The sequence below is a fragment of the Roseiconus lacunae genome (genome assembly GCF_008312935.1).
GTDB classification, from domain to species: domain Bacteria; phylum Planctomycetota; class Planctomycetia; order Pirellulales; family Pirellulaceae; genus Stieleria; species Stieleria lacunae.
The window spans coordinates 115,344-230,686 of sequence record NZ_VSZO01000007.1 but is presented as its reverse complement, the minus strand read 5'-3'; the positions used below and the strand labels follow the sequence as shown (position 1 = coordinate 230,686).

The 115,343-nt window shown below is 53.6% G+C and carries 74 protein-coding genes and 2 tRNA genes (2 of these 76 cut by a window edge); 27 read left to right on the top strand and 49 right to left on the bottom strand.

All coding sequences use genetic code 11. The features are described 5' to 3' along the window. From FYC48_RS10980 to FYC48_RS10960, 5 genes are all read right to left on the bottom strand, one after another. Positions 1-1,531 carry the 5' portion of a sensor histidine kinase gene (locus FYC48_RS10980; RefSeq protein WP_149496752.1) on the bottom strand. Its footprint begins 446 nt before the window's first position, so the window shows 1,531 of its 1,977 coding nt (coding positions 1-1,531); its start codon is at positions 1,529-1,531; its stop codon lies off the left edge, out of view. A 102-nt stretch (positions 1,532-1,633) separates the two neighbouring features. Then, positions 1,634-2,950: an ABC transporter substrate-binding protein gene (locus FYC48_RS10975; RefSeq protein ID WP_149496751.1), complete on the bottom strand. Its 1,317-nt coding sequence runs from the start codon at positions 2,948-2,950 to the stop codon at positions 1,634-1,636. Positions 2,951-2,971: 21 nt separating this feature from the next. After that, the gene (locus FYC48_RS10970) at positions 2,972-3,340 is read right to left on the bottom strand and encodes a response regulator transcription factor (RefSeq protein ID WP_149496750.1); all 369 of its coding nucleotides are present in this window, start codon (positions 3,338-3,340) and stop codon (positions 2,972-2,974) included. Continuing rightward, complete coding sequence (locus FYC48_RS10965) at positions 3,333-4,874, bottom strand: hybrid sensor histidine kinase/response regulator (protein WP_149496749.1); 1,542 nt, start codon at positions 4,872-4,874, stop codon at positions 3,333-3,335. Before FYC48_RS10965 ends, FYC48_RS10970 begins: the two co-directional genes overlap by 8 nt. 1 nt (position 4,875) lies before the next feature. Further along, a complete protein-coding gene (locus FYC48_RS10960; protein ID WP_149496748.1) occupies positions 4,876-5,475 on the bottom strand; it encodes a response regulator in 600 nt (199 codons plus the stop codon). A gap of 594 nt (positions 5,476-6,069) precedes the next feature. Here FYC48_RS10960 and FYC48_RS10955 point away from each other — a divergent pair. Beyond that, the gene (locus FYC48_RS10955) at positions 6,070-7,722 is read left to right on the top strand and encodes an FAD-dependent oxidoreductase (RefSeq protein WP_149496747.1); all 1,653 of its coding nucleotides are present in this window, start codon (positions 6,070-6,072) and stop codon (positions 7,720-7,722) included. Positions 7,723-7,870: 148 nt separating this feature from the next. On the opposite strand, the gene FYC48_RS10950 is transcribed toward FYC48_RS10955, so the two are convergent. Further along, complete coding sequence (locus FYC48_RS10950) at positions 7,871-10,006, bottom strand: SHD1 domain-containing protein (protein WP_149496746.1); 2,136 nt, start codon at positions 10,004-10,006, stop codon at positions 7,871-7,873. A 101-nt stretch (positions 10,007-10,107) separates the two neighbouring features. On the opposite strand from FYC48_RS10950, the gene FYC48_RS10945 reads away from it, so the two are divergent. Then, the gene (locus tag FYC48_RS10945) at positions 10,108-12,690 is read left to right on the top strand and encodes a DEAD/DEAH box helicase (protein WP_149496745.1); all 2,583 of its coding nucleotides are present in this window, start codon (positions 10,108-10,110) and stop codon (positions 12,688-12,690) included. A gap of 22 nt (positions 12,691-12,712) precedes the next feature. Here the strand turns inward: FYC48_RS10945 and FYC48_RS10940 are convergent, their stop codons facing one another. Continuing rightward, positions 12,713-14,071, bottom strand: coding sequence for a Gfo/Idh/MocA family protein (locus tag FYC48_RS10940; RefSeq protein WP_149496744.1), 1,359 nt, complete (start codon positions 14,069-14,071; stop codon positions 12,713-12,715). A 311-nt stretch (positions 14,072-14,382) separates the two neighbouring features. Here FYC48_RS10940 and FYC48_RS10935 point away from each other — a divergent pair, with 311 nt between their 5' ends. Both FYC48_RS10935 and FYC48_RS10930 read left to right on the top strand, forming a co-directional pair. Further along, the gene (locus tag FYC48_RS10935) at positions 14,383-16,899 is read left to right on the top strand and encodes a PSD1 and planctomycete cytochrome C domain-containing protein (protein ID WP_235034199.1); all 2,517 of its coding nucleotides are present in this window, start codon (positions 14,383-14,385) and stop codon (positions 16,897-16,899) included. A 33-nt stretch (positions 16,900-16,932) separates the two neighbouring features. Further along, positions 16,933-18,354: a DUF1501 domain-containing protein gene (locus FYC48_RS10930; protein ID WP_149496743.1), complete on the top strand. Its 1,422-nt coding sequence runs from the start codon at positions 16,933-16,935 to the stop codon at positions 18,352-18,354. Between the two features lie 206 nt (positions 18,355-18,560). Here the strand turns inward: FYC48_RS10930 and FYC48_RS10925 are convergent, their stop codons facing one another. Together FYC48_RS10925 and FYC48_RS10920 are read right to left on the bottom strand one after the other, a co-directional pair. After that, a complete protein-coding gene (locus FYC48_RS10925) occupies positions 18,561-19,166 on the bottom strand; it encodes a metallophosphoesterase family protein (RefSeq protein WP_149496742.1) in 606 nt (201 codons plus the stop codon). 309 nt (positions 19,167-19,475) lie between these two features. After that, entirely contained in the window at positions 19,476-20,636 is a 1,161-nt protein-coding gene (locus FYC48_RS10920) for an outer membrane protein assembly factor BamB family protein (RefSeq protein ID WP_149496869.1), read from the bottom strand. Positions 20,637-21,006: 370 nt separating this feature from the next. Here FYC48_RS10920 and FYC48_RS10915 point away from each other — a divergent pair, with 370 nt between their 5' ends. Next, positions 21,007-22,008 carry a Gfo/Idh/MocA family protein gene (locus FYC48_RS10915; RefSeq protein WP_149496741.1) on the top strand — a complete coding sequence of 334 codons (1,002 nt, stop codon included), beginning with the start codon at positions 21,007-21,009 and terminating at the stop codon, positions 22,006-22,008. A gap of 167 nt (positions 22,009-22,175) precedes the next feature. Here the strand turns inward: FYC48_RS10915 and FYC48_RS10910 are convergent, their stop codons facing one another. From FYC48_RS10910 to FYC48_RS10900, 4 genes are all read right to left on the bottom strand, one after another. Continuing rightward, positions 22,176-22,979, bottom strand: a complete 804-nt coding sequence (locus tag FYC48_RS10910; protein WP_149496740.1) for a class I SAM-dependent methyltransferase — start codon at positions 22,977-22,979, stop codon at positions 22,176-22,178. 123 nt (positions 22,980-23,102) lie between these two features. Then, entirely contained in the window at positions 23,103-23,432 is a 330-nt protein-coding gene (locus tag FYC48_RS10905; protein WP_149496739.1) for a cupin domain-containing protein, read from the bottom strand. A gap of 112 nt (positions 23,433-23,544) precedes the next feature. Continuing rightward, entirely contained in the window at positions 23,545-23,712 is a 168-nt protein-coding gene (locus FYC48_RS27745) for a hypothetical protein (RefSeq protein ID WP_160149456.1), read from the bottom strand. Positions 23,713-23,817: 105 nt separating this feature from the next. Further along, positions 23,818-24,486 carry a helix-turn-helix domain-containing protein gene (locus FYC48_RS10900; RefSeq protein WP_149496738.1) on the bottom strand — a complete coding sequence of 223 codons (669 nt, stop codon included), beginning with the start codon at positions 24,484-24,486 and terminating at the stop codon, positions 23,818-23,820. Between the two features lie 438 nt (positions 24,487-24,924). Between FYC48_RS10900 and FYC48_RS10895 the strand changes: the two genes are divergently transcribed. Both FYC48_RS10895 and FYC48_RS10890 read left to right on the top strand, forming a co-directional pair. Further along, positions 24,925-25,137, top strand: coding sequence for a hypothetical protein (locus FYC48_RS10895; RefSeq protein ID WP_149496737.1), 213 nt, complete (start codon positions 24,925-24,927; stop codon positions 25,135-25,137). A gap of 262 nt (positions 25,138-25,399) precedes the next feature. Then, positions 25,400-26,575 carry a carboxypeptidase-like regulatory domain-containing protein gene (locus FYC48_RS10890; protein ID WP_160149455.1) on the top strand — a complete coding sequence of 392 codons (1,176 nt, stop codon included), beginning with the start codon at positions 25,400-25,402 and terminating at the stop codon, positions 26,573-26,575. Positions 26,576-26,593: 18 nt separating this feature from the next. Here FYC48_RS10890 and ribH read toward each other — a convergent pair whose 3' ends face one another. From ribH to FYC48_RS10865, 5 genes are all read right to left on the bottom strand, one after another. Next, positions 26,594-27,067, bottom strand: coding sequence for a 6,7-dimethyl-8-ribityllumazine synthase (gene ribH, locus FYC48_RS10885; RefSeq protein WP_149496735.1), 474 nt, complete (start codon positions 27,065-27,067; stop codon positions 26,594-26,596). After that, positions 27,057-28,523, bottom strand: coding sequence for a transcription termination factor Rho (gene rho, locus FYC48_RS10880; protein ID WP_261345065.1), 1,467 nt, complete (start codon positions 28,521-28,523; stop codon positions 27,057-27,059). The genes ribH and rho overlap by 11 nt, the downstream gene beginning before the upstream one ends. A 555-nt stretch (positions 28,524-29,078) precedes the next feature. Then, entirely contained in the window at positions 29,079-29,768 is a 690-nt protein-coding gene (coaE, locus tag FYC48_RS10875; protein WP_149496733.1) for a dephospho-CoA kinase, read from the bottom strand. Between the two features lie 37 nt (positions 29,769-29,805). Continuing rightward, positions 29,806-30,522 carry a zinc ribbon domain-containing protein gene (locus FYC48_RS10870; RefSeq protein WP_149496732.1) on the bottom strand — a complete coding sequence of 239 codons (717 nt, stop codon included), beginning with the start codon at positions 30,520-30,522 and terminating at the stop codon, positions 29,806-29,808. Between the two features lie 88 nt (positions 30,523-30,610). After that, positions 30,611-32,119, bottom strand: a complete 1,509-nt coding sequence (locus tag FYC48_RS10865; RefSeq protein WP_149496731.1) for a class I adenylate-forming enzyme family protein — start codon at positions 32,117-32,119, stop codon at positions 30,611-30,613. Positions 32,120-32,428: 309 nt separating this feature from the next. On the opposite strand from FYC48_RS10865, the gene FYC48_RS10860 reads away from it, so the two are divergent. Continuing rightward, positions 32,429-34,807, top strand: coding sequence for a DUF1592 domain-containing protein (locus FYC48_RS10860; protein ID WP_235034198.1), 2,379 nt, complete (start codon positions 32,429-32,431; stop codon positions 34,805-34,807). A gap of 107 nt (positions 34,808-34,914) precedes the next feature. Next, entirely contained in the window at positions 34,915-36,264 is a 1,350-nt protein-coding gene (locus FYC48_RS10855; protein ID WP_149496729.1) for a DUF1552 domain-containing protein, read from the top strand. Between the two features lie 217 nt (positions 36,265-36,481). On the opposite strand, the gene FYC48_RS10850 is transcribed toward FYC48_RS10855, so the two are convergent. Continuing rightward, the gene (locus FYC48_RS10850; RefSeq protein WP_149496728.1) at positions 36,482-38,263 is read right to left on the bottom strand and encodes a tetratricopeptide repeat protein; all 1,782 of its coding nucleotides are present in this window, start codon (positions 38,261-38,263) and stop codon (positions 36,482-36,484) included. Positions 38,264-38,513: 250 nt separating this feature from the next. Further along, on the bottom strand, positions 38,514-39,002 hold the full coding sequence (locus FYC48_RS10845; RefSeq protein WP_149496727.1) for a hypothetical protein: 489 nt from the start codon (positions 39,000-39,002) through the stop codon (positions 38,514-38,516). Positions 39,003-39,847: 845 nt separating this feature from the next. Between FYC48_RS10845 and FYC48_RS10840 the strand changes: the two genes are divergently transcribed. Then, positions 39,848-40,726, top strand: a complete 879-nt coding sequence (locus FYC48_RS10840; RefSeq protein WP_160149454.1) for a hypothetical protein — start codon at positions 39,848-39,850, stop codon at positions 40,724-40,726. A 165-nt stretch (positions 40,727-40,891) separates the two neighbouring features. Here FYC48_RS10840 and FYC48_RS10835 read toward each other — a convergent pair whose 3' ends face one another. Both FYC48_RS10835 and queF read right to left on the bottom strand, forming a co-directional pair. After that, on the bottom strand, positions 40,892-41,893 hold the full coding sequence (locus FYC48_RS10835) for a sugar phosphate isomerase/epimerase family protein (RefSeq protein ID WP_149496725.1): 1,002 nt from the start codon (positions 41,891-41,893) through the stop codon (positions 40,892-40,894). A gap of 11 nt (positions 41,894-41,904) precedes the next feature. Beyond that, positions 41,905-42,276 carry a preQ(1) synthase gene (queF, locus tag FYC48_RS10830; protein WP_149496724.1) on the bottom strand — a complete coding sequence of 124 codons (372 nt, stop codon included), beginning with the start codon at positions 42,274-42,276 and terminating at the stop codon, positions 41,905-41,907. 165 nt (positions 42,277-42,441) lie between these two features. On the opposite strand from queF, the gene FYC48_RS10825 reads away from it, so the two are divergent. The 3 genes from FYC48_RS10825 (at position 42,442) to FYC48_RS10820 (ending at position 44,150) form a co-directional block, all read left to right on the top strand. Then, on the top strand, positions 42,442-43,107 hold the full coding sequence (locus tag FYC48_RS10825; protein WP_235034197.1) for a 7-carboxy-7-deazaguanine synthase QueE: 666 nt from the start codon (positions 42,442-42,444) through the stop codon (positions 43,105-43,107). 306 nt (positions 43,108-43,413) lie between these two features. Further along, entirely contained in the window at positions 43,414-43,560 is a 147-nt protein-coding gene (locus FYC48_RS27740) for a hypothetical protein (protein WP_160149453.1), read from the top strand. A gap of 233 nt (positions 43,561-43,793) precedes the next feature. Then, entirely contained in the window at positions 43,794-44,150 is a 357-nt protein-coding gene (locus tag FYC48_RS10820; RefSeq protein ID WP_149496722.1) for a hypothetical protein, read from the top strand. 44 nt (positions 44,151-44,194) lie between these two features. Here the strand turns inward: FYC48_RS10820 and FYC48_RS10815 are convergent, their stop codons facing one another. Next, positions 44,195-45,415, bottom strand: coding sequence for a two-component system sensor histidine kinase NtrB (locus FYC48_RS10815; RefSeq protein ID WP_149496721.1), 1,221 nt, complete (start codon positions 45,413-45,415; stop codon positions 44,195-44,197). A 322-nt stretch (positions 45,416-45,737) separates the two neighbouring features. Here FYC48_RS10815 and FYC48_RS10810 point away from each other — a divergent pair, with 322 nt between their 5' ends. The 3 genes from FYC48_RS10810 (at position 45,738) to FYC48_RS10800 (ending at position 46,877) form a co-directional block, all read left to right on the top strand. Continuing rightward, positions 45,738-45,983, top strand: a complete 246-nt coding sequence (locus FYC48_RS10810; protein WP_149496720.1) for a hypothetical protein — start codon at positions 45,738-45,740, stop codon at positions 45,981-45,983. Continuing rightward, positions 45,959-46,372, top strand: coding sequence for a nucleoside diphosphate kinase regulator (gene rnk, locus FYC48_RS10805; protein WP_149496719.1), 414 nt, complete (start codon positions 45,959-45,961; stop codon positions 46,370-46,372). The genes FYC48_RS10810 and rnk overlap by 25 nt, the downstream gene beginning before the upstream one ends. 310 nt (positions 46,373-46,682) lie before the next feature. Further along, entirely contained in the window at positions 46,683-46,877 is a 195-nt protein-coding gene (locus FYC48_RS10800) for a hypothetical protein (protein WP_149496718.1), read from the top strand. On the opposite strand, the gene FYC48_RS10795 is transcribed toward FYC48_RS10800, so the two are convergent. From FYC48_RS10795 to FYC48_RS10755, 9 genes are all read right to left on the bottom strand, one after another. Next, complete coding sequence (locus FYC48_RS10795; protein ID WP_149496717.1) at positions 46,866-49,235, bottom strand: PQQ-dependent sugar dehydrogenase; 2,370 nt, start codon at positions 49,233-49,235, stop codon at positions 46,866-46,868. The genes FYC48_RS10800 and FYC48_RS10795 overlap by 12 nt on opposite strands. Positions 49,236-49,244: 9 nt before the next feature. Continuing rightward, complete coding sequence (locus FYC48_RS10790; protein ID WP_149496716.1) at positions 49,245-50,081, bottom strand: hypothetical protein; 837 nt, start codon at positions 50,079-50,081, stop codon at positions 49,245-49,247. Then, entirely contained in the window at positions 50,068-52,539 is a 2,472-nt protein-coding gene (locus tag FYC48_RS28390; protein ID WP_235034196.1) for a DUF1559 family PulG-like putative transporter, read from the bottom strand. The genes FYC48_RS10790 and FYC48_RS28390 overlap by 14 nt, the downstream gene beginning before the upstream one ends. Before the next feature lie 17 nt (positions 52,540-52,556). Next, positions 52,557-53,345, bottom strand: a complete 789-nt coding sequence (locus FYC48_RS28805; protein ID WP_149496715.1) for a glycosyltransferase family 2 protein — start codon at positions 53,343-53,345, stop codon at positions 52,557-52,559. 40 nt (positions 53,346-53,385) lie between these two features. Next, the gene (locus tag FYC48_RS10775; protein ID WP_149496714.1) at positions 53,386-55,272 is read right to left on the bottom strand and encodes an ArnT family glycosyltransferase; all 1,887 of its coding nucleotides are present in this window, start codon (positions 55,270-55,272) and stop codon (positions 53,386-53,388) included. A 3-nt stretch (positions 55,273-55,275) separates the two neighbouring features. After that, complete coding sequence (locus FYC48_RS10770; protein WP_149496713.1) at positions 55,276-56,214, bottom strand: hypothetical protein; 939 nt, start codon at positions 56,212-56,214, stop codon at positions 55,276-55,278. 1,493 nt (positions 56,215-57,707) lie between these two features. Then, positions 57,708-60,206: a DUF1592 domain-containing protein gene (locus tag FYC48_RS10765; RefSeq protein ID WP_149496712.1), complete on the bottom strand. Its 2,499-nt coding sequence runs from the start codon at positions 60,204-60,206 to the stop codon at positions 57,708-57,710. A gap of 186 nt (positions 60,207-60,392) precedes the next feature. Continuing rightward, positions 60,393-61,682, bottom strand: a complete 1,290-nt coding sequence (locus FYC48_RS10760; RefSeq protein ID WP_149496711.1) for a DUF1552 domain-containing protein — start codon at positions 61,680-61,682, stop codon at positions 60,393-60,395. A 245-nt stretch (positions 61,683-61,927) separates the two neighbouring features. Next, the gene (locus FYC48_RS10755) at positions 61,928-63,856 is read right to left on the bottom strand and encodes a TolC family protein (RefSeq protein ID WP_160149452.1); all 1,929 of its coding nucleotides are present in this window, start codon (positions 63,854-63,856) and stop codon (positions 61,928-61,930) included. 544 nt (positions 63,857-64,400) lie between these two features. Here FYC48_RS10755 and FYC48_RS10750 point away from each other — a divergent pair. From FYC48_RS10750 to FYC48_RS10740, 3 genes are all read left to right on the top strand, one after another. Next, complete coding sequence (locus FYC48_RS10750; RefSeq protein ID WP_149496709.1) at positions 64,401-66,434, top strand: HlyD family efflux transporter periplasmic adaptor subunit; 2,034 nt, start codon at positions 64,401-64,403, stop codon at positions 66,432-66,434. After that, entirely contained in the window at positions 66,419-67,312 is an 894-nt protein-coding gene (locus FYC48_RS10745; protein WP_149496708.1) for an efflux RND transporter periplasmic adaptor subunit, read from the top strand. The genes FYC48_RS10750 and FYC48_RS10745 overlap by 16 nt, the downstream gene beginning before the upstream one ends. 104 nt (positions 67,313-67,416) lie before the next feature. Further along, positions 67,417-69,654 (top strand): hypothetical protein, encoded by a 2,238-nt coding sequence (locus FYC48_RS10740; protein WP_149496707.1) that lies wholly within the window; start codon positions 67,417-67,419, stop codon positions 69,652-69,654. Here FYC48_RS10740 and FYC48_RS10735 read toward each other — a convergent pair. Continuing rightward, positions 69,638-70,345: a hypothetical protein gene (locus FYC48_RS10735; RefSeq protein ID WP_160149451.1), complete on the bottom strand. Its 708-nt coding sequence runs from the start codon at positions 70,343-70,345 to the stop codon at positions 69,638-69,640. The two genes, FYC48_RS10740 and FYC48_RS10735, sit on opposite strands and share 17 nt — an antisense overlap. Positions 70,346-70,717: 372 nt before the next feature. Here FYC48_RS10735 and FYC48_RS10730 point away from each other — a divergent pair, with 372 nt between their 5' ends. Further along, entirely contained in the window at positions 70,718-84,088 is a 13,371-nt protein-coding gene (locus FYC48_RS10730) for an autotransporter outer membrane beta-barrel domain-containing protein (protein ID WP_149496705.1), read from the top strand. Then, complete coding sequence (locus FYC48_RS10725) at positions 84,085-90,081, top strand: protein kinase domain-containing protein (RefSeq protein WP_149496704.1); 5,997 nt, start codon at positions 84,085-84,087, stop codon at positions 90,079-90,081. Before FYC48_RS10730 ends, FYC48_RS10725 begins: the two co-directional genes overlap by 4 nt. Here the strand turns inward: FYC48_RS10725 and FYC48_RS10720 are convergent. From FYC48_RS10720 to FYC48_RS10685, 8 genes are all read right to left on the bottom strand, one after another. Beyond that, positions 89,967-90,881 carry an FHA domain-containing protein gene (locus FYC48_RS10720; RefSeq protein ID WP_149496703.1) on the bottom strand — a complete coding sequence of 305 codons (915 nt, stop codon included), beginning with the start codon at positions 90,879-90,881 and terminating at the stop codon, positions 89,967-89,969. The genes FYC48_RS10725 and FYC48_RS10720 overlap by 115 nt on opposite strands. A gap of 310 nt (positions 90,882-91,191) precedes the next feature. Continuing rightward, the gene (locus FYC48_RS10715; protein WP_160149450.1) at positions 91,192-93,186 is read right to left on the bottom strand and encodes a type VI secretion system Vgr family protein; all 1,995 of its coding nucleotides are present in this window, start codon (positions 93,184-93,186) and stop codon (positions 91,192-91,194) included. Between the two features lie 337 nt (positions 93,187-93,523). Further along, positions 93,524-94,579, bottom strand: coding sequence for a tRNA epoxyqueuosine(34) reductase QueG (gene queG / locus FYC48_RS10710; RefSeq protein WP_149496701.1), 1,056 nt, complete (start codon positions 94,577-94,579; stop codon positions 93,524-93,526). A 67-nt stretch (positions 94,580-94,646) separates the two neighbouring features. Continuing rightward, entirely contained in the window at positions 94,647-97,157 is a 2,511-nt protein-coding gene (locus FYC48_RS10705) for a PVC-type heme-binding CxxCH protein (protein ID WP_149496700.1), read from the bottom strand. 5 nt (positions 97,158-97,162) lie between these two features. Continuing rightward, on the bottom strand, positions 97,163-98,284 hold the full coding sequence (locus FYC48_RS10700) for a Gfo/Idh/MocA family protein (protein ID WP_149496699.1): 1,122 nt from the start codon (positions 98,282-98,284) through the stop codon (positions 97,163-97,165). Positions 98,285-98,550: 266 nt separating this feature from the next. Continuing rightward, positions 98,551-98,889 carry an Hpt domain-containing protein gene (locus FYC48_RS10695; protein ID WP_149496698.1) on the bottom strand — a complete coding sequence of 113 codons (339 nt, stop codon included), beginning with the start codon at positions 98,887-98,889 and terminating at the stop codon, positions 98,551-98,553. A gap of 249 nt (positions 98,890-99,138) precedes the next feature. Further along, positions 99,139-99,212 (bottom strand) — tRNA-Asp (locus FYC48_RS10690). Positions 99,213-99,304: 92 nt separating this feature from the next. After that, positions 99,305-99,378 (bottom strand) — tRNA-Asp (locus tag FYC48_RS10685). 292 nt (positions 99,379-99,670) lie between these two features. On the opposite strand from FYC48_RS10685, the gene FYC48_RS27735 reads away from it, so the two are divergent. Continuing rightward, complete coding sequence (locus FYC48_RS27735) at positions 99,671-99,841, top strand: hypothetical protein (RefSeq protein ID WP_160149449.1); 171 nt, start codon at positions 99,671-99,673, stop codon at positions 99,839-99,841. 141 nt (positions 99,842-99,982) lie between these two features. Next, positions 99,983-100,309 (top strand): DUF6793 family protein, encoded by a 327-nt coding sequence (locus FYC48_RS10680; RefSeq protein WP_149496697.1) that lies wholly within the window; start codon positions 99,983-99,985, stop codon positions 100,307-100,309. On the opposite strand, the gene FYC48_RS10675 is transcribed toward FYC48_RS10680, so the two are convergent. The 3 genes from FYC48_RS10675 to FYC48_RS10665 form a co-directional block, all read right to left on the bottom strand. Continuing rightward, positions 100,296-101,261 (bottom strand): carbohydrate kinase family protein, encoded by a 966-nt coding sequence (locus FYC48_RS10675; RefSeq protein WP_149496696.1) that lies wholly within the window; start codon positions 101,259-101,261, stop codon positions 100,296-100,298. The two genes, FYC48_RS10680 and FYC48_RS10675, sit on opposite strands and share 14 nt — an antisense overlap. Positions 101,262-101,402: 141 nt before the next feature. Next, entirely contained in the window at positions 101,403-102,440 is a 1,038-nt protein-coding gene (locus tag FYC48_RS10670; protein WP_149496695.1) for a Gfo/Idh/MocA family protein, read from the bottom strand. Positions 102,441-102,556: 116 nt separating this feature from the next. Continuing rightward, positions 102,557-103,879, bottom strand: coding sequence for a Gfo/Idh/MocA family protein (locus FYC48_RS10665; RefSeq protein WP_149496694.1), 1,323 nt, complete (start codon positions 103,877-103,879; stop codon positions 102,557-102,559). Between the two features lie 296 nt (positions 103,880-104,175). Here FYC48_RS10665 and FYC48_RS10660 point away from each other — a divergent pair, with 296 nt between their 5' ends. The 4 genes from FYC48_RS10660 to FYC48_RS10645 are packed head-to-tail and all read left to right on the top strand — an operon-like array spanning position 104,176 to position 108,436. Beyond that, positions 104,176-105,192 (top strand): TauD/TfdA family dioxygenase, encoded by a 1,017-nt coding sequence (locus FYC48_RS10660; protein ID WP_149496693.1) that lies wholly within the window; start codon positions 104,176-104,178, stop codon positions 105,190-105,192. 5 nt (positions 105,193-105,197) lie between these two features. After that, positions 105,198-106,544, top strand: a complete 1,347-nt coding sequence (locus tag FYC48_RS10655) for an MFS transporter (protein WP_149496692.1) — start codon at positions 105,198-105,200, stop codon at positions 106,542-106,544. Continuing rightward, the gene (locus FYC48_RS10650; RefSeq protein ID WP_149496691.1) at positions 106,541-107,284 is read left to right on the top strand and encodes a sulfite exporter TauE/SafE family protein; all 744 of its coding nucleotides are present in this window, start codon (positions 106,541-106,543) and stop codon (positions 107,282-107,284) included. Before FYC48_RS10655 ends, FYC48_RS10650 begins: the two co-directional genes overlap by 4 nt. Before the next feature lie 24 nt (positions 107,285-107,308). Further along, entirely contained in the window at positions 107,309-108,436 is a 1,128-nt protein-coding gene (locus FYC48_RS10645) for a hypothetical protein (RefSeq protein WP_149496690.1), read from the top strand. 159 nt (positions 108,437-108,595) lie between these two features. On the opposite strand, the gene FYC48_RS10640 is transcribed toward FYC48_RS10645, so the two are convergent. From FYC48_RS10640 to FYC48_RS10620, 5 genes are all read right to left on the bottom strand, one after another. After that, positions 108,596-110,131, bottom strand: a complete 1,536-nt coding sequence (locus FYC48_RS10640) for a GumC domain-containing protein (protein ID WP_149496689.1) — start codon at positions 110,129-110,131, stop codon at positions 108,596-108,598. A 153-nt stretch (positions 110,132-110,284) separates the two neighbouring features. After that, entirely contained in the window at positions 110,285-112,237 is a 1,953-nt protein-coding gene (locus FYC48_RS28385; RefSeq protein WP_235034195.1) for a divalent metal cation transporter, read from the bottom strand. A gap of 245 nt (positions 112,238-112,482) precedes the next feature. Further along, the gene (locus FYC48_RS10630; protein WP_149496688.1) at positions 112,483-112,845 is read right to left on the bottom strand and encodes a hypothetical protein; all 363 of its coding nucleotides are present in this window, start codon (positions 112,843-112,845) and stop codon (positions 112,483-112,485) included. A 447-nt stretch (positions 112,846-113,292) separates the two neighbouring features. Further along, a complete protein-coding gene (locus tag FYC48_RS10625) occupies positions 113,293-114,150 on the bottom strand; it encodes a DUF2314 domain-containing protein (RefSeq protein WP_230780568.1) in 858 nt (285 codons plus the stop codon). 467 nt (positions 114,151-114,617) lie between these two features. Beyond that, positions 114,618-115,343, bottom strand: partial view of a PVC-type heme-binding CxxCH protein gene (locus FYC48_RS10620; RefSeq protein ID WP_160149448.1) — the 3' end only. 3,999 nt of this gene lie beyond the right edge of the window; 726 of the gene's 4,725 nt are visible here — the last part of the coding sequence; its start codon lies beyond the right edge, outside the window; it ends in the stop codon at positions 114,618-114,620.

The window sequence follows — 115,343 nt, the reverse complement described above, 5'->3', positions numbered from 1 at the left end:
CACTGATCGTCACTTCCGCTGTGTCTTCGAGCATCTCGAGCACTGACGATACAAACCCACGAAGGTGAATCGTTTCAACCTGCTGTTCATTCTTGCCAATTCGCGAATACTCTAACAGATCAGTCAGGAGCGATTCCATCTTAACGACACGTGATGCCATTAATTCTAAGTGCTCTTTCGTCTCCTCGGGGATTTCTTCACCGAGGTCTTCCCTTACCCAGGTGGCGAGGTTTTTGATTCCTCGCAATGGAGCTTTTAAGTCATGCGAAGCGACATAAGCGAAGTTATCTAGTTCGCTGTTAATCTCTTCGAGTGACGTCGCTTTCTCGTCCAAGTCGTGGGAGAGTCGCTGAGCGGTCGCGAGCAGCTCCTTTGTTTCACGATTCTTTTCGCTGAAGACCTGGGCGGCTTCCGACATCCGGCCAATTTCGTCGTGGCGGGAAAGCCCTGGAATTTCGATCAACGTTTGACCTTTGGCGAGCTTACGAAACGCCGTGGTCAAATCCGAAATTGGATTGACGATCGAGCAATACAGCCGGCGAGATACCGTCACCGCCAAAATCAACGCAAGTAGACAGCCGAGAAGCGTGAACCAATAGGTCTGTCTGAATGCTTCGTCACGTCGATCCCGGTTCGACTGCAAGTCATCAGCAACCCGCTGATGAATCAGTTTTGAATAGTAGCTAAATTCGGAGATCTGACCTGCCATGACGACGTTTTCGTAGAACATGAATCCGAGCGTTGCCTGCATCGATCGCAATCCAAGCCGCCGAAATTCGGTTGCCAAACCATTCAATTCGCCTCTTGCCATCCCCGTCGCCTCCGTTTCATCGGGGCCGGCAGAGTTAAACATGGAGACAAGCGTGTTGACCGATCCGACAAACTCTCGTTTCAGGCGACTCCGTGGTCGAATCAAATACCGGTGTAAGTATGATTCAGATTGATACAGACTGGCGAAGGCTGCGGCGGAATCAAACCCGTCATCACGATCAGCATCAGAGCGTTTTGCGTAGCGATCGATCGTATCACGCAGTGTATCGATCTTTTCTGGCAGTACTTCATGAACGAGCTGTTCACGTATCTTTCGTTCGACGCTGGCACGTTCGAGCTGTTTCGCAAACTCCGCAACGTGCTCGCTCATCTGATCAAGCAACTCGCGGACGTCTTCTCGTATCGTCCCTTGGCGAAGTCGTTCGGTACTTTGGGAAATCGTGACCGCAAGTTTTTCGGCGGCTTTCTTTTTCGACGTCGCGCCGGTGTGCAAGTAGTTCTCGGCTGCCAACTTTAGCTGATGAACGTTCTTATCAATCTCTTGGACCGCTTCGGCGACTTTGCCAATTTCTTCGTGAGCGGCAAAAAGTTTGGTCAAGCGATACTGACCATAAAATCCGACCGTACAACAAACCAGACAGAGCAACAGTTGAACGCCCGCGCTCAAGAAAATACGTGACCTGAGCGTCAGCCATTTCGCGAAGCAGAGTCGGCAGGGGAGTTTGCCGCAATCCGGGCAGTTTGATACGGAACGATTCATAGCACGAGATTTGTTCCAACTAAAATTCGGACGGGACTACTTGAGACGGACGTTGTTCTCGGATTTTGCGACTCAACCGTGGACAACGACGTGCGGCCATTGCTAAGACGAAAGGAACTCGTTCCAACGAAGTAAACTGTATTCGTAAGAGTCCATCACAGTGTTCCAAACCGCGACGTTGGAGAATCGGGCTTCGTAATCGCCACCGTTTCGTACGTGGCCGGCGCGGACGACAACTTCGCCGCTCGTGCCTAACAAGTCACGGGCGGCCGGTAGACCACCGTACCAATAATCCCATTCCTCTGGGCTCATGAATTGCCGTGCTCTTGACGGGTTCGAAATATAGTAGCCCTGTCTGGCGATAAATGCGCCAGGCCACCCGGACAACCACCAATTCATGAATCGATAGGCCGCTTCGCGACTTTCATCAGAGATCGCCGAGGACATACACATCACGCCGTGCCAGGCGCGGTAGCCTTCCTTAGGAGCCGCGTAAACACAATTCGTTCCTGATTGGCGCAGCGAGTACACGGCCGGCGAGAACATGCTTTCGATGACCGCTTCCTTGCGTTGCATCAGTCGCACCGAATCGGGCACGCTGTTCCAGATTCCTCGAAAATGGCCGCCAGTTTTTAGATCGATCATTCGGTCAAATAAGCGGTCGAGATCCTTCTCCGACAACTCTCCAATGTCATCGAACGTTAAGTCACCATTCGCTTGAGCGGCCAACGCGAGGTCGAACAATCCGATCGCCGGCGCGTTGACAATCGCGACGCGACCTCGCCAGCGTGGATCGAGTAGCCAAGCCCAGCTCTGCTGACGGTCTTGGTAGCGAACAATGTCGGCGTCATATCCAAATGAATCGACATTATGAACGTAGGGAAGAAAGCTGATTTGCGACGACTCTTGTTCTGACACCGATCCGTCCGGCTGAACGTACAGTAAACGATGGGGTGCATCGCCGCGACCGATTTTTGCATCTGGAATGAGCCGACCGCTTTTGGTCAACTGATTGACTTCGCCCCAGTGCTTAATCCGATCAATATCGATCGGGGTGATTGAGCCGGCCTGCCAAAGGACACGAAGGCTATTGGACCATTGTTCATAGAGATCAAAGCTTTCCGGCTGAGTCGATGCCTTATGCAGCACTTCTGCACTACCACCGGGCGTGAATTCGATCTCTAGCCCAAGATCCTGCTCGGCTTTGAGACGGATCTTTTCTTGTAAGGTGACGTGGGTGCCAAGGACACGTAGCTTAAGCTTGCGATTCCGGTGCACCGAGGGCGCACCAACTTCAACCGCCGATGAAACCGTCCCGCGGTTGCCTGCATGGAGCAGCGCTGCCGTTCCCGACACTTTTAGGAATCGGCGCCGGCCGAGTTTGGGTGGTCGAGAGTTGATGTTGATTGATGAGGTCATCGATAATTCTGGGGGTTGCGTTTAAACCGCCGCGCCGGTGACCATCTGAGCCGCCAGAGCCAGATCCGATCCTTCATAAGGTTTCTTCAGAAAATAAGACGCGCCGGCATCCAAGGCTCGATCTTGGTCTTGCAAGCTTGCCGAAACCATGATGACTGGAAAGTCGTGCCGCGGATCATTGGCAAGTCGTTCGAGAACCTCCAGTCCATCAAGGATTGGCATTCGGACGTCGAGTACCATCAGATCTGGCTGGTAACTCGTCACTGCTTCAAGACCTTTCGAGCCATCGTGGGCGACGCGTGTGTCGAAGCCGATCGCCTCCAGACGCATTGCGACACCCCGAGCGATCGAATCATCATCGTCGACGATTAACGCTTTCAACTTAGACATAGGAATACTCCCGGTCGGTGATCTGCTCGGCGACTTTGTCGATCAAGACCTCGTTCTTTTGATCTAGGTGATACATTCCCAGATTTTCGAGTGGCAATTCTGGCAATGGGCTGGACAATCGATTTCGATTCAATCGGGCACGCTGTTCTTCGATACGGAACCCCATCTCGCTTAGCTGAATTTGATCAACCGCGGCTAGGATCAGATAGGACCGGCGGTCGATCTGAAGCAGCAAATCGTTCTGCCGCAGCGTACAGAGGAAGAACTTTCGGACATCGTCACCGATGGCATCTTGATCAATTGGTATCGTCGATTTCAGCAACGCGACGGTCTGCGGGCAATTCGCGTTACGAGACGAATGATCGATGAAGCGTTTAGCAACTTCGAGGTGATCGCAGGTTGGCAACGTAAACGTGAACTCGCTTCCGCTACCGTCTTGGCTGTCCACACTCAATCGTCCAAGATTGATCGCAACCAATTCCGAAACAATGTTCAGCCCGAGGCCAAATCCCTTGCCGGCATTGTCGACATTGGATTGCAGTTGGCTGAACCTCTGGAATATCAATTCCTTCTGTTCGTCTGGAATTCCTGGTCCATCATCGATGACGGTGAACGCTACATCGTGTGGTGTTTGGAATTGAACTTTGACTTCGACATGATGTGAGGCGAACTTCAAAGCGTTAACACCGAGATTGATCAAGGTGCGGGTTGCCTTTCCGGCATCACAAAATACATCTGGCAGATCGTCGGCGACGGAGATCTCCAATTCGATCTCGCGAATAGCCGCTTTCTGCTGTAATGCCGAACTGACGTTTTCGATGATCGATTCGACCGAGCACTTTTCGCGACAGGCCGTCAACAGACCAGACTCCAATTTGCTAATGTCCAACATGTCGTCGACCATGTTGTTCAAGTCGCTCGCCCGATCATCGATGGTTCGCAACAAGCGCAATTGCTTATCCGGTACCGGACCGACCATACCCTCTGCCATGATCGATGCGTATTCCTTAATCACCGTTAACGGAGTCCGGAATTCGTGCGACACGTTATCAACGAATTGTTGTGCCGTTTCGCATGCTTTGCGTAATCGACGATTTTGAATACGAAGCGCCTCTTCGCTTTTCACGAGTGAGGCCATCAATTCGGCATTTCGCTGACTGAGGTGATTGCGTTGAACCGAGTACTGAATCGATCGTCGAATCAGCTCTGGCGTGATCTGGTTCTTGTTTAAGTAATCCTGCGCACCTTCCATTAACGCATCCATGGACGTTTTGTCAGACTCCAATCCGGTCAGTACGATGATCGGCACTCCCGACGCGGCATGTAGCACTCGCACGAGCGAACTGATACCGATGGAATCGGGTAGTGAGAGGTCACACAAGATGACGTCAAATTCGAACTCCGACAGTTCTCGTTCGGCATCGAGAAGGCAGGTGCTCGAGCGAATACTCCATTCGGGCAAAGCCAGTGAAAGCATTCGAATGACATTTCGACGATCGACTTCATCATCCTCGATCAGTAAGACCCGTGACATGTTAAAGCCCCTCCGTTTGGTCGTCGCAATGGTTCGAATACAGTTTAGCAAACTTGCGTTTTGTTTTCGTCTGAAGCGTTACAAACCGAGACAATTGTTCGACCAGTTGTTCGCTTGTGACTGGTTTTTGTAAAAAGGCGTTCGCACCGCGGGCAAGAGCTTGAGAGCGAACTTTCGGATCACGCATCCCAGACACGACGATGACCGGCGTGTCTGAAAGCGTCGCGTTGGACCGAATTAGATCCAGCAGAAAACCGCCGTCGCCGTTTGGCATTGCCAGATCGGTAACGATCACATCGGGGCGAAATGTCATTGCGTTCCAAAATCCTTGTTGGCCAAAGTAGCCGACTTGTGTTTCCACGTCGTATTGGTTCAATCGATGTTCAACCGCAAAGCATAAATCCGCATCGTCGTCGACAATCAAAATGCGAGGCATCTCGCCTAGATTAACAACTGGTCGACGTGTTTGACGTGGCTCTGTTTCCATACCTGGAACCCGCGCCTTCGGGCGACGTGTAGTTTCTGACGATGCTGTTGTCTGTGTCAATGCGCGGAGGGCGCCGTCGGCTACTTCACCGGCCAACTCGGTCACATCACTCATTCGGACTCTCCAGTCTGCATGACCTGTGGGGAAGGAGCAGCAAACCGTTTCCTGTTTACCAATGACTCGGGGGGGCTGGTAAACAACGGTGTGGCGTCATGCGTTCCACAATTCCACTGCCATAGTTGATCTACGCCCCAGATCCATGAACACATCCGCACACCACTGGAATTAGGGAAATACCCAGCTGAGAAGTACGACATTGTATGAAAAACGTTCAACGACCAGACGAAATACTCGACAGTACAAAACTGACCGCTGCGACCCGAACGCGATTCTGGCGAGGCGGCGACAGACAGGTGTGCTCTATAGGCCCACGCTTGGGATCACCTCACGAGGAGATTCAAAGGCTGAGGCTGATCAGCAGATGAGTCAAAGGCGCATTTAGCGGGCCCGATTTTCACAATCGAGTTCGGTACTATCCCGTTGGGCTCATGCGTTTTGGATGGGTTCTACAGTAGAAAGCCTCTCGTTTGCGTCCTGGCCTTGAGGTACGATCGTCGCCTCACGGCGCGAAGCTTGGTCGATCACCAGGTCGATCGAGGTGGAAGCTAAATCGCGTTTGAACGATCAACGAAAAGGACTTTAGCAACGATGAAGATTGTCATCATTGGCGGTGTAGCAGGCGGGGCGTCAGCGGCGGCGCGGGCACGGCGATTAGACGAACACGCAGAGATCGTCGTGCTCGAACGTGGCGAACATCCCTCGTTCGCAAATTGTGGAATGCCCTACTACGTCGGCGGAGAAATCTTGTCGCGCGACAAGTTACTGGTCGCACCGATCGAGATGTTGCGTTCGCGACATCGACTTGATGTTCGCGTCAACGCCGAGGTTTCGAAAATCGATCGCGAGACCAAAGCGGTCCATGTGCATGATCGAAACAGCGGATCGGGCTACGTCGAACACTATGACAAACTGATTATCGCAACGGGCGCCGCTCCATTTCGTCCCCCAATTCCTGGCATCGACCACAAGCTTATTCTGGGGCTGCGTGATTTGAATGATGCCGATCGCATGCACCAATTGGCGACGTCGGGGGCACGACACGCCGTGATTGTCGGAGCTGGCTTTATCGGAATCGAAGTCGCCGAAAATCTCCGCAAGCGCGGAATTGATGTGACCATTGTCGAACTGGCTTCGCAAATCCTGCCGCCCTGGGATGCGGAAATGATCACGCCGATCGATCAAGAACTTCGCGGTCAGGGAATTCAGATTCGCCTGAATGAATCGGCAACCGAATTTCGTGACCGAGATGATGGCCTGGCGATCCAACTGAAGTCTGGAGAGACGCTTGACGCAGATTTCGTTGTGCTCAGCGTTGGCGTACGACCAGAAAACGGACTCGCCATTGACGCGGGACTGGAATGTGGTCCGCGCGGCGGCATCAATGTCGATGAGCACATGCAAACCAACGACCCAGACATATATGCGGTCGGAGACGTGGTCCAGGTCGAAGACTTTGTATCCGGCGCGATGGTGCAAGTTCCCCTAGCGGGGCCCGCAAATCGCCAGGGGCGGATCGCCGCTGATCATATCTTTGGTCGACAAACAGCCTACCGCGGCACCCAAGGCACCGCGATTGTTGGTGCGTTCGGCAAAGCCGCAGCCATGACCGGGCAAAGCGAGAAGCAACTCAAAGCGGCCAGTGTCGATTTCGAGAAAGTCTACATTCATCCGTCCGACCACGCGGGCTACTACCCGGGTGCCAGCCCAATGACGTTGAAGCTTCTGTTTCATCCCGAATCCGGTGCGATCTTAGGCGCACAAGGTGTCGGCAGCAACGGCGTCGATAAACGCATCGACGTGATTGCCACCGCGATCCAAGGCAACATGTCGGTCGAAGAACTCGAAGAGTCAGAACTGTGCTACGCGCCGCAATTCGGACATGCGAAAGACCCGGTTAACATGTTGGGTTTCGTGGCATCGGGAGTGCTGCGTGGTGACCACCCGATCACCCAAGTCGATCGTATCCCGGCCGAAGTTCAAACCAGCTCCGATATGTTTTTACTCGACGTACGCAGCGAAGCTGAGTTCGAAAACGGGGCAATCCCAGGTGCCATCAACATTCCGATCGAGACCTTGCGTGATCGATTGGGGGAAGTTCCCCAAGACAAGACCATCGTTACCTACTGTCAAGTTGGAATGCGAGGTTACTTGGCAACCCGTGTGCTGATGCAGAACGGATTCGACGTCCGAAACATCAGCGGTGGCTATAAAGCTTGGCTACTGTTTCATCCGCAACCGTAGCGAAGCACTGTCTGTCGGTGCGAGTCAGCCATTGATCATTCAAGCATGGCGAACCAGTCGACGGCGTTCGCGTTGTTTTTAAAAGCCAAGCTGTAGCAAACGCGAACGCGTTCAACGCGATTTCGAACCGAAACAAAAGCATCGGTGATCATGGCAACATCGGCAAATCGCTCAGCGGTTGGGCGATCAGACCACGTTTGCCGTAGGTCGAAGTTCCGAAACCGCCCTGGTAGCGTGGGTGCAGAATTTTGCCGGGGAATTCCACGCGCTGGAAAAATTCAGGATCCGGCTTCTCGGTTTCACGTACACGGCTTTGAATCGATTCGTCCTTTTTAACCCACATGAATGACGGGGCACCACCACTGGATGTGCCCGTCGACCACAATCTGGTGTCCCCATCCATCACGACGACATTTGAATAATACGGAGCGACGGTGACCGACTGGCTTTGTCCGCCGCCGATTTGTTCATACGTCACGGTCTGCTGTTTGGAGCGTCCCATCTCGGCCTTGATGACGATCGTCGCCGAAGGCTGCACGATCCAACCACAGGCTCGGGCGGCGGCCTCCAAACCTGACCGGGCCGCCGCGTTGTACGAACCGCAATTCGTTTCGATCATCACATTGGAACCCGCTTCTAGAGTCCAAAGCTTGTCTCGGTCAACGCGAGCGATCGTGTCTCGCACCCCATCACCGGGCAGTTCAACCGCGCCAATCACGAAGGCTTGGAAATCTCGCTCGCGAAGTTGGACTCCGTAACAGAATCGCCCCGACGCGACTTTCGTGACCTCACGAAACCCACTGCCACGAACGACTTCGGCGAAGGCCGGTGTGTAGTTCCAGATCGGTAGTTCACGATCAAGATCGAACAATGTCTTTCCGTCAACAAGCAAACTGGTTTCATCGACCCAAGCCAGCTTTTGCCCGAACGGTGACCCAACCGAACTAGCGTTGTAACGCGAGGGCTCCGATGACGAACCGAGTTGCCAAATGGCGAGCTGATTATTGGTCAACACGGCCAGGTTCTCACCCCGCGCGTCAAATGCGACGGCCGATGTCCGGCCGCCTTCGATCGGCAGCGTCGCCAAGGTCATACCATCGGCGGCATTGATCAAACGCACCGCTTTGTCCTCCGGTAGCGCCAAGTAGCGTTTCCCCGGACTGATGACCGGAGGTGCATCGAAAAAGGATTCTTGCTTTACTTCATAGACAGCCGTTTTGGCTTCGATGTCCCAAACGACGTATTGCGAGTCACCCCAGCGGTGGATCACCAAGTTCGGGCCGACAAATTCGGCGAACGGGTTTCCGCTCCACGAATCTTTGTGGCTGACCCAACGAACGATCGGCTTCGCTTTATCGGTTTTTGGGCTGGCCGACCAAACACAAAGCGTCGACTTCGAATCGTCGCTCGACCCGACCGTCAAGACCTTTTGGGAGGCGGGGTCGACCGCGACCAAAATCTCACCGTGAGGAATCGATTGGACTTTGCGAACTTTGCCATCGGCAATGGTCGCCCAAACCAAGCGGCCAGGGAAATCATCTTTGCCGTGCCCGCTTCCCGAGCCGGTTGCGGCCGCCATCCAGCCGGCCGATGATCCGATCGGATAGACCGAAAGTAAATTGTCCCAAAAATCGAGTTTCGGAAACACCGCTCCGCCGGAAGGGACGGCGACCTCGACGGTCGGTGGGTCCGCCGAGACGCCCCCTAGGTTCGTTTCTGTCTGCCATCCCGCTGACATACTCAGTGTCCCGGTGCGGAAAACTTCGACCGGCGGCGGCGGGGTGATTTTCAGTGGAGCGTTGCCAAGAATCTTTTCCAGGCGACGCTGGTCAACTTCGGAAAGCTTGTCGATCGGAACGGTGATTTCGGCGTTGGTGTCCAAACGGTAAAGCGTGACGGTGTTTGCGTCACGATCGTTGTCCAGCACGGCCGCCTTGACCGAAAACTGGCCCGACTTGTCTTTCCAGTTATAAACCGGCGAAATCACCTTGGCTTGCCAGGGGTAACGCGTCTCATGAAGCGGAAACGTGCGACGCTGTGTTGACGCACCAAATTCAAAATCCGCCATCACTTCATTGCGTGAGACGTCGACGACTTGCCCCGGGCGCCAATCCCCCAAAAACAAGACCTCGATTTGCTCACCCGCGGCCGGCTTGAGCTTGATTCCAGGCGGCATGCCCCCAGACGATTGTCCGCGTGCGGAAGATGCAAGCAGCACGGATGCCATGAGCATGAGCGTACTAAAAATTCGTCGAGGAAACTGAATCGACAACTCTCCAAACATGATCGACTCTCGATGAGATGTGATTGAGAAGAATAAGAACAGGTCAACAATTGTACCCGCTACACCATCCCAATTCCGAGTCCACGTGATAAAACAAGGGGATGAATAAACCAACCGAAACGGACCACGGAAAAGCGACGGTGGATCCAGAGATTGATCGCGACACCCTGGCCTCCGAATATTTCTCTCTTCTTCCCTATGATCCCTATCCAGTTCAGGAAGAAGCAATGCTGGCGTATTTCGCCGGTGATCCAGGGTTAGGAGACCAAGGAGTGCTTATCTGCGCTCCGACGGGAACCGGCAAAACGATGATCGCCGAATCGGCAGTCTACGAAGCGCTGCGCACCGGAAAGCGGATGTATTACACGACACCGCTGATCGCGCTAACGGACCAAAAACTGGATGAGCTTCGCGCAAGCGCGGTCCGTTGGGGCTTTCCTGCCGATAGTGTCGGCTTGGTTACGGGGAACCGCCGGGTCAACGCTGACGCGCCGGTGCTCGTGGTCGTCGCAGAAATTTTGCTCAATCGATTGCTGAATACGGACGCATTCGATTTCGCCGACGTGACCTCGGTGGTCATGGATGAATTTCACTCGTTTAATGATCCGGAACGTGGAATCGTTTGGGAATTAACGCTGGCGTTGCTTCCGCCACATGTTCGAACGATGCTACTCAGTGCGACTGTCGGAAACGCATACGAATTCACCTCGTGGCTTTCTCGGGCGCACGATCGGCGATTGCAGTTGGTGACCGGTGACGAACGCAAGGTACCGCTGCAATACGAATGGATCGACGATGAGATCCTAAACGACTTTGCCGAACGAATCTCCGGCGGCGACGAAGACGAACGACGAACACCCTCGTTGGTTTTCTGCTTCAGCCGCGCTCAATGTTGGACGGTTGCCGAGATGCTCAAAGGTAAACGCCTAATCGACAAGGCTCGCCAGAGCGAACTCGCCGACTACCTAAACGCCGCCGATCTCTCGACCGGGGCGGGGCCTAAACTAAAACAGATCTTGATGCGTGGGGTCGGAGTCCACCATGCCGGAGTGATGCCTCGCTATCGACGGATGGTCGAAGAGCTTTTTGAACGCAAGCTGCTGGCGATGTGTGTCTGCACGGAGACCTTGGCGGCCGGAATTAATCTGCCCGCTCGCAGTGTCGTGTTGCCCAATTTGATGAAAGGGCCCAAAGATAAAAAACGGCTCGTTGACACCGCTTCGGCCCAGCAAATCTTCGGTCGAGCGGGACGGCCGCAATACGATGATCGCGGTTACGTTTACGCGTTCGCTCATGAAGATGACGTCAAACTTAATAAATGGCGAGAAAAGTTTGATTCGATCCCAGAAGACACCAAAGATCCAGGGCTGCTGAAGGCTAAGAAACAGCTTAAGAAGAAAATGCCCAAACGCCGCGCCGGCGAAACCTATTGGACCGAGCAACAGTTCATTAGCTTACGAGAAGCGAAGTCGGCGAACCTTTCCAGTCGTGGCCATTTACCTTGGCGGCTTCTGGCATACATGCTCGGAAAGTCACCCTCAGTCCAGCCGCTCCGTGACCTCGTCGGACGTCGATTGATGGTCCCCAAAAAGGTCGACGAGGCGCAGCGTGAACTCAATCAAATGCTCGTCACCCTTTGGCAGGCAGGCTACATCGATCCGAATCCGTTGCCCGAACCAATGGAGAAATCGTCCGCAACCAAGGAAAGCGGCGATTCGAAGTTACCCGCGTCTGCGAAGACGGGTAAATCGAAAGCGATCGATCCGCCTGGCTCCGAGCCGCCGGCGACAGGCGGACTCTTTGGTGAAATCTTGGACCAGATGAAAAGTGACGATGAGACACGGGAATCATCCGAGCCTGAAGTTGTTTCCAAAGACGACGTCACACCGGAGCTTGATTCAACGGCGACGAGGCCAAAACGCTATGACTTAGAGAACTACCATCCCGTCGAAGCCGTGCCAACCGAGAAGCTTGACCGGTTGGTCCACCTGCGTAGTATCAACCCGATCTACGGCGTCTATATGGCTGACCTAATCGCAAAGGCGGACGACCAAGAGAGGATCGCAACTCTGGAAAGCGTGCTTGAAGTCCCGGGGACCGTCGCACGCTTCACACGAGTCCCGAAACTTGAGGACATGCCCCCCGGAAAACTCGCGACCGAGTATTTGGATGCTGAACTGTTGACACGCGGCATCGTCACCCCCGAAGAACTCGGTGCATCGCAAGGGGACGAGGAAGAAGAAATTCAAGATCGGGGATTTGGGCGGGTGATGTTCGAAGAGCCAAAGGTCTGGCCTCTCACGATTGGTGAAAAAGTCCACCGGCTCTTTCAAAACGACTTTCCGCGTATTGACAGTGTTCGTATCCGGCCGGTCTGGATCGTCGGAGAACTGCTGCAGTATGACCTCGATTTTGACAAGTACATCACGACCAAGAAGTTGCAGAAGGAAGAAGGAATCCTGCTGCGTCATTGCTTGCGGATGATCTTGTTTCTCGATGAAATGGCGAACGTTCCACCCGACGGAACCACCGTCGAAAGCTGGGAAGACTGGATGGACGACCTTGCCGAGAAACTAACCGACGCGTGTCGCAAAGCAGATCCCCAAACGACAGACGAGGTCTTGTCCGAAGAAGCCGGCGAAGACGATTTGGTCGCCAGCGGCCGACGTGACGCGCGTGATTGACCGCTCCATCAGTAAGCCCGGGCTATGCATCAACTGATGGGTGCGAATACGGTTTGCGGTACGGACGCTTCAGCTTCTCATTGGCTTCGCTGTCATTGCGAACCGTGTGGGTTGCTGGATCGAACTCCAGCGTTCGGCCGTCAAGATCCATCGAGACATTTGCTAAAACACATGCGGCGCTGGAAATGTGACCTTGTTCGATATCGGCAACGGGGCGCGAGCGCTGGTCGATCGCGGTCAGAAAGTCCTTCATGTGATCACGGATCGCCGAGGCAACGTGCAGTTCCAAACGCCAATCTTTTTCGTCGCCTTTGTCAGTGGGATATTGATCGAGTTCGATCACGGCGCTTCCGGTCAACGTTTGCCCGCCATTTCGAGGCGTGAACTCGTATTTGTTGACGCTTAATTTAAGCGTTCCCTTGTCACCATAGATGATTCCCGCCCACGGCCACTCTGGATCGGGGGCGTGTCCCCAGGTGCGGTGAATCCAGTTGACGTCCAGTTCGTCAAATTCAAAGCGGGCCGTTTGCGTATCACTGATGTTGGCTTTGGAATCATGGTCAACATAGATGCCACCGTTGCTGCTAATGCGTTTCGGCCAACCGAGTCCCAATTGCCAACGCACCATGTCAAGCATGTGAACGCACATATCGCCGACGATCCCGTTGCCGTATTCCATGAATGCCCGCCAACCGCGCGGGTGGACAAGTTCGTTGTATGGCCGCATGGGGGCCGGTCCGGTCCAAGCGTCATAGTCCAACTGCTTTGGAGGTGCCGTGTCGGGCGGATTCTTTCGCGTTCGCATGTGGTAATAACAACAGATCTCTGCGTAGGCAACGTCGCCCAACAGTCCGGCATCGACGACCTTGTTTTTTGCTTCAACCAAGTGCGGCGTACTGCGTCGCTGTGTTCCAACCTGGACGACGCGCCCGGTTTTTCTGGCCGCATCCAGCATCGCTTTACTTTCTAACACATCGCACGCCGTTGGCTTTTGCACGTACACGTCGGCGCCCGAGTTAACCGCGGCAATCATCGGCAACGCGTGCCAATGGTCCGGCGTCGCCACCAAGACAATATCCAGTTGATTCGCCTTTAACATTTCAGTGTACGACGCATAGACCTTCGGTCGTTTTTTTGACACCTGTCGCGACTGAATCAGATCGGCACACTCGCCGAGCAATTGCGAATCGACATCACACAGCGAGACAACTTCGATCGGTTCGACATTCATCAACTGCAACAGATCGCACTTGCCATACCAGCCGCACCCAATTAGGCCGACACGTCGGGGACGTCGTTCGTTGTCGGCACTCGCGCCGCTTGTCAGAGCGGTCACGGTCGTGGCTGCGGCGGTACCGGTCAAAAAATTACGACGATCCATAACGGGCGCACCTGCACTAGAGGGGGAAGCGGGGTCATGTTGAGATTCAGTCAATCATTTAAGTTCTGAATACCTGATTATCTCGCCTCGTACAGGGCATCGCAAGCGTTTCAAAAATTGTGGTGCTGTAAACGTGCTTCAGTCGATCGAGCTGCGGGCTTGAGTGGCAACGTGATCCACCGGCGGCGTCGCTGCGATCTGCTGTGGTCCCATCGGCTAAAAAGTACTCGTTCCAGATGCTACACTGCAGATTGTGCGAGGCGGATTAGATCTCGTACCGCTTGGAAACGACGAACTTAATTTTACGATCAATGCACACTATGTTCGCGGCCGATATGGCATCCACCGCTCGCAGGTCTTCGCGATCGCCGTTTAAATTTGATTCGCTGCTCCGTCTTAAAATCTTGGTGTTGGCGCTAGGCATCGCGGTGGGAGAGACCTCTGTTGTCGCCTTCGGTGACGACAAGACGCGTCAATCTATGCCTCCTGATCAGCCGGTATCCTTCAATCAGGACGTGCGTCCAATTCTGTCGAACCACTGTTTTCTCTGCCACGGACCAGACGAAAACGATCGTCGTGCGGGACTCCGTCTTGATGTCGCCGAAGACATCGATTTCGACGCCATTGTTGAACGGATCACAACCGACGATCCCGATCTAATGATGCCTCCGCCGTCGCTCAAAAAGCCACTCAACGACTCCCAGGTCGCCGTGCTGAAGCGATGGATCGACGAAGGAGCGGAGTACGAGGAACACTGGTCTTTTTTGCCGATCGCATCCCCCGAAGTGCCAACGAATGCGGGACCTATTAACGATTCACCTTCACAAGTTCGCAACGCGATCGATCGCTTTGTATTGGCGGAACTACAATCGAGGCCACTGAAGGTTACGCCGGAAGCGGACAAGCGAACTCTGATTCGTCGCTTGTCACTAGATCTCACGGGACTCCCGCCGACTCGTCAGCAAATCGACGACTTTATTCACGACGGTGACAGCCATGCGTATGAGAAGCTGGTCGATCGATTGCTCGAATCACAGCACTACGGCGAACACATGGCACGGTATTGGCTGGACCTAGTTCGCTTTGCAGATACCAATGGGTTGCATCACGATCACTATCGCGAGATGACACCTTATCGCGATTGGGTCATTCGCGCGTTCAATGAGAATTTGCCTTTCGACGATTTTGCCACGGCACAGATTGCCGGCGATCTTCTTCCCGACCCGACAACCGATCAATTGATCGCGTCAGGGTTCAATCGATTGCACCTAATTATTGATCGCGGAACCGCGCTACCCGAAGAAAGTTTTACGCGGAATGTGGTCGATCGGGTCTCTGCGGTCGGAACCGCCTTTCTCGGTCTGACTTTGGAATGCGCGGTATGTCACGATCACAAGTATGACCCGGTGTCGCAGAAAGATTTTTATCAGTTCTATGCCTTCTTCAATAACTTCGACGGTGCTCCCGAAACCGGGGGACGACGCGGCTTGGATTTCAAACGTGGATTGCAACCACCTTATCTAGAGCTACCCAACGAATCCCAGAAACAACAGTTGGGCAAGCTTAACGCTGAAATAGCATCACTGGAAAAACAACTTGCGGCCTCGGCAAAAAGGCTTACCAGTTCGCCAGACGATTCTGAGCTGCAGCAAAATCACGACGACCTTGAGAAGCAACTAGGGGTCGTCCGGCAGCGGTATGAAGCGGTTGTCATGAACGTCCCGGCAACGCTGATCATGAAGGAACGCAGTGAAATCCGTCCGGCACATGTTTTAGTCCGCGGGAACTACGATCAGCCCGGCGAGCTTGTACAACGCAACACGCCTTCGTTCTTGCCCCCTATGGCATCGGCTGGGCAAACGCCGACGCGACTGGACCTTGCCCGCTGGATGGTTGCCCCGGAGCATCCGCTAACCGCGCGGGTCACGGTCAATCGTTTTTGGCAACAACTCTTTGGAGTCGGGCTGGTGAAGACCAGCGAGGACTTTGGCGCGCAAGGCGAACCGCCTAGTCATCCGGAACTGCTCGACTACCTAGCGTCACAGTTCATTCATTCCGGTTGGGACGTGAAACAGTTGATGCGATTGATGGTGACTTCACAGACCTATCGACGAAGTGCGGTGGCGCCGTCGAGTGATTTTCGCGACGACCCTGCCAACCGTTTTTTGGCCCGTGGTTCACGCTATCGATACGACGGCGAAGTGATTCGCGATCAACTGCTGTTTTCGACCGGCCTTTTGAACCTTGACCTTTATGGCAAGAGCGTCAAACCACCTCAACCCGACGGGCTGTGGAAGATCGTCGCGATGCCAAATTCGTATCCGAAGACCTTTGTCGCTGACGAAGGCGATGCAATTTATCGCCGAAGTGTCTATACGTTTTGGAAACGCGCATTACCGCCACCTCAGATGACAATTTTTGACGCGCCGACTCGTGAGGCGTGTATCGCCAGGCGAGAACGGACGAACACCCCACTGCAAGCGCTCGTGCTGATGAACGAACAGCAATACTTTGCGGCCGCGATGCATCTTGCCAAACAGCTCATCGAAAACCCGTCGCTCGCAACGCATGATCGTTTGACGGTGGCGTACGAACGAATCACATCGAAATTGCCCCGTTCGGGCGTCGATACGCGTTTGGCGGAAGCACACGCGGACTTCTTGAAACGCTTTGAAGATGAACCAGAACGGGCCGCCGAAATGCTTCAAGCGTGTTTCGATGCCGTTATTGTCGAAACTATTTCGTCGAGCCAACAAGCTGAGATTGCGGCACTTGGAATGACCATTCATGCAATTTTGAATCTTGATCAAACCCGAACACGCGAATAGTTCTTCGATTGCCGTATCTCCGATAAGACAACCATGACACAACCAATTCCCTCACGTCGTAGCTTCATCGAGCAGTTCGGAATGGGAGCCGGTGCCTCCGCTGTTGCATCGATTCTGCAGAACATTGGCTATGCCGAACAAACATCGACGCAGCCTCCCGCGAAAGCGAAGCAAGTCATCTTCTTATTCATGGCGGGGGCCCCCAGTCAACTTGATCTGTTTGACTACAAACCGGATCTGCAAAAGCTGTTCTCGCAACCACTCCCACCGAGTGTCAGCAACGGGCAACGTGTCACAGCGATGACAAAAGGCAAGTCACAGTTAATCGCGCCTTCGATGTTTAAGTTCGCTCCAAAAGGCGAAAACGGCATCTATATGAGCGAACTTTTGCCCCATTTGTCAAAGCAGGTGGATGATCTTTGTTTGATCAAAACACTCCACACCGATGCGATCAATCACGATCCGGCAAAAACGTTGATCTGCACAGGGTCGCAAATTCCTGGAAAAGCGAGCATGGGATCATGGCTCAGCTATGGCCTTGGGCGGATGAACGAGAATCTACCGGATTTTGTCGTGCTAAACTCCGCGTTTTGGACCGGTGGCACCGGAAATGTCCAGGCTCTCTACAGTCGCCTATGGGGTTCGGGGTTTCTTCCTTCGAAACATCAAGGCGTTTCATTCCAACCCTCCGGCGATCCGGTCTTGTTTTTGTCGAACCCGCCCGGGGTAACGCGTCAGACCCGGCGCAGCATGCTCGGACTTGTCAGCGACCTGAATCGAAACCATCATGATCTGATCGGCGATCCGGAGATCCAGACGACGATCGCCCAACAGGAAATGGCGTTCCGGATGCAAAGTTCGGTTCCCGAACTAACCGATCTTGGCGACGAAACCGAAGCGACTTTAAACCTTTATGGCTCGGAAGTGCAGAAGAGTGGTTCTTTCGCGCGCAACTGCTTACTCGCGCGACGGATGATTGAACGTGGGGTTCGATTTGTGCAATTGTTTCATCGTGGTTGGGATCATCACGTCGGATTGCCAAAGAAACTACGCGGCCAAGCGTATGACGTCGACCAACCTTGCGCCGGCCTAATCCGAGATCTGAAACAGCGAGGCTTACTGGACGAGACGTTGATTGTCTTTGCCGGCGAATTTGGAAGAACGACTTTCTGCCAGGGAAAGTTGACCCCCAATAACTATGGTCGTGATCATCATCCCCGGTGTTTCACCGGATGGGTTGCCGGCGGTGGGATTCGCGGCGGAATGGAATTCGGCCAAACGGACGAATTCAGCTACAACATTGCCGAGAAGCCCGTTCATGTTCGTGATCTCAATGCCACAATCCTGCACCAACTCGGCATCGATCACGAATCACTAACGTTTCCTTTCCGAGGTCTTGATCAGCGTTTAACCGGTGTCGAAGAAGCACACGTCGTAAAAGAGATTCTCGCCTAGATCGCCCATGGATTAATCGACACCACACCATCAGCCACCAACGCTTGTACCGGGTTTTATCGTCGGTTGAATTTCTAGCCGATTGAGGAAGTGACTCTAGAGCTTGAATAAAGCTGGCTTTGCAGGCAAGGTCCGGTACCTGTGGAATAATACGTGGCGACCGCCCGGTTCGAGCCGGTCGTCAAGACGATCACTCAAGAGGAAGTTCAGAACTCGATGTCCATGATTACGCCGCGGGGCCCCGCGTTAAGAATCTGACTTCTGCCAATTTCGGCTCGTTCTTCCCAGGAGTCATGGATGTGACCGCAGACTACTAGCTTTGGCTGTTTTTCCGAAACGCAATCCCGGATCGCCTGGCTGCCGCGAACACGCTGCGAGGAATCTTGGTCAACAGTATCGATCGGTGGCGAATGTACCACCAGCACCCCTGCCGAAGGACAATCTTGTAACAAGTCTCCAGCTTGTTCCTCGTCAAAGTCGTACGACCAAGCCCCGAAAGGTGTCACTGGAATTCCGCCTCCAACCCCCCAAAACGAAACACCGTCGATTTCACAGCCCGATCCATGCAACACGGATGCAGATTCCCAGATCTGGGCCGCGTCCCGAAGCTCGCCGTATGTCTCGCCGTTGCCCGGAACCAAGATCGCCGGCTTGGTGATATCTTGCAACACAGAAAGCGTGTCGCTCAATCCGGCGTGCCGATTCGCAAAGTCGCCGGCGCCGATAATGACATCGACTTGGTCAGATAGCCGGACCAAACGCTCAGCGGCATCCACGCTGCGGTGCAAATCACTAAAACAAAGAAACCTCATTTTTGTCTCTCACCTTAGATCACTTCAAGGATTTCAGTGAAGTTGTTCGGGCGTTGTGTGTATCGGAAATACATCGGCCCCCATTCCACCGATCAGCAACAAGACGCCGATTGCCTTCGGTACACAAACGTAGCTAAAAAGTACCATACCGCATGCTGCTAATACTTCGTCAATATTTGAAATGAGGTTTAGCCGATTGGCGTCAACCACGGATCCAATGCAATGACCGGGCCCAAAGCTCGTCGACAGACAAGCCGCCTCCAAACATTTTATCGAGATGGAGCGTCAATTACTTGGCAAGCTTACCGGCTAGTTTTCGATCGCGACCAAGTATTCCTGCCGCCCCCCATTTTCGTTCACCCCGGTGCGTAAATACAGCCGATTACCGACTGCAACGGGCGACGCGAAGATTGAATCGCCCGTCTTGATATCGGCGACCAAATCGAAGCGTCCCGGTTGGGCTTTGACTAGAAATACCTGGCCCCTCTCGGTCGCAATGACCAAGTGACCGTCGGCAAGCAGCGGTGAGGCGCTGATTCCGCCGCCGAATAAGCGGCGCTTCCACATTTCCTTGCCGTCTTGAGTGCGCCAACAGTAGGCGACACCGCTATCGGCGACCGCGAAGACGTAATTGTTCACCGCCAGCAGCGACTGTTCATAGCACATCACTCGATTGCTCCAGAGCATCTGGTGACGTCCACCACCGGCAACGCACCAGGTGCCCGCCTCAGGATTGCCGCCGCTGACCATGACACGTTGATCGTCCCAAACGACGGTCCCACAAATCGCTTCGGTCGTCGTCGGAACGCTCCAGAGCTGTCGACCGGACTGCGGGTCGTAGCTGTTGAACTGCCCCGCCCCGCCGATCAACATCTGCTGCTGTCCCGCGATTTCGGTGATCGCCACGGAGGCAAAATTTAGGTTTTCAGGTCGCGGTATCTTCCAAACCTGCTTCCCCGTGGCACGATCGAGCGCATAGATGCCACTGTCTGGTCCGTCATATTCGGCGGCGATGATAATCAGGTCCTCGAACAGAACCGGACTGGCACCATACCCGAACTGGAATGCGGACGGGGTAAAGCTGCACACCCGATGCCGCCAAATTTGTCGACCGTCTGGGAAAATCGCCGTCACCACTATGGAATCGTCGGTGTGAAAGGAGGCGAATAGGTGTTCTCCGTCAAACGCCATCGTCGGCGATGCATAAGAATTGTTCGGATGGATTCGCGCCGGCAACGTATTGCGGTGCATCACGAATTGGTCGACCAAGTGCCCAGTAACCCCGTCGATTTTCAGGACCGACTGTGTGCCCTCATCCGCGTTGGCCGTCGTCAAGAACAGGCCGGCCGGAGTAACGATGGGCGTTGAGTGCCCTCGTCCGGGGATCTTGGTTTTCCAAGCGATGTTCTCTTTCGTGTCAAAATTCCATTGTCGCGGCAGCGTGACCGAATCATCGGCATGGTTATCCATCGCTGCGCCTCGCCATTGGGGCCATAGACCGCTATCGTCAGCCCGACCGGTGAGCACCGTTCCCCCTGAACAAACGATGGCGATGACAACCAGAGCGAAACGTTGCGTGATCGGCGCAGTTGGGTTTGACGCAAAAATGCTCACGTTGACCTTCGATGAAAAGAGGGGAGGCAAAATGGTACCGAAAGTATGACCGAACCAGCGTCGTTTTTCGAGTCCGTCCGAACTGGGTAAAAACGACGTGCCTTAGCGATCGATTCGTTGAACGATACCCGCAGAGGGGCCAAGCGTAGGTGCGTACGCGAGTCACCGATCACATGTTACATTGTTGACCAGATGTCCCTCTTTCACTCACAAGGCAAAGTTCGAAATGCGCGCAGGAATCGTTGGCGTTGGTTTCATGGGTTGGATCCACTACCTCGCTTATCAGAAGAGCCAACAAGCGGAGTTGGTCGCGTTTTGTAGCCGCGACGAAGGCAAACGCTCCGGCGACTGGCGCGGCATCCAAGGCAACTTCGGGCCTCCCGGGGAACAAATCGATGTTTCTGGCATGAACGTCTATGATTCACTCGACGCGATGTTGCTAGATGACTCTATTGACTTGATCGACATTTGTTTGCCGCCTGCACTGCATGCGGAAGCGATCGAGAAATCGATTGCGGCCGGGAAAAAAGTTCTCTGTGAGAAACCCTTGTCGCTCAGTGCTGAAGATGCGCTCCGATTGGCAAGTCTTGGCGAGCCAGGCGATGTCATGGTTGCGCATGTGTTGCCCTTCATGCCCGAGTTCGGTCTGCTGGTCGACGCCAATGCCGATGGCCGGTACGGCAAGCCAATCGCCGGACGCTTCAAACGGACGATTTCACCTCCGGACTGGATTCCGGATTTTTACCAACTTGATTCTGTCGGCGGACCGCTGATCGACCTACACGTACACGACGCTCATCTGATTCGTGTACTGTTTGGGATGCCTGAGTCGGTTGAGACTGCCTGTCTGCGTCGGGACGGGGTCGCCAAACTTTACGAAACGGTATTTCGTTTTCCTGAAGGCTATCCAGTTTCCGCCGGTGGTGGCGTGATCGATACGCCCGCGCGTGGATTCACACATGGTTATGAAGTTTCGTTTGAAAGGGCAACGATTCAATTTGAGTTTGCCGCGTATGCCGACGGAACCAACGCTACGATACCACTCGTGATCCTTCATCAAGACGGGACGGTCGAACGTCCGGAATTCGGTGGCAGCGATCAAATTGACAGTTTTGTAAATGAAATTGATGCTGCGGCCAAAGCAATTGCTACCGGAGAAGTGTCGCCACTGCTGGACGGAAAGCTAGCCGCCGATGCCATTCAAATCTGCGAATGGCAAAACGCCTAGTCACCCCGGACGCATCGCCAAAGGCATCAGGCTGCCGGTGAAACAGCCTGAGCACAGTAGGCTACTGAACCAGTATTGCGCCTAGTGCATAGTCCCATTTGAAAGTACGGGTTAGAGTCATCAGCCGACGGGCGTTGGTCCCGGTTGATGCACCGAAACCGTATCGGTTACGCTGCAACAAATCCGCTTGGCTTGATAGCTCGTGTCGCGATGAACGTGTTCATAAAACGTGAAAGTGGATCCGAATCGGAATCATCGTAGCGATCCTCATAGAACCCAGTCAGCATGAAACCTGCTTCAAGTTGGCCGCCGATCTGATCATCGAGGGTGTGACCAAACTCCAATGGCGATCCGGACCGAATCAAAGCTTCGACATGGGCTTCGTCTTGGTGATCAAGATCGGAGTACGGAAGCGAGTAACGGACCTCAAGATTTCCGTTCTCTTTCCTTTCGTCATCGAAGAGGTAGCGAACTGGATTCGTGAAACCAGCCAGCAAGATGCCGCCTTTTCGCAGTACCCGATAACATTCTTTCCATACGGGTAGAATGTTCGGCGTGAAAACGTTCGAGCAAGGATGAAAGACAAGGTCGAATGATTCTGATCTAAAGCACGAAAGGTCGGCCATATTGCCTTGGACTAGCTTAATTTCCAAACCTTCTCGTTCAGCGACCAATTGATCCTGTCCCAACTGATTCGGAGAGTTGTCGAGTACGGTCACGTCTGCCCCGGCGGCTGCCAGGACGGGAGCTTGTTGACCTCCAGCCGACGCCAAGCAAAGGGTGCTCGTGCCGTCGAGCGGAGGAAACCATTTCGTGGGAACAGGAATGGTGGGGGTCAATACAATACTAAATTCACCATTCTTCGCCCGTGCGATCACATCAGAATCAACCGGCTGAGTCCACCGGTTACCGTCCTGAACCGCCTTGTCCCATGATTCTCGATTGTAATTTAGAACGTCGTTAATACGCATTGCTTGCTCCGAATTGTCAATTTACCAACGGTTCGCATCGATGCTCATCCCCGCAATCCGCAGGTGTTTCGCTCGATTGTTGATTGCGTGTTCTCGGTAGTGAGAGCGGCTAAACACCAGTGCTTAATCAAAGAAGACTGCCAACCAAAGAGTGGGCTTGGTCGATGATGTCCGTTCGACGCGATGTTTTTGGTGTGCCTTGATCAAACAATGATCGCCTTGCCCCAAGTGCAGTTGATCGCCGTTTGCAAAAATGAGCTGTGCTTCGCCGCTTAGAACGACGACCCATTCATGCTGGTCTTGGTCATACCATTCACCCGCCGGGGTGCTCTGTCCTGTCGACACGATTCGTTCTATCCGAACGTTTGATTCATCGACGATCACGTCGATAAGTTCAGCAGGCAAAGAGTCGGGAATGTTTTGGAAAATATTTCCAGTCGAAAGATCGCTCATCAAAATTTCAGTTCCTTAAAGCCAACAAACTTGACGCGCCGCTCCAAATGCATCGCCACGGCGAGACACAACCGCATCTCGCTAGCCATCGCCATTGTGCCTCACTTGTCGACTATATCACCAAGGCATCAATCCAGTACGAATCAAGTATTAGCGGAACTGCGTTCGTCAAGATGTCATCGCTATCACCGGATGCCCGCCTCGGGGACATCGCGAATAGTACCGAAAGGTAATGCCAGTCCGAGAGCAACACTGTGTTTTCGACAGACTGTTTGTTCAACAAAACCGCTCCGTCCCTGAATCGCTTCGGAGGACCGCGGGTTGCCTCGGGAGTAACCGATGATTTAAGCCGTAACGAGCCCCCGAATTAATAGGGTGGCCACGGTCACTCCTCTTCGTCCCATGCATTGATTTTTTCGCGGAATGCTTCGACTCTCGCTTGCGCCGGTGCGGTGTCGAAATAGTCTTCGAACCGTACCACCAAACCGCCTTCGATTCGAAACAGCAACGATAACCAAGTCAGCTCACTTGTGTCGCTTCCCTTGATTCTGCCAAATTCAGTACCGTAGGCGACGACTTCGTTGGCGTTGGTATAGTATTTCAATGTCAGAGCGTTTTTATCGGGCCGCTCGAGCAAACCGAAGAAGCGGTCCAAAAATTGTTGGAGTCCCTCCGGCCCTGAGTAATTGCCCGCAAATGGGATCCGCGTCTGATCGCCAGCGATGAACACTTGCAGATCATCGCTGATCAAGTGACGTACCTCGGAGATCATATTCTGCTCGTGCCAGCGATAGGCTTCGACAAATTGCCGAGCGATCGTCTCTGGGTCGCTGCATAGCTGGGATGCACAGACTGATTCTGCCCCGTTGCGACGTAGCGTGTCAGCAATTGCAACTAGGCTTGAGTACCGGACTCCCTTTCCCTGTTCCGTTTTCCCGATCAGTCGGATGGAATACCCGGTCGCCTTGGCGAGTTGAGCTTGTGTCAATCCACAGGACTTCCGCACCTGTGCGATATGAGCCCCATTGGGGACAACGATGTCAGAATCATTCATACTTCGTCGACGGTGTGAATCTAATTGGAGCCGCAAGCGAAAACTGGTGGACGGCAATTTGAGTGGCGTGCAATGTTCAGTCCGCTGATAAGTTCGCTGCCGAATGTACGACACGCTTCGTCGTCTGGGACGATTTTAGAAAGGAAAGCCGCACGGACTGTTCTCTCAGTTCGCTTAGTCGGCACGCAATCGGCATTTTGACGGATTATTGACCCGCCGCAACACCATCAAGCTTGGATCGACTGTCAGATTCGTTATCGTGCGTTCATGGTCCTTTGAATCACACACTTTTGTGAGATGTTTAATTCATGTCCCTGCCTCGCCATGTGCTCAGACCATGGTCACGCTTGAGGTAGTCTCCAGTGCTCTTGTGCGGTCTCGAAGAGCACGGTCGCAAAGAGTGCAATTTGAAATCACTTAATCGAACCATCGAATAACATGACTACGGAGGCATTCAACTTAGGCGCACAGTTGCCAATAACACTGGAATTAACGCACGCTCCCGAAACGTTGCATCAAAGCGTGCGCGGCGTGATTGAAGGCGATGAAAAACTGATCCGTAGCGTCACCGAGAAGATTCGATTTGGAAAGCCCCCACTGCCGCGATCTTGTGTCGAAGGCGTTGATATGCCACTTGTCCTGATAGCTTGAAAGAATTTTGTGGGGCTGGCGTTCTGACTTAACGTTCGTACGTTCTCATTCTCCCGCGGTTTCCGTTATGCTCGATAAGGCAATGGTGATCATCGCAGTGAGATTCATGTTAACGCCAACGCATGAGATGTTGGATTCATTACTCGAAATTGGATGACAGACAGCAACAATGATTCGTTTCTATTTCTCTCTCATCTTATTCACGCTGATTCATTCAGTATCTGGCCTCGCCGACGAAATTGTGTTCAAAAGTGGCCAGACCATGAACGCGACGGTCGTCAAATACTCCAACGGAACTGTTACGATTCAAAAGTCCGATGGATCAGAAATCAATGGCCCTATCAGTCGGGTTGAAAGTATTCGCTTCGGCGATTCGAAAGCATCCGGCTCAGATCACGGCGACGATACGCCGAGAGCCGTAAAGCGAGACATCTTAGCCGCCATCGCGAACTACAAGGGGCAGATCGATCAATCTAAACGCCCCGGGGCGATCGTTGCGATGTATCTCGATACGGAGGATCGTGGCGGAAAGACCGAAAGAAATCGGGTTGAGTACCGTTGCTATCGCGGCGGCGGGTATTCGGGAATCAGAAGCGCGCCTCTACGACAGGCCTGGACCACATTCGAATTCATTTCCAGCCCTGAAAGAGAAGGACCTCGTCGGATTCAGCTCGACCCCGGTCCGCCGTATAAGACTAAGCAAATCGACGTCAACGTCAAATCGGGCGAGGTCACCAACCTTGGTCGTATCGTGTTCGAGAAGGTCCAAGCGGACGGTACCGCCAGTATTTTTGGGATCGTGAAAGGGGCAGACGGAAAAGCAATGCCGAACGTATCAGTCACAGCAGGAAGTCAACGGACCATCACCGACAGCAACGGCAAATATCAGCTAGACGGATTCGGACTAGAAAACGTCTCACTCAAAGCCAGCCAACCAGGTTTCTACGGAGGCGATGGCAAGGTTTCGATTCGAGACATGAGCCGACGTGAGATCGAGCAGGACCTGATTCTTTTCCGGCCGATGCGGATCAAGTTTCGTTATGTGATCAGCGACAAGAAAAGCACTTCGTTCGAAGGGAACAATGTCCAAGAAGGCAGTTTTGTCGTGACCGCCGACTCAGTTTTTAAGCAGCTCAGTGAAGAATACTTTTCTTCTCCATCGTTCCGGGAATTTGCCAAGGACGTGGGTTTGCGATTTTCGCACTATTCAGGTCGGTTAGCGATCGACAACTTTATGGCGCCGATCTACTACCAAGTTGCCGACTCCAACATCCCATTTGAATCGATCCAAGGCGTTGGTAATTTCAGTTCTCAACATGGCCCGGCACTGGAGCAAGGTGTAACGATCCTCATCCGCGGCTTCCGCGATAATAGCCGATCGGGAGTTTCCGATTACTGCGTTAAGCTGCTGGTCGAAGAAATGACTCCGATTCACTGACATCGTATGTTTGCAGCACTAACCAGAAAGTTTGACACCCAGTCGCAATAACTCGAGCGCTGCTTCCGCCGCTTCCTCGCCCTTGTTGCCGACTGTACCGCCACTGCGCTGCAGGGCTTGATCGAGTGTATTGCAAGTGAGCAGCCCAAACCCAATTGGCTTTCGGGTCGTCAGCCCAAGTTGCATGATCGCATCACTAACCGAACGATTGATGTGCTCGTCATGAGTCGTTTCGCCTTTAATAACACAACCGAGGACGATCGCGGAGATCACATCGGTATTCTCCAAAGCGTTCGCACAGACAAGCGGAAGTTCCCACGCACCGGGAACGCGAACGACGCTGACGACATCGCTTCCGTAGCCTGCTTCTTCGAGCGTTTTCAGGCTACCTTGGACCAGCGAATCGCAGATGCTTTCGTTATAGCGACTTGCGACGATGACAATCTTACCGGTGGGGAGTTGACCTTCGATTCCGGTCACTTCAGTCGACATCCTTCACACTCATCAAAAATTCGGCATTGTTTTGAGTTTTTGTCAATCGCTTGACGAGGTCTGCCATCGCATCACTCGGTGACACTTCGATCATCGCACGACGCAGCGACGAGATCCGTTGGTACTCGTCTTTATCGAGAAGCATTTCTTCGCGTCGCGTTCCGCTACGACTGATATCGATTGCCGGCCAAATCCGACGCTCGACAAGACCACGATCGAGGACGATTTCAAGGTTTCCGGTCCCTTTAAACTCTTCAAAGATGACATCATCCATCTTGCTGCCGGTATCGACAAGTGCCGTCGCCAGAATCGTCAGTGATCCACCTTCTTCGGTTTTACGAGCGGAGCCGAAGATCGCCTTGGGCTTTTGCATCGCGCCGGCATCCAGACCGCCGGAGAGCAGTTTTCCGGTTGATTCGCCGTCACTATTGTGGGCTCTCGCAAGCCGGGTGATTGAGTCGAGAAAGACGATGACGTCGGTCCCCGATTCGACCATTCGTTTCGCCTTTTCGATCACCATCTGAGCGACTTGGATGTGCCGCTGGGCGGGTTCATCAAAGGTGCTGCTAATCACTTCGCACTGTGGGCCGCGTATTTCGCGTTCCATGTCGGTGACTTCTTCCGGTCGTTCGTCGATTAGCAGGATAAAGACGTACGCTTCGGGATAATTGTGCAAAACCGCTCGAGCCATGTTTTGCATCAGTATCGTTTTTCCGGCCCGTGGAGGACTGACAATCAATCCTCGTTGCCCGAACCCGATCGGGGTCAGCATGTCCACGATTCGCGTGGAAAGTTCATCGTCGGCATGTTCCATCATGATCCGTCGATCGGGATGCAACGGGGTTAACTCTTCAAACGGAATCGTCGAACCGCGTTGCGAGGGATCGCGACGATTGATTGCTTCAATCCGCAGTAGCGCGAAGTAGCGTTCATTTTCTTTCGGCGGTCGGATTTGTCCGGCGACGTGACTTCCGGTTTGCAATCCGAATCGTCGAATCTGGCTGGGCGAAACATAAATGTCATCGGGACAGGAAACATAGTGATGCTTACTGCTTCGCAAAAAACCGAACCCATCGGGCAAAATTTCCAGCGTGCCTTCGCCATACATCAAACCGCCTGCTTTCATGCGGTTTTTCAAAATGCCGAAAATCAATTCTTGTTTAGGAATCTCCGCCGGGTCCTCGATTCCTTCGGCGGTGGCGAGGGCCACGATGTCCTCTTCGCCCATCGCCTGCAGTTCGGCGAGCGACGTTTGGGGACCGCCTTCACCGGAGGGAATGCCGACACGCTTGCCGACCTTCGTCGCTTCACTGACGATCTCTTCTGGCAGTGAAAGCGGATCCCGCTCGGCGTCGAGTTCACGAATCCGTTGATCGACAACTTTGTCGGGGTGACGTTGCACTTGGCGACCGCGTTTGCCCGGATATCCTCGGGAATTACTATGGCGTTTGTGCATGCGGTCATCGCCGCGGTGGTTTTCGCCCGAAGGCCCTTTCGATTGCATGATTCTGGGGGCGCCCATGGGACGCTAGGGAAGAGAAGGAGCGGGGATTGTCAGCTTTCGCTGGGTGGGATGAAGGGAAAAGGTCTCCCGGAAAATCAGGAGTCGACTCATACGATTTCAACGCGAGCTTAGCGAATGTGATCCGCGCCGAATAAAACTGATCCGATGGTTTTTGTCGATTCCAGACTTCCGTGGCCGAAAAATTGAAAAGGTTTACGTGACTGGGCACTGAGGCATCTATCGAAAAACTGCGAACTGATTCGCCAGCGTTGGCCTGCGTCATTGCCCCAGCAAAACTGAAGCCGCATCCGGCGCCGTCAGATCGCCAGCGAACGTTCAGCGGTTTTCGAATAGGTGTTAATAGTCTAGTCGATCGCTACCCACACAGTCGCCGGACGTCGACCTTTACGCCGAATGATTTCCTACGCATGTCAGATTGAATTGGGTCATCCCGTCCCCTTTTCGATCGCATCCGTGCGTCAATCATCTAGCGGATTAGTGATCGCTCTAGTCCGAAAGACAGTGTTTCTTATGCCCTTCGCCGGCAGGGTCGGGGCGCAGTTTTCCGGACCACTGATTCATTTTAGCGAGCTTCAGCCATTGTCGATGGAGATTTTCGTGCAAAGCCTCTAAGGTCGAATCATTCCACATAACATGATCACTGAGCCGACATTTCGTCTCTATTGCGAGTTGACACTTTTCGCGACGTTCAAGTTCACTGCGGTCCCAACGCCGGTTTTCGATCCGATCTAACCGATTCTCTAGACTCGCATGAACGCACCAGATTGCGTCACAAGCCAGGTCCCAGCGGGATTCAAAGAGTAACGGAACGTCCAATAAAGCAACCGGCTTTCCCGTTTCCGCAGACTGCTCGATCCGTTCAAGAATGCGTTGACGCGTCGGAGGATGAACGATCGATTCGAGATAGCGAAGGTTGTTGCGTTTTTGTTCATCTTCGCCAAACACCAGATCGGCGATTTTGGCGCGATCAACCTCGCGCGTCGATTCGGGGGCGGTCGCCGGCAGCAAGATTGCCTCGCCAAAACGTTCTACCAATTGAGCGAGAACGTCGACATCAGCCAAACAATCTCGGGCGATCAAATCAGCATTGATCCATTCGGCGCCCAGCCCGGCCAAATATTTCGCCGCGGTCGACTTTCCGCCAGCGGGTGATCCGACGATTCCAAGAATAATCATGGCGCCAAAGCGGACTTAGGGAACGCAAACAACCAAACTACTTTTGATACAGCCACGCAGCACAGGCCGGGCATTCGATCAAAAAGCCAAGGCGGATACGATCGATCATCTGTGTCGTTAGAATCTGATTGCATCCACCGCACGAGTCATCTTCGATCGGCGCGAGCGCTTCGTCTCGCCGTGACGCGGTCAGCCGCGTGTACTCTGCCTTGACCGATGCTGGAATTTGCTTTTCGGATGCGACGAGTTCATCTCGCACGTGATCGAGGTCGTTCTGGACAACTTTCAATCGTGATTCGACTTGTTCGGTTCGCTCTTGCTGCTCTTTGATTTTTTCTTCGAGTTCTTTTTCCGCTTCCGTGACGGCTTCATTGAGAACGTCGATTCGTTCGAGACCTTCGAAGATTTCGTCGCTCTGCACACTGTTGGCCTGTTGATCGGCGGCGATTTGCTCTTTCAACAGGTTGAACTCCTTGTTGCTCGAAGCGGTATTGAGCTTCGCTTTCAAGTCTTCGATGTGATCCTCTCGCGATTTGAGTTGCAGTTGTTTCTCATCACAGATCATCGTCGCTGACTTGACATCGTCGCGGGCTTTTTGAACCTGCGTCTTGCATTGATCGACAATTGCTTCACCCGCTTTGATTTGCCTTGGTCCACGTGCAAGCTGCGACTCAAGATCGTTGACTTGAAGGTGAAGGGAGTGAAGTCGTCGCAGGAGTGCACCGTCAAACTTGGTGTTCTTGTCTACAGCCATGAAGAGATAGCGGTTCTGGGGGTTTAGGCAAACTGCCTCGAGGCGTTCGCGTGATGAACCACGTCATGATACAGCGATGATCCTCCGATCAGAAACCCGGGGGAAAGTCATCGTTTTCGGAACGCAAGATCGGGGTTTGTCGAAGGTGGTTTGCCAGTGGAATCCGCCGCACCGTCCCTTTGGGGCTAAAGAACTGCTCGCGTTCGGACTGACTGAGGCGGAAGTACCGGATCTCTGAGGGGCGTTCCCAATTCGCCAAGGGAGCGATCGCACCACTCACCCGATCCGTGATCTGTTGAAGGCTCTCCTCAGCAATCGCGGTCGTTTCAATCCACAACCTCAACTTGCGCCCGGATTCGTCGAGCATCAGCAGGCAACTGCGGATCGCCGGGATCGCTGCGACTCGTTTTTCGATCATCAGAGGATCAATCGTGTAACCGCTCGTGAGCGTCAGTCGGTCGTCAGCTCGCCCGAGAATCTGCAACTGTTCTGTTCGCGGACATTTCCGAACGACGTCACCTGTATTGAGCCATCCTTCGGGATCGATTCGCTGCTCAGTTGCTATCGCGTCATCCAGGTAACCGCTCATCAAACAAGGACCACGGACAAATAGCCGATCATGTGAGTCGATTCGATGTTGCCAACTTTGAACAATTTTTCCGGCGTGACCCGGTATCGAATCCTCACGTGTTTGGCTGCTGATGACCGGTCCCGATTCGGTCAGCCCGTAACCTTGGATGACACTCACCCCACGATCCGTCCAGCGACGGAACTGTTCACCGTCCATCGCCGCCCCGCCGCAACCGAGCATCTGCAATGATTCACATCCCGTGGTATCATCCAAGATCCGCTCCGAAAGACTGGGCACAACGTTAACCACTGTTGGTTGGAAACGTTCCGCCATATCACGCCACCCATCGTAGCCGCGCGCGATCGCTAGCGTGCTACCGGCAAGTAGCCAAGTTCCTAGGTCACAAGTTCTCGCATATGCGTGACCGATCGACAAAACTGTTAGCCTTCGGTCGCTACTCGTTTGCCGAGCCGCCGATAGTTTCGCATACGCGTTGCAGCATAATGCGCGGTGCGAAAGCACCACACCTTTCGGAGATTCGGTCGTTCCACTGGTCCACAGGACCAACGCCGGATCATCCGGTGACGGCGTTGGCCATTGACAGTGAAATTCTTGTAACCGGTTGGCTCGCTCAATCGTTTCCTGTTTTTGAACTTGATTCAACCAAACGCCACCAACCTGTGCACGGCATTGCCGCACGTAATTTTCGCCCGCGGCGCTATCGATAGGGACTTCCACTAAGCCGGCGCGGGCACATGCCAATGCGATGACTACATCAGATACACGGTTCGTCACCTCGTGAACGATTCGCCGATTCATCCAGCCGGCTGTGTCCTTTAGAAGCCACGCCGTTTGGGTGACCAACCGGTCAAGTCGCTTCCAAGAGAGTCCGTCCGGATGGTCGCACCATTCAAGACGGTCGCAGAACAGGTCACGAGTGCAGAACAGAGCAAGACGCGAGGTATGATTCGTCGCGTTAAAATGCAAGGCGTCATCAAGACGGACGACACGCTGCGTTGGCGACATTGTGTATCATCGAGGGGGGACAGAGAAACGGGTGTACTGAGAAATATCAGAACAATGATCGTCACGGCAATGCTCGGTGAACTCGCCAACCGAGAACCGCACCAAAAAACGATGTGGCAATCTGCGAAACAGCGGTGATCTGAACAGCCCTGTATTGTGCAGGAACAGCGGGAACGCTGGCATCCTTCAATGGCGTCCCACAATGTAGTCTTCCGAACAAAACCTTCAAACAGCAGGGGCGGTACTTTGACCGGCAGATCAGCGTTTGACTTTTCCCAGCTCGCTGGCCCCCTCTTTCGAATGAGGTTGGTGATCGCCTCCGTCCTCGCCTTGGGGGTGATCCAGCTACCGAAATCGGTCGCCGAGGAGCTATCCGCCTACCAAGACAATTTGAACATCATCGAAGAGTTGATTAGCAGTTCTTGTCTGGATTGTCACACCGGTGCGGACGCCGAGCGTGAATTCCGGCTCGATGATGTCATCGAAGATTGGAAGGATTCAGTCCGATCGGGGCAGACGGGGCTCGAACGTGATGCCGCAATACGTTTGGAGCAGGCCCTACGGCGTTTCTCAAGTCATCAAATGCCACCGCCCGAATTTGGACGCATCGATGAAGCCGAGTTTGTCACGGCGAAGCTCGCTTGGGAATCGCTGTTAGCGGATCGCGCGAAACAGAATCCATTTGCGGGTCAGTCGGCCCAGATCCGTCGCATGACGCGAACCGAGTATCGGAATGCGATCAGGGACTTGTTTGACTTGAAGGTCGATGTCACGCAAGTTTTGCCGCCGGATTCGTCAAGTGGCGGCTTTGACAATATCACGGTCGACGACCTTTCACCGTTGTTGCTTGAACGATACCTGACCGCAGCTACGAAAATCAGTCGCCTTGTCGTTGGTGCTAGTATCGACCAGCCGTTGGGCCTAACCGTTCGCGTCCCCGCTGACCTGACGCAACAAAACCATGTTCCCGGATTGCCACTGGGAACAAGAGGTGGTGTGGTGTTTGACCATCACTTCCCGCGTACCGGGAGTTACGAAGTCAGTGTGCGGCTGATGCGTGATCGTGATGAAAACATCGAAGGTATCTACGAGCCTCATCAAATGGATGTGCTATTGGATCGTGAGCAAATTAAACGGTTCGAGTTGAAGCCGCCGAAGGGACGACAAGGGCACTCTGAATACGATAAGCACCTGCGGTTTCGTATCGATGTCCAACGGGGCAGTCACCAAATCGGCGTGACCTTCGTTGAAAATGGTACGTCGTTGCAAGAGATTAAGCGACAGCCTTTTGACGCCAGTTATAACCGCCACCGGCATCCACGTCGCACCCCCGCGGTCGCCGAAGTGAACGTGATCGGGCCGTTTCAAATTCAAGCGTCCGGCAGCGACATCGTGCGTTGCGGTCAATTGTCTTGGGAACGCGTCCCAAATGATCCGGTCGATGAAGCTCGGCAAGTACTGACGCGGTGCTTGCGTATTGCCTATCGACGCCCCATCGACGAAGTCGACCTACGCATCCCGATGAAGCACTTCGACGTTGCGTATCAAGAAGGCGCTAGATTCGCGTTCGAACAAGGATTGGAAGCCGCGTTGACGTCCGTGCTTTCGAATCCGCATTTTCTTTTGAAGACCATCGCGCAACCGGAAACAGTTCACGGCGGAACAGTTTATCCGATCACTTCGAACGAACTCGCCAGCCGGTTATCGTTCTTTCTGTGTAGCAGTCTTCCCGACGAGACGTTGTTAAGAACCGCCGAACAAGATCGGCTTGTTTCAGATGCCGAACTCGAACGTCAGACAAGGCGATTGCTCGCGAGCGACCGCGCCGAATCGTTGGTTGAAAATTTTGCCGATCAATGGCTGTACCTGCGCAACTTGCCAACGATCACGCCCGATTTACGGCGATTCCCAAATTTTGATCACAACCTTCGCGAAGCATTTGCCAGCGAAACGAAATTGTTGTTTGCCGATGTGATCGAACGAGACGCGAGTGTGCTCGAATTATTGGATCCCCCGCACGCGTTTTTGAACGAAAGGTTGGCGTCGCATTACGGAATCCCCGGAATTGTTGGAGACCATTTCCGCCGTGTCACGCTATCGCCCCAATGGCATCGAGGCGGATTGCTGCGCCAAGGGAGCGTGCTGATGGCGACGTCATACGCAACGCGAACATCCCCGACCATTCGTGGTGCATGGGTCTTGGAAAATATTTTAGGGACGCCACCGCCACCGCCACCGCCAAATGTCCCGACGATTCAGGAGAAATCGGGACATGTAGAACTCAGTTTTCGCCAGATGTTGGCAAAACACCGGAATGATGCCGCCTGCGCAAGTTGCCATGACCTGATCGACCCGGTCGGTTTTGCGCTCGATCGGTTTGACGCGGTAGGGCGGTGGAGCCAAATGCGAGAGGGACAAACGATCGACGCGGAAGGTCGATTGCCCGATGGCACCATTGTCGATGGCGTTGAGGCACTCGAACAGGGTATAATTAAACAGCCAGAGCTTTTCGTGACCGCCTTGACTGAAAAACTCATGACGTATGCGCTTGGTCGACCGCTGACTGAACTCGATGGCCCTGAAATCCGCAAGATCGTCCAGCGGGCAGCGGAAAACGGATACCGCTTCTCCGATCTGGTCTGTGGAATTACCAAGAGCGTTCCGTTTCGATACCGAACGGCGGACTAAAGAACCGACGTCGCTTGTTGTGGGTGCACTCGCTGTCGCCTTCAACTAGCCGTTGTCAATAAGTTCACACGCCGCACACGAACCGAACTCCTCCCCGAGGTTGAATCATGCCACCAGTCTCCAAACGGCCATTGTCACGACGGACGATTTTGCGTGGCAGTGGCGTCGCAATGTCGTTGCCAGTCCTCGATGCAATGCTGCCTTCGGTGAGTGCGTCAACGGTTTCAAGGGAACCGAATATTCGTCGAATCGGGTATTACTACGTCCCGATGGGATACCATCCAGACGCATGGACCCCGAAGGGCTCCGGCGGGCCGCTCGCAAAATTGACTCCCAGTTTGCAACCGTTGGAATCGGTAAAGGAACAGTTATTGGTGATGACTGGGTTCGATCTGCAAAACGCATACCCAGGTTCACACGCGACAAGCAATTCCGCGTTTCTGAGTGCCGCTCGAGCGAAACTAACCGAAAGCACTGACTATTATTTGGGGACGACCGTCGATCAAATCGCGGCGCTCAAGATCGGCCAGGATTCGCCGATGGCTTCGCTGGAATTGGCGATGGATTCGGTCAATACGGTCGGCCAGTGTGATAACGGCTACGCTTGCGTTTATCAAAACAATCTGTCCTGGTCATCGCCAACAACCCCCTTACCTGCCGAGTCGCATCCGCGATTAGTTTTCGAGATGCTGTTCGGCGATGGCGGAACGCCCGCCGAGCGACTTGCACAGCTGCATCGACGAGCGAGTTTGTTGGATTCGATCACAAGCGAAATGAAACGCTTGACCCAACAATTGGGAGCGAATGATCGCAACCGAGTCGACGACTACTTGACCAGTATTCGCGAGGTTGAGCGGAGAATTAAAAACGCCGAAGACTCGGCCCAAGACAACCCGCTGCCAGATCTCGATCGTCCCGTCGGAGTACCGGCCGCTTACGCCGATCATGCACGTCTGATGTTCGAGCTTCAAATTCTGGCGTTTCGCGGCGAAGTGACGCGAATTTCTACATTCCAACTCGCCCGCGAAGCGAGCACTCGAACCTACCCCGAAATCGGTGTTCCCGATCCTCACCACCCCACAACACACCACGGAAACAACCCGGACAAGCTAGCGAAAGTCGCCAAGATTAATCGCTTCCATGTATCTCTATTCGCCGAGTTCTTGGAGAAGCTCGCTAAGATTCCTGAAGGCGATGGCACGATGCTGGATCATTCGCTGTTCCTTTATGGCAGCGGCATGGGAGACCCTGACGCGCACGACCACGCAAATCTGCCGATTCTAGTCGCGGGCGGCCAAGCCGACGGACTTCGCGGAGGGCGTCACATCCAGTATGACAATCCGACGCCGCTTTCGAATCTTCACCTGACCCTCCTCAATCATGCGGGCGTTCCGCTGGAAACGTTTGCCGACAGCACGGGGCAACTGAAAGATCTATTCGAACCGGTCACGCTCTAATCATTTGTCCAGATCACCGATCGGGGAATGGCCGATGACGATCGTTTCACCTGAACACGTGGCACTTTAACCTCTGAAATCAGAAGTTGCCGGCTAGCGTTCGCCACGGTCTCGGTGCAATCAATGGGGCTAACGCACGACGGCTGATGGGCCGCCCGAGACCTTCGGTTCCAGACGGAGCACTCAGAATAGCGGTAGCGTGAGTCCGGTCACCCGATCAGGTGTCGATCAAGTCATCGGGAGAAAGAATTGGAGTCGCATTTTCCTCAACTTCTTGTTTCTCTCGCCAAGGTTTCTTCGCCTTGTATTGGTCGAGTTCTTCTTGCAGTTGATCGATTTGTTCATGCCCCTGCTCTTTGCCTGTCTCGACCGCTTTGGTGCTCCACTGCACCGCATTCTCAAAGTCGCCGTTTTCGGCGTATGCGGCGGCAAGAGTGCTGAGGATGTGAGGCAGCGATTCGTCGGTCAAATCGACTGCTCGTTTCGCCATTTCGACTGCCTTCTTACCGTCTCGAATGCTCTCTTCCGGGCTGGTGGCTAAAACCCAGGCCAAGTTATTTAGGATGCCTGGTAGTTCACGAGCGGATTCGTCTTCGCCGATGATTCCGATTGCCGTTTCATAATCCTCGATCGCTTTTTCATGCATCCCAGTGTTGAGATAAGCATCGGCGCGAGTCCGAAGGGCGCCGATGTTTTTCGGATCACGATCGAGAATTGTCGTCATCAGTTCGGCGGCTTGGCGCGGACGATCGTCGGAGATGTACAGCCCGGCGAGTTGCAATTGCCACCCCATATTATCGGGGTTGCGTTCGATCAGCGTTTTTAGCTCGTTGATCGCGTCGCTCATTCGGCCCTCTTCCATGGCGATCATGCAGCGGACCGCGATTGCCTGTTCGATCAGTGCGACACGTGGATCGATTCGTTCGGCGGCTCGTAAGTCGTCCTTTGCGCCTTGTACATTTTTGTTTCCGATCGCTATTTCGGCACGCTGAAGGAGCGAAATGGGATCACGTGGTTGGATCGCTAATGCTTTATTCAAATCCGCGAGCGCTTCTTCCTCCTTGTTTTCCATTCGGTACAAGATGGCTCGCATTCGATAAAGCCCTTCGGTCGGGTTGGCTTCCAGGGCTTGCGTGAGCAACTTCAGTGCGTCATCCAACCGTTCAAGTTCGGCGAGTTTCTGAACAACTGGTTCGACCAAGCGATTGTTCGGGTCCTGCTGCATCACCCGCTCCATGTCTTCGATCGCCCCGGCGACGTCTTCTTCCTGCAGCTTTAGTGCCGCCCGAGCTTGGAGCGCTTCGAGGTTCTTGGGATCGTCTTTGATCGCCGAGTTCAAGTCTTCCAGCCGTTTCTCTTCGTCACCGGCTCCCCACGCAAGTGCACGCAGCACATAAGCTGCACTTCGTTCGGTGGGGCGATCTTTAAGAATCTCGATCGCTCGAGTGGCCGATTCAGTAACGGCTTGGCGGTCACCGCCGGGAAGCAGGTTCAGTTGTGCGATGAGCAGATGTGCGTCGACAAGTTCTGGCTCGTTGGCCAACGCTTCTTCAAGCGTTCGCAAAGCTTCGTCGCGAATTGGGACAATCCGCGGCCGGGGAGCCGAACGCATCGCGGCAACAATTTGCTGGGCCTTTTTGAACAACACAGAGCCCAACATCTTTTTGGCAAATGCGGCGTTCTCGCCCGTCAGTCCCTTTTTCATCGCTGATTGCAGCAACAATTCCACACGCCGCAGCTCGGCCGGTTGCTTCGCATCGATCCCCAGAATCGCTGCCTCGTCCAAATCTTCCTGCCCGGCATCGGTGCCGTCGACTTCGTTTGAAGCTTGGTCGTCGGACGTAGCGGCATCGGCTACTGGCGTGGCCTGATCGTCCGGGGAAGCGTCTTGAGCGGCAACAGGAATCGCGGTGAAGGCCAAAATTGCAAGGCCGGTCACCATGGGAAGAGTCGCCAGGGACTGAATCGTCCCATGGATTTCTTTTAGCAGTCGAAACATCGTCGCAAGTCTCGTTCAGGGATTTCAAGCGTAACCCCTGTATTATGACGTGCTCGTCAATTGGTGCGTAGACCGGAAGGCCTTGTCATGGCCCGCTAGCGAAAAAAACTCGGCTGACAGAGCCACCCGCTACGTTGTGGTGCCCCGCCGAAGCCCGCCGATTGGAGTTGGTCGATCATCCCTTTGACCTGTGGCAAGATATTCGAACAAGACGATCGGTTGGTCAAATTAGCCGGATGATTGAAAGCGACTATGAAACCGGTGCCGCCTCTTCGGCGACTTCCTCGTCACGCTCATACCGTTCAAGTCTCCGCTCAAGTTCTGTGCAGCGGTCCTTCAATGCAAGATGAGCGTCATAAAAGCGATTGAAGTCGTCCGCCGTCTCCTGCCAGAAATCCCCCGGTCGGAAACGCAGTTGAGTCGCCGAGCCCCCATCGGCAAGCTCACTCATGATTGCCCGCAAACGCAGCATCGGACCGGCGAATCGGTGACTGAGTTTCACAACATCCCAAATGTACACCGGCATTAGCACAAACATGAGTGCTAGTAAGGGACCTTGGGCCGCGTATGATCGCGCGATCGCTTGAGTCAATGAAACACCATCGGGCGTGAACGCCAACTGCACGAAAACGCCAATGACCATCAGCGTTAAGATCGCGAGGCACCAATGCACCAACATCCGACGGATAATCGCGAACTGAACAGGACGATCGACAAGAAACCTTCTTCGATTGGACATCACGAAAAATCTGTTGGAGAGATACGAAGTGCTGACCGGTGACTGCTGTTAAATCCGCTGTTTGTACTCGGCCCACCGGGATTGTTTCACGGCGGAAATTTGACAGCTCTGATTGTGTCGAGTCGAACTCTAAAGCCGACCATGGAGAGCTAACCAGTAACGCTAGCTCGCAAACAGTGCCCCCGACGTAGGGGACCGCCCGCTTTTGCTTTTCTTGACTCCCTGAGCTGCGTGCAGCAACCCGCAAAGTCATGCCAGACAGCACGACCCTGCCCGCCCTCGCGGTGATAGGGGCTTTTCATTCCTCACGGGTTCGACCGAAGACACCCAAGGTGCCGATTTTTCCGATCAGCCGCATGCTTCAACCGGCCAAGAAAATCGCCCAATCAAGATGACCTATGGACGCCCGCTCGAATATCAAACGGACTGCCCCGGCGAAAAAACACGAGCCATCGCGTTCAAACGCCGTGGCTTCTAGCGTTAGGTCACGTTTCCTAAGGCGAGCCCTGCTGCTGGGACTTGCGACATGCGTTGGAGGTGCCGCCTCGGCAGACGGACCTGGAAAACTGCAGCACATCGGTCGGATTCTCGGTGTCGGTTGGGGAGATGGCTACCACACTTGCCCCAATTGTGATCGCCACTCTTCACACGGAAATTGTGACCCGTGCAATCAGATCTATCCCCCAGGCACCGCACTTCCAAAGAGGAATCTTGTTGCTCCCGCTTGCGACGGAGACTCATGTGATGCCCCCATGGGATCGCATTACGGTGGAGTCCCGGGGAGCCGTTTGCACCACCGTAAGATGCCGTCGCCTTTGGTACCGAACCACCGACCTCAAAGCACGGTGACTGTCCCGGGACCATTGCCGGCGAATCCGATCACCGGCCATCCCGCGCAAGCACTGCCAAGCGATCCTGCGGTTCACGGATACCCGTCGCAATGGGACTCGCCCCCTCAGCGACTTGAGAACCACCAATTCGCCCCAATCGAGCAATTGCAAACGCCGGCGACGACACCGCCTCCGCTACTAGAAACTCCTTCGATGCCGCCAGAAAAGCCACTCGAAGCAATCCCCACTCCGCAGGCCGACACGCCGCGCCCCGATGCTGCTGCCGAGCTTGTACCGCGAAGATTGGGGCCTTCGGCCAAAGATCCCATCGAACTTATCCCAGGTGAGCAACTTGATGATGCCACGACGGATCTCATTGAGCCATCAACGACTGCCGAAGAACCGCTTCTTTCGCCGAGTGATATCGAGGCTGAGCCACTTCCACCAGGAAAGGACGTTAGCCGGCAGCCTCAGATACCCGGTGAAGCGGCCGAAGCGTTACCGGCGCCGGCCGGGAGCGTCGATCGCATAGACGAAGCTACCGAGTCGCTGCTTGATGAAGATCTCTTGCTCGATGACAAAGCATGGTTTGAAGGCAACCTTGAAGATGGCGAAGAAGATTTGTTGGTGCCAAGTGGACGCGATGGGGAAGAACTTATCGATCCCTTGCAGCAATCAGTCACGCTGCCGAAACCGGTGATCATGCCATCGATTCAAGTCAATCCCTATTTCGAAGCCGCCCAAAGAAGCCAGCTTCGTCAACAAACGCAACTTGCCAGACAGCCGAGGAAGGCAGATACAACTTCGAGCGTTCAACGATCACAACGTCCGACACGAATCGCACGACGCCCTACCGAACGTGATGCGTGGAATCCAATTCGTCAGCCCGATTGACGCGCTGCCGAAAAGCATGAATTCGATCGGCAGAATACATCTACAGTTTATCTCATCACTGATCGGGCGTTGGTGCCAGCTCTTCGACAGTGCCGGTGCCTTACGCCACTTCCTGAAAAGTGCGTCAATCGACATGCTGAGCGGTGCAATTGTCAGGCCGACGTGCTAGCCTTTGATGTCGGCAAAGCCACGTAGGTCATACGGGACTTGGACATAATCCAGAACGCGGCAGAGTCCTCGTAAGGCAACGCCAAATCCGTCGGGACCACTGAATCCGCCAAACTGACCGCCACCTTTGACGTGCGGTTCCAAATCCAGGAACACGCCATCGGCGCCTCGATCGGTCATCCGGCGATGCAGTTCTGGCAGGAAATCTTTGAGGTCACGAAGAATCGCCTCGTGGCCGCTATCGCCGCAGTCGGCGGGGACGAAGTTTGCCAAGCTCGCTTCGTCGACGTGCTTGATGCGACCGGTGGGCGACGGGTCGTGATAATCCTTGATGTGCAGCCAACCCATGCTGGGTTTCATCGCCAGGTATTGAGCGTAGGTTTCGTCGGCGGTGAAGCCTTGGGTGACGATGTTGGCACCATCAAAGATCGTCAACATTGCCGGGTGATTGACCTTTTCGGCGATCGTTTTAAGCAACTCACCAGTTTGGCCGACCAAATTCGCTTCGACTTCCAAACCGAAGGTCAGGCCACGTTTGTCGCAGGCTTCGGCGATCTGTCCGAGTTGATCAGAAACTTGGTCTAGATGCTCGTTCGGATCGGTTCCCTTCGGGTGATAGAACGCGAAGCCGCGGATCAATTTTGCGCTGAACGCCTCGGCACGATCACATGCAGTCTGGACATCTTCGGCCAAGTACTTTTCAAATGGAACGTACTTGTTTGACGTGCCGTCATCGACGTCTTGAAGTTTGACCTTTCCGATGGGCGAACCGATACTGCTGACCTTGAGTCCATAATCGGCTTGCATCTTTTTGACGTGTTCGATTTCACTATCGGACAGCATCATCACGTTTTTGATCCCTTCACCGGCATCGATGAAGCGGATCGAATAGTAGCGCAAACCGAGCGCCGCGAACGCAGAAAACTGTTGGACGGCTAGTTTTTCGTTGGCCGCTTCGTCGGCAAAACCACTTAGCAGGACAGGGATTTGGTCAGACATATCGGGCAGAACTAGGAGGCTTCGGGGGAAGGAAACTGAACGACGATATTGCTGTGCAAACCGCCACGGGGGGTCCACTGACTTTCGACGGTTGCACTTTTCGGCTGTACAACGGCCAGAAAGTCGTCCATGATCCGATTGGTCACGGCTTCGTAAAAGATCCCTTCATTTCGGAACGCTTGAAGGTACATTTTTAAGCTTTTCAGCTCCACACAAACTTCGCCCGGCACGTAGGTAAAAATAATCTTGCCGTAATCGGGCTGACCCGTCTTGGGACACACCGACGTGAACTCGGGGCAATGGTGGACGATGGTAAAATCACGCGATTGGCTGGGGTTTTCAAATACCTCCAGGATTTCGCGGAAATTCTTAGACTCACTCAACGGACAAGATCTCCTTTGGGAAAAACACAAGTGTCGCACGCCACGGCTAACTCGACCAGGGGACGCCTCGACGCCGGTTCGCCGAAATCGCCGACGCTTCCTTCCGTGAAGACGTCGGGAGCGGAGATGCGTCGACACTCGTCGGTTTTTCTGAGCGAATCGTTCGTGAGTCGACAAGGCGAAGGCAAACTGACGGGGATGAACAGTTTCTTTATTCGCACGAGCGGCTGCAATCTGCGATGTTGGTTCTGCGATACGCCGTATGCATCTTGGTCGCCAACCGGCAAAACGGTGTCACTTGATCAATTGGTCAACGATGCGATCCAAGCCAAAGTTGATTATGTCGTCCTCACTGGCGGTGAACCTCTGCTGCCCTCCGCAATTGAGTCACTGTGTAACCGACTGTTTGAAGAAGGACTTCATGTCACAATCGAGACCGCCGGAACGATTGATAAGCCGATCGCTTGCGACCTTCTTTCACTCAGCCCCAAGTTGGCGGGAAGTACCCCCGATCCCGACCAACATCCTCGTTGGAGCGAGCTTCATCAGTCACGTCGTTTGCCGATCGATATCATGCGCCGATTGATCGATGGGGCCAAAGACTACCAACTGAAGTTCGTCGTCTCGTCTCCCGACCAATTCACCGAAATCTGCTCGGTCGCTGATCAGCTGGACGTCGCAGCCGACGACGTCTTTATTATGCCTGAAGGCGTGACGACCGAAGCGATGGATCGGGCCCAGAAGCAACTACGGCCGCTGACCGAATCGCATGGCTTCCAATATTGCGATCGGATGCAGATTCGCTGGTATGGCAATCGACGCGGAACCTGACGGACGCATTTGAAAATTTCGATCGTGATGGTCGATCAACCTGATCGCCCGTCGCAACAGCGTCATGCGCCGGATAATTGTGGGCGGGGCGCGGGCGTTGTGTGATCAACGTCACTTCGATGCGGTCATTACCAGGAAACCAACCTCACTCGTCGCCTGGCGCTGACCGTGTCTTCTTAAGGAGACGCGAGATCGCACTTTTCTGCTGTAAATCGAGCAAATCGGACCATGGCATCGGGTTTGCATTTCCCAGAGGTATCGAATGTCCTCTCAGTCATTCCTTACTCTTTGTTGTGGAGACCTGTCATGTCTGTGATCGACACCGCCGTCGAAACCCAAGAGCCATCAGATCGAGATAGCGATCTCGATTCGATGACTCCGCGTGAACAGTTGATCGGAACAGTATTGCTACTTCTCGTCGTGTTAGCCGCCGTCGCACTCCAGTCGCTGTAGGTCGTGTCACTCAGCGATTCGCTGGAATCGAAATTCAGGGTCTTAGCGAGTAGCCGATGGGCGTTTGCACGAACGATTGCACTTCAGCCGTTACCAACGCCAGACCGTCATATGGTGGCACCCAAGTAGGACGAATCAGAAACGCCGTCGGCGCATCAGCTGGCATACCTCGGCCTTCGGATTTGTCACTGCGTAGCTTCCCAAAAACCCCCTTCGTCATTCAGGATTTTCCTATGAACGTCTCTGTTGGAATCGCTCCCAGCCCCCGCCAGGAAGTCATGCGAGCACTTATCACTGCTCGTGTTCGATCGACTCTGGAACGTTTTTCGGACCGAATCAGTCAGGTTGATGTTGCGTTGACAGACGAAAACGGGCCTCGCGGTGGCGAAGACATGCGGTGTCGTATCAAAATCGTGATGCCCAAATTTAAAACCGTCGTGACCACCGCGGTCGAATCAAAGCCTCTTGCCGCGGTTGCCTTGGCAGCTGAGCGAGCTCGACGGATCGCAGTTTCTCGCCTTCAGCGGACTCGGGAAACTCGGCGAACAAGAATCCTGGAAAACTCCATTTTCAACGATACACCCGAGTGAAAGCTGTCGTTGAGGTATCGATCCTTGTTAGCGTTAGTGCACATCTACGCTTCCGACTTTAGCTGAAGATTTCTTGGCAAGCGCAACTTAAACTCGGTACCGATACCGAGTTTGCTGGACACGGTGATCGTGCCTTGCATCGCTTCGATCAACCCCTTGGTGACCGAAAGCCCAAGTCCCATCCCTTGCCCTACTTTCGCCGCTTTGGTACTAAAAAACGGATCGAACACTTTATCCAGATTCTCTTCAGAGATTCCGCAACCTTGATCGTGAACGGAGATCGATAATTGGTCGCGTGAATTGTGAACTTCGAGTTGAACGTTGTTTCCGCGCGGCGATGCTTGAATCGCGTTGTGAATCAGATTTAGTAGAATCTGCTTTAATTCCCCCTCTCGAAGCACGACTTCTTCTTTCGATAGGTCCGGCGCGCGTTCCATCGTTACGTAGTTCACTTTCACGCCGACGCTTGACTTTCGCGACATGGGCACGGTCAAAGCAAGGACTTCGTCGATCGTTTTTCGAACTGAAAAGACTGTTGAACGCTGCTGGCTTGGCCGGTAGAGCTGATACATCTGATGCGTGATGCCGCTAATCCGCTCTATTTCGGCATCAATGAGTGACAGTTTGTCGTAATGTTTGACGTCAGTGGGCAACTGACGCTTGAGCAGCTCGAAAACATTCCGGATGCCCGCCAATGGATTATTAATTTCATGGGCGACACCGGCGGCGAGTTCACCGAGGGCCGCCAGCTTTTCCATTTTTAAGCGATGCTTTTCAAGTTGAGCGATCTTCGCAGTTCGCTCCTGGACGATCTGTTCTAAGTGTTCGTTTTGCAGCCGTAGCTGCTCGCGCATATGACGCTTTTCGGTGACATCGCGCACACTGGTTCGGTAGCCGAGCGATCGGCCGTTATCGTCTTTCATTGGTTGCCATGACACCGCGACCCAGCGCGTAGAACCATCGCGGTGCAAGATCCGAAATTCGACGTTGTTTTCGGTGCTGCCACTGACAGCTTCGCGCAACAGCGCCGCGATGCGTGACCGATCGTCTGCGGCGATCAATTGCATCGGATAGTCGTCCATCTTCAGGCACTCTTCCGGCGAAATACCTGTGAAGCGTCGAACAGCTTCGTTAACCCACAAGACTTCGCCGGTTACCGAAAACCAGCTTTCCCAGTCGACGGTACTTTCGGCGATTGAACGGAAGAATTCAGGGGCAATTTTTTCACCCCGACGAGGCAACGGCAGAAACTCAGGAGAAGACAAAACACGGACTCGGCTGAAGGAGGGAACGCCAACGAAGAATACCTTGATTCAACAGACGCGGCTAGAAGCGTCAACGCATGGACGCACTATGGAAACCGCGGGCGACGTGAAAGTCGGTAATCGCGCCAGCTTTCACCAAAAGCACTGATGTTTTCAGTCCGGTCCGACGTTTGCAATCAGAACTTATCCGGTCCGTTGAGATGGAAAAAGGGACTGATCTCGACATCAATTTCTGAAAGACTGTCCGCCAATCGAGGACTCGTTCATGGCTACAGCAATGAGAGCTACGTCACCACGAACAACGCGAACTAAATCAAACCAATTGCCTCGTTCTCGACAGTCAATTGAAAGCCGGCTGTTGGTCAATCGCTGGAACTCGCCCGTCGGGGCGCAGGAGTTCGACGACGAGGGACGACGGTTCGCTTATCTCGTGTTGATGATGTTTTCGTTGCTCGTGCTACCAGGCGTACTGGTCTTGTTGTACATCGCTTTCAATCCCAATTCGTTTCAATACGACATCACACCCCAAGTGGATTTTTCTTCATGGCATCCCGGAAAATCATTGTAACATTCGACGATTACACTCGTTTGTCAGCGTTGTTGGCTGACAAGATGATGGGCATGATCGCCGACCGGAAATTGCTCCGCGATCTCGCGTCCGAATTGCAGCATGCCGAAGTCATCGAATCCAGCAAGGTGCCCGGTGATGTTGTGACCATGAACTCCATCGTCGTTCTGACAGAAATTGGCAGCGGTGAAACCGACCGGTACACACTGGTGTACCCCGAGGATGCGAATATTGCTGAGGGCCGTTTGTCTGTATTCGCGCCCGTCGGAACCGCAATCCTAGGCTACCGCGTTGGCGATCTGGTCCGCTGGAATGTCCCTTCGGGGACGATCGAACTTAGGATCGACGCGGTGACCTATCAACCTGAACGCGACGCGATGACGGCATGAGCAATCGCAAAATGGCCTTAGCTTGCCATTGCACTATCAACCTTGGAGATGAGGATTAGCCGATTGGCGTTCGCCTCGGTCCCAGTTCCACCGCAATCGCATGAATCTTTGAACTAATTGTTCGGCGTTGAGTTGCCTTGAACAAGTCTGTTTCGAAGGAAGCAAGTCGGATGGCCTGTTTCTTACTTACGGAAATCCCTTTGATGTGCCAACAACTCGCCGAGTTTCACGAGTGTTTTAATGCTGTTGAAGATCCCCGGATGACTGCCAAGCGCCCTCATCCGCTGCATTCGCGGAGCGAAGGGCACCAATGGAAATCAACAGGCTGGCAGACCGTCAGTTTGGTGTAATCGTCGTGCTTCATTTCCAGTATCCTGCCCGAGTGTATTTCAATCGGCGGCAGAAAGGGCAGCAGAGCTTTGTAAAAAGCAGTACGCCACTAGTCGTCCAGTTTTCGATCGAAGCCATCGTAAAAACGCAGAGTGTCGAATCGCTATGGCTCTGATAAAGAGCGGATCCATTGCGCGATCGTCTCTGCCGCATTTCGATCAACAGTGTTTCGCCCCAGGTATGGCATCGCATGCTCATCTTGATGTGTGGTCATCCGCCGATAGAGCAATGACAAATCAGGTTCTCCGCCGCGAATGACTTTCTTGGTAACTCGCTGGTCGATCGGCATGTACCATGTCTGTGCATCGGCATCCACCATTGCCGCATCATTGAGTGGAATATCGATGTTTGCCAGGAAATGCGTTCGCTGCGTACCATCTCGATGGTGGCATAACGAACAGTTACTATGCAGATAAGACCGTGCTCGGTGCTCGAGTGACGCCTCAGTGCCGTCTAGTGGCACCAACCGGTTTAGCGACGCCAATTCGTCCAACGAATAAGTTTTTTTCAACCAACCTTTGCGCCCGATTGCGACGATCTGGTTTTCCTGAGAAGCGTCTTCGCTAGGTCGGTTGAACTGAGCTGTCGTAAAACCGAGATTCAGGTTGTCTCGATTGTGGCATACCAAGCAATCGTTGGGGCTAGGTAACCGGTACGAGAAGGTATCGCTGGCCCCTTCGGCGGATCGGGGCACCGGCATCGATTCGATTCGATCACGTTTTAGAACTAAGATCGCGTCTTGCCCGTCATCATCCCAGCGATAGGTCGCCCCGTAAACAGAATCCGTGGTCCCCTGAATCAAGATCCTTGTTTCAATGTTGTCCGAACGTGTCCGCTTATTGTTATCATCGGGAGCGCGGAAATGCTTGATGAACACAGATCCCTTTGGGAATTTCCAATGGGTTTGTTCGTCACCAGAATTGTCAATTAGAGTGCCCTCGGGAATCGTAAACCAACGGTCCTTTTCCATTCCATCGGACCATAGCGGCGAGTTCACCGTGTACGGCACGAACTCTCCGGAAGGAATCAAAGGTGACAGCGTTTTAAAGTAAGCGGTCTCCGACAAGCGAATCGGCATTTTGGCGGGGGCCTGCGGAACTAACTCGTGAATCGAAGCTACCCCGCCGCGGGATGCAAACGAAGTTGTGAAAATCCTGCCTTCATGATCGACGCAAATCGATGTCAGACTCGCATGCCGTTTGCCGCTGGGCAGTCGCAGTAGCAGCTGCGGAGAACGGCCCGCGTCGGTGTCGATTGCCCACACCCGACCTGATTGATTGTCGCCGAAAAGCACCTTGCTGTTCAGCTGAGGGTACCGCTGATGTCGATACACTGGGCCGGCCACGATGCAGTAGTCTTGGTCTTGATGGAAGTACTCGTAATGTGGCGCAGTGTCAATTCCCAGAAATGGCGTCGGCGGTCGTCCGTGAAGATAGCTACGATGGAATCGTTCGCGACCCTCGCGATAGCTCCACTGATGATTCGTAGCGTGACTTGCCTTTTCAAGTTGCTCGAATCGATCTTGCCCGACTTCGCCAACCCATGCTGCTCCGGCAACCGTGTCGAAGTGCATTCGGAACGGATTACGAAATCCGATCGACCAAAACTCAGGCAGCGCCCCAGGGTGATCCACAAACGGATTGTCATTTGGGACGTAGTATCCGCCGGTTTGGCCGTTGGCAGGCAGTCGACGACTGGGAAAGCTAGTCTCGCCACCGGTCCGATTCACATCGATTCGCAAGATCCCTGAGAACAGGCTGCGATCGATCCGCTGTGAATGCTCTGAAAGGTCATCATGCAAGCCGTTGTCGCCGACCGCAATCAGCAAGAATCCATTCTCGTCAAAATCGAGCGCACCTCCGAGGTGCTCGTAATGTTCCACTTCTTGTTCAATCAAGATTTGCTGATCCGTCGGTAACGCAATGCCATCGCTTTTAACCGGGCATCGCACCACGCGGTAAAACTTTCTCCTAGCGTCATCGATAGAACGATAAAACAAAAATATTGACGTTGGCTCATCGCGTTCGTTGGGCTGAAGGGCGAAAGATAACAAGCAGCCGAGATTTTCCGATGTTAGATCCACGACAGTTGTCACTCGCAAGTCGCCAGAGCCTTGTTCACGTGTTGCCTGAAGGACCAACCCGGAGTACGTCGAAATAAACCACGTTGATGGTTTCTTCGGGTGAGGCCTCATATGCATCGCCCCACGGAACAAGTCCGTTTCTGGAAATGAATTCACCGCGACCCATTCTGAAACTTGCACCGGTGCCTCTGGCGGTGAATTATCCTTTCGAAGATACACCTCCGAAACCGGTCCACCGCTTGTGGCTCGCGGCGTTGCAAGGACCACATCTTGCGGAGTCACATAGTCACGATCTGCCCGAAAAGCGACCCGATGAAAGCCGTCGGTCCATTCGGTGGCAACTACGACGAGCGCCAGCACTAGCCATGCGAAGAGTAGGAACTTCTTCATGAGGAAGGGTCATTGGGTTTGCTGTTTCTGGTAGTACCAAATCGAAAGGAAAATCGCAAACAACACTCCCTGGATAACCACAATGATCTGCCACCACGACCATCGAGAAACACGTGAGTCTTGGTAAGTGAAAAAATTATCCGCTGTCACACTTAGATTCCGGAAAAGGTAATCACCAGATGTGTTTCCTCGCTCTTGGCGTGTACACCAAACAGCGACATAGCGCAAGTCAGCGGTTGGGCATTCAAATCGTGTCAATTCTTTCTCGTTGCCTTCGCTGACTATCGAAAAAATCGCGATCTCGTTTCGGCGAGAAATGCGGAACTGTCCCTCTGAGAATTCTACTGGAAATGTTTCCTGCAAAGGCTCCATCACTTGATCGCCTCGGCGTGCCGCTCGAACCACAATCCCTTTTCCTGGTCGCCCTAGAAGGCTCATTTGTAGTTGGGTTTTCTCTAAATCGTCTAGATCAGCGGCAAACAGCACACCCTGCCCCCACCCCGATTCTGGTTCATTAATTTCATTGACCTTCCAATCGAGTGTGGCGGTGAAGTCCCCGGATGCGAACACCATCGTCTTGGCACCGATCGTTCCGGGCGATTGCTTGGGTCCGCCGGGCGGATCCTTGGCTTGAATTACCCGCATTCCGTCACGGGTCAATTTGTGCCGATCGGTTGGTACACGGCTAGGGCTGATCTCAATGAGCGGGTCTGTTTCGGCTTGTCGAAAGTCAATTGAAAGGGATTCACCCAGGACCGAAACCTGCATCAATAGCAATGCGGTGACAACGGTAAGATAAACTGTTGGACGCCTCTCGCCCCAGAGTAGGCCGCTAATCCAACTCATTTGCTTCCACCTCTCCACCTCGGGGCGTTAGTGCGGCTCGCATTACTTTGTAATCAACCTGACCGGTTACAAAATTGGTCGAACCGTCCGCTTTCGCAAAAACAGCACCCGACGGATGCGCTGATCCCCAATTGTCTCGAAATGCGATGTCGTATCCATCGGGAATGATCGAAAGGCCAGCCCTGGCCGTCCCTTTACTTCCGCCCGAAAAGATAGGTTCGTCCCAGTACCAGCTTGAAGGTCCGTGTACACCGCGATCATAGGCTTTTTCACCGATCACGAACGTATGCGAAAGACCGTCAAACACCATCGACAATGGAACCGCGTTGGGATACTCAGGCATCATTTTTCGATTCCCGCAGAAATCGGTTTGCGCCCACGCTCGCCCTCCCGAAACATATTCGCCATTCTCGTCATCAACCGGTGGCACGGGACGCTGCCGACCTCGCGTCGGGCATAGAAACTGCGGCTGCAATTTTTCTACTTCCACGTGCTGATAGGCGACAACCTGTTCAAGCTGAGGCAAAATCGCGTAAGCCCAACTTCCTGGCTGCTTCTTAGGTGTCATACCTGGGCGACCGATCCCCCATTGGTAAAAGGTGTTCTGAGCGACATCACGTGTTGAAATGTAAGTCATTGTCCCGTCAACTGCCTCGATCTGACTTTCGGGTGTGAATCCTCCGTTCCCGGGGAAATAGTCAAAGGTGTTCGCATGCATTTGCAAGGCCAGTCCGATTTGCTTGGCGTGGTTCATGCATGTGATTCGCCGCGCGGCCTCTCGTGCGTTCTGAACCGCTGGCAAAGTCATCGAGATCAAAATTGAGATGATCGAAATGGCTAGAAGCAATTCGATAAGGGTGAAGCCCTGTCGCGAAGGCGATCGTCGTGGGGCGAACACCATTTCTCCCCACGGTCGCCATTGAACCGGAGGAACATTTTCACTCACCCGAGCCTCCACGGCAAAACATGATCGAGAAAGCTGCCGGATTGTATTGAAATTGGTTGCAACTTCGGGTTCGCCATCGGCTGCCTTGGCTTCAAGCACAGGGTCGTGTCTGCCGAACAGCGAATATTTGAAAAAGCGACGTCGAAGTGCATGCACAGCGTGCAGAATCAGAAGCATTTTCATCATCACTAGCGGTGCCGAGTAGCGGGAATAGAAACTGATCAAAATGTAAGGGAGGAGCGCAGTCACATAGAGGCAGCATGTCGCAATTTCTGCCCGATCAAATGGCCCCTTGCCGAAAAACACCAAGATGAGAAACGCAAGTAGCGGAAACGGATAATACGACCTGATAAATCCTAGTGTTACTTTCATCTGTTCCGCGTGGTCGGTCATCGGCTGAAAATACAGGGTTGCTGCAACGAACCTCCGCGATACACGCCTGACAAAATCCAACGGGTCTGCAAGGATTGAGTGCCATGTTGGCTCGCCCCGAGAACCGATGAACTCGATTTCTCCCTTCTGAACATATTCCTTTCTCTGAAGACCGTTCTTACCCCAAGGGTGTTGATAGGCTGATGTTTCATCAAGGACGCCGTCATCATCGAGAACCTGAGATTGCCAAATCTCGTAGGTCGAATTGGACTTCACGGGGATCCACTTTCCAAGCACGATGCGGTTGCGAATCATCCAAGGACTGACCACTAAAACCGAAACCGCTGCCGCGGCAACAAGTGAAAGGACTCCCCGCTTGAAAACCTTGCTTCGCTCTGATTGCGTCGGTTCCCATCGCCATTGTGGAAGCACTAACCATTGAATCACCGTCGAGATTGCCCATGCCGCACCGACGACGGGACTACAAAGTGCCGCTGCGCCACCACAAAAACCCCAAGTGTAGGCTTCGTTTGAATTTCCCCTTGGGGCGTCTGCAAATCGCTGCAAGCCCAGCCACAGCAGCATGATGACTAGCAGGATTAGCCAGGTATCGTGGGTGCGTTGAAATAGATCTCGAAAGTCAGCCAACAGCCCTGCCGCTAACACAAGATACGCCACGCCGGCCAACCCAACCGATCTTGCATATCGCAAGACAAGCAGACTCGCGAAGAAAATGGTCAACAGATTGCATCCGACGATCACTTCGACAACTTCCTCGCGCCGATCGTCGAATAGCCAATACAGTCCCGCAGTCAAATAGACCAGAATTGGTGGCATCCACGCCGTCGGTCCGGTTTGTTCATGAAACGGATCGGAAAAACCTCGGCCCGATCGGACTGCCTGAGCAATGGTGTCATACTCGGCCCCAAGATGGTCGCTCTGATCATGCCACATCCAACGCGATGGACCATCGTGATTTCGTCGCCAATCCGCTAGCATGAACAACGATCCTACGATAACAAATGCTGCTATCCAATCGCGGAAAGCTAAGCCCCCGATCAATTGCGGAGATCCAGACTGGGGAGTGTATTCGCCTGCTGGGATGTCCTGACAGCACTCATCGATGGTTTGGGTTGCCATACGCAAACTTCTTGACCTTATGAATCATGCCGTTGCAGCGTTGCCGTTTCCACGAATGAATCCGCCTTTGCATCACGCGGCACAAAAGCTCGACCCGCAACTTTTGGAGTAAGACGCGAAGTGGCTGGCTTCCACGTGCGCCAGCGCCACGCCGACCGGAGCGCCCTAGGCCCGTATGCGATTGTGAGTTTTTTTCCTGCGGTCGTCGCTCGTGGCGCATACCGGATCGGCATTTGGTGAATTGCAATTCGTGACCGCATCAATTTCGCGGTGATTTCAATACAGCCTTCGAACCCGGTGGATTCGAGCTCAAGCCCTTGAAGTGTTTTCCGAGGAATGAGCTTGTAGCAAGTGGCGTGATCCCGGACAAAACGCCCGTACAGGAACAATAAAGCCATGTCGATAAGTAAAACCCCTGAAGCGAACAGCCACCGACTGGGCCGGTTCCAGTAGCTCGGGCGTCTTCCATAAACCACTTCGCACGACTTTTCCGCCATTCTAAGCAGACGTGGGATATCACCGGGATTGTATTCGAGGTCCGCATCTTGGATTAGAACATAGTCACCAACGGCCCGTACCAATCCATCACGAACAGCCGCTGTTTTTCCGCCGTTGCGATCTCGGCAAACTAGCTCAAAGCCAAGTTGAGAACACTCATGCCGTAATACCTCTGCGGTCCCATCATTTGACCCATCGTCTATAACGACCACCTGCCAGTCCTGGCGGGCAACTTCATGAACCGCCCTCAGCAATTCACCAGCCGTATGAATTTCATTGAAAACTGGAATGATGACTGTGATTCTCACTTAACTTGGCTCCCGTGCTAATCTGATGTTGTTTCCTAGATCAAATCGCATCTAATTGGTCCAAAAGTCGTTTTTCGTTGGAGGCTATCTCGCGTCTTCCGCACAATCTGCCTTTTCCACCAGGGGGACTGGAAACATAACTCGTACCTGAATAAGAGCGCCGCAACGCCAAGCTTAAGGTGAATCTCTGAGACAGTTCCGGGATATTGCGGGCTTGATCGTGAAGGCCATTCGTTGAAAGCATTTCTTGGGTTACTAAGTAGACACGAATCCCGCCAGGTAATACTTCCGAGCACTCGTTTTCACGGAAAAACGCATACTCTTTTCGGATGAACTCCGTAATCCCCACGAGATAGACGCCGGGCTGGTACGGAACAAACTGCCCCGACCTTCGAGGAGACGGGACCATCAGCGATTGACGTCCGCTATTGCAATCCAAGCCAAGAAAACGAAGGTCCCACCTTGTAATGTGCAAGACATTGAATTCGATTTCAGGATGTTTTCTGATGTGCTGAGAGATCAGTTTGAGGTCTTGGCCCCAGTCAATATTGCTGTTCGACAGATAGCTCCAGTTTCGCTCCCCTCCGCCTGCAAGTACATTGAAATAGGCGTGAGTTCTTGGGACGGTTACCAACGATGAAACTGAAGCGGCCCCGATAAGACACGTGATCGCATATCGGCTCGAAAGCTTCGCGGCGTGCCAGCATGCGCCGATGGGAAGATACACAAATGGCAATGCAAAAATCACATATCGATAATGCTGGTGAATACCCGTCTGGAAAGAAGCGAGGGTAAATATGGCTAGTGGAGGTATCGAGATCACCGCAAATCGATAGAGCCTGTTTGGTTCGATGAACGGAACCCACCGGAGACATAACGCGCATAGGAGAAGAACTGCAATCGGCTCCTTCCATGCAAAGCAGTAGATGTAATACAGTGGAAACCCATGCTCGTGCCATTCACCCCCGAAATAGCAAGGGAATCCGGTTTCAAACTCAAACTTTTGCTGATCGACCCCAAGGATAAATTGTGAAGGCAGCGGCAAAGGCAATTCGCCAACAAAAGAGTTCGCAAATCGATTGCCCCACCCCCCACGATCGCATCCCGAGAGCGCTTTTGAAACGAATTCGTGCTCCTTCAGTGCTGTCCCGGTGCCGTCGAATCGATAGCCGGCATTCAAGATCAATAGTGAAAAACACAGGACTGCAATGAGAGTGCTGGATTTCTTGAGCCATCGAGTGCGATCTCTGTACTGCAACGCGAATAACATGATGGGAAACAGTAAGAACAGCAGAATCCATGTTGACTTGCTCAGGAGCAGAAGGCCGAGGACACCGCCGAAATGAGCTGCACTGGCCCAAGTGGGACCATCAAACCATCGTACGAATGTCAAAATGCTCGCTACGAGAAGGACTGTGCTTGGGATATCCGGCGTGGCGAGTGATCCATGGGTTAGGATGGTGGGTGAGAATGCCCACAGCATGGACGAAATCAGGCTCGCCGAGTCACCGAATATTTCTCTCGCCAATGCCGCAATGACAAGAGTGCCAGTGATTGCGAATGCGATCGTGGTTAGTCTTGCGACGAAGATCTGACTCAAAGTTTGAGGGCCGTATTGTTCAACCCAACGGTCCGCTATTTGGATTTCAATCCGGTTTCCACTTGACATCATTCCCGCAAAAGGGACATCTACCCCAGAGAGATAAAGCGGTAGAGACGCAATCAATCTCGGGAGCGGGGGATTTACTCTATAAGGGGAAAAGTCTTGGTGAACCCAATGGTAAATCCCGCTTGGCACATACATCCACTCATCGTACGTCGGAGAGACCTTCCACGCGATGACCAGCAAAGCTACGGCTTGAATTAAAATAATGACTGTGATCCACCGAAATGCCCGGTAAAAAGCGAGCCATTTTGAGATACGCATTTTTCACCGTGCTGCTTTTTGCCGCTTCAGATTTTGAAATCCGATAAACGCCAAAACGCATATCAGCACCAGCATTCCAAAGAGACGCCAACTTGGTGCAGGCGGATCGCCCAGTGTTTCTGGCAGCCCATAATGCGAGAGCGTGAAAACATCCTCGCTTGGCATCTCTTGAGGGGATGACTCAATTTCAACGACGTACTGGACTAATTCCCCTGACTCCAAGCTTTCTTCCTCAATTCCCTTTATCAAAGGTAAAGGATGCGAATTTGACTCATCGGTATATCGCATTTCTCTTGACCGCTGCACCTTCCCCGCCTGATCGAAAAGATGGTGCTCGACAATAACCCAAGATTGAATTGGGTCGATCAGCAGTTGACCGCTAAACCCCGATAATGATTCATTGGTGAACTTGTACGTTACCAAGAACAAATTGTCTTGCTGCTTGATTTCTTCCACCGAGATTTTTTCATCGTCGTTCGCTTCCGTCAGGGTTTTCTCTCCAAAAACAGCGAACGACGCGAAGATTGGCTCTGCAACGCTCACCAGGACACTGTCGATCTCACCCCGAGGGCGGGCGAGAAGCGCCCTGAATTTTTCGTCATCAATATTGGACATGCGAAAGGACTTCTTGGGCCCAAAAACGATGGTCGTTATTGCAGATTGCCCCTTCTCTTGGAAATCATCTTCGAACCAATAGGTAACGAGCTTGTTGTCCTCTGCGGCTTTATATTCAATCGTCTTGAACAGTGTCTTCTCGCCCGACTGGATTTTATAGATCTTGACACTTGAAGAGACATCGCGTGCGTTATCTTTTAACCGAGCGGCTGCTTGTCCGTACTCCGCCAAAAACTCTTCGGGCAGTAATTCACTCGCATTACAGGTGGCTCCTGCCAAAACAAATACGAATGGTAATAAATGGAAAACAGCCTTAATGACCGACATCAGAAAGAACCTGAAAAGAGGGCGGGGAGAGTCGCAGTGCTTAGTTCGATAGCCACCGCATCGTTACCTTCGTAAGGGAACTCTTTTGTTTGCACCGCGCCCGCCAGAGGGGGAGCGGTTGGGCTTGGTCAATCAAGTGCAAGCCACTGAAATGCCTGCTGCCGCAACCTGCGACAGCAGGCTTCGTATTCTCTGAGGGCACTTGGTATTCGCCGAGTATTAGCCCCCCGAGCTAAAAGACAGTGTTAGTTACAGGCACATGGCGCCCCGCCGCAGAGGCAACCAGTTATGGTACCGCACTGTTTTCCGGCATTATTCCCACAACCATTGACACCTGTGCAATTTCCGCCCGGATCGTAGGAAGACACCACGCAATCGATATTCGATAATGTTGATGATGGATGGATTGGAGCCTATGGATCACCGCCAATGGCCCAGATTCGATGAGTCCCAATACCGCCTGCATTGATCGGTCACCCGTCGGTGTCTGTTGAAGACAATAAGTATCATCTCAGCCTTGCAAATTCAGAATTTCTGGCGTTCGGTCGACGAGCCAATCACGCTTCGTCTTTCCAGTACCGTCAATAGCTGAACTGCAGTTCTACAATGCGACTGGTTGATGATTGATGCCTAATGGAGTTCACCACCTCTTGGCACCGGATGTCAGTGAGGGGATTGTAGGGAGGCCCGCCGGGTGGTGCAAGAAAATTATTGGCGGGTCGCCGCCTTGTTACTATTAGCGAATCAACCCAAGGCCTTTTCAGTCGGGTCCGAGCTAATTTGTTTTGACGAGTTATCGGCTTTGGTCTGGACTAAGGTTCAAGGCAATCGGAGATGCGAGCAGGAGCGAACTACCTGAGATTCGTTAAGCAGGTAAACATGAGTCTCGGGGTTTAAGTATCTGAATAACACCCTCCCGCTTGGACGTTGTTCAGTTCTTAGGTTGTTTTTTTTGCGGATGTTAGCGCTAGAAAAATGACCTTCGGTGATCTTGGAATTTCGCACAGAATGTCCATCGCTATTAATTCCAGGAGGCGCACACAGGTCGACATGAATCTAAGTGATTCAGGTATAATAAAAAATTCAGTCTCGTTCTTTTTCGATGCCCGAGGATGATCCTCGTTGGAAGCAGATCGAAGCCTAACTGCCCGAAAATGACCACGCTCGAATTGCCGAGCGACAGGTCAATCGCCTCGATCGTGATGCGGTCGGCGAACTCACTCACGGGCTCGATAAAAAACCCTCTGATCCGATTGCCCAGTTCAAAGTCTTCCTCTATTAGTATCTCAAGGGCTGGCGAAGCCCGGCATTATGGGAGGAAGAAACTCGCCTCAATGAAGCGGCACAGTGGCTCGAACGATTGGATTGGCGATCAGTCATTTCGAGACATCGCATGATTTCATGCGATTGCTGTGGTCCCGGTTTGCCGACTGTCGCTAACTCCCTTCGCCTGAAAAGCCGAGCCCAACCGTTCCGCTTATTGCTGATTTTCGCTACGGTGAGCGGAAGATCTCGCTGCTCAGACTTTCTACGACAAGATCTTGCAATCCATAGCCTTGATCCTGAAGTCGCGCGACAATCTCTTCGATTTCAAACTGATCGGTCGGTTCCATATGCCGACCGGTCGCGTAACTAAGAAATGTTTCTACAAGATGATGCAAGAATCGATCTCGCTGAGTACTCAGCAGTAGCTGCTTGAAACTGGTGACGTCACTGTAGCGTTCGCCGGTCAACAACTCTCCGGTTGTATCGATCTTTGCCGACTTTCCTCGAACTTTCGGGTACTTAGTTCGATACCGACCGATGGGATCGAATGCCTCGAGTGCGTACCCTAAGGGATCGATTTTTCGATGGCAAACGTTGCAAGCGGGGTCCGCACGATGCAAGGTTAGTTTTTCACGTATCGTCTCGGCGCCACTTACATTTGCATCGATTGCCGGCACGTCATCCGGCGGAGGCGGTGGAACAATCCCCAGGATGTTTTCAGAAACCCACACGCCACGTGTGACGGGAGATGTATCAACTCCGTTGGCGCTAACCGTTAGCACGGCTGCCATTCCCAAGACCCCTCCGCGTTTCGCCTCCCCTTTAAACTCGACACGCTGAAAACCATCCGCCAAACGCATTGAATCCTTCTCGGGCAAGCCATAGAACGCGGCCAAGTGTTTGTCGACAAACGTGTAATCGGAGTCTAACAATTCGGTCACAGCACCGTTCGAATCCAATAAGTGCTTGAAATACAACCGGGCCTCACGTTTCATCGAACGGGGGAGATTCTTGGCGTAGTAGTCGCGCGCGTCTTTTCGCGGCGGAGGAAGATTGCCCAAATCTCGCAAGTTCAGCCAACTATCGAGAAAGCCTTCGACGAATCGAGACGTTCGGTCGTCTTTGAGCATTTCGCGGATCTGTTGCCGCAGGACGTTCTTTTTGGCAAGTTCCCCGGACTCCCCGATCTTCAGTAATGCGTCGTCCGGTGGCCCCGCCCAGAGCGTGTAGGATAGTCGCGATGCCAGATCGACCGATGGCAATACGGTGACATCGTCATCGGTCTGTTCGCTAAGGTAAAGGAACGAAGGCGAGCACAGAATGAGCTTTAACGTATCGAGTGCGGCTTGCCGCGGCGTCGCCTGTTCGGTCAACCGTCGCTGATACATCGCATCGATCCTATCGCGATCGGCAGCGACAAGAGGACGTCGGAACGCACGCCGGGCAAATGCATAAAGCTGTTCGGCGGCCTTCTCCTTCTGAAATCCATCCCTGCCGAACACGGCGATCTCTTCTGCGCTACCGCCTTGCTCTTTCAGCGGACCGTGGACTTTCACCTCACCAATTTTGATATGAGGCAATTCACCGTGCAGTAAGATGTGAGTTCGCACGACGCCGGACCGGTAGTTCTTACCTTCAAATTCATCCTTGTATCGCTTATTGACTTCGATCACCGATGCCCGTGACTCGTAAGGACCGTTGGGGAAGATAAACCGAGGCGTTTGTCCTTTCTCCAGCCAAACACGAAACGTTAGCCATTCAGGGTCATTGTCCGGAACGATGGCTTGGCCAAGGATCGGTTCAATCGCCTGGGGGTAATGGATGTGTCCTTTCCGAGCATCACCCGGCACCACCGCAAGCTGGAACGGTTCGGAAAAATCAATGCGGAAGATATCAGCGTCGTAGTGCGTGTCTCGATGCATCGCGGCCGCATGGACCTCAATGTCGTAGAGTCCCGATACGGGGACACCTTTGAGAAAGTCTTCAATATGCGCGTAGCCGCCCTGTCGTGTGTCGGTGTTGGGCTGTTCGTAGAGGCAAAGGAATTCGAACTTAAAGACGCTTTTATGCGCCCCGGTCAATTCTTCATATTGGCGAAAGTTATCTTTGAAATGCCAGTCACGAGGTTCCGTTTGGGGTTTGCCAAGACGGTGTTCGACCAATCGGTTCGCAGCTTGGAAGTACTGATCGAGCAAAAATCCGGAGGTCACTTTCGATTCGCCAATCGTATCTAAATGCCGGCTGGTTGCGTCCTTTGGGAAGTCGGCGGTCAACCCGAGCGTGTCTACGCGGCGACCAAATAGATCAGCCAAAGTGTTTTCATATTCGCGTTTCGAAAGTCGACGCATCACAGTACGCCCCCCTTTCGATTGGAACGACTGTTTCGATCGCATGACGGCTTCTCGGAGTTGACCGACTACCGCCAGACGTCGATCATCGCTCGGTTGATCAGCATCTTCGGGCGGCATTGCCTTTAGAGTGATCTGATCGATGATCTCATTCGCAGTGATCAACCCAGAGACTGAGTCGAGTGGCAATGCGAAGGTATCGAATGAGCGTTCCCCTTCGGCATTATCCGAGTCGTGACAGTCGATGCAATAATCACGAAGAAATTGCTCGACATCGATGCCTTCCTGCGCGACGTTTTGATCGTCATCGGCGATGACCGGAAGGCAGCAAAGATAGAACGCAAGGAAGGTTGTAAGTGCGATGACGTGGCGACGCATGATAGTGATTGCAAAGCAGCAAGGTGGGGCCCCTTGGCTGCGCATCTATTCAGAGACTGGAATCATGATGCAGCCGAGAGGGCAAAGGATGCTGGGGAGGTGGGACAAACGGGCTAGCGTTTGTAGGTGGGCTAATGATTCAGTCGCAACCGCTTCGTTGCAATAAAGAGTTCGGCAGACGGTCCACTAGGCAAAGGTTCCGCTACTGGTCCCGAACGATTCCGCGCTGACCCCCATTCGTTGGGCCAGGTGCAGCAACAGGTTGCACAACGGAATCTTTCCGGGCCCTTTCGATTCGACCTTTTTGTACTCCCCGGTAGCATAGCCACCGCCGGCGAGCACGACTGGCAAATCGGTATTGGTATGCGAATTGCCATTCCCCATGCCGCTTCCGAAGAGCACTGCTGTCGAGTCAAGCAGGGTTTGGTCACCGTCTTCGATCTGTGCGAGACGCGAGAGGAAAGCGGCAAATTGTTCCACTTGATACGTTTCCAGTGTGATCAGTTTAGAGATCACTTCTTCGTCATTCCCGTGGTGGGAAAGGCTGTGATAGGAATTGTCAATGCCCAGGTGCTGCGGCAGAAAACTCCCACCGATTTCCAGGGTCGCGACGCGAGTCGAATCCGTTTGCAATGCCAATGCAATCAGTTCATAGAGAAGCGGAAGGTCTTCGACGGTATTACGATCGGCTGGTTTTTCGAACGGTGCATCTGGTTTCGGTTCGTCGACCCACTGCCGCCGGGTTTGCAGTCGCTTTTCGACGTCACGGATGGATGTAAAGTATTCGTCAAGCTTGCTTCGGTCCTCTCGGTTGACTTGACTAGAGATCGAGTTCGCTTCTTCTAGTAGTGAATCAAGGATTGATGCTTGCAGCGTATTCGCTTTTGCTTTTTCCTGGCGAACCGTTTTCGGATCGGTCACAAACAGTCGTTCAAACAGCTCAGCCGGCCCGGTAATCGGCGGTACGCGGATGCCCGATTTCGTCCAGGAAAGTTGACATCCACCGTGAATGCCGCCTTCCGAACCCACCGTCAACGAAGGAAACCGTGTTTGCTTGCCCACTTCATCGGCGATGAACTGATCGATCGTGACATTGCCGTCGGCGCGATGTTTGGACTCGTGATGCAGAACACCAGATAGAAACGTATGGACGGCAAAGTGGCCACCTTTGATTCCGTGGTCCAAGCCCCGGTAGACGGTCAGATGCTCGCGTTGGTCGGTCAACGGTTTCAGTAGCGTCGTTTCTTCAAATTCCTTTCCGACTGTTTCGGGAAAGAACGCCTTTTGTTGGAAACCGAGCAAGTTGCCGATTGCTACAAATCGTGGGGCGCCCACTCCGGCACCCCGCGTCGCCATCAAGGGTGTCCGACGATCGGTGGACTCAGCCGCCAATGACGAGAGGCCGGGCAACGCAAGTGAGCCGGCAACAGATTGCAGGACGAATCGACGTCGAAGTTTTGGAGTTTTCATGGCCATTAATTTACCCGAATGCCGAACGCGACGCCAACACCGAAGCCTTGATGCCGGAAAACAATGCCGATAATCAGGCAGCGCCGTCTGAAATCCCTGAATCAAGCGTGTGAGCGCGGAACCGACGTCACCCGAACGTCGGCTTGTGACGATCGTCATCGTCCGAGCCAAGGACACTGTCGCTATGCCGTCTAGTCGTCAGACTCTCGTTGCCAGACGTACCTTCACGTGCGTATGATGCAGACGGGCCATCAGCGAGTCGACGACAGTTCTTGATCGATGATTTCAGCGATCTGATCGTCAAAGCTTTCGATCGGGTCAACGACAGGCTCACTCACGACTTCGATCGCGCTATCCGTTGACTGTCGCCCCCCTGGACGCTGAATTGGGACATGCGAAACGGCATGATTCCAGCTCTTTCCGAGCAGCGTTCTTAGGCGACGACGCGATGGCTTTTGGGGCTTGATTCGAGATTGTCCTGCCAGGTGGATATTGTAGTAGGCCAGCAGCGAGCCCATTTCGAAGTTGATGTTTTTGGTCGCCAGGGCATATTGAATCCGCGCTCTGTTCGCGGCACTTGAAGCTTCCGCAAAACGTTGCTCCGCATCCAATAAGGCGTTGTAGTTGAACTGCCGAATCGGGGTTTGGGATTCACTGACAAGGATTTCATACTGCTTGCGAGCCGCATTCTCACGGTTGAGAGCCGATTGAAGGACCACATAGGCACGATCAATCTCTGTGATCGCATTGCTGACTCCGTAGACGACTTGGCGTTCGAGTTCGTTGAGCATTGACTGCTCCCGGGCGAGTTGTAGTTGCGCGTGACGCACGGCCGCTGAAGCCTGACGGAGTCCGATCGGGTAGTCCACGCTGACGCCGACTAATAATTCATGCGTGTCGGTTTCGATCAGACTGCCATTGTCGACAATCTCGCGACCAAGCCAGTTGTCGCCCAGCGCCCGGTAGCGATACCTTCCGATGGCATCCAATCGCGGCAATAGAAAATTTCGACTCGCCAACAACTCTTGCCGCCGCATGCTGACATTTAGTCGTTGCCGCTTTAGCTCGGTTCGTCGGCAGATCGCGTTGCTTGCCACATTGCTCCAGTCATAGGTGATCGGAACGAGTGACGGTTCGGTTGTCGTTCGAATCAACCGCCCATCGTTGATCGGCAAACCTGCGATCATCCGAAGCCGACGCTCGGCGACGTAGACTCCGCCGGCCCCCTGAAATGTGCCGCCTCCACTGCCATTGAACGAACGAGTGCCGACAACCAGGCGTCCTGCGAGCGAGTTCTGCACCTCTTGCTCGAAGCGATAGTATTGCTCAAGTGCCTGGGCAAGCTTGTCCTCCTCCGCACCCGGTAGGCCCTGTCGTGCTTTAAGCAATTGATAGGTCTGAAGCGTGCGATCTCGAGCGTCCTTCTTTACCTGCAAGTCTTTATAGGCAAAATGCAGATCCCAGTACGCATTCTCAACATCGCTTAAGAAATCCCTAAGTGCGATTTCCAAGTCCGCGACGGTAATGTCGGCGTTCAGACGCGCAATCACAACTCCGTTGTAAATCCCTGGGGACGCGTTCGGACCTGCGATACGATTGAACGCCACCGACCGACCTTGTAGTAGCGGCTGGCGGACTTCACCTTCGAAGTTCCATGCCCAAGCGCGATCATTGATCAAATTTCGGTCTGAGTTGTTGTTGTCGGCCTCAAAGTTATGACGCAATGTATACATCGTCCCCGACGCCGACTGTTTACTCAGGCTCGACTCATACCGCGTCAAATATTGCTTGAAAAAGTTCTCACCTTGCCCGGCAAATTCACTGTTAAGGACGCGGTCGTTGTCTTCGAAAAACAGGTCGCCTCGAAGCCGAGCATCGAATTCGCTCAACGCCGCCTCGACACCTTCCGTTGGATCCGTCAATGCCAAGGCCGGTTCGTAAATCGTCGACGTGGCATCGGGGGATTGGATCACTCTTGCCCCCAGGGTGCGCAGCACAGTCCCGTTGGCCAGGGCGAGCTGAATCAGCTCATCAACCGATAGATCCCACGGTTCAGGTGCCGACCAATGCTCGCCTCGGCTTTCACGAATCGAGAACGGCCTAAGCGATGTTTCGATCGACGCCAAGCTGGTGTTCCCGCCTGAGGTAGGCATGTGCAGAGGCGAAGCTTCGGATGCCACCACCGTCTCCCTGGACTGTGATGAGGGTGTCCGGCCAGAGGTAAGTTTCACTGCCGGGGCATCGTTCGCCGAACGGCCCGGGACCTCGCCCGAGTTTCCTTGAACGTTTCCCGGCATCGTGTCGAGCGAAACCTCAAGATTTGATTCGCTCAAAAGACCGGCAAGTTCGGACGGCGTGGGTTTAGTCGTCGTGGTCGCACAACCGACCAACGTTAACAACCCCATCGCAACGTAACGCCAAAATTCACCGCACCAGACAGAATCGCATCGGCGAGTGTGATGTCGGATAGAGCTCAAGCGTCGCGTCATCAAGCTGAAGGTCTTTCCGTAGCGGCAAGTCGAATACAGGCGGTCCCAACTGGACCTATCCGGTAATTCGGCAATCCACCAATCGGAATGGAAATCGTTTTTGATAAAGGCGTCATTTTCGGCACACACCTACGAAACGGCAGAAATTCCCAAGGCCACAGCATGATCGAATGCATCAATGGCCGACAAATAACTAACAGCACGGGGAGGTGCACCTTAAAGTGAGCGAGAGCAAGTGACCAATCAGTTGAAATCCAGACCCGAACATGCACCGCAAGAGTGGTCGGAAATCGAAGCGTTTGTCGCTGGAGTCACCGATCTATCTCGGCAGCCACAGTCTTTAGCCGAATTTGCAAGCAACGCAATCGAGCGAACGGTTGAATTGCTTGACGCAATCGGGGGGTGTATCTGGCTGGCAAATTCTGACGGACAATTCACGAACGTTGGGGGCAGTCTTTCGCAAAACGAAGAGGCATCGCTGCTATCGATTGAGAACAAGTCGCACTTACAGTTTCTTGAACAAACGGTCTCTCTCGGTCGAGTCGCGACGAAGACCGCGATTCGCTGCGATGGCAAGGCTGATTTAGATTCCCAAGGACTCCTTTGGATAGCCGCACCCTGCCGAATCGATGACCAGACGGACGCAGTCGTCGAAGTCCTTCAATACGCTGGGCTGGGAACCGATGCGCAGCTTGGACACGAGCGTTTGCTTTCGATCGTCGGGCAATTGACGGAGGCCTTCGCACAACGCTTGAAGGCTCGCGAACAAGACGCTTCATTGTCGATGCGGCAACAGCGTGAAGCTTTTCTTCGAGAAATTCACCGCAGCGTCGACCTGAACGAGACCGTTTTCCGAGTTGTCAACGAGGGGCGTCTGTTGATCGGCTGTGATCGATTGAGTCTCGCCATTTACCGTCGCAATCGACTTCGAGTGATTGCGATCAGTGGTATCGACGTCATCGATCGCAACAGTCCTTTGGTTGCGACGATGGCTAGGTTGCTTGACGCGGTAGGGCGATCACGTCATTGGCTGCGCTATCGCGCGTCGACTGACAGCTTGCCGCCTCAGTTGCAGGAGCCGATCGAAAGCTACATCAACCAATCGAACACCGAAGCGTTCGATGCGGTACCGCTGATTCGGGATCAGGCGAGTGATGCTTTGTCAGATGCAACGGTGGGAAAGCCGTCGCCGGATTGCATTGGTGTACTCCTTGTTGAGCATTTCCGCGGTGGCGATGCTCCGGGACTGGACGATCGCATCAGTAGCATCGCCACGCTGTCGACGCCCGCATTGATTAATTCGCTCGCTGTCGATTCACTGCCCTTGCTCGGGCTTGCGAAACGTCTTCGTCGAGCGGGCGACTGGGCGGCAGATTCAAGACTGAGACTGGTCATCGCTGTGGCAGTGACCATCACAGTCTGCGTTGCGTTGTTCACTGTGCCGACCACTTTCTACGTCCGTGCCAAAGGTGAAGCTGTTCCGAAGCAACGGCGACACGTATTCGCGCCACTTGACGGAGAGGTGGTGCGGATGAACTTCCAAAAAGATCACGAGGTCGAACGTGGCCAACCGCTCATCGATCTACGTAATCGATCGCTCGAATTGGATCTACAACGCTTGAACGGTGACTTTCGAGCGACGGAGAAACGGCGACTCGCGATCGCATCCGCTCGTGTTCAGCGAACTAAACAGACGGATGATCGCGACCAACTCCAACGCAATTATGCGGTGGACCTTGCCGCCGAAGAGCAAGAACTGTCTCAACAGTTGGAGAGCCTAGAAAAGCAAATTGCCCTTTTGCAACAACAAATGAATCAGCTGACGATTGTCAGTCCTCTCTCGGGCCACTTATTAACTTGGGACGCAAAAACACTGTTGGCTGATCGTCCGGTTGTTCGCGGGCAACGACTATTGACGGTCGCAAAGTTGGACGGTGAATGGCAGATCGAAATCAAAATACCTGAACGAGAATTTGGGAACCTGATCCAGGCTTACGAGATCGGTTCGCCGCTGACGGTTCGTTGTACAACATCCGATGGTGCCGCAAACGCATTTGAAGGGGCGTTGATCGATGTCTCTAGACGGGCCGACGTTGACGTGTCGGGCAACGTTCATTCGCTCGCACGTGTTTCGGTCCCCGTTCGAGCGACACTTTGGCTTCGGCCCGGCATGCAGCTGCACTGCAAGATCGACTGTGGCGAACGCTCCGTTGGATATGTTTGGTTTCACGAAATCTACGAGACGACAAGATCATGGCTTGCTTGGTAAGACGACACCGATTCTTCATCATCATCGCCATCTTAGTGGGGATGACAGGACAAACCGGTTCCGCAGTCGCTGCCGATCGCATCGAAGTGCAATCGGTACTGATTCGGTTGACTGATGAAGTTAACGTCCCAGCGCGAGCCATCGGCGCACTCAAGACGGTGCAGGTACACGAGGGGGACGAGGTAACCACCGGCCAAACGTTGGCTCAGATCGATAATACCGAAGCACAACTAGAACTTGCCAAAGCAAACTATGAGCTGGAAATCGCAACTTTGGAGGCGAACGATGATTCAGCGGTTATTGCCGCCGAAAAAACAGTCGCCCACGCGACGCGGCATTTTGAACGTCTCCTGAATGCGAAGCAAAGTCGCAACGGCAGCGTGTCGGACTCTGAACTCGATCAAGCACGGCTGGAATTGGAGAAAGCAGAATGTGATGTCCGCCAGATGCAAAACGATTTGGACAAAGCAGTGGTTCGTCACAAGCTGATCGGAAGCCAACTCGCGATGGCTCAGCGGAGCGTCGACATTCGCAAGATTATTGCACCACAGTCAGGCGTCATTGTCGAAGTAAAACATCAACCAGGTGAATGGGTGAGTCCCGGTGAAACACTGTTCCGCTTGGTCAATACCGATCGCTTGCGAGTCGACGGATTCATCCAAGCCGAAGTCGCAAGTAATGATCTAAAGGGTAAGAAGGTGCTGCTCGAGGTCCTTGGCGTTGAGCAGCACTCCGACACCCACATCGGGCACATTGTTTTTGTGAGCCCCGAGAATGACCCGGTCACCGAACAAGTTCGTGTCTCGGCGGAATTCAATAACCCCGACAAAATTCTCAGACCGGGCCTTCGGGCAAAGATGTGGATCATCCGAGAATAGTTGCCCATTGAAATTCGAAACGGTGCGTTGTCATCGTCGACAGAAAACGCCGAACGCAACGACTTTCAACCGGCCGAGTCAATCAATTAAACGTTTCGATAAACATGTCGAAAACATTTGCCAAACATCAACCTCGAAACACCGACAAGCTCGCGCGACAAGAATTGCCGAAGTATCGCGGGGATCTCGAGGTCTACTCCCATCGGCGCGGCGGCAAGACGGTCTGGGTCATGAAGGATCCAGTCACGCTGCGTTATTACCAGTTTTCGAGCGAAGAGTTCTTTGTTATCCGTCATCTGGACGGAAGCCATACCAGGGAGCAAATAAGAAACAAGTTCCAAGAACAATTTGTCTCTCAGCGAATTTCCGAAAGCGAAATCACAGCCTTTATCAATCGTTTGGATCGGAACGGTTTGATGATGGCTAAACGTTCCCGTCAAGGCGATCAATTTTTGCAGAACGCGCGTTCCTTGCGGTCTCGGAAGCGTTTTGCCGCAGTCACCAACCCGCTGGCGATACGAATTCCCGGCTTCAATCCATCCCGATTGATCGAATTCCTGTATGCGAATATGCGATCCTTGCTTTCGCCTATCGTGATCGTTTCCGCGACCGTCTTGATAGTCGTGATGGGAATGTCACTCGTTTTCCAACATCAAACGGCACGGGAGCGGTTACCGGATCTCAATGCATTTTTGTCACCACAGAACATGGTCGTGCTGGCGATTGTGATGGCAGCGGTGAAGGTATTACACGAGATTGCACATGCAATCACGTGCCGTCACTTTGGAGGACAATGCCATGAAATGGGGGTGATGCTATTGCTGTTTACGCCCTGCCTCTATTGCGACGTCACAGACAGCTGGACACTGCGTCAACGCAGACATCGGATCTTGATCTCAGCTGCGGGAATATTCGTAGAACTCTGCTTGGCTTCGCTGGCGACGTTGCTTTGGTGGATCGCCGAACCAGGGCTATTGAGCACGATCCTCTTGAATGTCATGGTCGTTTGTTCCGTCGGAACCTTCATGATCAATGCGAACCCTTTGCTGCGATATGACGGATACTTTATCGTTTCAGATCTCTTTGACGCCCCCAACCTTTGGCAACGTTCCCAGCAGGAGTTGAGCAATACATTTCGGCGATGTTTGATAGGAACTCGGTCATGCGATCGCGAGCCAACACCAAATTTGCAGCGTGCGACACTGCTTGTATACGGACTGGCATCGTGGTTGTACCGTGGTTTCGTCATCGTAACGATCATTCTATTGATCCAGCGTTCTCTCATACCGAAAGGCCTGGACATTGTCGCATGGCTGCTGATTGGTTTAGTCTTCGTTGGGATCGCTCGGCAGCCAATTGCCAGTATGGTTCGTTGGCTTCATCACCCCTCTTGCAAAAATGAGTTGCTTTCGATGCGTCTGGCGGTACGTGTGGCGATGGCAGTCACACTTTTGGGCGTGATGTGTCTTTTGCCGATACCGTGCCGATTGCATTCCGTTGCGGTCCTAGAGGGCGCACGTACGCGTCAGGTATTTGTCTCCGTCCCCGGAACGCTGATACAACGAACTCCGATAGGAGAATTTGTGCAAGCGGGGACCACGATCGCGACGTTGGAGAATTTGGGCCTCGAACGAGAACTTGAGTCCCTGCGGTCTCGCGTTCATGGCCAAAAACAGCGTTTGAGCACGCTTCATGCGATCCGCGGAAGAAACGAAATCGTTGCACAACAGATCCCAACCGCGACTGAATCACTGCAAGATTTAACGGAGCAGCTTGCCCGACTTGAGCGTGACCAACAAGCGTTGACACTGAAAGCGCCGATCGATGGATATGTGATCCCGGCAGCCGGTCTGGAAAAGACGGTCGATCACGCCTTTCAACTGGTGTCCTGGCAAGGCCGTCCGACCGATGAAGCTAATCTAGGCGCGTACCTTTCACGCCAAACCGTGTTTTGCGCGATCGGCGATCCTACTCAAGCTACGGCGATCGCCTATGTCGACCAATCTGAAATCGGTTTAGTGTCTACCGGACAATCGGTGACGTTGGTGTTTGAGAGTGGTCGGGGCCAGATCAAGAGTGGAATTGTTTCCGCGGTCGGGCAAGTGGATATCGACCGAGTGCCGGCTGAACTTGTCGCCCAGCAATGGCTTCCGACCCGCGAAGGTAAAGGCGATGAAGTGCTTCCTCTTCAAACCCTTTACCCCGTCGCGATCAAGGTTCAATCGAATGATTCACTTGCGCTAATCGGCGGCCGGGCTTCCGTAAAGATTCATGTTGACTCACAGCCCTTTCTAACACAACTAAAACGGTTGATCGGAAAGGTGTTCAGTGATGTGCTTTGAGCACACGAATCCAATACGGCGTGCGAAATCCATTGGCGTGGCGTTGCCAAGGCGGATCAACCGCCAGACTGACTGGAAAGCCCGAGGTTTTCCACAGGAAATGTGCCGTGCTATGGACTGACGGCACCCTACGTAGGCATGCGGTCAACTGGCCACATCGTTCAAGGTAGGGATCTTCAAAGTATAACGGACGGTGGCAGAAAATCCCGCTTTGATAATATCCGTGTTGAAAGTTCGTTTGCTGCCTGTGCACGTAGGCGAGACTGGCAGAATGTAGATCCGGCAACCCACTCGTGTCTTCAGGAAGGTCGGACTCGGCGACTAACGTTCCCATTTGCCCTTCTATGGATCGAGGGCGGATATCAAGCCATTGGTGTGATGCCAGTCTTTCGCTAGGTCGCGCGTCTGTTGGTCGATCGGTGCGAAGCGCAAGTGGCTCCCGCTCAGACGGAGCGGGAAGCACTTCGTCGCTAGGCGATGAAAGTTGCTCCGATCGTTCGATTAGTTGTGCAATGGTCAGCGACGATTCAGTATGACGATCAGCGGCATCACTGGGTTGAGGACTCGCCCCAAGCAACAGCCCCACCGCGATGTATCCCAATTGGCGACGTAGCAAACATTTTGATTGTACGGCTCGGTTGCCAGCGGAGGCAATCATGCGAACCGCGCTAAGGGACTTCCGTTTCAACATCATCACATCCTTTGAGCGTTTCGGTAGAACGCATCGGGTTCCGCACCTACCCTGAGCAATCCATGGCATTCGCTGTCTTTCGATTCGACCAAAACGACGTGCGAGTTCCGAGTTTTGGCAGGAACAGGGCTCAATGGAAAGACTGCTATGACCGAACCAATGCAGCTAATCCGCAATCATTCGGGAAAGGTTGGCTTGGGGTCGGCTCAATCATTGGGAAAGATTCATCAATTATTCCGAAGACGACACGGGGCACGTTACCCTCGTCGCCCAGTTGGATTTCCTTGCGGAATCCACAACGTCAGTTCTGCGTCATCGTCAGTACTCGACAAGTCTTCGAAAGGTTTGCGTCACCCACTTTGAGTTCCATCCATGCCGGTCAATGCCTTTCGCAAGTGGTTCGGTAAACACCGGGAACATCGTAACAACAGCAAATCGGCTTCCAAGCTAGGTCAGTGGCGTCCCCCGATCTGCCGGCTGAATGTGACTCGTCTTGAGACACGGCGTGTCCTAAACGCCGACGGCATTGTCTCGGAACTAGTCGTCGATGCGGGAGACCAAGCGAACGACGGACAGCAGGATTCGTTTGAAATCGAAGTTGGCGAGCATGAGGTGCAAATCCGCGTCAACGGAAACCAGGTCTCTTCACTGGGAATTGATCAAGTAGATCGAATCCGAATCGATGGTTCAGACGACAACGACCACTTGGAGGTCCGATATCTGCGAGACGATTTCGCAGAATTACAAATCGATTTTGACGGTCATGCCGGCAACGACACGATCCAATTGAGCAGCGATCGCCAATTCGATTCGTTGATCTACTCAATCAGCGGACAGCATGAAGCATCGGTGTCAACCAACACAAGTTCGCCGCAGCCGTTGGTTTCAGCCCAAGGAATTGAACGGATTGAACAATGGCTTGACGTATCGCAGTTGCACGTCAATTTGGGACAAACCGATCTAGACGCGAACTTCGAAATTGCGACGGGGCAACAGTTAGACCATGAGCTGACTGTCGGAACGATCAATCATGGCGGGACGTTCGACGGTGATGGTCTAACGATTGCCTTTGACGATCCAGACAAGTCTCTGACTATCGATACGATGGGCAAGCAGTTCGAGCGTTCCAATACGCTTCACGTTATGGGACTCGAAGGCACGCTTGCTTCTGATTTCTACGTGCGTTCAGACTCTGGCGACGAACTTGCCGTGCTAGGAAAGTTTTCACTTGACGCCAGCGTTCTGGACTTTGAAGCGGGGCAGATTCACTGGGACGCACAATTCGATGGGACAAACGAATCGTTTCGAATAGAAGCGGACGACACATTTGTTATCTCGGATCGATCGGTGTTAGACATGGATGGTGCGACCGTTGAATTAGCCGCGCCAACGCTCACGCATGATGGACATATTCTTAATCGCGGTGGCTCCGTCTCGCTCGATAGCGGTGCGTATGGAACCACATTGGTCGGCGGAACGATCAACACAGCGGCTCTCAACGAGGCATTGATCGGGGGACAGATTTCGATTCTCGGTCGTCACGTCGGTTTGCTTGATGACGCGTTCCTTGACGCTTCCGGTGCAATCGGGGGCGGACGCATCATGATCGGCGGTGATTATCAAGGAGCAACCCCAACGATCCGAAATGCCGAGCGAACATTCATCGGACAAGCGGTCATCATTTCCACGAATGCGATCGAAGATGGCAATGGTGGGACGGTGGTCGTCTGGGCGAATCAGTGGACGCGATTTTATGGAACGATTCAAGCACGCGGAGGCAACCGGTCGGGAAACGGTGGCTTCGTCGAGGTGTCTGGAAGGCAATCGTTGGACTTCGCAGGTGTCGTTGACACGCGCGGTATCGCCGGATCCGACGGCACGCTATTGCTCGATCCCCTAAATGTGCAAATTGGCGGCAGCGGTGCGGACAACGCTGAAGTCAGCGATTCGATGGTCGATTTTACTGACGGTGGCGTTGCGAGCTTTTCGATCTTGGCCTCCGCTCTGATCGATTCAGCGGGTCAAATCACGATTCAAGCAACTAACGACATCATTGTCGATGAAGCAATCAGTCTCGCGACCGCGTCACTCGCCTTGCAGGCCGGAAACGACCTGACGATCAATAGCAGCATCCAAGTGGGAGGCAATCTCTTTTTGGAGGCTGACTCGGTCCACGTCGTCGCCGATGGATTCGGTGCGCTATCGCTTACCGGAACGTCGACGCTATCTTCGACCGCTGGATCAATCAATCTTGTCGGGGCGACATTTTCTTTTGCCGCAACCTCAGGGATTGGATCCGCAAATACGGACATTTTCCTTGCGCGATCGATCGGCGGCACGATGGATCTTGGTGTGACGATTGACTCGGTTTCGCTGGGGGCTCTGAACACCAGCGGGACCGTCACGATTGGTCAAGCAACGACCGGCGGTGACGATGAACTTGGAACCAACCGCCAAGTTATCACCGTCGACCAAGTGAACGTGTCTTCGGCAATCTCGTTCGCCGCCGCCCATGCCGGTCACATCGCATTGATTGCCAATGATGGCGTGTCGTTATCAGCCGATCTGACGACGGATTCGACACTCGCGATTGATGCCGATTTTGATGACGACGACGTCGGGACGATCACGGTTAATGCCGCCGTCACAGTGGATTCGACTGACGACACCATTGCATTGATCACAGCTGACCTTGACCTGCTGGGCAACATTGATTCTGGATCGGCGTCGACCACGATCACAGAATCGGGAGCGACGGGGATCACGATTGGTGGCAGCACTGCCATTGGGATGCTCGTCATTGATGCCGCCGAACTAAGTCGAATCGATGCGACCGGCCTAACGCTCTCGACCGCCGGTAACGTGACGGTTCAAGAGGTCGCAGCAGCGGATTCGGACCAAATTCTTGGCGTGGTACAAGTGGTTTCGCAGAGCCATGTCACGGTACAGTCCCAAAGCGTATTCAACGCAGCCTCGATTCAAGCTGTCGACGGAATCAGTTTCGATGCGGATCTGTCGACGACTGTCGGCGATCTTGACTTGGACGGCGATCATGACAATTCAGTATCCGGCGGCATCTCGTTTTCCGGCGGGATCGAGCTGAACGCCGCAGGTTCGATTATTGCGGAAGCGATGACCGATGGCATCTCCGGCTCAGGTGCGCTCACGTTGATCGCAAACGTCGGAATCACACTTGCCAACGACTTGACAACCGCGGGAACGCTAACGATCAATTCCGATGCCGACGCCGATGGCTCAGGAACCCTGACCGTTGCCGCGCTAACCACTGTCACGACCGGCAACCATGACGTCGACATTGTCGCTGGTGATCTGGACATCGGCGGATCATTAGATGCCGGCAACGGAGATATAACGCTCGGATCGACCTCGAATCTTGGTCTAGGTGCGACCGTGGTGGCGGGGATGAACGTAAGTGGATTGGAGCTTGCGAGGATTGGGGGTAACGATTTATCCATAACCGCAGACGAACGATTGACCGTCGATGCGGTGACTCAACACGCCGGGCTAATTGGATCGGTCAGTCTGATTGCGTCCGCCGCTACGAATTCCGTTGTATTTACCGGAGGCGCTTCGACGTTTAGAGAATTGATAATCCGAGCTGACCATGGGGTGCAACTTGGCACCAATGTCACGACGACAACGGGTGGGGTCGTCATCGATGCGGATGTCGTCAATGGAGATGATACAGGAACACTAACCATTGCGTCTGGATCAACCCTCAATAGTAACGGACAAACGATCGCGTTGACAGCGAACGACATCGTGATCGATGGGTTCATTGATAGCGGTGCATCCACCGTGACCATCAACGACTCTGATGGTGACGGAATAGGGTTGGGACTTTCAACGATCACCAACGCAATGCAGGTGTCTCAAGCGGAACTCAATTCGATCACCACCACAGGACTCAGCTTTTTCAGCGACGGAGGGATTGATGTCGGAGGTCTATCAAACCTTAGCGGACTGACCGGCTCGTTGAATTTGAACGCGAACCATTCGATTCGATTCATCGACGCTGCTTCACAAGCTCAAGCCATCGTAGCGATGGCGAACGATGGGATCCAATTCAACGAAGATGTATCGGCTTCAGTCGGTGAGTTGGACTTTAACGGGGATTTCAACAACAGCGCCGATACCAACGACGCGATTGAATTTGCCGATGGAGTTCAGCTTACCGCTCAGGCATCACTGACGTTGCGATCGGCAACCGGAAACTTGACCGCTCTGGGATCCGTCAACCTCTCGGCGAACGATGGAATCACTCTCGCCGATTCGTTGACATCGCTGGGGAGCATTTCTATTGATGCCGATCTCGATGCCGGCGATCAGATTGGCACATTGACTGTCGCAAGCGGTGCGGCAATTGACACCAATGACAATGAATTGGCGATCACTGCAGACAGTTTGGTGCTCAACGGAACTCTTGATACAGGCACATCAACCCTGACACTGACTGATTCCGACGGCAGTGGCGTGGGGATCGGATCATCGATCGTCGCGAACGGACTGAACATCACTGGTGCCGCGTTAGCTGCCATCACCGCTGGGGCATTCGATGTTGTCTCGACAGCGAACGTTGAAGTTGGCGGCGTCTCCGCCGCACAAAGCGGAACCGTGGGATCAACTCGATTGATCGCCGGTGGACTGATCGACATTGATGGAGCGACAACGTTTTCATCGCTTGCCCTTCTCGCCAACGGCGGATTGTCAATCAACGCCGACGTGACAACATCGGTCGCCGATTTGACGATCGATGGTGACAGGGACAACGCCGGCGGCGACCAGGTGCAAATCGCTGATGGAGTACAGCTGACATCCGCAGGCGCGATGGACATGTCAGCGACCACGGGTGGTGTAGTCGCCGCCGGAGCGGTGTTTTTCGACGCAGCTAGCGGTATCACGCTCAATAGTTCACTGCAGGCAAACGGAATCGTCACGATCGATGCAGATACCGACGGAGCTGCGACAGCGGGCAGCCTCTCTGTCGCAGTTGCTGCGACATTGTCCGCAAGCGATTTCGAGATTCGTATTCGAGCCGATGAGCTTTCAATCGACGGCGCGATCGATAGCGGGTTAGCGGATATCGTGATCACAGAATCCGATGGGAATGGCGTTGGCCTGGGCGATGCAGCTTCCGGTGGAATCACTCTCGGGGCCTCAGAGCTCGCACGCTTCACTTCCGAGGACTTGCGACTAATCACTGCCGGTGACATCGTCATTGACAATGTTTCGCAGGGGGCCGGTGTTTCCGGTGCGTTCGAGCTCTACTCGGCACAAACGGTTACGTTCACCGGCCAAGGTTCGACCTTCCGTTCGCTTCTTGTCAACGCGGACGACCGTGTTCAAGTCGACGTGGACGTGATCACAAGCCACGGCGACTTGCAATTAGTCGGTGATGCGGACTCGCTTGCCGATACCCACGATGACATGCAAATCGCTGACGGTGTGACGTTGCGCTCCGCTGGGGCAATTGCGTTAGCGGCGTCGACGAATGCGATCGAAGGAGCGGGACAACTGAACCTAATCGCAAACGACGGAGTTGTGCTATCGAATTCGCTTTCCGTCTCGGGTAGCCTGACGGTGATCGCGGACGACGACGCCGGCGACGACGACGGAACATTCACAATCGCTACCGGTGCCAGTGTCGTTTCCACAGGAACAAAGTCAATCGCAGTCACGGCGAATGAACTCGACTGGCAGGGGACAATCGGCGATGCCGGTACGACGTTGACGATCACCGAGTCTGACCAAGATGGAATCGGACTCGGCGATGCCGTCACGGCGGGGATCAATCTTTCCGGTGCCGAATTGCAAGGTCTCCATGCGTTAACACTCACATTGACAACCGGTGGCGCGGTGAACATCGACAATGTGACGGCCGCAAATTCCGATCAAATCGTGGGGCTTCTGTCGATCCGAAGCGTGGGAACCATCACGCTGGCATCAACGTCGGTTTTTAATTCGCTCGATCTACAAGCTGATGACGGAATCGTCGTTCAAGGTGATTTGACCACTGATGTCGGCAGCATGGCCTTCGATGGCGATGTCGACGGAAACGCTGATGGCGTCGATGCGATTGTCCTTTCTTCCGGCGTTGATCTTGTCGCCGCGACAACGTTAACTCTCGAGTCTACTACCGGAGGAATTTCCGGTTTGGGATCCGTGAGGTTAGTCGCGAGTGATGGAATACAGATCCACGATGCAGTCAACGTTTCGGGGACATTCACCGCGGATGCAGATTTCGATGATGACGGATCCGGCCAGTTCCAATCGTGGTCCACTCTGTCAACAACGGATTCCGTAATCGATCTAACCGCAAGCGATTTCGATTTCCATGATGCCGTTTCGGCAGGCACCGGCGACGTCCTACTGCGCGACTCAGCCGCGTCAGGGTTTTCGTTCGGCGACAACCTGATTTTCGGCACAATTCAGATGGACAACGCCGAGCTTCAGGAATTTACTGCGGCGAATTTGAGAGTTTTCACCCAAGGCAACATCACTCTCGATCACGTGATGACACCGCCGTCAATTTCAGACGGAATCGCATTGGTTGCAAATGGCACCGGATCGGTGATCACGTTTACCAACGGAGCCTCAACATTCAGTGAACTATCAGTTTCGGCAGCAGATGGCATCAATTTTCTGGCCGACGTAACGACCACAGATACGCTTACCGTCAATGCGGATTTCGGCGGCAACGTTGGGGTAGGAACGTTAACCGTTGCCTCGGCGACAACGATTGACACCAACGATCATGACATCTCGATTACAGGGGTGGACATGGATCTGCAAGGGAATCTTGATTCCGGGGCTGCCGACATTCTGATCGTCGCGTCGGGGGGCAACGGATTCGGGCTCGGAGATACCTCGGTCGGTTTCGACATTGGCGGAAGCGAGCTGCAGCGGCTGACCGCGAGCAATCTTGAACTGCAAACGACTAGCACGACTGTCGTCGACAATATCAGCGCGTCACAGAGCCAAGGTGTCTCGGGAACGATCACGCTCGTCGCCGACGGTTCGATTGACTTTCAGGCATCGGGGAGCATCTTTAACGCACTTTCGGTCCACGGCAATGCGGTGAACGTCGCAGGTGTGTTAGCCACTGATACCGGCGACCTATTTTTGGACGGAGACGCGAATGATTCCGGAGGTGATGATTTGGTCTTTGCCGCCGGCGCAGATGTGTCTTCGGCCGGCCTCCTGACGATTGCGTCTACCTCGGGGGAAATCACCTCGCCGGGGTCATTGACGCTTCGCGCGGCAGACGGAATTTCGATCGAAGATGATTTGACGACCAGCGGTGCTTTGGAACTACATGCTGATACCGACAGTGATGTCGACCAAGGTCTGCTGTCGCTTGCTGCCGGTGCTGACGTCGTAACCAATAATGGACTGCTAACGATAACGGCTGCCGACTTGGACATCCAAGGTAGCTTCAATAGCGGCGCCGCGATGACGGTGATCCAAAATAGCGAAGGCGATGGCATCGGACTTGGGACGGCGTCAATCGTTGGCGGTATGAATCTCAGCAACACTGACCTCCAGGACTTTACCGCGACGGGATTAACGATCTCCACGGCAGGAGACATCGTTGTCGATGGGTATGCACAGTCACCGACCATCACTGGCACCACCTCCCTTGAAGCTCAATCGATCACATTTTCAGGTTCGACGTCGACTTTCGAAACACTCTCCGCCAATGCAGACGATCAAATCGTCGTCGCTACGAATGTCTTCACCGCAACAGGCGATCTGACGCTGAACGCGGACGCCGACTCCGTCGTTGACCCCAACGACAGCCTTTCATTTGCCGACGGAGTTACCGTCACGAGTGCTGGACAATTAGTGTTGCAAGCCAACCGCGGGGATTTGATCGCTGCGGGGGAATTGAACCTGCGATCCGCTGATGGAATGGTCATCAAGGACTCGCTAACGACGGCTGGTGAACTAACGATTGATTCCGACACCGATAACACAGGAGCAGGGACGTTCACGGTTGAAACCGGCGTGACGCTGACGTCAAACGACCATGCCATCTCTTTGACAGTCGGTGATCTATCCATCGCTGGTGGTGTCGACAGCGGAACCGCGACCATCACGATTGAGGATAGTGATGGCGGTGGAATAGGGCTCGGAAACGCAACGATTATTGGCGGGTTGAATCTTAGCGTGATCGACTTGCAGGACTTCGTCGCAGGAGGCCTGGTGCTCAATACGGTCGGCGATATTGTGGTTGATGGAATGTCGCAACCGGCAACTTTAACCGGTACCACAGCTCTGAATGCGACCGGTAGCGGATCTCGGGCCACCTTCTCTGGGGCCGCTTCCACCTTTAACACGCTCTCAGTTACGGCTAGCGATGGCGTTGATTTCCAAGCGGATCTCAGCACCACAATTGGTGGATTGACCATCGATGCGGATGCCGATTCAGGAGATGACCTTGGTACATTGTCCGTCGCTGCCGGTGTCACCGTTTCCAGTGGAAACCAATCACTCAACATCGTCGCAGAAGATGTTGACCTTCAGGGGGCGATCAACAGCGGCGTCGGACTGACAACAATCGAAATTTCCGATTCATCTTCGATTGGAGTCGGAGATGCGACGTTCGCGAACGGCATGACACTCGAAAATGCCGAACTCGCTCAGATCGTCTCCGGCGGATTACATCTTGTGGGATCCTCGGTGGTCGAACTGAATGGCGTCAGTCAACCAGCGTCGATTACCGGAGCGGTAGAAGTTGAATCGAGCGGCGAAATCCGTTTTGTCAGTCAACTCTCTACGTTTGCGGCTTTAAGCGTTTCATCCGATGTCCGAGTTTCAGTCAATGCTGACGTAACCACCAATTCTGGTTCCTTGACGCTTGATGGTGATCGAGACGACGTAGGAGGGGCGGCAAATTCACTCTCTTTTGCGGCGGGGGTCCAGTTGACTTCCGAGCAAGGCATCACGTTGGACTCGACCAGCGGTGCGGCAGCAGGCGTGGGGACACTCCAGTTGATCGCTAAAGATGGGATTCAGATCAACACCAATGTTGTTACCAACGGGGAGCTGTCTATCAATGCGGATAGTGACTTCAGTGGGGGTGGCACGTTGACTGTCGCGACAACTGGTGGATTGGATGGAAACGATCACCAGATTTCGATTGTTGCAGATACCGTGACTGTTGCTGGGATAATTGATTCAGGAACCGCGACGACGGAACTGATTGATTCTGATGGTTCAGGATTGGCATTGGGTAATGCCTTGGTTGCTGGCGGACTGCAACTTTCGAATGCCGAAAGCGGATTGATCTTCGCTGACCAATTGGTTTTGCGTACGTCAGGGAACGCCTTTGTCGACGGCTTTGTTCAACCGGCAAGCATCGGTGGCAAGATCGACTTGATCGCGAACGGGACTTCCTCGACGGTGACGTTCACCAATACAGCTTCCTCTTTTCACGGACTAAATGTGTCGGCAGCCGACGGCATCAATGTTGGGGCAGACTTGACGATCACGAGCGAGGCATCTCAATTCAATGCCGACAGTGATGCCGGGGATAGTGTTGGGTCGCTAATCATCGGTCCCGGTGTGACGTTGACGACCGATCACCAAGACCTAACGATCACCGCAAACGACGTTGATCTTCAGGGAACGATCGACGCTAACACCGGTGTCGTACAACTGTCTGATTCCGATGGTAGTGGAATACGAATCGGTGGCGCAAGCGTCTTCGGCACGTTGATGCTTTCACAATCCGAACTGAATGCCATCGTCGCTTCACGTTTGGATCTTGTATCGACCGGCGACATGAACGTCGCCGGAATCACCCAGAACACAGGTACGTCGAACGAAGTGCGATTGGTATCTGATTCAACCGTCAGTTTCAATACAAGCGACAGTAGCTTCATCGCGCTCGACGTGCGAGCATCAAACGGTATCGACCTGGCCGTCGATCTCTCGACGAGTGATGGAGATCTCTTACTTGACGGCGATGCAAATAACGCGGTTGACGGAAATGATTCCGTCGGAATCGGAATTGGCGTTGACGTTGCATCGGCAGGCGATTTGACAATCGATTCGTCCTCGGGGACTGCAATCGCCTTTGGAAACGCCACGATTTCAGCTGCGAATGACCTGCAGATCAATACAAACTTGACGTCGCAAGGCGAGCTTGAATTGACGGCCGATAGCGACGGAAACTCATCCGGAACGGTGACCATCGCAGTCGGCACATCGGTGGTCACCAACCACCATACGCTACGTGTCACCGGCGATTCACTTACCATCGACGGGCAGCTATCATCTGGAACGTCGACGACGATCATCGCCGATTCTGACGGCGGCGGAGTCGGCCTCGGTTCGTCCACCGTAGCCGGCGGACTGAACCTCTCCAATGCTGAATTGGCAACGATCACCGCGGGTGATTTACAGATCGACAGCTTAGGAAACATCGTGGTCGGAGGCGCAGCCCAACCCGCATCTATTACTGACCAATTGCAGCTGTTCGCTGATGGTACCATCTCATTTGTAAACAGTTCGCCGACGTGGACAACGATTGATGCGTTCGCGGATTCAGGGATCAATGTCAACGTTGATCTAGAAACAACCGCTGGTTACCTACGCCTCGATGCCGATGCAGACGACTCTGGAGTCGGACAGTTGAATCTGGCGTTCGGAGTTCGACTGGAGTCAGCCAACACCCTCAGTTTGACCGGCGCGACGCTACAAGGTGCTGGGGGCATTACGCTCAATTCGACCGATGGGATTACGATCGAAGGTCAGTTTCAAACCGGTGGAACGATCAGCGTCGATGCTGACACCGACGCCGGCGACCAAATCGGTACATTCAATTTGGTCTCCGGAAGTTCGCTGACGACTGGCAATCAATCGTTTCAGTTAACCGCCAACGATGTCGCATTCAATGGCACGATTGATACCGGCACCGCTGCATTTCATTTAACCGATTCCGATGGCGATGGAATCAGTCTTGGGAACACCTCGCAAATCAATTCGCTCGCAGTCAGTGACGCCGAGTTTGGGAATCTAGATTTGGGCGATCTTCATGCGTCAACCACTGGCAACATCGTCATTGACGGCATCACCGCGGCTAACAGTGACCTGATCAGTGGGACCGTTAACCTTGCCGCTTCCGGTGCGGTCACCGCGATGGGCGGCGAGTCAACGTTTAACGCGCTATTCATCGACGCGGACAATGGAATCGCAATCAACGCAAACGTAGCGACTGACACTGGAGACTTACACCTCGATGGTGATGCAAATATCACCGCACAGGGGAACGATTCGATTCAGTTTGCTAGTGGTGTGCAACTGATTTCAGCGGGACAACTTGTCCTTCAGGCAGAACACGGTGATCTGTTCGGTAGTGGTGATATGCAGCTATTTGCCGCCGATGGCGTTGTGATCGCCGATGATCTGAGCCTATTCGGGAACCTTTCGGTAAACGCCGATACGGACGCTGGCGATGGTGTTGGCACGTTCTCGGTTACGTCGGGAGCGAACGTAGTGAGCAATGATCATACGATCGCTATCACGGCGGAAGATCTCTCCCTTACCGGCATCATCAACGCTGGGACATCAGGTCTAACAATTACAGATTCAGATGGCGATGGGATCGGTCTTGGGAATTCGACCATCGCGGGTGGCCTGAACCTAGCCAATACCGACCTTGCGGACCTATACGGATCAGCGTTGACACTGTCGACGGGGGGAAGCTTTTTGGTCAACGGAGTCGTTCAACCGGAATCGATTACCGGAACCATTTGGTTAACGGATACGGGATCCTCTGCGAACGTCACATTGCTCGGCGGGGATTCGGTATTTTCGGGGCTTGGGGTCAATGTCGGCGGAAATATCTCGATCGCGGCCGACGTTCAATCAACCTTGACCGGTTTTCAGTTCGCCGCGGGTGGAACGTTTCGGGTGACGGCCGGTCATCAAGTACTTGGAAACGGAGGTCGAACGGCGATCGTCGTTACGGCTGATGCGGCCGTTATTGGGAACGGTGCTTCCGGAAACGAGACACTGAAGAATATCGACTCCGGTGTGATTTGGATCATCACTACCGGAGGTACGGTCACCGTCGGAAATCACGCGATCGCGAGTGACTACGGATCTGTCATTGTGTCCGCGTCCGGAGGGATGATCGAGTCGGAGAATAACAATACCACCAAATTGTCGACGGCAGGACAGATGACGCTCACAGGTCAAGGTGCGATCGGGGCGTCGGCAGGGCTAAATCTTGGTGGAACCGAAGCACTTGATGTCATCGCAGGAAGCCTTTCATCTAGTCTGTCTGGAACCGGAGGCCTCTATTTACGAGTTGACGGCGATGTCAATCTCACAGGCGTAGCAACCGCCGATGGTGATATCGAAGTCCTCTCTACCAATAGTATGGCAATCACCGGTGCCGTCATCGCCGGCGGTTTCGGCCACGTCATATTGCAGGGACCTTACTTGAGCTTTGACTCGGCGGGTGACGTGACAGCGGGATGGGGGAGTATTGATGTCTCCGCGACCGTCGCCGGGGGCCTGTCGGTAAGCAATGACGCGGTTTTCGCCAACCATCATGGCAGCTTCAGCGGTAGCTTGGTTAATACGACCACTCCGTTTGCCGGTACGAGCGACACCGGCGACGCGCTGACGGATTCGAATCGTATTGCCCAAATCAGTGTGCTGATCGCTGACGCCTACGCGTCTGGAATTGATCTTGAAATCGATTGGCAGGAAGGTGACCCGCTCGGTCCACAATATTCAGCTGCCCCGGGCAACTCTCGCACGCGAATCGTTCAATCGAGCATCGGTAGTCCCACCGCTGGGACGGTTTTCGCGCACGAATACGAAAATGCCCCCGATCCCACGAATCCCTCTGCTGACATCAATATCGAAATTGGCATCATCGAAATTGCTGGAGGCACAATCACTTTGCTCGATGGTGGAAGCAATGTCTTCGATGCTGCCCACTACACCTCGCAGACGATCGTCTTGGTGGTTTCCTCGCCGATTTTACCGTTCTTCGTTTCTATCCCGACAGCCGATGTTCCCGAGACGGTTGTACAAACAGAAACAATTGTTCTGCATTCAACCGAACGTCAGCGCACACTGGCGTTGCAAGCTCCCCAACCACTGAACAGCTCACTTGGGACGGCACAGCAATCATCCCAACGCTATTACGTTTTGCGAATCGTGACGTTTGGATCTGAAGGCGAGGTCAAAATCATTCGTGAAAACCAAGAGTATCGATTACCCGATCTCGAGGACACCGAGTCTGAAAGCGGATTTGAGTTAAGCCAACTACCGGAGCTATTTAGCCGTCTGCCTGACGATCGCTATCGAATCTACATGATTGATGGGCAAACCGAGAGGCTGGTGCTTGATTTTATGATTCGCGACGGACAACCGATCGAAGCTGAACACACCGAGGACGAACGTCGCGACTCGTTGAGCGTCTCGGACGACGAACCGCAACTCAAACGAAAAAGGCCAACCTCGCATCAATCTGCAGATCTCGATGTTTCTGAGCTTCGAATCGATCAAAGCCAGTTGCCTCGCCCGGCGGCACCAGCCCTGCAACAAGCGTCAGAAGAATCGCGTCCTAGTGTCATCGAGCGATTCGGAAAGACACCACTGGTCGTCGCCGGTGGAATGGTCCTCACGTCGAACATGTTCTCACAAAAAGCCTCGCCCCAACGCAAAGCCTCGATCGAAAGGAGTGCAGCACGATGAAAGTGATCTGTACCTACTGTGGATCAGAATGTGGCGATAAGGAGCAACAAGACGGACGCTGTGGAAGTTGTGCGTGCTTCTTTCTCGGGACCGAGGTCGTCCTACAAGATCAAGCGGCAACGCCGAGTGATCCCGATCATCAAATTCCGACGGAAACACCGCAGGCAGCGCCGTCTACCGGAGAGCCGTCACCGCCAGGGACCAGCGTTCCCAAGTCCGAACTCGATGCACTTCTTGAGTCGATGATGCCCGAGGCGGACGCCGTTCTCGGATCGTTCAATCCCAATTCGATCGAGCCAGATTTGCCTTCGTTGTCACCGGACGCGAGTGAGGGGCTGATCCAACCTCGGAAACTTTCTCCCCAGTATCGCAAGCGAGTGGAGCGAACTTGGGAATCGACATTCGGCGGTGGGGCAGTCTCCGCACTCCACACTCTTAACTCGGTATCTCCTTCCATGGGCACGAAGAACGAGTGCCCCACGCTGAGCATCGCGACACGAAAGATATTTCGCGCCGGGGATGCCGAAAAAAGCGAGATCCATGGCGACTACGAGTTATCAGAGGTCATCGGCGAAGGCAGCATGGGGCGGGTCTGGTCGGCTAAGCAAACATCGCTGGATCGTAATGTGGCCGTCAAAGTCCCGATGGCCGAGTTGGCGGGATCGGGCAGCGTTGGTGAGAGCCAATTCATCTCCGAAGTCGTCGTGACAGGCCAGCTTGAGCACCCCAATATTGTCCCAATCTACGAACTGGGACGCGATGTCAACGGCTTGCCTTTTTACTCGATGAAGCATGTCCAAGGACAAGCTTGGAACGAGACGATTCATGCGAATACGATCCAGGATAACATCGAAATTTTGATGAAGGTTTGTGACGCGATCGCTTTCGCTCACGATCGCAATTTTTTGCATCGTGACATCAAACCACACAACGTAATGGTTGGCGAATTCGGCGAAGTCTCCGTGATGGACTGGGGCATCGCCGTCGCAGTCACAAAAGATCCTAATCGCCCGTGGGCGTCGATTGCCACTGGTCCTGCTGGCACGCCGGCCTACATGGCCCCGGAAATGGCGGCACATAATCCATCGGAATTAGGCGTTGTCAGCGACATCTATCTCCTCGGCGCCGTGCTCTACGAGATCGTCACCGGGACACCGCCACACCCCAAAACCGGCGACACTCGTGCGGCCCTACTCGCTGCCGCGGCGAACGAAATCATCGCCACAACGACAACCGGAGAACTGGTCGATATCGCACGACGCGCGATGGCGACCAACTTGAACGATCGCTACCAATCGGTTCAAGAATTTCAAGACGCAATTCGTGAATACCAGTCACACCGCGAAAGCATCAAGCTATCAGAAAGCGCACGGGAACATTACGAGGGAGCCGTCAAAAACCGAAGCAGTGACGAATTCGCCCGGGCACGTTTTGCCTACGAAGAAGCCTTACGACTATGGGATGGAAATCACGCAGCGCGAAAAGGTTTGGAAGTCGCAACAATCGCGCACGCGAAAAACGCACTGGACCAGGAAAACTACGAACTGGGGATTTCAATCCTCGACGTGACTGAGGCAGATCACCAAGACCTGCTTACGCAACTCGAATCACGCCGCGCACAACGACGTCAACTCGCACGTGTCTCAAAGGTTGCCGCGGCAGTCGCGGTCGCGGCGGTGATCGCGGTCATCGGAGTGACGTTCTATTCCTACGGTGAGCTGAAAGAGAGCGCCGTCCAACTGCAATCAGAAAAAGAAGTCGCGATCGAACAGCGTAAGATCGCTCTGACGAGTGCCGAGGAAGCCAGGCGAGCGGAAACAACTGCTAGGAAAGCCGAAAAGAAAGCAAAGTCTGCCGAACGCCTCGCCTTGGTCGCAAAGAACGAAGCTCGCGGCGCCGAATCAAAAGCTCGTCAGGAAAAACGCCGAGCGGAAGAAGCCGCGTATGCGTCGGAGATCGGTCTGGCCGCCGAATCAATTCGGAGAAACGAGTTCGAGAAAGCGCAACGAATTCTCCATAAAATGGATCCCGCGTCCGGCGAATCACACAATGCGGTGATGTCTCGTTTAAGACACCTTGAATGGGGGTTACTGCGCGCTGCTTCGGCACCGGCGACGATGCAAAACCTGACCGAAGATATTCATGTCGAATCGGTCGACAGCACGAAAGATGGACGAGTGATTGTTGCTGGAACGGACTCAGGGAATCTATTGGTTTGGAAACGCGACGAGCACAATTCGAATGCCCCGCCAGTGAGGATCGCATTTGGAACTGCGATCGGCTCGGTGGCTGTTTCTGAGGATGGATCCCAAATAGCGGCCGGCGGCATCCAAACAACGACCGAAGATGAGAGTCGTTCCGTTGATCGATTTGCCATTAAAGTCTGGAAGCTCGGATCAGGCGACACACTTCAGTCAACGCAATCGCTGAGCGGACACCGTGCTGCGATACTGAGTTTACAGTTTTCGCCCGATGGCAAACGACTTGTTTCAAGTGCATCGGATAGGAAAGCGTTCGTGTGGGACCTGAGCACCGGGCGTCCTCTATCGGTCATGCGAGATCACTTAGAGAAAGAGGTTTACGACGCTCGATTTTCACCCGATGGGACACAAGTCGTTACCGCCTGTGAGGATGGTCGAGTGAGGGTCTGGGAAATTCAAAGAGATGGGCGAGATGCCAGGAAAATCGGAGACTTTCGAGGTCACGAAGGCCCCGTATATTGCGTGACTTTCAGCGATGACGGTCGTTCAGTCTTGTCAGGTGGATATGATCAACGCCTGCTGCAATGGAAGCTCGCCAATACAACCTCGGCCGCGGACCAGCGAACCGTTCAGCTGGACTTGATTGCCGAGAACGATCGTCAATCAGGCGCGGTTCTCGTCGGCTTTGACACTCAGCAGCACGAAGCAAGCGTACGATCGATCGAGATCGGCACGGTAGACAACCAAACGTTCCTCGTTTCTGGCGGTAATGACAATACGATCCGAGTCTGGAAACTGACAGATTCTACTTGGCAACTGGAAAAGGTACTCCGCGGGCATGGACGGTGGGTTCGTTCGTGTGTGTTTGCTGACCAAATGAATGCGGTCGTTTCGGGGGCCTTTGATGGAGTCAAACGTTGGTCTTGGCGGGACTATGACCTACCCCGCGAACTCTATCCAGTTTCCGAGAGACGACTAGGCAAACGCCCCAGCGAAATTGGACTTTCACCGGTGTCCAAGTCAATGTACTCACCCGACGGGAAATGGGTCGCCACAGCGTTCCAAAACGGTACAGTCGCGTTATGGGACCAGGAACAACAAGATCGTAGTGCAGGTCAACTCTTGGGAGACGGCCACGCCCTACTGACAGCAACCGGCGGCTTCTTCGACGCTGGAAAGCAACTGCTGACGTCAGCCGGTGACAACACCTCCCGAATCTGGGACGTGGAAAGGGCCACACAGTCACATCTTCTGTCGGGTACGGGATACCGTGGAGTTGCCGCCGCATTCCGACAACCCGAGGCGGGACGCACCTTGGTTGTCACCGGAAGCGATGATCGTCTGAACCCGGCAAAGCTATGGATACTGAACGACGATGGTCGACGTTCCGAGTTTGGATTGCTGCGCAAGCATGCCGCCGCACAGCTTGTTGCATCCTATCGTTCCAAGCTCGAAGGGAATGGTACATCTGTAACGATTTCACGAAACCTATCTGATGCCGACTTCTTGCAACGTCGTCAGTCGCTTCGGCGTATTGCTGATATCACCGCAGTCATCGGTACGAAACAGGCAGAGGCATTCTTAATCGGGGATTCGCGCGGACGTTGCTATTTGTTTCGAATACGCTCTCAAGAAAGTAGCCCCGAATTAGTTTCTGAATTTCAAGCTCATGCAAGCTCGATTTCCGGGCTGGCGATCTCGGACCGTCAGAACATGATCGTCACAGCCAGTGAGGAAGGGCGTGTCCGTCTTTGGCGGCTCGATGATGCGACGAAAATCTCTGAATTGCCTTGGTCAGGTCCTGTGACCAGCATCGATCTATCATCAAATGGTTCGCTGTTGATCATCGGACATTCGTCGATTCTTGGTCGTGACGCCCCAATTGCTGAGGCTTACCGACTTGGCGAACAAACTTCACCGATCAAAATTGCAAGTCTCCAATCACTCGATCATGACGCGACAAAGTCTCCGACGGTTCAGTCGATACGTTTTGTCGATCAACGGAACGCGATACTTAGCCTCTACTATCCTGCGGGTCACCACAAGTCTGGTCCCGGATCAACGGCGGGATCGTCGGGCGGATACCGAACGGCGACTTGGCAGTTCTCCGATCCTGCGGCAACCCTGCGAATGATCGACATCGCCGAAACGGGAGAGATCGCATCCGCTTCGTTCCTGTCGGGCGACATCGAAAAACAATTGCTAACTGTCGGTGGAAAGGGCGCAAGACTTTGGCGTTCCGCCGATGAAGATCCACGACGTTTTACGACGTTAGTTAAAAACTTTCGACCATCGGCATCGATAACTTCGCTCGGTTTTTCGTCGAATTCAGATAACCGATCGGAACGTCTTGCCTACGGCGATGTTGAAGGCAACGTTCGCATATGGCAATTGCAAAACAATCGATGGACCGAAACGAACGGTGCCGCCCAGAACCTATCGGGGGCTCACGACCTTCCCGTGGTCGCGACGGAATTCGACCCGAGTGATCCGAATCGCCTTTTGACCGCTGATCAATCAGGTAGGTGGATTCTTTGGACATACCACGCGAAAGATCGTTGGGTCCCAATACAAGAGGACTTGTTCACAGCAACTGACGGGAATTGCAGCATTGCAATGTTCTCTCCAGACGGTCAACGCATCTTATCCGGAGGTATCGGCGGTGGTGGCTGTTGGAAACGAAATGAAGCTGGAACGTTTGTCCGGTTCAAAATCGATTGGGAATCCGGCCCCATAAGCACGATGATTATCAGCGACCATGGCCGTTGGTGTGTCACCTCCGATGGCGATCGCAACGTCGCGTTTTGGGATCGAAATCTTCGCTTGATCGCGCGACTCGATCAAGATGACGCGTTATCGGTTTCCTGTATGGATCTTTCGACAGATCTTCGCCGGTTTGTCACCGGACAAGGAAAACGAATTGTTATTTGGGACACCAGTCGGTTGTTGTCCGATACCCGTAACGCCGAGGCCGCCATTTCCCACCGGCATCAGATCTCAGAGCTTCTGGCCTTGGAAGAGCATCGTTCCGTCGCTGCGGTCCAGTTTGCGCCCAATGGCCATGATCTCCTATCGGCCGGATCGGAAGGAAGAACGGTGATTTGGGAAGGCAAGTCGATTGCCCCCGTAGCTATTACGACGAGTACGACGCAGTTGGCTTACCAAATCAACTCGCCTCCTGCCACGGTTGACGCGTCAATCCTGCTGACTGATCCAAGTCGCCTTCTCGCAAATGCTGCCTTGACGCTACACATCGAACTCGACGAATCGTTAGCCGTCCCGCCAAGCGACTTCACCGAACGCTGCCTGCTTGATTTTCCATTGCAATCCGGAATGCATTTCGACGAGAGGTCCGGTGCGATCACCTACCAGCCAACCACGGATAGTCCGCCACTGTCAATCGGATTTCTTGAGTCCGACGGCCGTAATGGACGTGGACAGGTCATTCGCTTTGCTAACCTCGGTGACTCCTTGGCGGTCCAATCGATCCTACGATCGCTAAAATATCAAGCCTCCACGGCCTCTGAAAAAATCAAAAGTGGAGTAAGACAAGACGAGGAGCAAAGAACGATCGATGTGTTGATTCGGCCGCTAAGTGTTCGTCTTGAACTAGAATACCGGTCTGAGCAGCGAAAGAATCAAGCAACACCAACGCCATCGCCTCAAACGATCGAAGCTCACTTCGATATTGAAGTCGACTTTTCACAGTCAACCAATGATTTACCGATCGCGAAAATCGATCCCGCGTTTGAATCGATCTTGTCTGGTCCATCTTTGCACAGCATCAATTGAATTGCCCCCGCGGCCATTCGGGCCGACAAGCCCGGTGGCGGAGCGACTGGGGCAAAACTATCGTCGACCATGCTGCCTCCGCTCCAAGCGACTGCGGCGGCAAGAAAACCAAGCGGACCATCGTGTTCGAGTTCTTCTGCGATCGACATCGCAGATTGACGGTTTACTTCACTATCGTCATTCAGCCAAGTTTCGACGATAGAGGCTGCTAATTTCTCGGAACTCTTCCACGTTTCCATCGGATTGGATTGGATCACTCGATAGGCCCATCGAATCGACTCGTGTATTGGCAGAAACGCGGCAAGCACTTTAACCGCGTCAGCATAGAATCCGGTCTCGATAAGATGATCGATCAATTTCTCTATGGAGTCTGATTGACCAGCTAACACGACCGCATCGTCATCGAGATCGAGCGTTGAGATTAACTCATCGATCGATGGCGGCGTGGGTTCGGGACTGGACTTTGACTCGGGATCCGGATCAACCTCGACCTCAGGTTCCTTCGCCGAAGGAATCGATACACTCATTCGACTTTGACCCGCCGAAATCTGATCGCCGTTGACCACCGTGGACTTTAAAACAGGCTTGTCGTTCACCAAAGTCGGCGCTGTATCATCTAAAGCTTGAAGCTGTGGCTCTTCACCCTGGAAAACAACTTCGAAGTGGATCTCCGCCATCTCAGGATCCGCCAAGTAGACGTCCGCAGCGGCATTGGAACCAAAGCGTGCCCGCTCCCCATTTTGAATCGCGATTTTCTTGCCACGAGCCGGACCGGATACGACATGAATGATAAGTTTCATTGACTATTGGTGAGTTAGACTGGCAAAAATCTCTTGATCGACTCGTATCGTGTTTAGCCGCCGCCAGCCGAATGTGCTACCGTCGGGCCCAGAGCAGCAAAACTGCTTCCAGAGTCTGAACATGCCAACAAAGTGATTCATCTTTGATTTCAGGTTTGCCGCGGAATGTTCGGCCACCGCTGTGCCGCGATAGATTTCCGGATGCACCTGTTTACACGCATCGATTCTTGAACGGTTGTTAGCGGGTCACGCGATTCCAAATCGTTGTTGAATTTAGATGGCAAATTCAATTCGAAATTGGTTCAAGACATCAATTTAGCTTGACGACGCCGCCTTTGACCGTCATCACACCCTGCGCTTCTGCGGTCACCATCGCGCCTTTGATTATGATTTGCGTATCGGCTTGAAGACTGATTTTTGTCGCCTTGATGGCGATCTGCTGTTGATCGATTTTGATGCTATTGTTGCCGACTTTAAGCAAGATTGACTTCGCCGCTTTCGTCGTCTGGGCACCTTGCTTGATATCGAGCGTGTCATCGCCTTGCTTGACCGTCGATGTTCGATCACCTTTGTCGATGGTGATCGTGGCGTCGCCTTCTTTGATCGTTTGGCTATAGTCTTTGTGGATGGTGATAGATTGGCTGCCGTCTTTTGCATCCTTGTTTCCAACAACGATCGTTTGGTTATTGAAGATTTCGATGTCTTGATTTCCTTCAAAATCCTTTTTGTCGTTGTCGCTGAAACCGACTTTTAAACTGTCATTATTTTCGACAACTCGTTCGAAATTCTTTTCCGCGTGGAAATAGATTTGCTCGGAATTTACCTCGTCGTCGAATCGCAGTTCGTTGAAATTTTGGTTATTTCCCTGAGTGGTACTTCGCGTCTTGATACCGCTCTGCGTCCGATTTTCGGGTAGCTTGTAGGGCGGCATCTCGTCCGCGTTATAGACCCTTCCCGTGATGATCGGACAATTGGGGTCGCCTTCAAGAAATTCAACGATGACTTCTTGGCCGATGCGCGGGATGTGAATGGATCCCCAACCTTTACCAGCCCAGGATTGTGCGACGCGGACCCAACATGAGCTGTTTTCATCTCGTTTGTCTTTGCGGTCCCAATGAAAGTGCACTTTGACCCGGCCATACTTATCCGTCCATATTTCTTCTTTCTTCTTACCGACGACAATCGCCGTTTGAGGGCCACGGATTCTTGGCAGTGGTGTCGTTCGTGGTGAACGGAAGACCGTTGACGACTTCATCGCCGTAAAGTCGCAGTTGAATTCCATGGGGCTACCGCCATCGACGGTCTCGAATTCACTATTGTGAAGTTCGATTCTCGTCGAGACGACGAGGTGCTCGCAATTCTGATCGGATCGTTGATGATTTTCTAACTTGAACAACGCGCCACATTCCAGCCCGAAGGCATTGGTCGTTCCGCGGACACGTTCAAACTTTGCTTGTTGTTCTTCAATTCTTCGCTGGGAGTACTTGGTGCCCGTGGCGGACACGCGGTAGTCGCCGGGATAATCGAACACTTCGAACTTTGACAGATCATGCTGCCGTTCCAACTTCGATTTCGCCAATAAGTCAGCCGTCGGACGTTCGAAATCAAAATCATTGAGAACGTATGATCCCGATTGCACTTCCAGCGAGACGCCCCATTGATGGATGTGTTCGAATTCCTGTAATCGTCGCGGGTCCGGTGGATAGAATCGCAACGTACCGTAATCAGTTCGACTTGAGTGGGCCGAGACGCTATCGGCAAAATGTAGCTGGTGCTTGTTCTTCTCGTGAGTGAAAAAGTAGTAGATCCCTTCTTGTTCCATCAGGCGACTGACAAAATCAAAGTCGGATTCACGATACTGCACGCAATAGTCTGACTTCGGGTATTCGCCGCTAAGGTGATCGGCGAAATCAGTAAAACCATGATCGCGGAAAATCTCCTTGATGATCTCCGGAACCGTCTTACCTTGGAAAATCCGGCAGTCGGCGGTCCGCGTTAGGAACCAAAACCATGGCACAATGGTGGCTTCGTATCTCGCGAAGTGCTCCTTCGATCCAGCCCAAGAAATCTGGCTGAACCGGCCATTGAAGTAGCGAGACTTCCCGGAAGGCAGCGTATATTCGATCGTCGTCACCGAACCGAGAAGTGATTCGAGGTCGACGTTGTGATTTTTCGAAAGCAGCTCGACATTGATCTCGAACGGACGTCCCAAATGCTCTCGAGCGACCATCCGCGACAACAACAGCGTGTCGTCTCCCGCAGTGGTGGTGATTTGGAGGCCGCGGTTTTTCTGCAACGCATTCATTGAGTTCCGCTCGCCATGGACGAACGTTATTCCTGGGATTCGGAGCACCAATGCGTCGTCTGGCCCCATGAGATTACAAGCCCAGTCGAACTGCATTGGCGGGATTGTACTACACAGAATCGTTCGGCCACCAGGGCTACCAATGCAGCGGTTAGCGAGTCTTTGACAGTTGGCTAAGATGGCGAAGAAACAAGAGCGTGATGAACGCAGGCGTCGTCTACGGTTAAGTCGACGCGATCGTTTACAGCAAACATGCATAGGCGATATCGATCTGCGGAAACCTCCGGTGGCTGCGAATGCGAATCGCCCGATGAATGCATTGCTATTCAAAACACGATTACATCGGGTTCATCTGAGCGATCGCCCACGCGCACGCTTCTGCCACGACGTGATCTTCGGAATGAAGATGACGTTCTAAAGCGCTGACCGCGGTTTGGTTGCGTTGATTGCCGAGCACAATTGCCGCATTGCGCTGCATGCCTTGGAGCCGGGTGCGCCAAAAAGGAGACTTTCGGTAGCGTTGACGAAATGTCTCTTCGTCCATCTCTAGAATCTCAATTAGATCGACCGATCGAGTGGGAAAGCTGTCTTCGGACGCTTGGAATTGTCGCGAAGGCTTTCGGTTCCAAGGACAGACTTCTTGACAAACGTCACAGCCAAAAACCCAATCACCGATGGCGGACCTAAGATCAGGATCGATCGAACCACGGTGCTCGATGGTGAGATAGCTAATGCATCTGCCGGCGTTCAAGGTCCCTTCTTGAACAAATGCGTCCGTCGGGCAGGCATCCAAACACGCCGTACAAGATCCACAGTACGACTTTTCTTGGGGGGTGTCGTAGGGCAACACTTGGTCAAAGAGGACACAGGCGAGAAAAAAGTAGCTTCCTTGTTCACGATGCAACAACAACGTGTTCTTACCGCGCCACCCTAAACCAGCTAACTCGGCCAGCTCGCGTTCCAGTAGCGGTGCGGTATCGACGCACCCTCGGAGGCTAACTTCTGGGGCGGAACTTTGAACCAGCTTTTTGAGTGCCTTAATCCTTTTATGAATCACGTCGTGATAGTCGGTCCCTGACCAAGCATACCGTGCGACTCGTCCCGAGCCTGTTTGGCATGCTTCACGCTCCGCGGCAGGATATGGACTCGCCAACACGGCGATGCTTTTTGCCCCTACCATCACGCCCGTCGGGCTTCGGTATGCATCGATCCGATTGGCAAAGTAGTCCATTCCGGCCGCGTACCCGGCCTCGATCCAATCGACCAATGAATGGAAGCCGTTTGCGTCGACGACCGGACAGACACCCAACAACGTGAATCCTGATTCAGATGCCTGACCGGCAAACTCGGTAAACCAACGCGGTGTCTGCGATACCGATGACTCAGCGTTCATCGGCAAAGCTACGGGGTTGTTTGGAAAGTGAACGAATCATCGTTGCGAAGCACATCGGTTCGCGCGGTCACTGCGATGTTGAAGTTTCCAAAAATGCAAGTAGATCACGTAGCTCGCCTATCGACATCGTTTGCTCCAATCCTTCTGGCATGATCGATTGATCACTAAAGCTGTGCATTTCGATTTCTTCAAGCTTGACATAAAACGGCAACCCGTCGGTCGACTGAAACGCAATCGATCCGCCGACACCGGGGCGAGGCAATTTCAATCCGACGCGGACGTCCCCGTCCAGGGTGACGATTTTCCACGGAACGTACAACGGCCCCACTTCCGCACTGGGGTCGAGTATTGACTTTAGAATCCTCGCTCGCGATTGTCCGGTCAGACTTGTGAGGTCAGGCCCCGTGGTCGCCCCCCGACCTCCGTGTAAGTGGCATCGGATACACGTCGAACGCTGAAAAACGCGGGCGCCGGCTGCTGGGTCGCCGCCGGATCCGACCAACCGAAGCCACGAATCAAAGTCTTCCGCCGGGGGCCGTTTCTGTCGTTTCAGCCCACCTTGTCGAGCCAAAACTCGTGACGCTTCTTCGCGAACTTCGTTTGGTAGTCGTTGATCGTCTGCAAATTGCCGAATTGCCTGTTCGTGATCAGAGAGGTGTCCAGACAGGCCGGAAATCGCATCGGCACGAATCGAATCGGCATACGCGGCATCCTTGGCAACCGAAATCAGAACCTTCGCCGAGTCGGCATCACCGCGAGCAATCAACAACCGGACGATTTCGCTCTGCAGCTCGACCGACGTGTCAGGCTTCAACCAAGTTTTTAGATCCACGACCGTCGGACGCTCGGCTTCTTTGGGGATCGCACGAATCGCGAATGCACGCAAGCGATCATCCCGCTGCTGATCTCGGGCCATCGTTTCGAGCAGCGACTCCCGCGCCGGATCACGAATTCCGCTTCTCGCCGTCCCGTTCTGTAAATATGAAATTGCGGCGACAGCGACTTCGAATAGTTTCGGAGAAATCGAACGTCGTTGAAGGATTTTTTCTGCGATCGGTAACAAACTCGATTCCCGACGTTCGGCTGCCCAACGAAGTCCGAACAGATTGCAATCTTCGTCGTTCGCTGAAATCGCGACACGGATCAATTCTTGTCGCGTTGACTCGTGAAGCGATTCCGGCTCGCAAAACTCTCGCCATCGCCACGCGGCCAAGATGCCCAATTGTTTCTCGGGCTCTAATTTCGCGATCTGACCGGGCGGATACAGATCCGGGTGTTTTGCCAGCGCGGTGATGGCAGCTTGTGCCAGGTAGCGATCCGGCGACACAGCGACGTCCAATAGCGAACCGATGGTGCTTTCCGAAGCAACCTTGTCGGCCGCCATTTCCGATGGGGACAGCTTTGGCTGTTTTGGGGTCACCTCCTGACCGTCAGAACGTTTCAGTCGCCAAATCCGTCCTGTCTGATGAACCGAATAATCACGCCGCACCCAATCGGTGAGATAGACCGACTGGTCTGGCGCGACAGCGATCCCCACCGGTCGGAACAGCGTGTCGCCTTGCAAAATCGTCCGCGTTTGACTGGTCCACGACGCTCCGCTTGGAGATAACTCGTAGGCCTCGAGTCGATTGTCGCCCCAGCTGGCAACCCAAAGATCAGCGCCGACCGGAACGACCGCGCATGGTGCTTCACCGGTCGCTGCCGCTGGTGGAAGCGTCACCGGCAGCTCGCCAAGCCACGATTGCAGCGGATGAGTTCCTCCGCGACCGAACCGAAACTCAAAACCATAGTCACCGCCTTCGACAACGTGCATCAAACGGCATGGCGGCATCGCATCCGGATCGTTTCCGGCGGTCCAAAGCCGGTTTGCAGAATCAAAACACAAACCGAACGGGTTCCAAAAGCCAGTCGCGATTCGCTGAAGCTGCGTCCCATCAACACGCAAGCGAAAGATGTTTCCACCCTCGCCGCCCCCAGTTTGTTTGCTCCCGTCCTTGGCGGTCAGCATGTAGTCTTCACCAAAGTTTTCACCTTGACCAACGTAAAGCCAACCGTCGTGACTGACTGTCAAGCCGCTCAGACCGTTATGTGGGTATTCGGCGACCGTGTCTAATTCGAGCAACGTTTCGGTTTGCTCGGCCGAACCATCGCCGTCTTTATCGTCGATTCGAATGACTTTGTCGCGGTAGGAAACCACAACTGATCCATCGTCTAAACAAGCCAGCCCCATGGTGAACTTGCCTTGATCAAAAAAGACCTCACGTCGATCAAGAGTGCCGTCAGAATCGCTATCGGAGAAACGTAGGATGCGATCGTGACCTGGACCGGAATAATCGTCAGCCGGAAAATGCGTGTGTGATTCAATGACCAGCAACCGTCCTTGCCGATCACAGACACACATGACCGGCGTCACGATCTCCGGTTCCGCTTTGACCAATTCGATTTCCCAGCCATCTTCGATCACCAATGGTGGGACCAGATCTGCGGCTCTGCTTAGGTTGCCGGACAGGCAGGTCGGCAGAACACAACCGACAACCACGACAAATTGCCGATAGAGAGAACAGCGTTGGTCGAACATTGCGTTTATCGCTTTAGAGTGAATTCTGGGAGCGTGACTCTTTCACCGCCTTTGAGCGCCGACTCGTGCGCGCACAGGCCGACGCAAGTCCAATTGGCGCTTGTCACCGCGTTCGGCCAAGGAGAACGATCTTCGACGATGGAGCTAACCATTTCGTGTACCAAGTGGGGATGTGATCCACCGTGTCCGCCACCTTGGATGAAAGACAAATGATCGGCATCATGGATTTCAGAAGGCAGCGTGAACTTCTGAATCTCACTTGGTAGAAGATGTGCAAAATCGGGGATCTCGACTTTCTCAGGGATCTCTGGCTCCGGTTTTTTCGCAGTATGAATGACGTGGGGTTCGTTTTCGATCAACGTCCATTCAAAGCTCTTTTTGGTTCCGTATACATCAAAGCTTTCACGGTACTGCCGAGCAACGTCGTACAAAAATCGCCAGATATGTGCGACGACATCGCTGTCTTGCAGTTTGATATGACATGATTCGACGGCAAACTTGTTGCCCGACTTCTCGGCGATGGAATCACGAACTTTTCCCGATCCGAAACAGCTGACGTATTCCGCCAACCCGTTCGTCAAACCAAGGCAAGGGCTGACGACGTGCGTGGCGTAATGCATCGGAATCATTTCCTCCCAATAGCTTGGCCATCCGTCCATATCCTGCGGATGCGATGCGGCAAGGTGCTGAATCTCACCGAGTTCACCTTTGTCATAGAGTTCCTTGATGTACAGGAACTCACGGCTATAGACGACCGTTTCGGCCATCATGTACTTCAATCCCGTTTGTTCGACCTTTTCGACGATCTGTCGACATTCATCGATCGTCGTTGCCATCGGTACTGTGCACATGACATGCTTCCCGGCGTCGAGTGCCTTCAGCGACATCCATGCGTGATCCGGAATCGGGCTGTTAATATGGACAAAATCGATCTCTGGATCGGCCAACACCGCGCCGTAGTCGGTGTACCGTTTCTCGATTCCGAATTGGTCGCCAGCTTTATTCAGCTCGGCTTCATTACGACGACACAGTGCGGTGACTTCCGCGTTCGGATGCGCTTGGTAGATCGGAATGAACTCCGAACCGAATCCCAATCCAATCATGGCCGCGCGAACTGGTTTTGACATCTGCATCCTCTTTTCGGATCCGAAACGTTGACTAATCGTGGATCGCTAGGATACGAAATTTTTCCCAGTCTATGTGCTTCCGATAGAAGATGTGACCGCGTCCCGTGATCACAATCAGAAGCCCCGTCGATTTATTCGCTTCGAGCGTTCAACTTGATTAACAAGCAGATTCTCGTTGCTGCCGACGACGTGGGAGAACTACGGGGTAGTTACAACAGATTAGCAATAACGACAATCGATTGGTTCGGATTTTTCCGGGATGACGATTAGCAATCCGAATCACCGGAAGCCTGCTGCCGCTGTCGAATATGCTCGATATCGACCGCCTGGATCTCTTCACGAATCCCTTCAATCGACGGAATGATCTCTTCCCAGAGTGCTGCCTTCACTTGATGTTCAAGGAGCTCGCTACGCAGTCGAATACGCTGAAACCCCAACGTTCCGGAACAGCCCTTCAGTTTGTGGGCTTCTTTCCCCAGTGATTCCAGGTCCTTCGATTCGACAAAGTCGTCGAAATGGTGGATGTATTCATCGAGAGAATCAACAAAATCGATGATCAGTTCATCGAACAGTCCGTTGTCTTGCACCTGCGAGCCTGATTCCATGGGTCATACACCATTTGCCTAGCGGATTGGGGGATACCCAATTCATAGCATGTGGTGTGATCGACCATGCAACGGATGTCGGCGTACCCTCGGGGTGGGACGAAATGCACAGGTCACTTCATGCCGGTTGAGAGGATGTTGGGCGACAATCGGGTTTGGAGGGCAGAGGTTGTCACTCGCCATGCGCCCCCGCCCCGCTCAAATCGCCGCGCATAAAAAAAGCCCGCTTGCCGGCGGGCTTGAACGAAGCGACGCGGACGGGACTCGAACCCGCAACCTCCGGATCGACAGTCCGGGGCTCTAACCAATTGAGCTACCGCGCCTCGAGTGAGTTCGATGATGAACTTGCTCGGTGCATGTCAGTTGTGTTGCGCAATAAAAAAGCCCCGGATTTGATTGGGGCTTTTCTAGCCAGCGACGCGGACGGGACTCGAACCCGCAACCTCCGGATCGACAGTCCGGGGCTCTAACCAATTGAGCTACCGCGCCGAAGTTTGAGGTGGCTGTTCACCGCTCTCAACTTCGTAGGTGCGGGATTATATCGCTGGGGATTATCGCCGCAAGACCAAGCTTCGGCGTATTGTAAATGTTTCTTGAATGTTCCCGGTCAGTTTTTTGGCCCCCTGAGGCAACATCGCAAGAATGGCCTCAATCGGCCCTCCTCGAAAGCCGTGGTTTCCCGCAGAATTCCAATGCGACCTGCAAGTTGGAACCTAGAGTTAGTCGTTCAAAAATCTTTTTGGTCGATTGAGTCGTCTACCTACAACCGTTTCGAATTGTCATGTCTGGTCTCCCCCTGTTGGTCGCTTCGGTGAGTTCGCTGTTTCGTGATGTAAGCAACGAGTTGATGTCCTACACCAGTCAGATGAACACGACACATTGGGGAATTGTTGCCGGTTCCGCGGTTGCCTTCGGTTTTTTGTGCTTGAAAGGAACAAACGCGAACCGATAACAGGGATGAGAACGTAGAACGATTCACCCCAAAAGCTCTCTCGTTTTCGAGAAGTTCGTCAGTAGTCGGTAAACTCTGACGACGGTTGTCCCAATCGCTGTTCATAAATCTTCTCAGGCCGCACCGAAAATAGGTGACACGATGCCCCTGTTCGAAATCGAAACCAGTTCTCACATCATCATCACTTGGGCGGAAGACGAACAGGCTGCTCGCGATGTGGTTTTTGACGCCTACCCCAACGACGAAGTCATTCGGTTGACCAAACGGCCACGGGATACTTGGGTGATCAGCAAAGGCGCCCTCGGACTGACCAATACCACGCTAGACCCTTGCTTGATTGCACGCGAGTGCCTGAATCGGTCTGCCGGCGACAAGGTCAATGCGATTCGTCTTTATCGCATGGAAACCGGCAGCGATCTCGAACAGGCTCGCAAAGTCATCGAATCAAACATGGTCATGGGCTGGTGAAGTTCTGAATCAACGTCGGCGGATTGTAGAACAGCCCGCCGATTCCGCGGGCATTTGCCCCGGCCACTTCAGCGGCGAGTCGCGCACACGCCTGAATCGAACCACCGGCAGCGATCCCGGCAAGAAACGCCCCATGAAACGTGTCGCCGCAACCGGTCGTATCGACCGCTTGGTCAACGTTGATTGCCGATTGGAAAAAGTACGCCGGTGCGACTCCACTGACTGCTTCGCGATTAATCTTTCCGCGAACCGCAAAATCACTACCGCGCGAACCATGTGTGACTGCCGCTATCTGGCAATCCAAGTCGTCGTGTAAGAATCGCACCAACTCACTTCCGGTATGATTCTCTGCCGACTTTCCTGTCATCGCCGTGTAGTGTGACTCGGCGTACTGTCGGGCGACGATCACAATGTCGGCCGCACGCAATAACGGCAATGTTTCTTCACGATAGCGAAAGGCCCCCCCGTCGAACGAGACCAACACACCGTGTTGTCTGGCGATTTCAACGGCCTGTTTGCAAACGGCGAGATGACGACCATTGAGGTGCAACAGTTTGGTGCCTTTGATACAGTCCGACAGATCATTCGGAATCATGATCTGGTCACATGCTGTCCCGGGTAGAAAAACGATGGTTCGTTCGGCCTCCTGAGTTTCCGACCAAATGGAAGCTGTCGAACTCGTTTTCCCCACGATGGTTTGCAACCAACGTGTCTCGACTGATTCACTCCGAAGTGTCTCGCGAATTTGATTTCCGACGGCGTCATCCCCGAGTGCATCGATCAATGCGACCGAAGCGCCCAGTCGAGATGCCATCGCCATCGCTACGGTGATCCCGCCGCCAATGCCTTGAACGAAGCGTTCGGCGCGTACAACTGCCCCGCGTTGCGGAAAAGATTCCAGCAAACAGATGCTGTCCCAGACCGACACCCCAATTCCAACGATATCAACCATGTGTCAGGCCTCGACGATTACACACCTGTGTTTCATATACCGAACGCCAGCTTTCGCTCGGTTTACGTTGGACAATTGATGCTGCTCTCGGAAACCGAAAGCGAACCATTCACCCGGGCAGCAAACTAAGGTTGCTTGCCTTCAATCAGCAACTTTGATCGCTTGTGGTTGACCGGTCTGGACTGATTCCGTTGCGGCAAGGCACATTGCGACTGACCACCGTCCATCTTCTGCCGTGCAGTGGAGCGGTACATCGCGTTGGATCGCTTCGGCCATACGAACAATTTGATCTTCTAACTCGAATAGCTCGCCGGTGGGTTTTTCGATCGGCACGTCGGTCACTTCATGTCCGTCGAACGCTCGTAGTTTGTATGTCGGGTGTCGCGTACGATCCATCGCCCCGCTCCACGAAGCCCACAACGCACCGCGACTGCCGGTGATCTTGACGGTTTGATGATGCTCAAAGGCGCTCAGCGTTTGTGATACCACCGCATAGGCATTGCCTGTGAAATGCATGATCGCGCTAAAGTTATCTTGCAATTCCGGGCGGCCTTCGTCCCGGCTGTTCGCCGTCGCATAGACCGATTCAGGTTCTCCCGACTGTGCGAGGTACCATCTCGCTAGATCAAAAAAGTGAATCGGTTCTTCGAGAATCCAGTTTCCGACTCGGTTGATATCGTATCGCCAACCTCCCGATCCTTGGCGGTAGGGATTACGTGAAAGTTCAACCAAGCAGTACTGCGGTGTGCCAATAAACCCGGCTTCGACCATCTCCTTCGCTTTGCCCCACATCGAAGACAAGCGTAGTTCATGGCCGACGCTGAGAATCCGATCATGTTGCTTGGCACAACGAATCATCTGGTCACACTGATCGAGATTGATCCCCATTGGCTTTTCGAGCAGGCAATGCTTCCCGGCTTCGAGCACAGCGGTCGTGACCTCATGATGCAAATGGCTAGGCACGACCACATCGATTACATCGAGGTCGTCCCGCGAGACCAGTTCGCGGAAGTTGGTCGTAACGAAAGCGTCTGGATATGCCGATTGCGCCTCCTTGGCCGTCGTTTCGCTGGCGGCAGCGATCCCAATCAACTCGGCATTATGGGCTTTGACAATCGCGTTCGCATGGTGTTGCCCCCAAGCGCCAAAACCGACCAATCCAAATCGAACTTTATCCATCGAATCCCAATAGTGGTTAGCAGAGTGTCGAGCGATCAGTGGTTACACGTCACAACCACCGTCCGGTATTGTTGTAGCCGCACAAATGAAGCGTGCGTCCCGTCGGGCCGATCCGATCACACGTCAATTTCATATCCTTTTCGATACTGACGTGACAACAGGGCATTCGCCTCTTCATCGCCAAGAAATCGCTCCCTCAAAGGATCCCACCGCAACGGCCGCCCCAATCGCACCGAAATATTGGCGAGGTGACACGTCGACAACGTTCGATGATGCGAGTCAATGTCAGAGATCGGTGTATCGCGAGATTGAACGCAATCGATGAAGTTCTGCATGTGGGATACCGCCGGCGTCCCACCGTAAACGTTGGCAATCGCATCTTCAGGGAGTGGGGCATCGCGAAGCGCTTCGACAGGTTTGCCTTCTAACGTTCCCCGGTTGACAAAGATCCTGCCTTGATCGCCTTCGAACGTAATGCCGTTTCTCGATGAATCGATCAGCATTGTGATTCCGCCGGCAAATTGACACTCCGCAGAGAACGTAATCGGGGTGTTGTACGTGTCGTCACGGGTCGCTTGCCCATTGACAAGGGGCTGATTCAATCGTGCCGTGGTTTTGATTGTCGTGGGACCACTGGCCTGCTGTTCGATCGCCCATTGAGCGATATCGACGTGATGGGCGCCCCAGTCGCAAAGCTGCCCCCCGGCATATTCATACCACCAGCGAAACGTTCGGTGTGATCGCTGGGGCAGATAATCGGTCATCGGTGCGGGACCAAGCCAACGCTCCCAATCGAGTGTTTTCGGAGTCGGTTGCGTGGAGAAAGGGCCGCCCTCCCAGCCTTCGTTTAAACCAATGTGAATTCGTCGTAACTTTCCCAAGCGACCGGCCCGCACCATCGCAATCGCGGTTAGGAACCGCTGCCCGTATTCACTCCGCTGCTGCGTACCGACTTGGAACACCCGATTGGTTTGTTGGGCGACATCACGCAACCACTGGCCTTCCTGTACCGTCACGGCAACCGGTTTTTCGCAGTACACATCTTTGCCGGCCTTCATCGCTTCGATCGCGATCTTGGCATGCCAATGGTCCGGGGTCCCAATCAACACAGCTTCGATTGATGGATCATCAATGACATGTCGATAGTCATGGACCACCTTTGCCTTACCACCGCACACCGTTTCGCTCGCATAATCGGCGGCTTGTGAATCGATTTCACAGAGCATCGCAATATCGGCCAACCCACTTGCAGCCAATCCGATTGCGATGCCGCGGCCTTTCCGTTTCGTCTCCGGTTGATACCCCGCCCCAATCAATCCCAACAACGGTCGGTCATTCTTTGCGGCAACCAAATCACCGCTGCCATAGGCGACTGACGTCGCAGCAACGCTAGAGACGCATCGCGACAGAAAAAGACGACGATTTGTTCGTTGGCTCATTTTGCGCTGACTGATTTAGAGGAAGGCGAGCTTGAAGTAACGCTTAATCGATTTCAACTGATCTGCGTTGTGCCCCAAAGTTGTACGTGATCGCGGAAGCAAACCGACCAAGACGCCGAACAGTCTAGCACTGTTGGACACCACACGGGTGAGCAAAGACGCGTTAAGCTATCGGAGTGCGAAAACGAGACGCGATCGCGGCAGAGGATGTCTTGAAGACTGACCGCAAAGACATGCCTTTTTCCAACCGTTTCCGCCACGTCAAATCAATCTCAAACCGAAAGAATCACCCGCCGATGAAATCCCACCCTTCCTTTTCCCAAGTTGGCATTGAAGGTCAGCGAAACGAAGGAGAGAGCGTTTTCCCGCTCGTCTATGGATGCCAAGATCAGGCATTCGGATTAGAGCCCTTTCTGGATTGGGTAACTGAGAATCGCGATGCACTCTTGGGGAGTGCAACGGCACACGGGGCGGTCGCATTTCGTGGTTTTGCGACGCCCGACGTCGAGGACTTTGATCGTTTCATCCAGGCATTGGAGATCGAGAACTTTCCCTACAAAAAATCTCTTTCTAATGCGGTCCGAGTCAATCGTACGCCACGTGTCTTTTCGGCAAACGAAGCGCCTCCGGAAGTCAAGATTTTCTTCCATCACGAGATGGCTCAAACGCCGTTGTTCCCACGGTACATATTGTTCTTCTGTGAGATCGCACCGCTGGTCGGCGGCGCCACACCGCTGTGCCGCAGCGACGTGCTCTACGCAGAATTGAGGCAACGCTGTCCGGAGTTTGCCCACAAGTGCGAACAAGTCGGACTGCAATACACCAACGTCATGCCCGGCGTCGATGATCCGCAATCCGGTATGGGGCGAAGCTGGCAAAGTACCTTGGGAGTCGAAACCAAAGAACAAGCGGTTTCACGTTTAGCGGAATTAGGGTACGCGCACGAATGGGTCGACGGCGATTGCCTTCGTGCCACCACACCGCGACTTCCCGCAGTGATGGAAGTTCGGCCAGGGCAGAAGACGTTTTTCAACCAACTGATCGCGGCTTACTGTGGTTGGAAAGACGAACGGAACGATCCTTCCGATGCGATCCGTCATGGCGATGGCTCGAAGCTTGATCCCGAGTCAGTCGCGATCGCGATCGAATTGGCAGAACGATATGCGTACGATCACAAGTGGCAAAAGGGGGACATCGTCCTGCTCGATAACACAGTCGCGATGCATGCTCGTCGGCCATTCGAAGGGACGCGTAAAGTCGTCGCCTCATTGGCCGAGATGCAAACGCACGCTTTCGACCAAGCAGGGGTTTAGTCTCGATGCAGGATGAATCGACCAATCCCTATTCCAATTCGTCTCGCCCATCCGATGGCGGTAACAAGAGTCTTGGCACCGAACCTGCAAAGGGGCCTTGGTACGAAGGCGTCACCGGTTATCAATGGCTAATCTTGGTGATCGCCTGCGCCGGCTGGGTGTTTGACGTCTATGAGGGACAGATCTTCAACATCACTCGCAATGACATGTTGAAGGAGGTGTTGGGTGACGAGGCGTCTGTCAAAGCATGGGGCGACAACTTTCTCGCGATCTTTCTGGTCGGCGGCACGATCGGTGGCCTACTTTTCGGATCGCTAGCGGATCGATTTGGGCGCCGCCCGATTATGATCGCTACGATCTTAATGTATTCGTTATTTTCGGGGCTGACCTATTTCGCCAATGACATTTACGTAATCGGGATCTTGCGTTTTCTAGTTGCGCTTGGGATCGGCGGTGAATGGGCAGTCGCGGCTAGCTTGGTCGCCGAAGTGTTTCCCAAACGGGCGCGAGCGCATGCCACAGGAATTTTTCACGCTTCAAGCATTCTTGGAACTTGGCTGGCCGCGCTGTCTGGGATTCTTGTAGGTACAAATTGGCGATATGCGTACTTACTGGGCGTGCTTCCTGCGGTGTTGATCGTCATCGTGCGTGCTTGCGTCAAAGAACCTGAACGATGGCGGCAGGCACAAACAAGTGTTTCAGGAAACAAGGCAGGCAGCTTTTCAGAACTGCTTTTGAATCCCCAATGGAACACACTCGCACTTCGCGGCATGCTTCTCGCCGCCGTCGGTCTTGGAACGTTTTGGTCGGTGACCGTCGCGGGACAAGATTTAGTCCGCGAGCTTTTGCTGACCAATGGAGCCGACGAACAAGTTGCCGGCGGCAAAAGCAAATTCGCGTATGGCATCATCCAAGCAGCCGGAGGAGGCCTAGGACTGTTGTCCTTCGGTCCGCTAGCGGCACGTTTTGGGCGCAAGCCGACCTTCATATTTTTTCACGTTTTTGGCATGTTGATCGTGCCGGTGGTGTGTTTCGTGCCGCAAACGTACACCCAGATGTTGATCGTCTTGCCTGTTTTCGGCTTCCTAACGCTGGGGATGCATTCGGGGTACGCCATTTACTTTCCTGAATTGTTTCCAACTCATATTCGCGCAACGGGCGCAAGCTTTTGTTTCAACGGCGGCCGATTGCTCGCTGTCCCTGTGTTGTTGTTTTCAGGTTGGCTGAAAGCACGCGATGGGATGCCCCTTGATTATGCGGTGACAGGATTGTCTTTGATCTTTTTGATCGGTATCGTCGTAATGTTGACGTTGCCGGAAACCAAGAATCGAGATCTGATTGACACCGAATGATGGAATGGACGATTTGGATTGGGATCGCCGCGATCGCATTAACAGCCGGGTTTATCCATAGCGCGATTGGTTTTGGATTCGGAATCGCCGCCGTCACAATGCTGCCTTGGTTGATCGACGCGAAACACACGCAAGTGATTGTATCGGTTGCGAGTGTACCGGTCATGTTGATCGCAGTGTGGAACTATCGTCAGGGAGCAGAACTGTCCAACCTATGGCGGGCCATTCTCGGTGCGGCGATCGCGATGCCGCTGGGGTTCCTTGCGTTCGTCTTTGTGTCGACGGATTTGCTTGTCCGAGGCACCGGACTTGTGATCCTGGCGATGGTTTGGATGAATTTTCGCAATCGTGCCAAGGCAAAACGCCAAGATCAGTCCGGTGGTGGTTCGGCGATCATTGCCGGAGGCATCGGCGGTTTTCTCGCCGGCGCTGTTTCGATCGCGGCCCCACCGGTTGCCGCATTCGCACTTTCGCAACCGTGGGACCAACGCCAATTCAAAGCTTTTTTGAATCAGTTCCTGTTTGTCGTGTCTGTTTATAAATGCGGTGCATTGATCGTTTCCGGTTACGTCACTCCTCGTGTCTTGGTCGATGCGCTAATCCTGGCACCGGCTGCGTGGGGAGGTATCCAGTTGGGCGTTCTCGCAAGCAGCAAGTTATCTGCCAAGCAGTTTCAGGTTTTTGTCGCGGTCGCGTTGATCCTGGCGGCATTGAACTATGTAATCCGGGGCGATCAGTGATGGCTTTTACCGACGGAAAGTTGCATGTCAGAGTCGACTAATTCACAGTCGGTCAATCCATTTCAAGCATCCGCCGACGTAGCGGACGATTCAATTTCGGTTGCTTTGGGTGAAGCAAACGAACGGTTGCAAAATGGGTTTTGGTTTGCGAGTGATTGGTCGCGTGAAGGCTTACAGTCGAGAATGTCGGACGAATCACGACAGCGTTATTTCGTTTGGATGATGCTTGCCGCTTGTCTGAGCGCGGTCTTTGCCATCGTCTATTGGCCGCAATTGTTTGTCGTCATCCTTCCCGCGGCATTCGCGATTGCCGTGGTATGGATCGCAAACATCGGAATTTTGGATGACCGCCGTTTCTGGAGTCGCTATCGCGGATTCGCTCGACCAGTCAGCGGACGACTGACATCACGATCGATCGCCGTTCGTTCCGACCAGTGTGCCGTCACGGCGCTGCTCAACGAATCACAGTACAAGGTGCATACAAAGACCGGTTCAATGCGGTTACTACTCCCGTTCGCGACTGAGTCTGTTCGTCTGGTGTCAAGCGACTTCAAAGCGTCGTTGACCGACGCGGAGCGCCTCCATTCCGAAGTTCCAATGCAGTTGATGAAACGGTTGCTGGAAACCAAAAACCCGGTCATGTTTTCCGGTCGATTAGTCGACCGAGATCTTGACGATACTCGACGTGTCACCAAACGTTGGACTGCTGTTGCGTTGCTCCAATTCGCCTGGGCGGCTTTGATTTTTACACAGTTTGTCCCGTTGATCGAGTTGAATCGCCGCAATGCACTTTCACTATTGAGCTATCCGATCACTTGGGGAGTTGTCTATGTGGTCGGTGTTGCCCTGATCTTCGCCTGTTTTGCAACCCTGCGAAGATCCGTTCTCGGTGACTTTCAAGGTTGGATCACTGCCAACCAAGTGGTCCTTTCGCGAGCAACCTACCATAGCTGTTATGGGTATTTCGGCGAAGCAATCGACCACTTCCATTGGTCGGAAAAGGGTTTAGAAGTCCGCATGCGAGATGGGAATCTGAAAATGATCATTCCCAACCGTTGGATTAGCGAGACCGATCGATCGACGATCGCCCAGTGGTATGCGAACCATCCGACTCGTCCGAAACAAAACGTCTTTGTCGGGCCGACAGTCTAGCCTGGGTTCTGGATCAAATGTTGGGTTACGCCCATTGGCCAACGCTCGCTCGCTTTCGCAGCTCAGCACCGATAGCGGATTACGACCATCGGCTCGCGTGAGCCATTCAACGCTTTGACGTTCAGTTCGATCATCGTTGAACTGAAATTGTGAACGCGATTATCCCAGATCGGCGTTGTTGGTCCGGTCGGTTTCCTGGTGCGGTTCGCTTTGCTTTGGCGAATCTTTTGAATCGGTACTGCGTTCGCGGAACTCCGTGCGATCACGATCGCTGGCCCGCCGATTCATTTGGACGCGATCTTCGGCACGACGATTCTGACTTTGGACATGATCGGTCCAACGTCTGCGCCCGTGATTTTGTGCCGGGCCGGGAGCCACGAGGAAGACGGCCCCGAGGCCGAAAATCAGTCCGGCCATCATCGCACCAAACGTCGTCGTCATGGTTCCCGGACCGATCGGCTTTTCCGTCACCTGCGGCGGCCCAAGCTCCGCGACAAGATTGGTCGAAAGTGCGGCTGACCGATTAGCCCGTGCGTCGGCGAGTCGCTGTTCGGCGGCCGCAAGTTGCTCGGTTCGCTGTTTTAGTTCGGCATCAATTTCTGCGTAGGATGTCCGAGCGGTGGCCAACATCTCAAGCTTCCGCGACAAGTCGACCGTCTTCTTATTCAGCTTTTCAAGTTCGACTTGTTGCAATTCCAGAGTGGGTTCCATCGCCGCGATCACCGAAAGCGTTTCCTGCATGATGCGTTCCCGAATCTCACGTTCGGTTGCGATCGCAGCTCGGCGCTTTGGATTCAGCATTGTGTAGACGCCCGATAGCTGACTCGATTTGAGCTGTGCATCGATCAACCCGTCTTTTAGTCGCAACAATGATGGTTGGCTACTCAAGATATCGCCGCCACTGATTAACAATCGTTGTGGGTCCTTCGAACTGGCGACCAGCAGATCGTACAAAGACTGGTTCTTCTTGAGCTCGCGTTCCGCAATACGCTGTTGTTCTTTGGTCGTCTCCAAGATCCGGCGCAGGTTACTGTCACCACCGTAGGTATCGTTAAGCTTTCTTAGCTCGCCCAGGTCAGCCCCAAACTGGACTTCGATCTCATGCATTTCATTGGCGACGCGATCGAGATTCGATTTCGCGAGGTCACGGGCATGGCTAAGTTCGATGATGACACTGTCCGCGCGAACTCGACGAACATCGCGAAGATGCTTGGTGAGATGATCGAACATCGCGCGACAAAACTCGATCGCGCGTTCGGGAGAACTCGATTTTACGGCCAAGTAAACGACCTCGGTATTTCCGAACTCCGCACCCTGTGGCGCCAAGATGTTAACGGAACTTTTGATCGCGTCGTCGACATCAGAGATTGACGGCCACGCAGGATCGGCGTCCCCGTCAGGCGGACCGATGTGTCGGAGTGCAGCGGCGACGACCTCACGATTCTGGGCCATTTCAAGGATGGTTTCCTGAGCCGCTTTTAGTTCGGTCTGACTGGCAAACCGCCCCAGGCGATCAACCGCTCGAGTGGCTTCGTCGCGAACAACGAGCGGTTGACGAGCCGCATAAATGTCTTTGGAGAAAAGCGAATAAACGCCTCCCAGGAGTCCAAAAACAATGACGGCGCCGATCCAAATCGGCGCGAACAACACCAAGACGTTACGAATGTGCTTCCAAGGAATGGGCGGTGCAGACATGGTGGACCGGTAGCGGGTTGGCGAGTCGTTCGCGAAACCCTAGGAGCGCATTTCTATGCCACCCCTGCGAGCTCCCCGACTCCATGGCCCGTCGTCAAGGAACCGCCCCGCTTTTTCCGATTAAACCAATTAAATCGTTCCGGTGAAGGCTAGTTATACCGCCTCGGTAGGGGTTTTCATTCGGTAAATGAATCCCGCCACTAGCGCGATACCGTAGACGACCAGCATGCCCATCACCGCCGGGAATGCCACCGGGTCGTTGATCTTGTTGTAAATCGCCGAGGACGCAGCAACGATCGCGCCCGCAACGGCAAAGACCATTAGGACGTTCCAGACCACCATCCGTGTGCCCGTCGGTTTCTCGTCGCCGAGAATGCGTTTGTTGTTCATCATCAGAAAGAACGTGATGTAGGCGATCGGCAACAACATCATGCCAAAGTTACTCGCAAAAATCGCCAACCAAAATTTGGTGTCTTCGTCAGCCCAAAACTTCCACCACAGCGAACCGCTAATTCCGGCGACCAAGCAGCCGATGACGAACGGTGCGGTCCCATTGGGACGATTGAACATTTCCCGGAAGGCAAAACCGTTGATCAGCATCAGAATCACGATCGTCGAAAAGCCCATCCCGAAGACCCCAAGACCGAATACCAGGTTCGCCAATTGTGCCCCAAGCAGCGGCTCGAGGGTGGTGGAAAGTTGAAATGCATCCCGCTTCACCAGCGACAACGCGACACGCTTTTCGTCTTCGGATAACTCGGCGACCTGGAGAAGCGATTGGGTTTCCGCCAAGGCGGCGACTTCGGGTTGCTCGATCACTCCGGGAAGACTGGCGACACCGCTAACGATGGACATCGCACTCGGCGGTTCTTCGGTCACTTCGGTCAGCGCGATCGCGCCGTCGAGTTTCTCTGCTTGGGATTCGTCAAGCGAACCGCCGACCGATTCGCGAGCTGACGCAAGGGCGGACCGTACCGTTTCCAGGTCTGAGCCGTCTTCCTTGGCATCGTAACCGACCCGCGCCAACAACGGCCCTTCGACGCCGCCGTAATAGGGACTCGACTGCATGCTCACTAAATCGCTGCTGGCAAGATGTTCGTCGATCTTGTTGTGAAGTGACGACGCCGCGGCGATCACAACACAACTGGTCACCAACACGTAGGGAATCGCCATGCCGGTCGATAAATCAAAGCGGGCGAGTCCACGAAACGGTTTGTCCCAACCACGAGCAAGCATGGAGTACGGCAATAGAAATGTCATGTTGATTCCCACTGCGGTCGCAGCGGCAGCGATCATGACGGTCCGTTGCTGGCCGACCAACTTTCCTGTCCAGAATTCCGACGCTTCTGGTTCAAGCGACTGAACCACTCCCTGCATCTGTCCGGCAGGCTGCGTCCACTGCGACAGATCCGGGATAAAGCCCGTCAAGATCATCGCGAAATCGAGCTCGCCTTTGATCGCCAGCATGATCACAACACCGAAGAAGCAGATCACGACCATCCCGACCAATGACTTCAAAACAATGTCGAATGCTTTCGCCGCTCGGCCTTGTTTGGTATTTAGCAATACGACAAATCCGGCTGCCAATAGCAACGCGATTGACACAGTAATTTTTGTACCTTGTCCGTCTCCCAGCCCAGATCCACCGGCGAAGACGGCCAAGTTTTTGTCTAACGCGTCATAACAAAGGCTGAACTGGGGCATGCACCAAATGATGTTTGCCATCGCGGTCGCGATTACCCATCCCCAACCAAGTGCCGGGTTGATTTCGCTGTTAATTGCCTCGAACGGTCGCCGCCCGGTCGATAGCGTGACGTAACTAATTGCCGAAAGCATGATGACGCCCATCACGATGGCGATTAGCTGCAGCCAAAGCATGCTGGTTCCGCCCAAAACACCCAAAAACAGCGCTCCGGCAAGCGATCCACCGCCGAGCGTGATTGCTGCTTGCAGCCAACCTGGCCCCGACAATTTGATGTACGCACCGAGCGGCCGACCGGCAGCTTGTGCGTCCATCAAAATTTTACGATTCGCTTGGACTTTTGCGTCACCAGCACCAAATTCAGCCGGCGAGGACTCGGAGGGTTGCGACGGTCGATCGGACATCGAAAAAGCAAAACCTGGAAGGGAGAAGGCGGGAGGGGCGATTTGCAGGAGCGGAATATAGTCGAAAGACCTGCAAAAATGTGAAACGAAGCATCACCGCTATCGCAACAAGTGGGGGAACCGGCCTCGTTAACGATTCAAGCAGCAAGCTTTGCCGCCAGTTTTATGCCAAACAAACGATTCAGCACAGGTGGCGGCAGCCTACGCCCGGCCAACCTGCGTCGACCTACACCGTTCGCCAAACCCTAGAAAGCCAGCGATCGCTCTCGAATTTTTTCATTGAATTGCTTTTCCGTCATCAAGTACATCGATACAACCTGCCGCCATGGGACCACGATTTCAGTACCAGCGGTCCAATCTTCGGGGTGTCCGCTGTCGACCCCAATTCCTGTCAGTACGGTTTTCCCCGCAACCTGACGAATGCGAACCTCTTTTAGAAAGTCGCCTGTTCCCGATTCAGAACTATTGGTGTAAAGCGTGACATACTTACCGGTGAAATCGATGGCGGTTTCGTTCGTCGGTGGTTGCGAAGTTGACTGAGAGACAGCAACAAACGCGACAATCGCAGCGAACACACACAGAATTAAAACACTTGGCAAGCGGCGCATTGTTGGACTCCGGTGCGTTGATGAAAATCTGACTCATTGAAGTTTGCGAGTCGCTTTGGTTTCAAAGCGAATGCATTCTACTAAGGTCCGTGGTCACCAGTGGCGTCTGAGAATAGATTCGCAAAACCAAAATTCAAAAACGCAAGCGTTTGACCGACGTTGCCGGCCCACGTCAAGGCTGGCCCTGTAAGCGGCGGCGGCAGTTCGAGACTGGGCCAGTTCGAGACTTGGGAGCGCGGCCTGCGACTTTGCTCGACAAGTCGGCAGGCATCGATCCTCCGAAAGCTTCTTAGCAACGTACGGTCTTAAGTCATGCTTCCGCTCGGCGGATCGCGATTGCTAACGATCCAACCCGATCTCAAAACGCTTTCGACGATCTTGCTAAAAAGCTGCGCAGCTATTTCACCGCTGGAGCCCAACCTGCGAACGTTAGCGTCACACTCATTGCTAAGCCGCGCCGGCTTGTTCCAAACGCTCCATCACCTTTTTCCAACCAAGGCTTTTTGCAAGCGAGTACGGTGTCATCCCGTTTGGTGCGGTGTCCTTTGGATCAAACCCTTTTTCGATACACACGTCGACACCATCGAGCGACCCGGCTAGAGCCAGCTGGTGCAAAAAGTTGTAACCATGATCGTCCGCCTGCGTTATCATCTCAGGATTTTCGTCGATGCTCTCGGCAAGTGACGTTCGCATATTGATCGACATCGGGTGCTCTGCCGCAGCAACCTTGGAGTAGTCTTGTTGCTGTGACTTCGGCTTGCCAAAACTGAATATCCCTTTCTTTGCCGGGGTACCTTCGCCGATGTAATCTGGGGGAACCAAGTTGATCACGCCAACTTCACCGAAATCGAATCCCCACGCGTTGTCGTGCTGCTTGCGCTCTCCCTTGCCCATTCGAGAACGTAACAAGTCGACCGTGAATCCTCCGTAGACTTCGCCGCTGACAACATACATCCAATCACAGATCTGCTTTCCACGAATCTTGACTCGATCTCCCTCCTTGACCGACTGTAGCGAGATGGGAGAGTTGATGAGAGTTCCCTCTACCTCGCGCCCATCAAAATCGACGTCCATTAACCACATGTGCTCGACTTCGAGAGCATCGGGATCGTCGGATTTCAGTTCCGGTGGATCTGAGAAGGTCCCTTTGACCGCGGCGAGTTCCAACGCCGGAATGATTCGCCGACGTTCCCAAGCCATTTCGCGCCAAAAGAATCGAAAACTATGCCTCGCCTTTTGGGCAGCCTTTTCCATCTCGGGGTCATCGCTGGGCGATGTAAACACTGGACTTTCAGAAGCAGACATGACGACCATCTAGGAATGAGCAATGAATGCGTCTTAAACGCTGAATCGGATCGCTCAATGGTACAAGATTCACGCCTTGTAATGCGACAAGAAAAGGTTCCGCCCCGTTAATTGCAACATGAATTCTTTCGTCTTTGACACCACGCAGCCACGATTCAGTCGGAACATCGCCAAAAAAGCGGCCAGCCGTTTCACTGGATGGCGCTGGCAGCGTTCGCGCCTTATCCTTTTCTGACGACTGACTGATGCTCCGTCTCGACCGCAAGTCGAGGTTCAACTTTTCAGCCGACAAGCGTTTACCGTGGGTGTCGTTCAATAACCGGTGTTGATTCCCGACGGCTGAACACTCGTCGCAGTATTTCAAATAAGACATAGCGTTACGGGATACCGCTATTGTCCAAGCGCTCATGCTCGAGCACGACAAGCCCCGGGATCATTCAGCGGCGACTTTTTCAATCTGCTGTTAATCAAGACGTCAGCGAGAGTAAATAGGCGAGTAGGTCGCTTCGTTGTTGCGGTGAAAGCAGCTCGTGGAAATTTGCAGGCATCGGGGAGTTTTGGTTCTGCTTCTGCGTCTCAATCGAATCTTTTGAGATCGCAATTTCTTTTCCTTTCTCATCCACCACAATTAACTGGGCGCCCTCCGAGCGTTTGACTAACCCACTAAGCACTCGCCCATCGTCAAGCAAGATGACACTGGTCCGAAAGGCCGCATCGACGTTCCGATTTGGAGCAAGCACATCTTCGACCACGCGATCGAGTCCTCGTGCACCGAGTCCATCTAAGTTTGGACCAACCTCGGCGCCCTGTCCCGCTACCTGATGACAGACCGCACAATGAATCTTAAAGAGCGCCGCCCCTTTCAGACGGTCGCCACCGCCGGACGCATAGTGCTCGCGCTGTAAGTGAATCTGGGCTGACAACTCCGGAGCTTCTGCGGCAAGATCTTTGGTCAGTTGATGGAGTTGTTGCTGTTGATCGGCGCTTGCGACCTGCTGAAGTTTGGGTGCGATCGCGGGTGTCGTTAGTAAGTTTGCCGACGCCCTACCTTGCGTGACCAAGTCGAGTAGGAACTGTGCCCCTTGTGAGTCTGATGCGAGCTTTTCTGCGATTTTGCTTTGCTCGATGGACGTAGCGACCTGCATCGTCTCCTGAAGTGCTTCAGCTACCTGAGTTCCGTCAATTAAAGCGAC

Coding starts and splice junctions, on each gene's coding strand:
- FYC48_RS10975 (WP_149496751.1), bottom strand. CDS start 2,950: ATGACCTCATCAATCAACATCAACTCTCGACCACCCAAACTCGGCCGG.
- FYC48_RS10970 (WP_149496750.1), bottom strand. CDS start 3,340: ATGTCTAAGTTGAAAGCGTTAATCGTCGACGATGATGATTCGATCGCT.
- FYC48_RS10965 (WP_149496749.1), bottom strand. CDS start 4,874: ATGTCACGGGTCTTACTGATCGAGGATGATGAAGTCGATCGTCGAAAT.
- FYC48_RS10960 (WP_149496748.1), bottom strand. CDS start 5,475: ATGAGTGATGTGACCGAGTTGGCCGGTGAAGTAGCCGACGGCGCCCTC.
- FYC48_RS10955 (WP_149496747.1), top strand. CDS start 6,070: ATGAAGATTGTCATCATTGGCGGTGTAGCAGGCGGGGCGTCAGCGGCG.
- FYC48_RS10950 (WP_149496746.1), bottom strand. CDS start 10,006: ATGTTTGGAGAGTTGTCGATTCAGTTTCCTCGACGAATTTTTAGTACG.
- FYC48_RS10945 (WP_149496745.1), top strand. CDS start 10,108: ATGAATAAACCAACCGAAACGGACCACGGAAAAGCGACGGTGGATCCA.
- FYC48_RS10940 (WP_149496744.1), bottom strand. CDS start 14,071: ATGGATCGTCGTAATTTTTTGACCGGTACCGCCGCAGCCACGACCGTG.
- FYC48_RS10935 (WP_235034199.1), top strand. CDS start 14,383: ATGCACACTATGTTCGCGGCCGATATGGCATCCACCGCTCGCAGGTCT.
- FYC48_RS10930 (WP_149496743.1), top strand. CDS start 16,933: ATGACACAACCAATTCCCTCACGTCGTAGCTTCATCGAGCAGTTCGGA.
- FYC48_RS10925 (WP_149496742.1), bottom strand. CDS start 19,166: ATGAGGTTTCTTTGTTTTAGTGATTTGCACCGCAGCGTGGATGCCGCT.
- FYC48_RS10920 (WP_149496869.1), bottom strand. CDS start 20,636: ATGGATAACCATGCCGATGATTCGGTCACGCTGCCGCGACAATGGAAT.
- FYC48_RS10915 (WP_149496741.1), top strand. CDS start 21,007: ATGCGCGCAGGAATCGTTGGCGTTGGTTTCATGGGTTGGATCCACTAC.
- FYC48_RS10910 (WP_149496740.1), bottom strand. CDS start 22,979: ATGCGTATTAACGACGTTCTAAATTACAATCGAGAATCATGGGACAAG.
- FYC48_RS10905 (WP_149496739.1), bottom strand. CDS start 23,432: ATGAGCGATCTTTCGACTGGAAATATTTTCCAAAACATTCCCGACTCT.
- FYC48_RS10900 (WP_149496738.1), bottom strand. CDS start 24,486: ATGAATGATTCTGACATCGTTGTCCCCAATGGGGCTCATATCGCACAG.
- FYC48_RS10895 (WP_149496737.1), top strand. CDS start 24,925: ATGACTACGGAGGCATTCAACTTAGGCGCACAGTTGCCAATAACACTG.
- FYC48_RS10890 (WP_160149455.1), top strand. CDS start 25,400: ATGAACGCGACGGTCGTCAAATACTCCAACGGAACTGTTACGATTCAA.
- ribH (WP_149496735.1), bottom strand. CDS start 27,067: ATGTCGACTGAAGTGACCGGAATCGAAGGTCAACTCCCCACCGGTAAG.
- rho (WP_261345065.1), bottom strand. CDS start 28,523: ATGCACAAACGCCATAGTAATTCCCGAGGATATCCGGGCAAACGCGGT.
- coaE (WP_149496733.1), bottom strand. CDS start 29,768: ATGATTATTCTTGGAATCGTCGGATCACCCGCTGGCGGAAAGTCGACC.
- FYC48_RS10870 (WP_149496732.1), bottom strand. CDS start 30,522: ATGGCTGTAGACAAGAACACCAAGTTTGACGGTGCACTCCTGCGACGA.
- FYC48_RS10865 (WP_149496731.1), bottom strand. CDS start 32,119: ATGTCGCCAACGCAGCGTGTCGTCCGTCTTGATGACGCCTTGCATTTT.
- FYC48_RS10855 (WP_149496729.1), top strand. CDS start 34,915: ATGCCACCAGTCTCCAAACGGCCATTGTCACGACGGACGATTTTGCGT.
- FYC48_RS10850 (WP_149496728.1), bottom strand. CDS start 38,263: ATGTTTCGACTGCTAAAAGAAATCCATGGGACGATTCAGTCCCTGGCG.
- FYC48_RS10845 (WP_149496727.1), bottom strand. CDS start 39,002: ATGTCCAATCGAAGAAGGTTTCTTGTCGATCGTCCTGTTCAGTTCGCG.
- FYC48_RS10835 (WP_149496725.1), bottom strand. CDS start 41,893: ATGTCTGACCAAATCCCTGTCCTGCTAAGTGGTTTTGCCGACGAAGCG.
- FYC48_RS27740 (WP_160149453.1), top strand. CDS start 43,414: ATGTCTGTGATCGACACCGCCGTCGAAACCCAAGAGCCATCAGATCGA.
- FYC48_RS10820 (WP_149496722.1), top strand. CDS start 43,794: ATGAACGTCTCTGTTGGAATCGCTCCCAGCCCCCGCCAGGAAGTCATG.
- rnk (WP_149496719.1), top strand. CDS start 45,959: ATGGCATCCCGGAAAATCATTGTAACATTCGACGATTACACTCGTTTG.
- FYC48_RS10800 (WP_149496718.1), top strand. CDS start 46,683: ATGGAAATCAACAGGCTGGCAGACCGTCAGTTTGGTGTAATCGTCGTG.
- FYC48_RS10795 (WP_149496717.1), bottom strand. CDS start 49,235: ATGAAGAAGTTCCTACTCTTCGCATGGCTAGTGCTGGCGCTCGTCGTA.
- FYC48_RS10790 (WP_149496716.1), bottom strand. CDS start 50,081: ATGAGTTGGATTAGCGGCCTACTCTGGGGCGAGAGGCGTCCAACAGTT.
- FYC48_RS28390 (WP_235034196.1), bottom strand. CDS start 52,539: ATGGCAACCCAAACCATCGATGAGTGCTGTCAGGACATCCCAGCAGGC.
- FYC48_RS10775 (WP_149496714.1), bottom strand. CDS start 55,272: ATGCGTATCTCAAAATGGCTCGCTTTTTACCGGGCATTTCGGTGGATC.
- FYC48_RS10770 (WP_149496713.1), bottom strand. CDS start 56,214: ATGTCGGTCATTAAGGCTGTTTTCCATTTATTACCATTCGTATTTGTT.
- FYC48_RS10765 (WP_149496712.1), bottom strand. CDS start 60,206: ATGCGTCGCCACGTCATCGCACTTACAACCTTCCTTGCGTTCTATCTT.
- FYC48_RS10760 (WP_149496711.1), bottom strand. CDS start 61,682: ATGGCCATGAAAACTCCAAAACTTCGACGTCGATTCGTCCTGCAATCT.
- FYC48_RS10745 (WP_149496708.1), top strand. CDS start 66,419: ATGGCTTGCTTGGTAAGACGACACCGATTCTTCATCATCATCGCCATC.
- FYC48_RS10740 (WP_149496707.1), top strand. CDS start 67,417: ATGTCGAAAACATTTGCCAAACATCAACCTCGAAACACCGACAAGCTC.
- FYC48_RS10735 (WP_160149451.1), bottom strand. CDS start 70,345: ATGTTGAAACGGAAGTCCCTTAGCGCGGTTCGCATGATTGCCTCCGCT.
- FYC48_RS10730 (WP_149496705.1), top strand. CDS start 70,718: ATGCCGGTCAATGCCTTTCGCAAGTGGTTCGGTAAACACCGGGAACAT.
- FYC48_RS10725 (WP_149496704.1), top strand. CDS start 84,085: ATGAAAGTGATCTGTACCTACTGTGGATCAGAATGTGGCGATAAGGAG.
- FYC48_RS10720 (WP_149496703.1), bottom strand. CDS start 90,881: ATGAAACTTATCATTCATGTCGTATCCGGTCCGGCTCGTGGCAAGAAA.
- FYC48_RS10715 (WP_160149450.1), bottom strand. CDS start 93,186: ATGAATGCGTTGCAGAAAAACCGCGGCCTCCAAATCACCACCACTGCG.
- queG (WP_149496701.1), bottom strand. CDS start 94,579: ATGAACGCTGAGTCATCGGTATCGCAGACACCGCGTTGGTTTACCGAG.
- FYC48_RS10705 (WP_149496700.1), bottom strand. CDS start 97,157: ATGTTCGACCAACGCTGTTCTCTCTATCGGCAATTTGTCGTGGTTGTC.
- FYC48_RS10700 (WP_149496699.1), bottom strand. CDS start 98,284: ATGTCAAAACCAGTTCGCGCGGCCATGATTGGATTGGGATTCGGTTCG.
- FYC48_RS10695 (WP_149496698.1), bottom strand. CDS start 98,889: ATGGAATCAGGCTCGCAGGTGCAAGACAACGGACTGTTCGATGAACTG.
- FYC48_RS27735 (WP_160149449.1), top strand. CDS start 99,671: ATGTCTGGTCTCCCCCTGTTGGTCGCTTCGGTGAGTTCGCTGTTTCGT.
- FYC48_RS10680 (WP_149496697.1), top strand. CDS start 99,983: ATGCCCCTGTTCGAAATCGAAACCAGTTCTCACATCATCATCACTTGG.
- FYC48_RS10675 (WP_149496696.1), bottom strand. CDS start 101,261: ATGGTTGATATCGTTGGAATTGGGGTGTCGGTCTGGGACAGCATCTGT.
- FYC48_RS10670 (WP_149496695.1), bottom strand. CDS start 102,440: ATGGATAAAGTTCGATTTGGATTGGTCGGTTTTGGCGCTTGGGGGCAA.
- FYC48_RS10665 (WP_149496694.1), bottom strand. CDS start 103,879: ATGAGCCAACGAACAAATCGTCGTCTTTTTCTGTCGCGATGCGTCTCT.
- FYC48_RS10660 (WP_149496693.1), top strand. CDS start 104,176: ATGAAATCCCACCCTTCCTTTTCCCAAGTTGGCATTGAAGGTCAGCGA.
- FYC48_RS10655 (WP_149496692.1), top strand. CDS start 105,198: ATGCAGGATGAATCGACCAATCCCTATTCCAATTCGTCTCGCCCATCC.
- FYC48_RS10650 (WP_149496691.1), top strand. CDS start 106,541: ATGATGGAATGGACGATTTGGATTGGGATCGCCGCGATCGCATTAACA.
- FYC48_RS10645 (WP_149496690.1), top strand. CDS start 107,309: ATGTCAGAGTCGACTAATTCACAGTCGGTCAATCCATTTCAAGCATCC.
- FYC48_RS10640 (WP_149496689.1), bottom strand. CDS start 110,131: ATGTCTGCACCGCCCATTCCTTGGAAGCACATTCGTAACGTCTTGGTG.
- FYC48_RS28385 (WP_235034195.1), bottom strand. CDS start 112,237: ATGTCCGATCGACCGTCGCAACCCTCCGAGTCCTCGCCGGCTGAATTT.
- FYC48_RS10630 (WP_149496688.1), bottom strand. CDS start 112,845: ATGCGCCGCTTGCCAAGTGTTTTAATTCTGTGTGTGTTCGCTGCGATT.
- FYC48_RS10625 (WP_230780568.1), bottom strand. CDS start 114,150: ATGTCTGCTTCTGAAAGTCCAGTGTTTACATCGCCCAGCGATGACCCC.